101 protein-coding genes, 4 tRNA genes, 1 other RNA gene and 3 pseudogenes (1 of these 109 only partly in view) are annotated in these 111,606 nt (G+C 65.5%); 53 read left to right on the top strand and 56 right to left on the bottom strand.

All coding sequences use genetic code 11. The features are described 5' to 3' along the window. Positions 1–360, bottom strand: the 5' portion of a protein-coding gene (locus L0C21_RS12480) for a J domain-containing protein (protein ID WP_259278664.1). 153 nt of this gene lie to the left of the window's left edge; only the first 360 of its 513 coding nucleotides appear in the window; its start codon is at positions 358–360; its stop codon lies beyond the left edge, outside the window. Positions 361–472: 112 nt separating this feature from the next. Continuing rightward, positions 473–943 carry a hypothetical protein gene (locus tag L0C21_RS12475; protein WP_259278663.1) on the bottom strand — a complete coding sequence of 157 codons (471 nt, stop codon included), beginning with the start codon at positions 941–943 and terminating at the stop codon, positions 473–475. A gap of 107 nt (positions 944–1,050) precedes the next feature. Between L0C21_RS12475 and L0C21_RS12470 the strand changes: the two genes are divergently transcribed. Further along, positions 1,051–1,827 (top strand): hypothetical protein, encoded by a 777-nt coding sequence (locus tag L0C21_RS12470; RefSeq protein WP_259278662.1) that lies wholly within the window; start codon positions 1,051–1,053, stop codon positions 1,825–1,827. 92 nt (positions 1,828–1,919) lie between these two features. Here L0C21_RS12470 and L0C21_RS12465 read toward each other — a convergent pair whose 3' ends face one another. The 6 genes from L0C21_RS12465 to L0C21_RS12440 form a co-directional block, all read right to left on the bottom strand. Beyond that, on the bottom strand, positions 1,920–3,521 hold the full coding sequence (locus tag L0C21_RS12465) for a phosphoenolpyruvate carboxykinase (RefSeq protein WP_259278661.1): 1,602 nt from the start codon (positions 3,519–3,521) through the stop codon (positions 1,920–1,922). A 335-nt stretch (positions 3,522–3,856) separates the two neighbouring features. Then, complete coding sequence (locus tag L0C21_RS12460) at positions 3,857–4,414, bottom strand: DUF2267 domain-containing protein (RefSeq protein ID WP_259278660.1); 558 nt, start codon at positions 4,412–4,414, stop codon at positions 3,857–3,859. 69 nt (positions 4,415–4,483) lie between these two features. After that, entirely contained in the window at positions 4,484–5,644 is a 1,161-nt protein-coding gene (locus L0C21_RS12455) for a CBS domain-containing protein (protein WP_259278659.1), read from the bottom strand. Between the two features lie 14 nt (positions 5,645–5,658). Continuing rightward, the gene (locus L0C21_RS12450) at positions 5,659–6,993 is read right to left on the bottom strand and encodes an erythromycin esterase family protein (protein ID WP_259278658.1); all 1,335 of its coding nucleotides are present in this window, start codon (positions 6,991–6,993) and stop codon (positions 5,659–5,661) included. A gap of 319 nt (positions 6,994–7,312) precedes the next feature. Continuing rightward, positions 7,313–7,609: a hypothetical protein gene (locus tag L0C21_RS12445; protein ID WP_259278657.1), complete on the bottom strand. Its 297-nt coding sequence runs from the start codon at positions 7,607–7,609 to the stop codon at positions 7,313–7,315. After that, entirely contained in the window at positions 7,527–8,612 is a 1,086-nt protein-coding gene (locus L0C21_RS12440) for an NAD(P)/FAD-dependent oxidoreductase (RefSeq protein WP_259278656.1), read from the bottom strand. The genes L0C21_RS12445 and L0C21_RS12440 overlap by 83 nt, the downstream gene beginning before the upstream one ends. A 208-nt stretch (positions 8,613–8,820) precedes the next feature. On the opposite strand from L0C21_RS12440, the gene L0C21_RS12435 reads away from it, so the two are divergent. Beyond that, positions 8,821–9,078, top strand: a complete 258-nt coding sequence (locus L0C21_RS12435; protein ID WP_259278655.1) for a hypothetical protein — start codon at positions 8,821–8,823, stop codon at positions 9,076–9,078. Positions 9,079–9,277: 199 nt separating this feature from the next. Beyond that, the gene (locus tag L0C21_RS12430) at positions 9,278–9,673 is read left to right on the top strand and encodes a hypothetical protein (RefSeq protein WP_259278654.1); all 396 of its coding nucleotides are present in this window, start codon (positions 9,278–9,280) and stop codon (positions 9,671–9,673) included. 24 nt (positions 9,674–9,697) lie between these two features. Here L0C21_RS12430 and hutI read toward each other — a convergent pair whose 3' ends face one another. Continuing rightward, the gene (hutI, locus tag L0C21_RS12425; RefSeq protein ID WP_259278653.1) at positions 9,698–10,969 is read right to left on the bottom strand and encodes an imidazolonepropionase; all 1,272 of its coding nucleotides are present in this window, start codon (positions 10,967–10,969) and stop codon (positions 9,698–9,700) included. A gap of 83 nt (positions 10,970–11,052) precedes the next feature. Here hutI and L0C21_RS12420 point away from each other — a divergent pair, with 83 nt between their 5' ends. The 8 genes from L0C21_RS12420 (at position 11,053) to yfiB (ending at position 20,071) form a co-directional block, all read left to right on the top strand. After that, a complete protein-coding gene (locus tag L0C21_RS12420; protein WP_259278652.1) occupies positions 11,053–12,429 on the top strand; it encodes a formimidoylglutamate deiminase in 1,377 nt (458 codons plus the stop codon). A gap of 46 nt (positions 12,430–12,475) precedes the next feature. Next, positions 12,476–13,174: a histidine utilization transcriptional repressor HutC gene (hutC, locus tag L0C21_RS12415; protein ID WP_259278651.1), complete on the top strand. Its 699-nt coding sequence runs from the start codon at positions 12,476–12,478 to the stop codon at positions 13,172–13,174. Positions 13,175–13,444: 270 nt separating this feature from the next. Beyond that, positions 13,445–15,118, top strand: a complete 1,674-nt coding sequence (gene hutU, locus L0C21_RS12410) for a urocanate hydratase (RefSeq protein ID WP_259278650.1) — start codon at positions 13,445–13,447, stop codon at positions 15,116–15,118. Positions 15,119–15,124: 6 nt separating this feature from the next. After that, positions 15,125–16,669: a histidine ammonia-lyase gene (gene hutH / locus L0C21_RS12405; RefSeq protein ID WP_259278649.1), complete on the top strand. Its 1,545-nt coding sequence runs from the start codon at positions 15,125–15,127 to the stop codon at positions 16,667–16,669. 10 nt (positions 16,670–16,679) lie between these two features. After that, positions 16,680–17,483, top strand: coding sequence for an N-formylglutamate deformylase (gene hutG, locus L0C21_RS12400; RefSeq protein ID WP_259278648.1), 804 nt, complete (start codon positions 16,680–16,682; stop codon positions 17,481–17,483). Positions 17,484–17,697: 214 nt separating this feature from the next. After that, positions 17,698–18,300, top strand: a complete 603-nt coding sequence (gene yfiR, locus L0C21_RS12395) for a regulatory sequestration protein YfiR (protein WP_310593377.1) — start codon at positions 17,698–17,700, stop codon at positions 18,298–18,300. Further along, positions 18,297–19,559: a diguanylate cyclase DgcN/YfiN gene (gene dgcN, locus L0C21_RS12390; RefSeq protein ID WP_259278647.1), complete on the top strand. Its 1,263-nt coding sequence runs from the start codon at positions 18,297–18,299 to the stop codon at positions 19,557–19,559. The genes yfiR and dgcN overlap by 4 nt, the downstream gene beginning before the upstream one ends. Positions 19,560–19,582: 23 nt before the next feature. Next, positions 19,583–20,071, top strand: coding sequence for an outer membrane lipoprotein YfiB (gene yfiB / locus L0C21_RS12385; RefSeq protein ID WP_259278646.1), 489 nt, complete (start codon positions 19,583–19,585; stop codon positions 20,069–20,071). Positions 20,072–20,161: 90 nt separating this feature from the next. Here yfiB and L0C21_RS12380 read toward each other — a convergent pair whose 3' ends face one another. The 5 genes from L0C21_RS12380 to L0C21_RS12360 all read right to left on the bottom strand — a co-directional run bounded on the left by L0C21_RS12380 (position 20,162) and on the right by L0C21_RS12360 (position 24,905). After that, on the bottom strand, positions 20,162–20,866 hold the full coding sequence (locus tag L0C21_RS12380; protein ID WP_259278645.1) for a glutathione S-transferase family protein: 705 nt from the start codon (positions 20,864–20,866) through the stop codon (positions 20,162–20,164). A gap of 158 nt (positions 20,867–21,024) precedes the next feature. Continuing rightward, positions 21,025–21,100, bottom strand: a tRNA-Glu gene (locus L0C21_RS12375). Between the two features lie 103 nt (positions 21,101–21,203). Next, positions 21,204–22,406, bottom strand: coding sequence for a dipeptidase (locus tag L0C21_RS12370; RefSeq protein WP_374940236.1), 1,203 nt, complete (start codon positions 22,404–22,406; stop codon positions 21,204–21,206). Positions 22,407–22,677: 271 nt separating this feature from the next. Then, on the bottom strand, positions 22,678–24,048 hold the full coding sequence (locus L0C21_RS12365; RefSeq protein WP_259278643.1) for a glutamate--cysteine ligase: 1,371 nt from the start codon (positions 24,046–24,048) through the stop codon (positions 22,678–22,680). Positions 24,049–24,173: 125 nt separating this feature from the next. After that, positions 24,174–24,905, bottom strand: coding sequence for a 16S rRNA (uracil(1498)-N(3))-methyltransferase (locus tag L0C21_RS12360; RefSeq protein ID WP_259278642.1), 732 nt, complete (start codon positions 24,903–24,905; stop codon positions 24,174–24,176). Between the two features lie 85 nt (positions 24,906–24,990). Between L0C21_RS12360 and ubiA the strand changes: the two are divergent. The 3 genes and pseudogenes from ubiA (at position 24,991) to L0C21_RS12340 (ending at position 28,254) form a co-directional block, all read left to right on the top strand. Continuing rightward, a pseudogene (gene ubiA / locus L0C21_RS16920) lies at positions 24,991–25,928 on the top strand (4-hydroxybenzoate octaprenyltransferase). A 104-nt stretch (positions 25,929–26,032) separates the two neighbouring features. Further along, entirely contained in the window at positions 26,033–27,379 is a 1,347-nt protein-coding gene (locus tag L0C21_RS12345) for a TldD/PmbA family protein (protein WP_259278639.1), read from the top strand. Between the two features lie 23 nt (positions 27,380–27,402). Further along, positions 27,403–28,254: a 3'(2'),5'-bisphosphate nucleotidase CysQ gene (locus L0C21_RS12340; protein ID WP_259278638.1), complete on the top strand. Its 852-nt coding sequence runs from the start codon at positions 27,403–27,405 to the stop codon at positions 28,252–28,254. 511 nt (positions 28,255–28,765) lie between these two features. On the opposite strand, the gene L0C21_RS12335 is transcribed toward L0C21_RS12340, so the two are convergent. Both L0C21_RS12335 and rlmB read right to left on the bottom strand, forming a co-directional pair. Next, the gene (locus L0C21_RS12335; RefSeq protein ID WP_259278637.1) at positions 28,766–29,116 is read right to left on the bottom strand and encodes a putative quinol monooxygenase; all 351 of its coding nucleotides are present in this window, start codon (positions 29,114–29,116) and stop codon (positions 28,766–28,768) included. 171 nt (positions 29,117–29,287) lie between these two features. Then, positions 29,288–30,082 (bottom strand): 23S rRNA (guanosine(2251)-2'-O)-methyltransferase RlmB, encoded by a 795-nt coding sequence (gene rlmB, locus L0C21_RS12330; protein ID WP_259278636.1) that lies wholly within the window; start codon positions 30,080–30,082, stop codon positions 29,288–29,290. A gap of 91 nt (positions 30,083–30,173) precedes the next feature. Here rlmB and L0C21_RS12325 point away from each other — a divergent pair. The 4 genes from L0C21_RS12325 (at position 30,174) to L0C21_RS12310 (ending at position 32,751) form a co-directional block, all read left to right on the top strand. Then, positions 30,174–30,259: transfer RNA gene (locus L0C21_RS12325), tRNA-Tyr, on the top strand. A gap of 244 nt (positions 30,260–30,503) precedes the next feature. Then, complete coding sequence (locus L0C21_RS12320; protein WP_259278635.1) at positions 30,504–31,019, top strand: hypothetical protein; 516 nt, start codon at positions 30,504–30,506, stop codon at positions 31,017–31,019. Between the two features lie 235 nt (positions 31,020–31,254). Further along, a complete protein-coding gene (locus L0C21_RS12315; protein WP_259278634.1) occupies positions 31,255–31,689 on the top strand; it encodes a hypothetical protein in 435 nt (144 codons plus the stop codon). A 198-nt stretch (positions 31,690–31,887) separates the two neighbouring features. Beyond that, positions 31,888–32,751, top strand: a complete 864-nt coding sequence (locus L0C21_RS12310; RefSeq protein ID WP_259278633.1) for a THxN family PEP-CTERM protein — start codon at positions 31,888–31,890, stop codon at positions 32,749–32,751. A gap of 470 nt (positions 32,752–33,221) precedes the next feature. Here the strand turns inward: L0C21_RS12310 and L0C21_RS12305 are convergent. The 3 genes from L0C21_RS12305 to L0C21_RS12295 form a co-directional block, all read right to left on the bottom strand. Next, positions 33,222–33,295: transfer RNA gene (locus tag L0C21_RS12305), tRNA-Gly, on the bottom strand. 197 nt (positions 33,296–33,492) lie between these two features. After that, entirely contained in the window at positions 33,493–36,615 is a 3,123-nt protein-coding gene (locus tag L0C21_RS12300; RefSeq protein ID WP_259278632.1) for an efflux RND transporter permease subunit, read from the bottom strand. A 90-nt stretch (positions 36,616–36,705) separates the two neighbouring features. Next, positions 36,706–37,893, bottom strand: a complete 1,188-nt coding sequence (locus L0C21_RS12295) for an efflux RND transporter periplasmic adaptor subunit (protein ID WP_259278631.1) — start codon at positions 37,891–37,893, stop codon at positions 36,706–36,708. Positions 37,894–38,148: 255 nt separating this feature from the next. Between L0C21_RS12295 and L0C21_RS12290 the strand changes: the two genes are divergently transcribed. The 10 genes from L0C21_RS12290 (at position 38,149) to L0C21_RS12245 (ending at position 51,472) form a co-directional block, all read left to right on the top strand. Next, a tRNA-Trp gene (locus tag L0C21_RS12290) sits at positions 38,149–38,224 on the top strand. Positions 38,225–38,383: 159 nt separating this feature from the next. Beyond that, positions 38,384–38,581 carry a preprotein translocase subunit SecE gene (gene secE, locus L0C21_RS12285; RefSeq protein ID WP_259278630.1) on the top strand — a complete coding sequence of 66 codons (198 nt, stop codon included), beginning with the start codon at positions 38,384–38,386 and terminating at the stop codon, positions 38,579–38,581. A gap of 51 nt (positions 38,582–38,632) precedes the next feature. Beyond that, positions 38,633–39,169, top strand: coding sequence for a transcription termination/antitermination protein NusG (gene nusG / locus L0C21_RS12280; protein ID WP_259278629.1), 537 nt, complete (start codon positions 38,633–38,635; stop codon positions 39,167–39,169). A 205-nt stretch (positions 39,170–39,374) separates the two neighbouring features. After that, on the top strand, positions 39,375–39,806 hold the full coding sequence (rplK, locus tag L0C21_RS12275; protein WP_259278628.1) for a 50S ribosomal protein L11: 432 nt from the start codon (positions 39,375–39,377) through the stop codon (positions 39,804–39,806). Between the two features lie 3 nt (positions 39,807–39,809). After that, positions 39,810–40,511: a 50S ribosomal protein L1 gene (gene rplA / locus L0C21_RS12270; protein ID WP_259278627.1), complete on the top strand. Its 702-nt coding sequence runs from the start codon at positions 39,810–39,812 to the stop codon at positions 40,509–40,511. A gap of 333 nt (positions 40,512–40,844) precedes the next feature. Further along, a complete protein-coding gene (rplJ, locus tag L0C21_RS12265; RefSeq protein ID WP_259278626.1) occupies positions 40,845–41,360 on the top strand; it encodes a 50S ribosomal protein L10 in 516 nt (171 codons plus the stop codon). A 51-nt stretch (positions 41,361–41,411) separates the two neighbouring features. After that, positions 41,412–41,789, top strand: coding sequence for a 50S ribosomal protein L7/L12 (gene rplL / locus L0C21_RS12260; RefSeq protein WP_259278625.1), 378 nt, complete (start codon positions 41,412–41,414; stop codon positions 41,787–41,789). A 167-nt stretch (positions 41,790–41,956) separates the two neighbouring features. Next, positions 41,957–46,051 (top strand): DNA-directed RNA polymerase subunit beta, encoded by a 4,095-nt coding sequence (gene rpoB, locus L0C21_RS12255; RefSeq protein ID WP_259278624.1) that lies wholly within the window; start codon positions 41,957–41,959, stop codon positions 46,049–46,051. A gap of 120 nt (positions 46,052–46,171) precedes the next feature. Continuing rightward, positions 46,172–50,329: a DNA-directed RNA polymerase subunit beta' gene (rpoC, locus tag L0C21_RS12250; RefSeq protein WP_259278623.1), complete on the top strand. Its 4,158-nt coding sequence runs from the start codon at positions 46,172–46,174 to the stop codon at positions 50,327–50,329. 303 nt (positions 50,330–50,632) lie between these two features. Next, positions 50,633–51,472: a DcsG N-terminal domain-containing protein gene (locus tag L0C21_RS12245; RefSeq protein WP_259278622.1), complete on the top strand. Its 840-nt coding sequence runs from the start codon at positions 50,633–50,635 to the stop codon at positions 51,470–51,472. An 86-nt stretch (positions 51,473–51,558) separates the two neighbouring features. On the opposite strand, the gene L0C21_RS12240 is transcribed toward L0C21_RS12245, so the two are convergent. Next, positions 51,559–52,029 (bottom strand): Lrp/AsnC family transcriptional regulator, encoded by a 471-nt coding sequence (locus tag L0C21_RS12240; protein ID WP_259278621.1) that lies wholly within the window; start codon positions 52,027–52,029, stop codon positions 51,559–51,561. Positions 52,030–52,191: 162 nt separating this feature from the next. Between L0C21_RS12240 and L0C21_RS12235 the strand changes: the two genes are divergently transcribed. From L0C21_RS12235 to fumC, 4 genes are all read left to right on the top strand, one after another. Beyond that, positions 52,192–52,506, top strand: coding sequence for an ACT-like domain-containing protein (locus tag L0C21_RS12235; protein ID WP_259278620.1), 315 nt, complete (start codon positions 52,192–52,194; stop codon positions 52,504–52,506). A gap of 152 nt (positions 52,507–52,658) precedes the next feature. Continuing rightward, positions 52,659–53,011, top strand: a transfer-messenger RNA (tmRNA) gene (gene ssrA / locus L0C21_RS12230). Positions 53,012–53,116: 105 nt separating this feature from the next. Beyond that, positions 53,117–53,629 carry an SspB family protein gene (locus tag L0C21_RS12225; protein ID WP_259278619.1) on the top strand — a complete coding sequence of 171 codons (513 nt, stop codon included), beginning with the start codon at positions 53,117–53,119 and terminating at the stop codon, positions 53,627–53,629. Positions 53,630–53,763: 134 nt separating this feature from the next. Next, positions 53,764–55,167, top strand: a complete 1,404-nt coding sequence (gene fumC, locus L0C21_RS12220; protein WP_259278618.1) for a class II fumarate hydratase — start codon at positions 53,764–53,766, stop codon at positions 55,165–55,167. Positions 55,168–55,174: 7 nt separating this feature from the next. On the opposite strand, the gene L0C21_RS12215 is transcribed toward fumC, so the two are convergent. Further along, a complete protein-coding gene (locus L0C21_RS12215) occupies positions 55,175–56,023 on the bottom strand; it encodes a glycerophosphoryl diester phosphodiesterase membrane domain-containing protein (protein WP_259278617.1) in 849 nt (282 codons plus the stop codon). 132 nt (positions 56,024–56,155) lie between these two features. On the opposite strand from L0C21_RS12215, the gene L0C21_RS12210 reads away from it, so the two are divergent. From L0C21_RS12210 to L0C21_RS12200, 3 genes are read left to right on the top strand one after another with little or no spacing between them, the layout of a single operon-like run. Then, positions 56,156–57,049 carry a YicC/YloC family endoribonuclease gene (locus L0C21_RS12210; RefSeq protein WP_259278616.1) on the top strand — a complete coding sequence of 298 codons (894 nt, stop codon included), beginning with the start codon at positions 56,156–56,158 and terminating at the stop codon, positions 57,047–57,049. Between the two features lie 20 nt (positions 57,050–57,069). After that, positions 57,070–57,714, top strand: coding sequence for a guanylate kinase (gmk, locus tag L0C21_RS12205; RefSeq protein WP_259278615.1), 645 nt, complete (start codon positions 57,070–57,072; stop codon positions 57,712–57,714). Positions 57,715–57,746: 32 nt separating this feature from the next. Next, complete coding sequence (locus L0C21_RS12200) at positions 57,747–59,225, top strand: Do family serine endopeptidase (protein ID WP_259278614.1); 1,479 nt, start codon at positions 57,747–57,749, stop codon at positions 59,223–59,225. 209 nt (positions 59,226–59,434) lie between these two features. Here L0C21_RS12200 and L0C21_RS12195 read toward each other — a convergent pair whose 3' ends face one another. After that, a complete protein-coding gene (locus L0C21_RS12195) occupies positions 59,435–59,740 on the bottom strand; it encodes an acylphosphatase (protein ID WP_259278613.1) in 306 nt (101 codons plus the stop codon). 169 nt (positions 59,741–59,909) lie between these two features. Further along, positions 59,910–60,287: a hypothetical protein gene (locus L0C21_RS12190; protein WP_259278612.1), complete on the bottom strand. Its 378-nt coding sequence runs from the start codon at positions 60,285–60,287 to the stop codon at positions 59,910–59,912. Between the two features lie 118 nt (positions 60,288–60,405). Here L0C21_RS12190 and L0C21_RS12185 point away from each other — a divergent pair, with 118 nt between their 5' ends. Continuing rightward, entirely contained in the window at positions 60,406–60,999 is a 594-nt protein-coding gene (locus L0C21_RS12185) for a hypothetical protein (protein WP_259278611.1), read from the top strand. Positions 61,000–61,074: 75 nt separating this feature from the next. On the opposite strand, the gene L0C21_RS12180 is transcribed toward L0C21_RS12185, so the two are convergent. The 8 genes and pseudogenes from L0C21_RS12180 to L0C21_RS12145 form a co-directional block, all read right to left on the bottom strand. Continuing rightward, complete coding sequence (locus tag L0C21_RS12180; RefSeq protein ID WP_259278610.1) at positions 61,075–61,773, bottom strand: ATP12 family chaperone protein; 699 nt, start codon at positions 61,771–61,773, stop codon at positions 61,075–61,077. Then, positions 61,770–62,000: a hypothetical protein gene (locus tag L0C21_RS12175; RefSeq protein WP_259278609.1), complete on the bottom strand. Its 231-nt coding sequence runs from the start codon at positions 61,998–62,000 to the stop codon at positions 61,770–61,772. Before L0C21_RS12175 ends, L0C21_RS12180 begins: the two co-directional genes overlap by 4 nt. Continuing rightward, the gene (locus L0C21_RS12170) at positions 61,997–62,668 is read right to left on the bottom strand and encodes an HAD-IA family hydrolase (RefSeq protein ID WP_259278608.1); all 672 of its coding nucleotides are present in this window, start codon (positions 62,666–62,668) and stop codon (positions 61,997–61,999) included. The genes L0C21_RS12175 and L0C21_RS12170 overlap by 4 nt, the downstream gene beginning before the upstream one ends. 28 nt (positions 62,669–62,696) lie before the next feature. After that, a pseudogene (locus L0C21_RS16740) lies at positions 62,697–63,874 on the bottom strand (RluA family pseudouridine synthase). After that, positions 63,871–64,266: a fluoride efflux transporter CrcB gene (crcB, locus tag L0C21_RS12160; RefSeq protein WP_259278607.1), complete on the bottom strand. Its 396-nt coding sequence runs from the start codon at positions 64,264–64,266 to the stop codon at positions 63,871–63,873. The pseudogene L0C21_RS16740 and the gene crcB overlap by 4 nt, the downstream one beginning before the upstream one ends. Positions 64,267–64,281: 15 nt before the next feature. Next, positions 64,282–65,139 carry a hypothetical protein gene (locus L0C21_RS12155; protein ID WP_259278606.1) on the bottom strand — a complete coding sequence of 286 codons (858 nt, stop codon included), beginning with the start codon at positions 65,137–65,139 and terminating at the stop codon, positions 64,282–64,284. Next, positions 65,136–66,467 carry a replication-associated recombination protein A gene (locus tag L0C21_RS12150; protein WP_259278605.1) on the bottom strand — a complete coding sequence of 444 codons (1,332 nt, stop codon included), beginning with the start codon at positions 66,465–66,467 and terminating at the stop codon, positions 65,136–65,138. The genes L0C21_RS12155 and L0C21_RS12150 overlap by 4 nt, the downstream gene beginning before the upstream one ends. A 285-nt stretch (positions 66,468–66,752) precedes the next feature. Further along, positions 66,753–69,209: a patatin-like protein gene (locus tag L0C21_RS12145; protein ID WP_259278604.1), complete on the bottom strand. Its 2,457-nt coding sequence runs from the start codon at positions 69,207–69,209 to the stop codon at positions 66,753–66,755. A 119-nt stretch (positions 69,210–69,328) separates the two neighbouring features. Between L0C21_RS12145 and L0C21_RS12140 the strand changes: the two genes are divergently transcribed. Then, a complete protein-coding gene (locus L0C21_RS12140) occupies positions 69,329–69,979 on the top strand; it encodes a hypothetical protein (RefSeq protein WP_259278603.1) in 651 nt (216 codons plus the stop codon). Between the two features lie 48 nt (positions 69,980–70,027). Here L0C21_RS12140 and L0C21_RS12135 read toward each other — a convergent pair whose 3' ends face one another. Both L0C21_RS12135 and L0C21_RS12130 read right to left on the bottom strand, forming a co-directional pair. Beyond that, a complete protein-coding gene (locus L0C21_RS12135) occupies positions 70,028–70,342 on the bottom strand; it encodes a hypothetical protein (protein ID WP_259278602.1) in 315 nt (104 codons plus the stop codon). Positions 70,343–70,549: 207 nt separating this feature from the next. Continuing rightward, positions 70,550–70,714, bottom strand: a complete 165-nt coding sequence (locus tag L0C21_RS12130; protein ID WP_259278601.1) for a hypothetical protein — start codon at positions 70,712–70,714, stop codon at positions 70,550–70,552. 236 nt (positions 70,715–70,950) lie between these two features. Here L0C21_RS12130 and wrbA point away from each other — a divergent pair, with 236 nt between their 5' ends. Both wrbA and L0C21_RS12120 read left to right on the top strand, forming a co-directional pair. Continuing rightward, entirely contained in the window at positions 70,951–71,553 is a 603-nt protein-coding gene (gene wrbA, locus L0C21_RS12125; protein WP_259278600.1) for an NAD(P)H:quinone oxidoreductase, read from the top strand. A 13-nt stretch (positions 71,554–71,566) separates the two neighbouring features. Continuing rightward, positions 71,567–72,340 (top strand): alpha/beta hydrolase family protein, encoded by a 774-nt coding sequence (locus L0C21_RS12120; RefSeq protein ID WP_259278599.1) that lies wholly within the window; start codon positions 71,567–71,569, stop codon positions 72,338–72,340. 90 nt (positions 72,341–72,430) lie between these two features. Here the strand turns inward: L0C21_RS12120 and L0C21_RS12115 are convergent, their stop codons facing one another. The 3 genes from L0C21_RS12115 to L0C21_RS12105 form a co-directional block, all read right to left on the bottom strand. Next, entirely contained in the window at positions 72,431–72,664 is a 234-nt protein-coding gene (locus tag L0C21_RS12115; protein WP_259278598.1) for a hypothetical protein, read from the bottom strand. A gap of 114 nt (positions 72,665–72,778) precedes the next feature. Then, a complete protein-coding gene (locus L0C21_RS12110) occupies positions 72,779–74,629 on the bottom strand; it encodes an ABCB family ABC transporter ATP-binding protein/permease (protein ID WP_259278597.1) in 1,851 nt (616 codons plus the stop codon). A gap of 109 nt (positions 74,630–74,738) precedes the next feature. Continuing rightward, positions 74,739–75,674, bottom strand: a complete 936-nt coding sequence (locus tag L0C21_RS12105; RefSeq protein ID WP_310593374.1) for a hydroxymethylglutaryl-CoA lyase — start codon at positions 75,672–75,674, stop codon at positions 74,739–74,741. 158 nt (positions 75,675–75,832) lie between these two features. Between L0C21_RS12105 and L0C21_RS12100 the strand changes: the two genes are divergently transcribed. Next, entirely contained in the window at positions 75,833–76,306 is a 474-nt protein-coding gene (locus L0C21_RS12100; RefSeq protein WP_259278596.1) for a MerR family transcriptional regulator, read from the top strand. Here the strand turns inward: L0C21_RS12100 and L0C21_RS12095 are convergent, their stop codons facing one another. Further along, positions 76,307–77,071, bottom strand: coding sequence for an IS5 family transposase (locus tag L0C21_RS12095; protein WP_259278879.1), 765 nt, complete (start codon positions 77,069–77,071; stop codon positions 76,307–76,309). A gap of 70 nt (positions 77,072–77,141) precedes the next feature. Between L0C21_RS12095 and L0C21_RS12090 the strand changes: the two genes are divergently transcribed. Beyond that, positions 77,142–77,438, top strand: coding sequence for a TipAS antibiotic-recognition domain-containing protein (locus tag L0C21_RS12090; protein ID WP_310593387.1), 297 nt, complete (start codon positions 77,142–77,144; stop codon positions 77,436–77,438). On the opposite strand, the gene gcvA is transcribed toward L0C21_RS12090, so the two are convergent. After that, positions 77,435–78,337: a transcriptional regulator GcvA gene (gcvA, locus tag L0C21_RS12085; protein WP_259278595.1), complete on the bottom strand. Its 903-nt coding sequence runs from the start codon at positions 78,335–78,337 to the stop codon at positions 77,435–77,437. The two genes, L0C21_RS12090 and gcvA, sit on opposite strands and share 4 nt — an antisense overlap. Before the next feature lie 157 nt (positions 78,338–78,494). Here gcvA and L0C21_RS12080 point away from each other — a divergent pair, with 157 nt between their 5' ends. Continuing rightward, positions 78,495–79,442: a DMT family transporter gene (locus tag L0C21_RS12080; RefSeq protein WP_259278594.1), complete on the top strand. Its 948-nt coding sequence runs from the start codon at positions 78,495–78,497 to the stop codon at positions 79,440–79,442. A gap of 86 nt (positions 79,443–79,528) precedes the next feature. Here L0C21_RS12080 and L0C21_RS12075 read toward each other — a convergent pair whose 3' ends face one another. Beyond that, positions 79,529–80,464 (bottom strand): ribose-phosphate pyrophosphokinase, encoded by a 936-nt coding sequence (locus L0C21_RS12075; RefSeq protein ID WP_259278593.1) that lies wholly within the window; start codon positions 80,462–80,464, stop codon positions 79,529–79,531. A 379-nt stretch (positions 80,465–80,843) separates the two neighbouring features. Between L0C21_RS12075 and L0C21_RS12070 the strand changes: the two genes are divergently transcribed. The 3 genes from L0C21_RS12070 to L0C21_RS12060 are packed head-to-tail and all read left to right on the top strand — an operon-like array spanning position 80,844 to position 83,463. Continuing rightward, positions 80,844–81,602, top strand: coding sequence for a hypothetical protein (locus L0C21_RS12070; RefSeq protein ID WP_259278592.1), 759 nt, complete (start codon positions 80,844–80,846; stop codon positions 81,600–81,602). 10 nt (positions 81,603–81,612) lie between these two features. Beyond that, on the top strand, positions 81,613–82,854 hold the full coding sequence (locus L0C21_RS12065) for a M48 family metallopeptidase (protein WP_259278591.1): 1,242 nt from the start codon (positions 81,613–81,615) through the stop codon (positions 82,852–82,854). Positions 82,855–82,872: 18 nt separating this feature from the next. Next, complete coding sequence (locus L0C21_RS12060; RefSeq protein ID WP_259278590.1) at positions 82,873–83,463, top strand: hypothetical protein; 591 nt, start codon at positions 82,873–82,875, stop codon at positions 83,461–83,463. Positions 83,464–83,692: 229 nt separating this feature from the next. Here L0C21_RS12060 and pgeF read toward each other — a convergent pair whose 3' ends face one another. Genes pgeF through lgt form a run of 4 tightly spaced genes read right to left on the bottom strand, consistent with a single transcriptional unit; the run spans position 83,693 to position 86,902 of the window. After that, complete coding sequence (gene pgeF / locus L0C21_RS12055; protein WP_259278589.1) at positions 83,693–84,466, bottom strand: peptidoglycan editing factor PgeF; 774 nt, start codon at positions 84,464–84,466, stop codon at positions 83,693–83,695. Then, a complete protein-coding gene (locus L0C21_RS12050) occupies positions 84,463–85,047 on the bottom strand; it encodes a GNAT family N-acetyltransferase (RefSeq protein ID WP_259278588.1) in 585 nt (194 codons plus the stop codon). Before L0C21_RS12050 ends, pgeF begins: the two co-directional genes overlap by 4 nt. Continuing rightward, positions 85,044–86,111: a class I SAM-dependent methyltransferase gene (locus L0C21_RS12045; RefSeq protein WP_259278587.1), complete on the bottom strand. Its 1,068-nt coding sequence runs from the start codon at positions 86,109–86,111 to the stop codon at positions 85,044–85,046. Before L0C21_RS12045 ends, L0C21_RS12050 begins: the two co-directional genes overlap by 4 nt. Further along, positions 86,108–86,902, bottom strand: coding sequence for a prolipoprotein diacylglyceryl transferase (gene lgt / locus L0C21_RS12040; RefSeq protein WP_259278586.1), 795 nt, complete (start codon positions 86,900–86,902; stop codon positions 86,108–86,110). Before lgt ends, L0C21_RS12045 begins: the two co-directional genes overlap by 4 nt. Positions 86,903–87,101: 199 nt before the next feature. Here lgt and L0C21_RS12035 point away from each other — a divergent pair, with 199 nt between their 5' ends. From L0C21_RS12035 to hemH, 3 genes are all read left to right on the top strand, one after another. After that, a complete protein-coding gene (locus tag L0C21_RS12035) occupies positions 87,102–88,844 on the top strand; it encodes a class I adenylate-forming enzyme family protein (RefSeq protein WP_259278585.1) in 1,743 nt (580 codons plus the stop codon). Between the two features lie 403 nt (positions 88,845–89,247). Then, positions 89,248–91,662: a xanthine dehydrogenase family protein molybdopterin-binding subunit gene (locus L0C21_RS12030; protein WP_259278584.1), complete on the top strand. Its 2,415-nt coding sequence runs from the start codon at positions 89,248–89,250 to the stop codon at positions 91,660–91,662. A gap of 52 nt (positions 91,663–91,714) precedes the next feature. Continuing rightward, positions 91,715–92,746: a ferrochelatase gene (gene hemH / locus L0C21_RS12025; RefSeq protein ID WP_259278583.1), complete on the top strand. Its 1,032-nt coding sequence runs from the start codon at positions 91,715–91,717 to the stop codon at positions 92,744–92,746. Positions 92,747–93,238: 492 nt separating this feature from the next. Here the strand turns inward: hemH and L0C21_RS12020 are convergent, their stop codons facing one another. The 3 genes from L0C21_RS12020 to purF are packed head-to-tail and all read right to left on the bottom strand — an operon-like array spanning position 93,239 to position 96,403. Further along, positions 93,239–94,210: a TraB/GumN family protein gene (locus tag L0C21_RS12020; RefSeq protein WP_259278582.1), complete on the bottom strand. Its 972-nt coding sequence runs from the start codon at positions 94,208–94,210 to the stop codon at positions 93,239–93,241. Positions 94,211–94,214: 4 nt separating this feature from the next. Next, the gene (locus L0C21_RS12015; protein WP_259278581.1) at positions 94,215–94,931 is read right to left on the bottom strand and encodes an SDR family NAD(P)-dependent oxidoreductase; all 717 of its coding nucleotides are present in this window, start codon (positions 94,929–94,931) and stop codon (positions 94,215–94,217) included. After that, on the bottom strand, positions 94,928–96,403 hold the full coding sequence (purF, locus tag L0C21_RS12010) for an amidophosphoribosyltransferase (RefSeq protein ID WP_259278580.1): 1,476 nt from the start codon (positions 96,401–96,403) through the stop codon (positions 94,928–94,930). The genes L0C21_RS12015 and purF overlap by 4 nt, the downstream gene beginning before the upstream one ends. A gap of 445 nt (positions 96,404–96,848) precedes the next feature. Here purF and folE point away from each other — a divergent pair, with 445 nt between their 5' ends. After that, the gene (folE, locus tag L0C21_RS12005) at positions 96,849–97,478 is read left to right on the top strand and encodes a GTP cyclohydrolase I FolE (protein WP_259278579.1); all 630 of its coding nucleotides are present in this window, start codon (positions 96,849–96,851) and stop codon (positions 97,476–97,478) included. A 105-nt stretch (positions 97,479–97,583) separates the two neighbouring features. On the opposite strand, the gene L0C21_RS12000 is transcribed toward folE, so the two are convergent. Continuing rightward, the gene (locus L0C21_RS12000; RefSeq protein WP_259278578.1) at positions 97,584–98,159 is read right to left on the bottom strand and encodes an NADPH-dependent FMN reductase; all 576 of its coding nucleotides are present in this window, start codon (positions 98,157–98,159) and stop codon (positions 97,584–97,586) included. 182 nt (positions 98,160–98,341) lie between these two features. Between L0C21_RS12000 and L0C21_RS11995 the strand changes: the two genes are divergently transcribed. Next, complete coding sequence (locus L0C21_RS11995; RefSeq protein ID WP_259278577.1) at positions 98,342–99,268, top strand: LysR substrate-binding domain-containing protein; 927 nt, start codon at positions 98,342–98,344, stop codon at positions 99,266–99,268. An 89-nt stretch (positions 99,269–99,357) separates the two neighbouring features. Next, complete coding sequence (hisI, locus tag L0C21_RS11990; protein ID WP_259278576.1) at positions 99,358–99,804, top strand: phosphoribosyl-AMP cyclohydrolase; 447 nt, start codon at positions 99,358–99,360, stop codon at positions 99,802–99,804. A gap of 28 nt (positions 99,805–99,832) precedes the next feature. On the opposite strand, the gene L0C21_RS11985 is transcribed toward hisI, so the two are convergent. The 9 genes and pseudogenes from L0C21_RS11985 to L0C21_RS11945 all read right to left on the bottom strand — a co-directional run bounded on the left by L0C21_RS11985 (position 99,833) and on the right by L0C21_RS11945 (position 109,313). Continuing rightward, a complete protein-coding gene (locus L0C21_RS11985; protein WP_259278575.1) occupies positions 99,833–100,177 on the bottom strand; it encodes a hypothetical protein in 345 nt (114 codons plus the stop codon). Between the two features lie 11 nt (positions 100,178–100,188). Beyond that, positions 100,189–100,353, bottom strand: coding sequence for a hypothetical protein (locus L0C21_RS11980; protein ID WP_259278574.1), 165 nt, complete (start codon positions 100,351–100,353; stop codon positions 100,189–100,191). A gap of 238 nt (positions 100,354–100,591) precedes the next feature. Beyond that, positions 100,592–101,869 (bottom strand): chloride channel protein, encoded by a 1,278-nt coding sequence (locus tag L0C21_RS11975; RefSeq protein ID WP_259278573.1) that lies wholly within the window; start codon positions 101,867–101,869, stop codon positions 100,592–100,594. A gap of 224 nt (positions 101,870–102,093) precedes the next feature. Further along, positions 102,094–104,433, bottom strand: coding sequence for an ATP-dependent Clp protease ATP-binding subunit ClpA (clpA, locus tag L0C21_RS11970; protein ID WP_259278572.1), 2,340 nt, complete (start codon positions 104,431–104,433; stop codon positions 102,094–102,096). Between the two features lie 348 nt (positions 104,434–104,781). Beyond that, entirely contained in the window at positions 104,782–105,156 is a 375-nt protein-coding gene (gene clpS / locus L0C21_RS11965) for an ATP-dependent Clp protease adapter ClpS (protein WP_259278571.1), read from the bottom strand. 510 nt (positions 105,157–105,666) lie between these two features. After that, entirely contained in the window at positions 105,667–106,119 is a 453-nt protein-coding gene (locus L0C21_RS11960) for a phasin family protein (protein ID WP_259278570.1), read from the bottom strand. Between the two features lie 389 nt (positions 106,120–106,508). Next, positions 106,509–107,889 (bottom strand): annotated as a pseudogene (pgmG, locus tag L0C21_RS11955) (phosphoglucomutase/phosphomannomutase PgmG). A 34-nt stretch (positions 107,890–107,923) separates the two neighbouring features. Next, positions 107,924–108,412, bottom strand: coding sequence for a DnaJ domain-containing protein (locus L0C21_RS11950; RefSeq protein WP_259278569.1), 489 nt, complete (start codon positions 108,410–108,412; stop codon positions 107,924–107,926). Positions 108,413–108,422: 10 nt separating this feature from the next. Beyond that, positions 108,423–109,313: a division plane positioning ATPase MipZ gene (locus tag L0C21_RS11945; RefSeq protein WP_259278568.1), complete on the bottom strand. Its 891-nt coding sequence runs from the start codon at positions 109,311–109,313 to the stop codon at positions 108,423–108,425. Between the two features lie 103 nt (positions 109,314–109,416). Here L0C21_RS11945 and panC point away from each other — a divergent pair, with 103 nt between their 5' ends. Together panC and L0C21_RS11935 are read left to right on the top strand one after the other, a co-directional pair. Beyond that, positions 109,417–110,262 (top strand): pantoate--beta-alanine ligase, encoded by an 846-nt coding sequence (panC, locus tag L0C21_RS11940; RefSeq protein ID WP_374940263.1) that lies wholly within the window; start codon positions 109,417–109,419, stop codon positions 110,260–110,262. A gap of 202 nt (positions 110,263–110,464) precedes the next feature. Further along, positions 110,465–111,433, top strand: a complete 969-nt coding sequence (locus tag L0C21_RS11935) for a sensor histidine kinase (protein ID WP_259278566.1) — start codon at positions 110,465–110,467, stop codon at positions 111,431–111,433. The last annotated feature ends 173 nt before the right edge of the window (positions 111,434–111,606 follow it).

Raw genomic sequence — 111,606 nt, 5'->3', positions numbered from 1 at the left:
CGTCGCGCCCGCCTCCAAGCCGAGCGTTGCCAGCGCCTCGCGTTCCGGCGACAGGCTGGTGGAGGAGAAGGGGCTGGCCTGGCGAAAGCCCCGGTTGACGCGCTCTTCCTCGGCAGCGCGGGCGGCGGCTTCCTCCGCGCTCATGCCCGCGAAGTAGTTCCAGTTCCGGTTATACTCGGCGGCGTGTTCCTGGCAGAACCACCACTTCTCATTGCTGTGGGGCGACTTGGGCGCGGGGCACTCGCCCGGCTGGCCGCAGCCTTCCCGGTCGCACGGGCGCACGGTCTGGGCCTCGCGTTCCTGGCCATAGGCACGCCAGCGCGGAAAGCCCCAGTCCATGTTGCGCCGCGCGCGCGCCATCCCATGCTCCTGTCGAGTTGCGTGATGGAAGAGTGCTTCACATACGTTCGCCCATGGGGGCAAATCAAGACATGCGGGCGTGACATTTTGAATGTTGCGGTGAAGCTGCTCTCTAGAACGGCAGTCGTGCGAGGTCCGGCTCCACCCAGTCGTGGCGGGCGGGAATGGAAAACAGCGCCTCGCGGCTCCAGAAGCGCAAGGGGTAGGCGCGCTCGCCCATCTCGCTGGCGAGTAGGCGGTTGCAGAGGGGAAGCATGTCGGCTTCCGATGCGGCCTGCTCGGTGGCGGCGAAGGCGCGAATGGCCCGAATGTAAAATTGGGTGATGGTTTCGTGGTAGCCGCTGGTGTCGGTGTTTTCGGTGCCTACCGAGACATTGTAGCGGCGGATGATGCCGGGCAGCTCTGCCTCCAGAGCGATCTCAGGGCGGCGCAGCATGAGATAGAGGCAAGCGGCAAGGTGCGCCTCGTGCGTCCAGCGGGGCCTCGGCAGGGTGCAGGCCAGCAGCCCTTCGCCGACTTCGATAATTTCTGCCTCATGCGTGAAGAGGCGTGGAGGAATGCAGATGTCGTCTCGGCCGGTCATGGGCGGATGTTGCCAGTGAAATTCAACTGATGGAAGCGGCTGGCTGACACGTCGGGCGGTGGTTAGCCTGCCGTAACGGGGTTTGGGGCAGGGGAGAGACCATCTCAATGAGAGCCGTGCTTTGGGGTGTGCTGACATTTGTTGCTTTTGTCGCCGCTTGTTTCAGCGCAACTGCCCTGCCAGCCTTGAGCTGGACCGCCCTGGCGGTCTTTGGCTACGTGCGTATGGTGCTGGCGTCCAAGTGGCTGTCGGCGAAATATAACCTGACGGGCGATGAGGCAGCCGCGCCATTATCTTTGGGGAGAACGCTACTTATACATTTTGGGCTTGCATGTTTTGTCCTGTTCTTTCCCGTGTTGGTTTGGTGGGGATGGCTCCAAAGTCATTATGGACCAGACTGGAAGCCGGTCGAACGCGAGGAGCTTCATGCTGTTACGGGCGAATTGCAGGTCCGGTACGGCAAATACGTCCTTATGACTCCGGCAAGGCCCGTATATCTCCACTGTGTGCGTTTCGTGAGGGGGCCAATCCCGGACCAAACTTGCTTGCCAAAGCACATCAAGGATTACGCAGGGCGGCAGGTAAAAGTTCTTTTCGGAGAGCCGCTTGGCGACAAGTATCAAGCAACCTTTTTCGAAATAGTGTCAGGAGACGATGTCCTGTTCAGTTACGATCGTGTTCTTGAGCGTCAGGCTGGAAGAATAAGTCAGGCCAGGAATGAGGGGGCATTCTATCCTGCGTTCGTTACGCTGGTTTCTGTGCCATATCTCGTTGTCTTCTGGATTAATCATCTTCGAGCCCCCAAGAAGCGCGTCGTTGCCTTTCCTCCCAACCTTGCTCCAGAAGTCACTGCCCCGAATAACGAAAGGGAGCGCGAGGGGTGAACCCCTCGCAAAAAACTCCCTTGAAGAGCACATAAAAAAACGGGCCGGGGGTGAACCCGGCCCGTTTTTCATTCTCAGGCGAGAGCTGAGGCTCAGGCGGCTTTCGGGGCGGCCTGGAGGACGCTTTCATCGACGTGGGCCTCGAACTGGGCGAAGTTCTCGATGAACTGCTTCACCAGCTTCTGGGCGGTGGCGTCGAAGGCGTCCTTGTCGGCCCAGGTGCCGCGCGGATCGAGGAGCGCGCTGTCAACGCCCGGCACGGACACCGGCACTTCGAAGCCGAAGTTCGGATCGATGCGGAACTCGACGTTGTTCAGCGAGCCATCGAGCGCTGCGTTGAGGAGCGCGCGGGTGGCCTTGATCGGCATGCGGTTGCCGACGCCGTACGGGCCGCCGGTCCAGCCGGTGTTGACCAGCCAGCAGGTGACGCCGCCCTTGTTGATGCGCTCCTTCAGGAGGTTGCCGTAGACGCTCGGGTGGCGCGGCATGAACGGTGCGCCGAAGCAGGTGGAGAAGGTGGCCTGCGGCTCCTTCACGCCGATTTCGGTGCCGGCGACGCGGGCAGTGTAGCCCGACAGGAAGTGGTACATCGCCTGTTCCGGCGTCAGGCGCGCGATCGGCGGCAGCACGCCGTAGGCGTCCGCCGTCAGCATGATGATGTTCTTCGGAACCGGACCCAGGTTCTTCTCGCTGGAGTTCGGAATGAAGTCGATCGGGTAGGCGCCGCGGGTGTTCTCGGCCTTGGTGGCGTCGTCCAGGTCCAGCTCGCGGGTGGCGGGGTCGATCACCACGTTCTCCAGCACCGTGCCGAAACGCTTGGTGGTGGCGAAGATCTCCGGCTCGGCCTCGGCCGACAGGCGGATCATCTTGGCGTAGCAGCCGCCCTCGAAGTTGAACACGGCGGTGTCGGACCAGCCGTGCTCGTCGTCACCGATGAGGGTGCGCGAGGCGTCGGCCGAAAGGGTGGTCTTGCCGGTGCCGGACAGGCCGAAGAACACGGCGGTGTCGCCCTTGGGGCCGATGTTGGCCGAGCAGTGCATCGGCATCACGCCCTGTTCCGGCAGGCGGTAGTTGAGGATGGAGAAGACCGACTTCTTCATCTCGCCCGCGTAGCGGGTGCCGCCGATGAGGATGATCTTCTTGGTGAAGTTGACCGCGATCACCGTTTCCGAGCGGGTGCCGTGACGGGCGGGGTCGGCCTGAAAGGTCGGCAGGTCGATGATGGTGAACTCAGGCAGAAAGCCCGGCAGCTCGGAGGCCGAGGGACGCACCAGCATGGTGCGGATGAACAGGGAGTGCCACGCCAGCTCGTTGATGACGCGCACGTTGATGCGGTATTCCGGCTGCGAGCCGCCGTAGAGATCCTGAACGAACAGTTCCTTGCCCTTCAGGTGGGCGAGGAAGTCCTGGTGCAGCACGTCGAACTGTTCCGGCGTCATCGGCTGGTTGGTCTTGCCCCACCAGATGGTGTTCTCGGTCAGCGCGTCCTTCACCGTGAACTTGTCGTTGGCCGAACGGCCGGTGTGCTTGCCGGTTTCCACCACCAGCGGGCCGTCCTTGGCCAGGAGCCCTTCGCCGCGGCGCACCGCTTCCTCGACCAGCTGGGGCGTGCCGAGGTTCCAATACTCCGCCGGAGCATCCGCGATACCAAGTTTATCCAGACCAAAAGACGAGGTGGTGCCGTAGCGAGTCACAGGATCCTCCGTAGCTCGAGGGGTAACGATTGACGGCCTTGTGACGAGCACAGGACCGCAAATCAAGGATTTTGAGTGGCCTGCGGCCAAGTTTTACAGGCCTTGCCTCAGAAATATCTGAGAAAATCTGAAAATCTACCGCCTTGGCTGAAATTGCGACACTGTGGTCTGGCAAAATTTGAAAAGATAGCGCTAACAATCACGAGTTGAGTAATCTTGGTTTTATACAAGGCTCGGCTGTTATAATTGCGCCAATGTCCAGCGCTGTCATGCCTGCACGCCGTTTTAGCTTCGGGGCCATGACAGGATGAGAGATTTCATTACAAAAACTATTTTTATGTATTGCGGTCGGTAGAGCCGCCTGGCGTAGCGCCGCGCCCGGCTCCGGTCCAATCCTGGGGCCTGCGTTCGCCGGCGGCGCTGCGGCTGGCGGCGGTGTCCTGGTGAGCGCCGGGGCCGGTGTCGGGCTCGACGTCGAACAGCACGCGGATTTCCTGCGGCAGCGAACCCTTGACCTTCTCGATCATCGGCTGGGGCAGGTGGCGCTGGAGCGTCTTGAACACGGCAATGCTCGAGGTGCGGGGGCTGACCGGCCCGATATTGCCGAAGCGCTGGGCAACGACGCTGACAAATTCATCTTGCGAGCGGATGGCCGATGGCGCGTCGGACGGGCGGTAGCCGTCGTAGAAAACGCCGCGCACCAGAATGGGCAGCTCGGCGGCCAGGTGGGCCGATTGGTCAACGGTCAGCCGGTCGCGCAGGGTGGTGAGAACGGCGCGCAGGGCATGGTAGCAGCGCTGCTTGTCTGGCCCAACGATTTCGCCGATATCGTTCAGCCAGATGTGGGTGGTTTGCAGGGTCTTGTCGAATACGTCCAGTCCGGTAGTGCTCATGGATGCCTCCATTCGGCACGGACGGTTATCGTCGGGGAGGGGCGCCCCGTCTCCGGGGCGCCGGCAGGATCATCGATCAGGCTCGGACGGCTCGGAAATGCCCTCGAGCGCTTCTTCGGCAACTTCGTCGCTCTTGGTGGCGATGTCGCCGAGCGAGACGATGCCGACGAGATTATGGTCGCGGTCCACCACGGGCACGCGGCGGATCTGGGTGTCGCCCATCTTCTCGATGACGGACTCCACATCCTCGTCCTCGAAACACCAGCGCACGTTGGAGGACATGGCCTCTTCCACCCGGCAGCTCTCCGGGTTCTTGCCGAGCGCGGTGACGCGAACGGTCAGATCGCGGTCGGTGACCATGCCGACGATGCGCCGGCCGTCGCAGACGGGCAGCACGCCGACATTCAGCTCGTCCATGATCTGCGCGGCCCGGCGGGCGCTGTCATTGGGAGAAACGACAGTGACGTCCCGCGTCATGATATCGGCAACCTTCATGGGAAACCTCCTTGTGGATGAGTGTGGTGAGTAATCAACGGCTGGCGGCCGCACGGTTCCGCCAAGAATGGTAGGCGGCGCAGCGTTGGCCAGCGCCTCGATGACCTCGGCGTCGCTGGTCTGATCGAAATGGGCGTAGGCGAGCCCCACGGCATGGAACGGCTCGGGCGTGGCAAGGCACACGGTGTCGTCCGCCTCCAGCTCCAGGCTTTCGAGCGTCTCGCGCGGGGCAACGGGCACCGCCAGCACCACCTTGCGCGCGCCGGCCTGGCGCAGCGAGCGCAGCACCACGCGCGTGGTCGCGCCGGTGGCGATGCCGTCGTCCACCAGAATGATGGTGCGGTCCCGCACCCTGAGGGGCGGCCGGCCCTCGCGGTAGAGGGCGCGCCGCCGCTCGATCTCCATGATCTCTTCCCGCGTTCGCGCCTCGATATATTCCGGCGACGGCTTGAGCAGCTGGACCACATCTTCGTTGAGCAGGGTTTGGGGCGGATTCCCGTCCACCACGGCACCGAGCGCCAGCTCGGGCGCGCCGGGCGCGCCGATCTTGCGGACCAGCGCCACATCCAGCTCCGCGCCCAGAATGTTTGCCACTTCCAGTCCCACCGGCACGCCGCCGCGCGGCAGGGCCAGAACGAGCGGATTTTCGTGGCGGTATTGCAGCAGGGCATAGCCCAGGCGATGACCGGCATCCTTCCGGTCGGTGAACAGCGGGGTACGGGTAAACAGGGCCATGGTGTCTCCCTCGATTAGACGCCGAAGGGGTAGGTATCGGGCATGCCGTGCGGGCGGCCCGTCGGCAGCGGCGTGACGGCGCGGGTTTCCTCGAACCAGACGAAGGCATCGAACTGGTCGGCCATCACCGCGTCGTAGTAGTGGCTGGCCAGCTCTGTCTCCGGCCGGTAGATGACGCCGATGGCGCGGCCCAGCCGCTCCTGCGAGAGCACGTCGCGCAGCGCGCGGTTGCCGGAGAGGCCCCAGTCGGTCAGCGACACCGGAATGCGCGCCTCGCGGAAGGCGGCCTCGTAGCTGTCCGGCCGGGCCGGGCGCACGTTCTTGATCCGCATGGGCTCGCCCCAGTCATCCGCCGCTGCCACCGTGCCCCGGTCGGTGCCGAAGCCCACCAGCGCGCAGGCGTTGCCGAAGGCGGTGCGGCACAGCTCGCCAATATTGAATTCGCCCCGCCAGCCCATGGAGGTGGCGGAGGCGTTGCCGATGTGGCTGTTGTGTGCCCAGACGATCGCCCTGGCATCCGGTCCCCGCGCTTCGAGGAGACGCTGGAGCGTATCGAACATGTGCCGGTCGCGCAGATTCCAGCTCTCGGCCGAGCCCAGGTACATGATGCGGTAATACTGCTCCGCCGCGCGGACGATGCGGGCATTTTGCGCCGCATCGAAAAAGGCCTCGCCGTCCTGCCGCAGATTGTCAAGCCGCGCCTCCAGCAGGGCCTGAAGCTGCTCCACCACCGCCTCCTCGCAGGAGGATTTGCGGCCTACCATGACGGCGTGGCCATAGCGTTCCGGCTCCTCCTGCCAGGGGTTGAGGCAGCCGTAGCGGCGGCGGGCTTCCCGCGCGCCTTCGGCATCGTTGGCTTCCAGATATTCCAGCACCGCCTCGATGGAGGCGGAGAGGCTGTAGACATCGAGCCCGCGAAATTCGACGCGCTCCTGCTCCGGCAGGCCCGCGTTGTGGCAGTGCAGCCAGCGGATGAAATCATCCACTTCCGCGTTGCGCCACATCCAGGTGGGGAAACGGGTGAAGGCATGGCGCAATGTCGGCGCGCGGGCGCAGTGGCGCACGAAATCATCGATGCGCGCGGCATCGGGCCAGTCCGCCTCGACGGCGACAATGTTGAAGCCGTGGTTCTCGATCAGGTGCCGGGTGATGGCGGCGCGGGCGCGATAAAATTCCGATGTGCCATGCGTCGCCTCGCCCAGCGCCACGACGCGCTTGCCTCCAAGCCGGGAGAACAGCGCGCCGAAGGCGGGGTCGGCCAGATCCGGCAGCGCCTCTCCGGCGTGCGACAGGGCCTCGGCCAGTTCGGCGAGCCGCTCCTGTACCTGCTTGTCGGCAACCAAGACCATGGTCTGATCTTCCCCTTCCTACATCCTGAAAAATGGCGGGCGCAAAACATGGCTGGCCGACGCGAGGGTATTCACCGCGCCCGAGGCGTTGAAACCGGGCGAGGGCTTCCATCCAGCACCGGTTTGCGGTCATCTCCTAGAACGTGAGCGTGCGCGGGCGTGTTCCTGCAAAAAACAATGGCGCAGCCCTGGGGGGAGGGGCTGCGCCAAGCAGGAACAAGGATGTCATCTGGGTGTGATGCTTCTGGAACGGCCAACCCCTGGTGCGGTTCCTGAGATTTTCTCCAAAACGGTTCCTGGCGGGCAGACAGCCGCTGGATCATTCCTCACGCAACGGGGCGCGGCATTCGGGCACGACGGCGACTTCCGGCTGCGATAGGCTGACCAGCCGCGCGCCCCTCCTGCGGGTGGCATAGGCCCACAGCCAGCGGAAGGTGACGATCATGCGATTGTCGAAACCGTTGAGCAGGTAGACGTGGACAATGCCCCACACCAGCCAGGCGATAAATCCACGGAGGGTGAAGCGCCTGAAGTCAGCAACGGCGGCGTTGCGCCCGATGGTGGCGAGGTTGCCCTTGTCGCGATAGTGGAAGGGGGGCGGACGGCGGCTCGCCATTGATGCGGCGGGCGAGCGCCCGGCCCAGCCATTCGCCTTCCTGATCGGCCACCTGGGCAAGGCCGGGCAGAACCGTGCCGTCCGGCAGGGTGGCCAGGGCAGCGTCTCCGAGCACGTAAACCCCGTCGAGACTGGGGACGGAAAAATCCCGGTCGACGGTCACGCGGCCGAGCCGATCGGTCTCCACACCCAGCCATTGTCCGACCGGCGTGGCCATGACGCCCGCACCCCAGATCACCGTGGCTGCGGGCAGAAGCGCGCCGTCCAGCATCACGCCTTCGGAATTGATGTTGGTTACGCGCGTGCGGGTGAGCACATGCACGCCAAGGCGCGCTAGGGCCTGTTCCGCATAGGCGGTAAGAGCATGGGGGAACTGGGCGAGGATGCGCTCGCCCGCCTCCACCAGAACAATTTTCGCCATGGCCGGGTTGATGATGCGGAATTCCTCCCGCAGCGTGTGCCGGGCCAGTTCAGCCAGCGCGCCGGCAATCTCGACACCGGTCGGCCCGCCGCCGATCACCACGAAGCGCAGCAGCCGCGTGCGCTCCGCGGTGTCGTGGCAGAACTCCGCCTGCTCGAATGCGGCCAGCACCCGCGCGCGGATACGGCGAGCATCGTCAATGGTCTTGAGGCCAGGGGCAAAACGCGCCCACGCATCGTTGCCGAAATAGCTGTGGCGGGAGCCGGTGGCGATAATCAGGTAATCATAATGGAGGAAGCTTTCGCCCATCCACACGCGGTGCGTTTGCGGGTCAATGCCGGTTGCCTCGCCCAGCAGCACCCGGACATTGCGATGGCGGCGCAGGATGTGGCGGATTGGCTGGGCAATGTCACCCGGCGCCAGCTCGGCGGTCGCCACCTGATACAGCAGCGGCTGAAACAGATGATGGTTGGTGCGGTCGATAATGGTCACATCCGCCCTGGCTTTCCCGAGTCCCCGCGCAGCGGCGAGCCCGGCAAAACCGGACCCGATGATGACAACCTGGGGGCGGGTGGAGGTCATGACGTGGCCCTTCTGACTCCGGAAAGATGATGCGCTCTAATCCACGGAAGAGGCAGAATTTTTCTAACGACGCAGGGGCTGGCGGTTTCCGCGCGAAGGCCCGGAAAAAAGAAATTCCTCGCGGCCTCTCCTCTGCTTGCACGGCCTAAAAAGAGGGTGTCTTATGTTAAAACCTGGGGGAAGCGAGAATGGGGGGAAGGAGGGAGCAATGTCTCCGAAAGTGTCCAATTCGCCCAAGCTCAACGACCGAACGACGGATGCACCGCGCCGGCCCGATGATGCCTGGTGGAGCAAGGTTCCGGACGATCAGAACGGCGATTCCCTGTACGTCTCGCCGGAGGAAAAGCTGGAAGAGGAAGAAAACAACCCCTGGCATAACCGTGAGAACGACCAGAGCAAATGGCTCGGCCTGCTGCTGGCGGCAGTCGGTCTGGGCGCGATCGGTTATCTCATATCGGGCGTGTAGGCGCTGCATGCCTGCCTGGCGCGTGGTTGAAGCGGCCGCGGCAGCAACCTTCGCAGCGGCAACTCGTTCCCTTGGGTGAGCGGCTGTTGCCAGTAAGGCATGAGGCCGCCTCCACGGGCCGCCGCCCTCATAGGGCGCGCAAGGGCCCCCGTCGTGGCCAGGCAACGGCCGGAGCGGCGGAGAGAACGGAGTTTTCGGTATGAATCCCAAATCGCGTGGCACCGGGCAGATGGGCCAATTTCAGGGGCGGCCGGATGAGGCTCCCCCGGCAACCAGGCGGGGCAGCACCGCGGCGCAGCTGAAGCACGATATCGACAGCGGCCGCACAGGCGACAAGGTGAATTTTCCCGATCCTGCGGCCGCGCCGCTTGGCACGGATGACGAGGCGGGCGGCGTCTCCCACTCTCCCGAGCAGATTCACGAGATGCGCCTGGCTGAAAGCAGCCGGCCGCTCGATGCGCCGGGCGCCGATAGCCGCGGCAATCCGGGCGGGGCGGAAACGCGAGACGCCACTGGCCACACCGCCCGCTGGCTGACCTACCTGGTGGTGGCCATCGCCATTGGCGTGATTATTTATCTGTTCACGAACGTATAGCGCTCCCCGGCGCAAGGCGGGCGATCAGCCGCGCACGCGGTTGCCGGCCCGCACCACGGCCGCGCAGGGGTTGAGCCCGGCGCGGTAGCTCAGTTCGGCAGGGCTGCCGATATCCCAAAGCACGAAGTCGGCCTGGTAGCCGGGGGCGAGAATGCCATGGGTGGCCTCCAGCCCCAGCGCCTTGGCCGCATGGCGGGTGGCGCCGAGCAGCGCCTCCTCGGGCGTGAGGCGGAACAGCACGCACGCCATGTTCATGGCGAGCAAAAGCGAGGTGAGGGGCGAGGTGCCGGGATTGCTGTCGGTCGCGATGGCGATGGGAACGCCCGCCTCCCGCAGCGCGGCGACGGGCGGCAGTTTTTCCTCGCGCAGAAAATAAAAGGCGCCCGGCAGCAGCACGGCAACCGTGCCGCTTTTCGCCATGGCTGAGATGCCCTCGGGCGATACATGCTCCAGGTGGTCGGCCGAAAGTGCGCCGAATTCCGCCGCCAAGGCGGCCCCGCTCATGTCGCTGATCTGCTCGGCATGCAGCTTGACCGGCAGGCCCAGCTTCTTTGCCGCCTCGAAGACCGCGCGGGTTTCCTCAGCGGTGAAGGCGATGCGCTCGCAAAAGGCATCAACTGCATCCACCAGCCCCTCGCTCGCCAATGCGGGCAGCATCTCCTCGCACACAAGGCGAACGTAACCGGCGCGATTGTCCCTGAACTCTGGCGGCAGGGCGTGCGCGCCGAGGAAAGTGGTTTTCACCGTCACCGGCAGTTGCTCGCCGATCATCCGCGCTGCGCGCAGCATGGCGCGCTCGCTCTCCATGTCGAGCCCATAGCCGGATTTGATTTCAAGGGTGGTGACGCCCTCGGCCAGGAGCGCCTCAATACGTGGCAGGCTCTGCGCCACCAGGTCCTCGACGCTGGCGGCGCGGGTGGCGTTGACGGTCGACAGAATGCCGCCGCCCTGCCTGGCGATGACCTCATAAGAGACGCCTTGCAGCCGCTGCTCGAACTCGCCTGCCCGGTTGCCGCCGTGAACGATATGGGTGTGGCAATCGATAAGGCCCGGCGTGACCCAGCGGCCACCGCCGTTTATCACCTGCGCGGCGAGCCAGTCGTCCCGGTGCGCTTCCAGCGCGGCCATGGGGCCGAGCCAGGCGATGCGCTCCCCGCTCACCGCCAGCGCGGCGTTCTCAACAGCGCCGTAGGGCGCGCCGGTTTCTGCCAGGGTGGCGAGGTGTACGTTGGTTAAAAGCCGGTCCCAACGGGTGCCAGGGGGCGGCGGGCTGCCGTAAAATACTGTGTCGCTCATGCCGTGCCGTGTTGTTCGTGCCTTGCCTGCCCTGTACCAAGCGGCTACCTCTGGTATAGACAAGTATAGGCTTTGGGGAAGCCATGGCAACCTTTCGTCTGGAGCGGGCGCTGACGCCCGAGGGCTGGCGCGACGACGTGGCCCTGAGCGTGAATGACGCCGGCATCATCACCGCCGTGGAGCCGGGGCATGTGGTCGCGGCCAGCGCGGAACTGGTGCGCGGCGCGGTGATCCCGGCGCTGTGCAATGCCCACAGCCACGCCTTCCAGCGGGCCATGGCCGGGCAGGCCGAGTGGCGCGGCCCGACGGAAGACAGCTTCTGGACCTGGCGCGAGCGCATGTATGACCTGGCGCTGCGGATCAGCCCTGAGGATCTGCAAATCATCGCCGCCCAGCTTTACGTGGAAATGCTGAAGGCAGGCTACACCCAGGTGTGCGAGTTCCACTACGTACACCATGATGAAACTGGCGCGCCCTACGCTTCGCCCACGGCCCTCTCCGAGGCGATTTTCGCGGCGGCGCGAGAGGCAGGCATCGGCCTGACGCATCTGCCGACGCTCTACCAGACGGCGGATTTCAAGAGCCTCAACGGCACGTTGCGGCAACGGCGGTTTCTCAATGGCGCCGATGCGTTTCTGGAGCTGGTGGGGCGGCTCGACACGCTGGCGGAAAAGCAGAACACCGCCCGGATGGGCGTTGCCTTCCATAGCCTGCGGGCGGTGCCGCCGGAGGCCATGCGCGAGGTGCTGGCGGCGCTTGGCGAGAAGCCGGGGCGGCCCATTCACATTCATATCGCCGAACAGCAGCGCGAGGTGGACGCATGTCTTGCCGCTACGGGGCAGCGGCCGGTGGAGTGGCTGCTCGACAACGCGCCGGTAGGCGAAGGCTGGAGCCTTGTTCACGCAACGCACATGACCGAAAGCGAAACGACGGCGCTTGCGAAGAGCGGTGCGGTTGCCGTGCTGTGCCCCACCACCGAGGCCAACCTGGGCGATGGCCTGTTCCCGCTGCCGCAGTATCTGGCAGCGAGCGGGCGCATCGCCATCGGCAGCGACAGCCATGTTTCGATTTCCGCGACAGAGGAGTTGCGCTGGCTGGAATATGGCCAGCGCCTCAGGCTGGAGAGGCGCAACATTGCCGCCTCCGCCGACGAGCCGCACACCGGCGCGCGGTTGTGGCGGCTTGCGGCAGAAGGCGGCGCGCAGTCAGCGGGCTTGGCCATGGGCGAGATTGCCGTTGGCCACCGCGCCGATCTGCTGGTGATCGATGGAGATGCCCCGGCGCTCGCGGGTCTTGCGGGCGAGATGCTGATGGATGCTTTCATTTTCGCCGGGCAGCCGAACGCCATTCGCCACGTGATGGTGGCGGGCCGCTGGCGCGTGCGGAACGGCTGGCACGAGGGCGAGGAGACTTGCGCCGTTCGCTATCGCCAGGTCATGCGGCGCCTGCTATCGAAATGACGCGCTAAACCCTGCGTTGCGTAACGGAAGCCAGGATACCTGCCCCATGATGCCGCGATACCAGAAGGTGAAAGACCATATCCTCGGCCATATTGGCTCGGGCGCTTGGGGCTCTGGCCATCGCGTGCCATCGGAAAACGAGCTGGTGAAGCTGCTCTGCGTTTCGCGCATGACCGTCAACCGCGCCATGCGCGAACTGGCGGACGAAGGCCTGCTGGTGCGCGTGGCGGGCGTCGGCACCTTCGTTGCGGACCGCACGGCTCACGCTCATCCGCTCGAAGTTCACAACATCGCCAACGAAATCCGCAGCCGCGGCCACGAGCATTCCGTGCAAGTGCTGAAGCTGGAAGCCGTGGAGGCCAGGGGCGACGTGGCGGAGAGCTTCCAGGCAAAGCCCGGCACGCAGGTCTTCCACTCCCTCATGCTCCACTGCGAAAACGGCCTGCCCGTGCAGCTGGAAGACCGCTACGTGAACCCGGCCGTCGCGCCGGATTATCTCAACGTCGATTTCACCGAAACGACAGCGCACCAATACCTCATCGAGGTCGCGCCGTTGCAGGAGGTCGAACACATCCTGCGCGCCGTCATGCCCAAGGCGCAGGTTCGCAAACTCCTCAAGATGCCGGAAGACGAGCCCTGCCTGCTGCTCCAGCGCCGTACATGGTCCGGCGGCGTCGTCGCCACCACCTCGCGCTTCTATTATCCCGGCTCGCGCTACGAGTTCTCCGGCCGCTTCAAGCCGTGAGGAAGATCTGCGGAGGGCTCTCTAACCCTCGCGCGCCCATTCGTTTTTTTGCAAGCGCGTTTCCTGCGACCGCCCGGAATACGTCCGTCTAAGTTGATTTTATGGAGCCGCGACTTGCATCGCGCGTGCGGCCCGAAAAACGATCGGGGCGCAGGGGCCTGAGACCCTCGCAAAGAAAATAACCAAAATCTCAAACTTCGCGCCGCTTGCCAGCGCAGGCGCGGCGATGTAGCTTTCAGGCAAGCTGTCTATACAAGTATGGAGCAGGCAATGCACAACCGGCTCACGCCCAATGCCCGTCCCGTGCGCGCCCCGCGCGGCACGGAGATCTCCGCCAAGTCGTGGCTGACGGAAGCCCCGCTGCGGATGCTGATGAACAACCTTGATCCGGAGGTGGCGGAGAACCCGGACGAGCTGGTGGTTTACGGTGGCATCGGCCGGGCGGCGCGGAACTGGGAGTGTTTCGACCGCATCGTCGAGGCGCTGCGCGGGCTGGAGAGCGACGAGACGCTGCTGGTGCAGTCCGGCAAGCCGGTGGGCGTGTTTCGCACCCACGCGGATGCGCCGCGCGTGCTGATCGCCAACTCCAACCTGGTGCCGCACTGGGCGACGTGGGAGCATTTCCACGAACTCGATCGGAAGGGCCTGATGATGTACGGCCAGATGACGGCGGGCTCGTGGATCTACATCGGCAGCCAGGGCATCGTGCAGGGCACGTATGAGACGTTCGTGGAGATGGGTCGCCAGCATTTCGACGGCGATCTTTCAGGCAAGTGGATTTTAACGGCGGGCCTGGGCGGCATGGGCGGCGCGCAGCCGCTGGCGGCCACCATGGCTGGGGCCAGCATGATCGCGGTCGAGTGCCAGTGGAGCCGTATTGAGAAGCGGCTACAAACCCGCTATCTCGACGTTGCCGCGCGCTCGCTGGATGAGGCGCTGGATATTCTGGAAAAGGCGCGAGGAGAGGGCCGGGCCATTTCGATCGGCCTCCTCGGCAACGCGGCGGAAATTCTGCCTGAGATGGTGCGCCGGGGCATCCGCCCGGATGCGGTGACGGACCAGACCTCGGCGCACGATCCGGTCAACGGCTATCTGCCTGCGGGCTGGACGGTCGAGAAATGGCTAGAGGCGCGCGAGCGCGCGCCGGAGACCGTGCGGGCCGAGGCCATTCAATCCATTGGCGTCCATGTGGAGGCGATGCTGGCCTTCCAGAAGATGGGCGTGCCGGTGTTCGATTATGGCAACAACATCCGCCAGATGGCTTTGGAAGCGGGCGTTAAAAACGCCTTCGATTTTCCGGGCTTTGTGCCTGCTTATATCCGCCCGCTGTTCTGCCGAGGCGTGGGGCCGTTCCGCTGGGCGGCGCTTTCGGGCGACCCGGAGGATATCGCCAAAACCGATGCCAAGGTGAAAGAGCTGATCTCCGATGATCCGCACCTGCACCGCTGGCTGGACATGGCGGGCAAACGCATTGCCTATCAGGGCCTGCCGGCGCGCATTTGCTGGGTGGGGCTGGGCCAGCGGCACCGGCTGGGCCTTGCCTTTAACGAAATGGTGGCAAAGGGCGAGTTGAAGGCGCCCATCGTTATCGGGCGGGATCACCTCGACTCCGGCTCCGTTGCCAGCCCCAACCGGGAAACGGAGGCGATGAAGGACGGCTCGGACGCCGTATCCGACTGGCCGCTGTTGAACGCGCTGCTGAACACCGCGAGCGGGGCCACGTGGGTTTCCCTGCACCACGGCGGCGGCGTTGGCATGGGCTTCTCCCAGCACGCGGGCATGGTGATCGTGTGCGATGGTACGGACAGCGCGGCCAAGCGCTTGGAGCGGGTGCTGTGGAATGATCCGGCCTCCGGCGTGATGCGCCATGCGGATGCGGGCTATCCACAAGCGATCGACTGCGCCCGCGAACACGGCCTCAACCTCCCTATGCTGAAAGACTGATGCGCCATGAGTGACGACATGCTGTTTATCGAGCCGGGTGCGGTTGATCTCGCCACGCTGCGGCGGATCTACGAAGGCCCGGTCAAGATCGCGCTGCACCCGGAAACGCGGGAGCGGCTAGCGGCCAGCTGCCAGGCGATCGGCGATATTCTCGCCAAAGGCCAACCGGTTTACGGCATCAACACCGGCTTTGGCCTGCTGGCGCAAACGCGCATTGCGGACGATGAACTGGAAGCCCTGCAGCGCAACCTGATTTTCTCCCACTGCACAGGCGTTGGCGCGGCGCTGCCGGAGGCGGTGGTGCGGCTGCTGCTGGTCTTGAAGATCATCGGTCTGGCGCGGGGCCATTCGGGCGTGCGGCCGGAGACGGTGGACGCGCTCATCGCGCTGGTGAATGCGGAGGTTTATCCGGTCATCCCGTCCAAGGGTTCGGTTGGCGCCTCGGGTGATCTTGCCCCGCTTGCCCACATGGCTTCCGTGCTGCTGGGCGAGGGCGAGCTAACGCATCGGGGCGAAGTTTTCTCTGCCCGTAAGGGGCTGGCGCTGGCGGGTTTGTCGCCCATGACGCTCGGCCCCAAGGAAGGGCTGGCGCTCATCAACGGCACGCAGGCGTCAACGGCGCTGGGGCTCGCCGGGCTGTTCCTGGCGGAGAACGTGTTCGCCAGCGCCGTGGTGGCAGGCGCGCTCAGCGTCGATGCGCTGAAGGGCAGCGACGTGCCGTTTGACGCGCGTATCCATCAACTGCGCGGCCAGCCGGGGCAGCGGGATGTGGCGGCGGCTTATCGCGCCCTGCTGGCGGGCAGCGAGATCCGCGCTTCCCACCGCAATTGCGAACGGGTGCAGGACCCCTATTCGCTGCGCTGCCAGCCGCAGGTGATGGGCGCGGTGCTGGATACGCTGCGCCACACCGCCGCCGTGCTGGAGCGGGAGGCCAATGCGGTCACCGACAACCCGCTGATTTTCGCTGAAGATCTTGAGGCGCTCTCGGGCGGCAATTTCCACGCCGAGCCGGTGGCGTTCGCTGCGGATTTTCTGGCGATTGCTCTTGCGGAAATCGCCAACCTTTCCGAGCGCCGCCTCGCCATTCTGGTGGACCCGAAGATGAGCGGCCTGCCCGCTTTTCTGGTGGAGCACAGCGGCGTCAATTCCGGCTTCATGATCGCGCAGGTAACGGCGGCGGCGCTGGCTTCGGAGAATAAAACCCTCGCTCACCCGGCGAGCGTTGATACCATTCCCACCTCCGCCAACCAGGAGGATCATGTGAGCATGGCAACCTTCGCGGCACGGCGCCTCGGGGATATGGCGGAGAACAGCGCGACCGTCATCGGCATTGAGTTGATCGCGGCGGTGCAGGGCATCGACTTTCATCGACCCATGACCTCCTCCGCGACGCTCGAAGACGTGGTCAGCCTGGTGCGCGGGCAGGTCAGCCACTATGATGCGGACCGCTACTTCAAGCCGGACATCGATGTGGCGCGGCAATGGGTGCTGACTGGCGCGCTCAACCGTTGGGTTGCCGATCTGCTGCCGTCACAAGGGCCAAGACCATAGGGGGCAGCGTATGACGCCGGTTTTCGACTTCGCGCAAGGCACGCTGCCGCTGCTCATCAGTATCCCGCATGCGGGCACGGAATTGCCTGACGCGCTTCGGCAGCGGCTGAGCCCGCCCGCCCGCGCCGTGCCGGATACGGACTGGCATGTGGAGAAGCTCTACGCCTTTGCCGCCGCCATGGGCGCGAGCGTGCTGAAGGCCAACTACTCGCGTTATGTGGTCGATCTCAACCGGCCGACGGATGGCGCGCTGCTCTACCCCGGCCAGCGGGAGACGGGGCTGTGCCCGCTTATCACCTTCAACGACGAGCCGCTCTATGCGCCGGGCGATGAGCCGGGTGCGGAGGAAGTCGCCGAGCGGGTGACGGCCTACTGGAAGCCCTATCACGACCGGCTGGCGGCGACGCTGGAAGCCATAAAGGCCCGCCACGGCTTTGCCGTGCTGTGGGATGCCCATTCCATCCGCTCACGCGTGCCGGTGCTGTTCGAAGGCCGCCTGCCGGACTTCAACCTCGGCACAGGGGCCGGAACGGCCTGCCCGGCGGAAGTGGCGGAGGATCTGCTGGCGGTGGCGCGCAGCGCCGATGGGTTTTCCGCCGTGCTCAACGGCCGCTTCAAGGGCGGCTACATCACCCGTCATTACGGCCGCCCGGAAGACAATATCATCGCCGTGCAGCTGGAACTTGCCCAGTCCGCCTACATGGATGAAGGCCAGCCGCTGCTGTGGGACGCAAGCCGGGCCGAGGCGGCGCAGCAGGTGATCGAACGGCTGCTGCGCGCTCTGGTGGAGCGCGCGCGCCGCTGGGTTGGTTGAGGGGGTTTATTTAGTTCCGCCCCCTGATCCAGGCGTGCCGGTCGCCCGCCATATTGTTTCTTGCAAAAAAGGTGCTCGTAACAACGGTTGCTCGCTAGGGCGACCTTGGTTTATGGCGCAGTAATGACCAAACATTCATTCTAGATTCTCTGTCATCGGAGACAAATTAACCACATCTTGACAGCCCTGTGGCAAAGCTTGTCCGGTACGCCGGATGTTCGGCGATTATCAGGGTTGGATTTTTCGAGGAAGATGGGGCTTGAGGGTCGGCGCCACACTGTTGGTCAGCATGGGATTACTGGCGCCTGGCCCTGAGGCGGGACCAGCCCTGGCTCAGACATCTCCTCAAGATTCAGGTACGCACGAGATCCTCGCGGCGGACAGCGCGAGGCTTGCTCGGGTCGTATGGGGAATCATTAGCTATACGAGGTGGCCGGAAGAGCCCGATGTTCTGGAACTGTGCCTTGTTGGGTCCATGCGTTACGGACAAGGTCTCATGACTGCTCTTCCACAGATGGCGGGGCGGCCCTTGCGTTTGCATACGCTTGCCAAGGTCGACGCCGCGTCGATGCGGAGCTGCCACGCGGCCTACATCGGGGAGATCAGCGCGGCGGAACTGGAACAGCTCCGGACCGTGAAGCAGCCGTTGCTGACCATTCGGGAGCAGGACCCGCTTTGCCGGAGCGGCAGCATGTTCTGTCTGAAGGTAGGGGCGACACGGGTTTCCTTTGATCTCAACCTCGATGCCGTTGCCCGCAGCGGGCTTCGCGTCGATCCGAAGGTCCTGTTGCTGGGACACAGGGCGGACCGGCCATGACGAACCGTAAGCCCTCAACCCCGTCCGCCTTGCGGGCACAGGAGCAGCCCCGGCTGCGCGATGTCCTGCGCCGCGTGCACCTGCGCGTGACGCTGGTGTCCGCGGCTCTGGCGGGCCTTGCCGTGCTGCTGGCCGGTTTTGTCGTCATTCGCGCCTATGCGCTCGACAACCTTGCGCTGATCGGCCAGGCCGCCAGCTATACGGCCGAGGCCGCCACGGTGTTCAACGACGAAATCGCCGTGGCCGAGGCCCTTGCGCCCACCATCAAGCATGAAGAGATCACCGAAATTTCCATCATCCTCAGCGATGGGCGCACGCTGTGGAGCTGGCGGCGCGCATATGTGGGCACGGGCCATCGGCTGCGTTACTGGGTCAATGAACTGATCTTCCCCGATCCGGTGGTGGTGCCGATCACCCACCAGGGCCGGGAAGTCGCAGTGGTGCACCTGAGCGGCGATGCGGGCGGCCTTCTACGCTATGTCGCGGTGGCGCTTGCCGGTGCGCTGGCCTGTCTCGTCTTCAGCGCCATCACGGCCATGAGCTTCTCGCGCCGGCTTCAGCAAACGATCGTGGAGCCGCTCCAGCGGCTCACGGCTGTTGCACACTCGGTGCGGGTCAACCGCACGTTCGACCGGCGCGTGCCGTCCTCGTCCATCGCCGAGATCACGGCACTGGCCGATGACTTCAACGCCCTTCTGACGGAGCTTGAGGCCTGGGGCGACAAGCTGCGCCGGGAAAACGAATCCCTTGCCCATCTGGCCCTGCACGACAGCCTGACCGGGCTGCCCAACCGTGCCCGGTTCGAGGTTGGCCTGCGCCAGGCGGTTGGCCATGCGCGGGAAACGGGCGGCCAGGTGGCGCTGCTGTTCATGGACTGCAACGATTTCAAGGAAATCAACGACCAGCTTGGTCATGCCTGCGGCGATGCGGTCCTGGCTGAGATCGGCGCGCGGATCTCGAAACTGCTTGGCGATGCCCACTTGGCGGCGCGCCTGGGCGGAGACGAGTTCGCCATCCTGCTGGCGCCGCTGGCATCCCCTGCGGATGCCCAGGCGCTGGCAGACCAGCTTCTGCTACGGATGGCCGATCCCATTCGTCTGCCGGACGGCACCGGCATCAAGGCCTCGGTCAGCATCGGCATGGCCTTCTTCCCCGACCCCTGTGGCGACGAGGAGGCCCTGCTGGAGGTGGCCGATAAGGCAATGTATGAAGCGAAACGATCTCGGCGGCGCATGCCGCCGGATCGGGTGCAGGCATGACCCCTGCTTAACGGAGATTGAATGTGTTGTACCTGTTCAAGCGGCTGACCGGTTTTGCCCTGTGCTGTTTTCTGCTCGCGGCCTGCCAGACCACCCCTGCAAAACACGGCCTGACCCCGCAGCAAATTGCAACGCTGAAGTCCGAAGGCTTTGTCGAGACCGACGCCGGGTGGGCATTCAGCATGAACGACAAGCTGCTGTTCGATTTGAATGACAGCCGCCTCAAGGAGGGGCAGCGCGAGTCGATCCACCGGCTTGCCCGCGTGTTGCTTGGCGTGCAGATCAACGCCGCCCGTGTCGAGGGCCATACGGACACCACGGGCACGAAGGCGTTCAATGACATGCTTTCCCAGAAGCGCGCGGAGTCTGTCGCCGAGGCGATGATCGAGGCGGGAATGCCACGCCAGAACCTGCGGATTGAGGGGCTGGGCTCGCGCTATCCAATCCTGCCCAACACCACCGAGGAAAACCGGCGGGAAAACCGGCGCGTCGTCATCATCATCAGCAACTGAGGCCGGCGGGTTCGCGCCGATGCCGGGCCGGTGAGGCCGCGCTGCCCGCGCAGCCTCCCCCGCGCAGCCTCTGTGGCCCGGCCTTGCGTTTCAGGAACGCGGGGGAATGTCGAGGCCGCGCTGCACGGCGGGGCGGGCGAGCCCGCGCTCCAGCCATGCGCCCACGTTGGTGAAGGTGGAGAAGTTCACCAGATCGCCCGCCTCATAAAAGCCGATGAGATTCCGCACCCAGCCGAGCATGGAAATATCGGCGATTGAATAGTCGTCGCCCATGATCCATGGGCGGCCCTTCAGCTGGCTCTCCAGCACGCCGAGCAGGCGTTTTGATTCGGCCACATAACGCTCCAGCGGTCGCTTGTCCTCGATGTTGCGGCCATCGAACTTGTTGAAATAGCCCACCTGCCCGAACATGGGGCCGATGGCCGCCATCTGGAAGAACACCCACTGGATGGTCTCCCAGCGCCGGGTCGGGTCGGCGGGGAGCAGCTGGCCGGTCTTCTCGGCGAGATACATCAGGATCGCGCCGGATTCGAACAGGCCGAGCGGCTTGCCGTCGGGGCCGTTGGGGTCGAGGATCGCCGGGATCTTCCCATTGGGGTTGAGGGAGAGGAACTCGGGCAGCTTGCTTTCATTTGCCGTGATATCCACCCGGTGGACTTCATAGGGCAGGCCGATCTCCTCCAGCATGATGGAGACCTTCACGCCGTTGGGCGTGGGCAGGGAGTAAAGCTGAAGCCGGTCCGGGTGCTGCGCCGGCCACCGCCGGGTGATGGGGAAGGCGGAAAGGTCGGTCATCGCTCGTGCTCCCTGCGACAAAATTGTAGCCGCAGCGTACGAACTTGTTGCCCACCGATCAACCGGCAGAAGGGTCAACCAGGAGGGCGAAACGGTAGGGGGTGAGGCGTCTTGGATCAGTGCGCTTGTGGAAGCCGTCTGCCGCGCGAGCGGGAGAATGGCGCCCCGTAGGGGAATCGAACCCCTGTTTCAGCCGTGAGAGGGCCGCGTCCTAGGCCGCTAGACGAACGGGGCGCACCAAGACGAGGCGCGTCATGTACGGTCGTCGCGGCCTGCTGTCAAGCGCCTCAGCCGCACAAATTTGCAGTGAAGCAAATTTATCGATGGATGGAGCCTGTCAGCCTTGGGGCAGCGTCGCTCGCAGCACGCGGATGGCGTTGCCGCCCATGATCTTGGCGATATCCTCCTCGCTCAGCCCGGCGTTCAGCAGGGCGGCGGTCAACGCCGAGACGCCGCTCGAGTCGAATACGGTGGTAACGGCGCCGTCCCAGTCCGATCCCAGCGCCACGTGGTCGATACCCGTCAGATCCCGCACGTAGAGGATGGCGCTGACGATGCCCTCAACGGATGCGTCGCAAACGGCCGCCTCCCAGTAACCGATGGAGATGACCCCGCCAGTCGCTGCGATGCCGCGAATTTCCTCGTCCGTCAGGTTGCGGTTGGTGCTGCAGGTGCCCTTCACCCCACCGTGGGAGAAGACGACCGGCTTCGTTGCCATCGCCAGCACATCGGCCACGGTCTGATGGCTGGCGTGGGCAACGTCAACCACCATTCCCAGCCGCTCCATCTCGTGAATGACCCGGCGGCCGAGTGGCGTCAGCCCGCCTTTCTCGATGCCATGCACCGAGCCCGCCACCTCGTTGTCGAAGAAGTGGGTGGGGCTGGCCATGCGGTAACCGGCGTCATACAGCTTCTGGAGATTTTCGAATCGCCCTTCCAGATCGTGCAGCCCTTCGATGGAGAGCAGCCCCCCGCTCACTGGCTGGCCCTTCGCCCGCGCGGTCAGCAGCTCGTCGAGGTCCGCGCGGGTGCGGATGATCCGCAGGCGGCCGTCGGACCTGGCGGCGAAGCGGTCCAGCTTCTCAGCATGGTAAAGCGAACGCTCCAGCAGCGAGCCCCAGGTGCGAATGGGCTGTAATTGGGCGATGGCAAGCAGGGTGATGTTGTCGCTGTCGCCGCTGTTGCGCTTGTAGTTGAGGCCGCGCGGCGACTTGGTGACGGAGGAGAAGACCTGAAGCGCCATATTCCCGTCTTCCATCCGCTGCAGGTCCACGTGGCCGTGGGCCTCCCGCTTCAGCAGGTTGCGGTTCCACAGCAGGGAGTCTGCGTGCAGATCAACGATGGCGAGGCGTTTATGAAGCGCGGCGGCCGGGCCGCTGGCCGGCGACGGCGGGTTGTCGATGAGCTGGTTGACGTGCCGGTCGTACCAGCCGGGAAGAATGGCAAAGAAGACGAACAGCCCCAGCGCCACCACGACGCCCAAGGCAATGAGCGCGACCTTCCACCCCTTCTTCACACGCTCCTCCCCTCTCCGGCGCATGAACCCGTGGGCCTGAGCCTATCGGGGCCGATGCGCTGTGCCAAGTCATAGCCCGTCTGGATGGGTAGGGGCTTCCCAGCTTGGATTGGAAAGAAGATTTTGCAGGGCCCTGTGCGCGGAGGCGGACAAAGCCAACAGAGGTCCCTTGCGCCCCGGCGTTTTCAAGGCCACGCGCGCCATCAGAGGTACGGCCCGAGAGACGAAAGGGAGGTGCAGGAGGGGGTTTGTGCGCCTCCGCGCACGGGGGCCCCTCCCTGCCAAAACAAAATCCCTAAAAGCTCTCTTCCGCGAACAGGCGGGTCACGTCGCCGTGCCAGGGACCGTGGTAGGCGGTCAGCAGGCGCTCGGCCGGGGTGATGCCGCTCTCGGCGATTTCGTGGAGCGCGGCAAGGTGGATGGCTTCGCTCTCACCGTTTGCGGTCAGCCGGGCGCGAGCGTTGAGGCCTGCTTCGGCAATGGCGACGGTGCGGCGGGCGATGTCGGCGAGCGTGCCGCCGCGGAAGGGCGTCTTGAGGCCAAGGCGCGGCACGTCGCGGCGCAGCTGTTCGTGCTCCTCGTTCGTCCAGTCCTTCACCAGGTCCCAGGCGGCATCGAGCGCGGAGCGATCGTAGAGCAAACCGGCCCACAGGGCGGGCAGGGCGACGATGCGATCGGCCGGGCCGCTGTCTGCCCCGCGCATTTCGAGGAAGGTCTTGAGCCGCACTTCGGGGAAGGCGGTGGAGAGGTGGTCTTTCCAGTCGGCCAGCGTCGGGCGTTCGCCCGGCAGGGCGGCGAGGCGGCCGTCCATGAAGTCGCGGAAGGACTGGCCCGCCACGTCGATGTATTTGCCGTCGCGGAACACGAAGTACATGGGCACGTCGAGCATGTAGTCGGCGTAGCGCTCGAAGCCGAAGCCGTCCTCGAACACGAAGGGCAGCATGCCGGTGCGGTCGGGGTCCGTATCCGTCCAGATATGGCTGCGGAAGGAGAGGAAGCCGTTGGGCTTGCCTTCCGTGAACGGCGAGTTGGCGAAGAGGGCCGTCGCCACCGGCTGGAGGGCAAGGCCGACGCGGAACTTCCGCGCCATGTCGGCTTCCGAGCCGAAATCCAGGTTCACCTGCACGGTCGAGGTGCGGAACATCATGTCCAGGCCGAGCGAGCCGACCTTGGGCATGTAGTTCATCATGATCTTGTACCGGCCCTTGGGCATCACCGGCATTTCATCGCGGCGGCGGTTGGGGATGAAGCCATGGCCAAGGAAGCCCACGCCGGCTGTCTGGCCGACCTGAAGGCACTCTCTCAGGTGGCTTTGCAGTTCGGCGAAGGTGTCGTGTACTGTTTCCACCGGGGCACCGGAAAGCTCCAGCTGCCCGCCCGGCTCCAGGCTGACGGATGCGCTGCCCTGCTTGAGGGCGATGACGTTGCCGCCTTCCTCGATCGGTTCCCAGCCAAGCCGGGCGAGGCCCGAGAGAATGTCGCGGATGCCGCCCGGCTCGTCATAGCGCGGCGGGCGCAGATCCGCGGTTTTGTAGACGAACTTCTCGTGCTCCGTGCCGAGACGCCAATCGCCTTCCGGCTTGGATCCCGACGCCAGATACTCGACCAAGGTTGCCTTGGACTCGAGGGTCTGCTCGTCGTCGCTGCTGGTTACCCGTGTGCTCATGGCGGAGCCCTACTCAACTTCCTTTGCGTTCACAAGACATGGAAAGCGCTGCTTTGTCCATGACTTGAGAACGCTGTGTCGTGGCTGCCGGCCCATGGCTCCGGCTTTCGCGGAAAGGCGGGCGCTCAGGCCCAGTCCCCCTGCGCTGCCTGCCACAGGCTGATGGCTGCGACCGCCGCCGTATCCGCCCGCAGGATGCGCGGCCCCAGAGATAGGGGAACGGCCGAGGGGAGGGCGCGGATCATCTGCCGTTCGGCATCCGTGAATCCGCCTTCGGGGCCGATGAGAATGGCGGCGGGGGTGCCGCGCGGCCGGTCCTTCAATGCCTCCAGCATGGGCTGGCCGCCGGTTTCGTCGCAGAACAGAAGCGCGCGGCCCTCCGGCCAGTCCGCCAGCAGCTTCTCCAGCTGAACCGGTTCGGCAAGCGTCGGCAGGGCCGTACGCCCGCACTGCTCGGCGGCTTCCACCATGTTGGCGTGCAGGCGGTCGAGCGGCACCCGGTCGACGATGGTGCGCTGGGTGATGACCGGCTGCGCGCGGGCGACGCCCAGCTCGCACGCCTTCTCCACGATGAAGTCGATGCGGCCGCGCTTGATGGGGGCGAACAGCAGCCACAGGTCCGGCACCGTCTCGAGGACGCGCAGCTGGCGACGGATGGAAAGCCTGGCCTGCTTGCGGTGAGGCTCGTCGATGACGGCCTCCCACTCCCCGGTCTCGCCATCGAACAGCGCCACGGTGTCGCCCGCCTGCATCCGCATCACCTCGATGAGATAATGGCTCGCCTCCCGCGACAGGGCGACGCTGGCGCCGTCGCCGAGGTGTTGGGAGACGTAAAGGCGAACAAGGGGTTTGGACATGATTGGATGTAACCGGGCCGACTTGCTTGACACGAATGGGTGGGCGCTTGATGGAAGGGTCATCCGTTAGCACGAGGGTTATGTCATGCGCCAGCCGTCCGGTTCCGTCTCCCCCGAACAGCCGCCGGTAACGCCTGATGCGGTGCGCGGCAGCTGGGTCGAGAAAATGCCCCTTGGCTGGCAACCCTATCTGCGCCTCTCCCGGCTGGACCGGCCCATCGGCACCTGGCTCCTGCTGCTGCCGTGCTGGTGGTCCGCCTCGCTTGCCTCCGCCGCCAGTGGCCAGGGCTTCCCTGATATCACGCTGCTGCTTCTCTTCGGCCTTGGCGCGATCGCCATGCGCGGGGCGGGCTGCACCTACAACGACATCGTGGACCGGAACATCGATGCAAAAGTCTCCCGCACCCGCAGCCGCCCGCTGCCGAGCGGGCAGGTGAGCCTCAAACAGGCGTGGGCATGGCTGTTCATCCAGTGCTTTGTCGGGCTGGCGGTGCTGCTGACGCTGAACCCTGCAGCGCAGATCGTCGCGCTGGGCTCGCTGGTTCTGGTGGCGGGCTATCCGTTCATGAAGCGAATCACCTGGTGGCCGCAGGCGTGGCTGGGCCTTACCTTCAACTGGGGGCGCTCGTCGGCTGGTCGGCGGTGACGGGGGATTGGCCGACGGTGCCCGCCCTGCTGATGTACGCCGCCGGCCTGTTCTGGACGCTGGGCTACGACACCATCTACGCCTTTCAGGACATGGAGGACGACGCGCTCGTTGGCGTGCGCTCCTCGGCCCGGCGGCTGGGCAGCCGCGGGCGGCTGGGCGTCGCCGTGTTCTATGTGCTCACCTCCGTGCTGCTGCTGGCCTGCCTTTACACCGCAGGCTCGCAGAAGACCTGGCTGCTGCTGCCGGCGCTCCTCCACATGGTCTGGCAGGTGCGGACGCTGCGGCCGGAAAACGCGCCGCTGTGCCTCCGCCTGTTCCGCTCCAACCGGGATTGCGGTCTGCTCATCTGGGGTGCCTGTCTCTTTGCCCTCTAGGAGTTAGCCCGATCGGCGCCGACATGCGTTGAGGGAAGAATGGGTTCGATATTCGACCTAATTTGTTATGGCCTCGTTCACGATCATTCACTAATCGGACTGCCATGCTGACGATTGATGCCGCGCTAGAGCGCCTGACCACTCTCATCGACCGTGCCCGCAAGGCGGGGGCGACCGCCGCCGATGCCATTTACGTGGAGGACGCCTCGGTTCATGCCCAGGTGCGCCTGGGCGAGCTGGAGGACGTCTCCCGCTCCGAAGGGGCGGAGATCGGCCTGCGCGTCTTCTCCGGCACTCAGGTGGCGAGCGTCTCTACCTCCGACTTCTCAAGCCAAGGCTTTGACGCGCTAGTGGAGCGCGCAGTGGCCATGGCCAAGACCGCGCCGCCCGACCCCTACGCGGGTCTCGCGCCCGAGGAGATGCTGCTGAAGGGTCCGCTGCCTGACCTTGACCTTTACGACGCTACTACGGTGGACGCGGATCTCCTGAAGATGGATGCGCTGGCTGCCGAAGAGGCAGGCCGCGCCGTGCCGGGCGTCACCAACAGCGAGGGCGCGTCCGCCAGCGCAGGTGAGGTGGTCATCGCCATCGCCACGTCCCACGGCGTTGCCCACGGCTACCGCACCACGTCCCACAGCGTCTCGGCCACCATGGTGGCGGCGGGCGAGAGCGGCATGGAGCGGGATTACGATTACGCCTCGGCCCGCCACCGCTCGGATCTGGAATCGGCGGAGGTCATCGGCCGCCGCGCCGGTGAGCGCACGGTCCAGCGCATCAACCCGATCAAGCTGGCGTCCGAGACCATGCCGGTGGTCTATGACCCGCGCCTCGCCTCCGGGCTGGTGGGCCATCTCATCGGCGCGATCACCGGCTCGTCCATCGCCCGCAAGTCCAGCTTCCTGCTGGATGCCCGCGGCAAGCCCGTGTTCGCGCCAGGCATCACCATCCGCGAGGAGCCGCGGCGCCAGCGCGGCCTACGCTCCCGCCCCATGGATGGAGAAGGACTGCCTACACAGGCGCTCGATATCGTCTCGGACGGCGTGCTCACCACCTGGCTGATGGAATCGGCCTCGGCCCGCCAGCTCGGCGAGCGGCCGACGGGTCATGCCTCGCGCGGCACCTCCGGCCCGCCGGGCACCAGCGTCGGCAACCTCATGCTGATGCCGGGGACTAGCTCCCGCTCTGATATGCTGAGGGACATCAAACGTGGCTTCTATGTGGTCGAGCTGATCGGCATGGGCGTCAACGGCATCACCGGCGATTACAGCCGGGGCGCCGCGGGCTTTCTCATCGAGAATGGTGAGCTGACCCGGCCGGTGGCGGAAGTCACCATCGCCAGCAACCTCAAGGACATGTTCGCCACGCTGGTGCCGGCCGATGATCTGGAGCTGCGCTACGGCATCGATGCGCCAACCGTGCTCATCCCGCGCATGACGGTGGCCGGCAACTGAGCCCCAACACGAAAGACGATCCCATGGAAGCCCTCTCTCCGTTGCAGTGCGATGCCGACCTGGTTCAGGATTTCCAGCTGATCCGGACGGTGGCGCGGGAGGCGGGCGAACTGGCGCGGCGTTACTTCCGCGAACCCTGCGAGGCGTGGGAGAAGTCCCCCGGCAACCCGGTGAGCGAGGCGGATCTGGCGGTCGATGCGCTCATCAAGGAACGGCTGCGCTCCGTACGCCCGCAGTATGGCTGGCTGTCGGAAGAGACCATGGATGCGCCCGCCCGGCTTGATTGCCGCCGGGTGTGGGTGGTGGACCCCATCGACGGTACCAAGGCATTCCTCGCCGGGGCGGATGGCTTTGCCGTCTCCATCGCATTGGTGGAGGACGGGCGGCCGATCCTCGCCTGCCTCTATGCGCCCCTGCGGAACCTGTTCTTCAGCGCCGCCAAGGGGGAGGGCGCGACGCTCAACGGCATGGCCATCCACGTCGCCCGGTCCGACCGGCTGGAGGGCTGCCGAATGCTGGCGGACAGAGAACTGTTCGCCTCGGATTTCTGGCCCAACCCCTGGCCGCTGATGAAGCTGGACAAGCCGAACTCCATCGCCCTGCGCCTCGGCTTGGTGGCGGCGGGCATGGCCGATGCCGCCGTGGCGCTGCGGCCCAAGTCAGAGTGGGATCTGGCCGCCGCCCTCCTCGTGCTGCAGGAGGCGGGCGGCGTCTGCACCGATCACCTCGGCGAGCATCCGCGCTTCAACCGCCCCACCCCGGTCTACCCCACCGTCATTGCCGCCAGCGCCGAGCTTTACCCGCAGGTGCTGGCCCGCGTCGCAGCCGGCGTCGCCTGCTGGCAAACCCGTACGGGACAGAAGACGATCCCTTGAAGGGGGGCTTCTCGCGCGGGAAGCTGGTGCATTAATTCATTGAAATTACAGTCTTTTTGTTGAGTTCCGCTTCGCTCTGGCGGCAAAATAAAATCGCCGGAGCGGACGGACCACTCCGGCGATTGGCGGGATTGCTCCCGTTGCTTCCAGAAGGAGAGGCAGGATATGGACATCCTCTTCCTTCTGGCCCTGATGGTACGCCGGATCGTGATCTCCATCAAGATCCGGCTGACCTTCTAAGACCATAGGCAACACCTATGGTCTAGGGCTGGGCCCGGAGAGTTCAAAGCTCTCCGGGCATGGCCCGTCAGGGAAAACCGGAGGTCGCAGGCGAAGCGGGGAGGACAGGCCGTAAGGCATCCTGCCCCGCTCGGGCGGAACGCAAGAACCGTCCGGCCCGTCTGGCGGCGTCCACAAGGCTCTAAGAATGGGGATGTCCAAAAAGAGGGCGGGGCGGTCCATCGGGGCGGCTCCGCCCTCCGCGCCTGATGGCTGCGGCTCTAGCGCAGAATTACATGGCCGCCAGGCCGTGGCCGCCCACCGGCTCGGTGGCGGCAACCATTTCCATGCCTGCGATGAGCGGGCGGCCCTTGGCGATGGCCTGCTGCACCGAAGGCAGGGAAAGGGAGGCGCGGTGGCTGTCCGCGTTGTCCCACACCTCCGTGATCCACAGCAGGTCGGGATCGACGGGATCGCGGGCAATCACGTAACTAAGGCAACCGGGCATGGTGCCCTTGGTCGCCAGCAGAATGTCGATGAGCGCATCGCGCTGGCCGGGCTGGGCCGTCATCTTGCCGATCAATCCGTACATGGGCGTCTTTTCCTCGCTGGCAGCAAATGCAGGCGGGCCCAAGGTCGCCATGGCCATGGCTCCTGCAACAACTGTGCGCCGTTTCAATCTCATGCGGCGAGACTAGACGGGACGGCGGAATGTGCAAGCAGGGTCATGCCCCGCCCTGAAGGGCCGGGAGGGCAGAGGGGCGCCCCCCCTCTGCAAAGAATATACCCGCCACGAAAACAGGGCCAGCCGGCCTCATCCCCGCGCGGCGGCGGCGTAGAGGGCGATGGCGGCGGCGTTGGAGACGTTGAGGCTTTCCACCCGGCCGCTGATGGGGAGCTTGGCCAGCTCGTCGCAGTGCTCGACCACGTTCGGACGCATTCCCTCGCCCTCGGCCCCCAGCACCAGGCAGGGGCGGCTGGTGCCCAGCACTTGGCTCAGGGATCGTTCGGCCCGGCCGTCCATGCCGATGCGCCAGAAACCGGCCTCCGCGATGTCATCGAGCGCGCGGGCAAGGTTCACCACCCGCACCCATGGCACCAGTTCCAGGCAGCCGGAGGCGGACTTGGCTAGCGCGCCGGTCTCGGGCGGAGCATGGCGGTCCTGTGTTACCACCGCCCGGGCATCGAACGCGGCGGCAGAGCGGAGAATCGCGCCGATGTTGTGGGGATCGGTCACCTGATCGAGCACCAGAATCGGGCGGCGATCCTCCGCTGGGATGTTCTGGAGAACATCGAACAGCGCCGGGCCGTCCAGAGGGTGGGTCTCCAGCACCAGGCCTTGCGTCGGCGCGCCCTCGGGCACGAGTCGCTTCAGCTCCTGCGAGTCCATCAACCGCACATCGAGCTTGGGCGGGGTTTCAACCTCGGCCAGCGCCTCGCGGGTGGCATAGAGGCGAACGAGCCGCCTCTCGGGGTTGGCGAGCGCCGCCGTCACCGGATGGCGGCCGTAAAGCCGCACCAGATTTGGCCGGTTCGTGCTGCGTCCGGCAGGGGAGGGGCGGCCGTTTTGACCGCTCCGATCGGGGGAATGTCTTTTTTGTTGTCGCATAGCGCATTATTTGGCGTCTCAGCCGTTGACATGAAAGCCTAAATCGCGCATCACGCGCCCCACGCTTCACCGCGGCACCGATCGTTGAGTTGGAGGGGTGGCCGAGCGGTCAATGGCAGCAGACTGTAAATCTGCCGACTTCACGTCTACGTTGGTTCGAATCCAACCCCTCCACCACCGCCGCCCTTCGGGGTTCACCCTGGAAGCGGACTTCTCCTCAAGACCCCGATATTCTGAAACGCCGTTGATTTTAACGGCCTTGGCCGGCTGTGCGCTGTGGCGCGCAGGGCTGTAACGCCTCAGGAACGTAAAGGGAACGGTGGACACCGAGGCGCGTTTGCTCCCCAGATCGCCCGAACCTGCCCTCAACATCGCCAAGGCAAGCAGGCCGGGTTTCCCCCTTGTGGATGGGAGAGACAACATGGTGTTCAAGCATTACGGCATGACCGCCCTCGCCGCAGTATTGGTGGCAGGCATGGCTGGCGGCGCATTGGCGCAAGACACCACCGTGCCTCCGGCGACAGGTACAGGTGCGACCGACCAAACCACGACGACCCCCAGCGGAACCATGGGCACGGGCGCTGCGGACACCACGGGCACGACCGGCACCGGAACCATGGGCGCGACCGGTACTACGCCTGCTGATACCGAGCCGGCCGCAGGCAGCACCTATCCAGGGTCGACCGGAACCACGACCACCGGGACGACCACGACCGGCACGACGAGCGCTGGCACAACGGGCACCGGCACGACCACATCCAACAGCGCGATCGATACCCCGCCGGAAACGGCGACGCCAACCGCCGTGCCGGAAGATGACGGCGGCATGGACCTGGGCTGGCTGGGGTTGATCGGCCTTGCCGGTCTGCTTGGTCTGCGTGGCCGGCATGATGAACATATCCGCAGCGATATGGGCCGCCCGACCGCGACCCGCTGATGGCAGACGTGTAAGCCGGGCCGGCGAGCGGGAAAGACGCCCGCTTGCCGGCCTGCCTCTATTGGGTGGTGCGCGCGTTTTCCTTCTGGCGAGGGGCGGTCTTCTGCGCGGGGCAGGGGCGCCGGCGCGCCTTCTCCTGCGGTCCCGGCTCATTCTGTTGGCAATGGTGTTGGCGGGAGCGGGGCCGGATGCCCGCGCTTTGACCCCCACAGGGCTGGGGCCGGTGCGAATGGGCATGACCGTTGATGAGGCGGCGGTGGCGCTGGGCGCGCCCTTGCGGCCACGCGCCGCTGACGAGCCGCCCGGCTGCTGGATCACCCGACGGGCGGACGGCCGCGATCCCGGCATTGCCTACATGGTGGTGGAGGGCCGCATCCGCCGTATCGATGTTCAGTCCCGAGACAGGCAACCGGCGGCCGGAGGGCGCCCAGACATCATCACGCCCGAGGGCATCGGTATCGGCATGCCCGAGGCAGTGGCGCTGCGGGTTTATGGCACGCGCGTGCACGTTGTTGCCCATCCATACACCGGCCGGGATGGCGGCCATTACCTGATTGTGGATGCGCCGAGGGGCCAAGGCGGGCTGATCTTCGAGACCTACAACAAGCGCATCACGGGTCTGCGCGCCGGATGGCAACCCGAAATCGGCTATGTGGAAGGCTGCTCCTGAGCCCCAGATGGAACGGTTAAAATATAATTCAGGTGTCGGAAAATTATACAAATTCAAAATCAGGCGCTTGTGGCCAATTTGATAAGCCTCTGAAACAAATAGCGAAACGATGCTTGGCATACATTCTGCATAACTTCTGCCGAACAACGAATTCGAGCTAAGGCTGTGAAGGCCGGCCGACACGGCAGGAGACTAAAGATGCAGAATGTTGCTTTGAAGCGGGTAGCGTTGGGTGCAGTGGCGGCTCTGGGCCTGACGGCAACCGCAACCGCGAACGCGGCAGTGATCGACGCCTGGCAGTTCACGGTGGGCAGCGACTGGAGCAACACCAGCTGGGCCTCGACGGGCCCGCAGTCCTATGACCCGAAGAATCCGAACATCGTGAGCGGTGCCCTGCCGAGCGGTGACGACCTGAACGGCGCGGGCAACTACGACATTCTGCGTTGGGGCACGCCGGCGACCTCCAAGGGCCAGAGCTTCCTTGGGGTGGATGATTCGATTACGAACATTGCCTACACCAACGATCTGGCCGGCGCGGCTGGCGCGAACGTGTTCCACGGCAATTTCGCCCAGAAGTCGTCGCAGGTCTATGCCTACGAGAAGATGCTGGACAAGACGACGCTGACCGCCAGCATCACCATCACGCCGGCCAGCATTCCGGGCGCGCCGGAGTTCGGGCCCTTCACCCGCGATTTCCAAATCGAGTTCCTGGAAACCAAGAACGAGCTGCCGGTTGGCGAGTGCGCTGGCGGTTTCGAGGACCCGGTTACGCCCTGCCCGGACTGGTTCAACATCTCGCTGGCCAACGCCTCCTTCGAGACCGGCGTGATCGACTTCACCATCTACACCTTCTCGCTGGTGTTCGACACGGAGAACTCCTCGTTCCTGCGGGCGGATTATGATGGCACCAACGCCACCATCTGGACCGCCGAGGACATGCTGACCCGGTTGGCGACCCGCGTGATCGTGACCGCCCGCGTGCCGGAGCCGGGTGCGATCGGCCTGCTCGGCACCGGCCTCCTTGGCCTGGGCCTGGCGGCTCGCCGCCGTCGCCGTGGCTGACACGGGTTTTCAGGATTGATCTTCTAAGGGGGGCAAGCGCCCCCCTCTTTTTGCCCGGCGCATATTTTCAGGCGCCGGATGCGCGTGCCGAATCGCAAGCTCGAGCGTTTGCTTCGGCATGAACAGGATCGAGACTGAACAGCAGCCGGGAACGCCTGCCGCCGAAACGGACGGCCAGTCGGCGCTTCCTTCCAACGCCTCGCTTTCCAGCCCTCAGGATACGGCAGCGACCGGCCTGGGGGCCGAGGCCCCGCCCGCGAGTTCATTGGAGGCGCCGGAAGGCCCGCCAGCGCCGACGCTGAGACCGCCGTTCCGCCCATGGCCGCGCCGCAGCGACCGGATCTATGGCTATGGAGGCCGAGGGCGCGGGGCGTGGTGAGGCGCGCCTGGCGCAGCCCTCCGGGCCCGTGAGGGCCGCAGGACTGCCGGCAGCCTGCCTGCTGCCTGCCTTAAAGACCTGGTGGGAAGAGTGGAGCGGGCGACGGGAATCGAACCCGCACAACCAGCTTGGAAGGCTGGGGCTCTACCATTGAGCTACGCCCGCAAAATTCCTAGGGGGAATGCTTAGGTTCTGAGGGGTTTCCCGGTCAAGGGGAAAACGACAATTCCCACCGTATTCAGCAGGTCCGCGCCCGGTGGCGATGGCGACGCGCGGGGCGGGCTTTCCTTCGGATGCGAAAACGCCCCCGGCATAGGGCCGGAGGGCGTGATCGGGAGCCATCAGTAAATGCGCCGGATGCCTTATTCGGCGGCCGGCACCTCCGCCGGATGGACCTGATGGGCCGGGTGGCCTGCCGGCGCGCCCACCCCGCGCTTGGGCCGGTGGTCGCCCGCAAGCAGGCTGTAGACCACGGGCACGATGAACAGGGTGAACAGGGTGCCGATGGTCATGCCGCTGGCGATGACGAGGCCAAGCGAGAAGCGGCTGACCGCGCCCGCGCCGGTGGCGATGAGCAGCGGGAACACGCCCGCCACCATGGCCGCCGTCGTCATCAGGATCGGCCGCAGGCGGATGGTCGCCGCCTTGATGACCGCCTCCGCCTTGCTCAGGTTCTCCTTCGCCTGAAGCTCGTTGGCGAACGACACCATGAGAATGCCGTGCTTGGAGATGAGCCCTGCGAGGGTTAAGAGGCCGATCTGGGTGTAGATGTTGATGGTGAAGCCGGGCGGCTGGGTGGGCCAGATGCTGCCCACGTTGAACACGAACAGCGCGCCGCACAGCGACATCGGCACCGACACCAGAATGATGAGCGGATCGCGGAAGCTCTCGTACTGCGCCGCCAGCACCAGGAAGATGATGATGAGAGCAAAGACGAAGGTCTGTGCCAGCGTCGAGCCCTCCTGCTTCAGCTGGCGGCTCTGGCCCTTGTAGTCGTAGGTGAAGCCCGCTGGCAGGATGCGGTCGGCGGTCTGCTCCAGGAACGCCAGCGCCTCGCCGGTGGTGCGGCCGGGGAAGGGCACGCCAGAGAGCGTGGCGCTGTTCTGTTGCTGGAAGGCGGTGAGCGAGTTGGGCTGCACCGAGTAGGTGACCGACACGAAGGTGGACAGCGGCACCAGATCGCCGCTTGCCGAGCGCACGTAGTAGCTGCCCAGCAGTTCGTCGTTCAGGCGGTAGCTGCGCGGCACCTGCGGAATGACGCGGTAGCTGCGCCCTTCCAGGTCGAACAGGTTGACATAGTTGCCGCCCAGCAGCGTGGCGAGGGTCGAGCCGATGTCGGCCATGCTCACGCCCATCTGTGTGGCCTTCTGCCGGTCGATCTTCACGTCGGCCTGCGGCTTGTCGAACGACAGCGACACGTCGGTGAAGATGAACATGCCGCTCTTGTCCGCTTCCTCCTTCAGCTGGGCCATGACCGGCGCGAGCGTCTTATGGTCGCCCAGTGTCTGGATGACGAACTCCACCGGCATGCCGCCGCCCGGCGTCGGCAGGGCAGGGACGTTGAACACCGAGGCCTGCAGGCCCGCATACTGGCTGAGCTTGCCCTGAAGCTGGGGCTGGATCTCGCGGGGGCCGCTCTCCCGCTGATCCCACGGCTTCATCAGGAAGCCGCCCATGCCCTGCGCGCCGCCAACGCCGTTGATGAGGAACGACGTCTGGTATTCGGGGAACGTCTTGAACATGGAGTGGAAGGTGTCGACGTAGGTATCCATGTAGTCGAGCGTCGCCGATTCCGGCGCGCGCCACTGCATGAACAGGAAGCCCTGGTCCTCCTCCGGCGCCAGCTCCTTGCGGGTGGCGTCGTAGAACATCACGCAGCCGGCGAGCACCAGCGCGCCTAGCGTCAGCATGGTCTTGCGGGCGGCGACCGCCTTGCCCAGCCGCGCCGCGTACCAGTGGTCCAGCGCCACGAAGTGCCGGTCCAGCCACTGGGCGAAGCGGTTCTGCTCATGGGGCTTGAGGATGCGCGAGGCCATCATCGGGGAGAGCGTCAGCGCGATGATGCCGGAAATGATGACCGCCGCCGCCAGGGTGAAGGCGAACTCACGGAACAGGATGCCGGTCAGGCCTGAGACGAAGCCGATGGGCGCATAGACCGCCGCCAGCGTGATGGTCATGCCGATGACGGGCAGTGCGATCTCGCGGGCGCCGATGAGGGCGGCATCGAGCGGTTTCTTGCCTTCCTCGATGTGACGGGTGACGTTCTCAACGACGACGATGGCATCGTCGACCACCAGGCCGATGGCCAGCACGAGCGCCAGCAGCGTCAAGAGGTTGATGGAGTAGCCCAGCACCTGCAGCAGGAACAAAACGCCGATCAGCGACAGCGGAATGGTGATGACCGGGATGAGGGTGGAGCGCACGTTGCCGAGGAACAGGAACACCACCAGCACCACGATAAGCGAGGCTTCCGCCACGGTCTTGACCACCTCGTGGATCGAGGCCGCGATGTACTCGGTGGCGTCATAGTCGACGGAGACGGTGAGGCCCGCCGGCAGGTCGGTCTTCAGGGCGTCCAGCTTCTCGCGCACCATGGGGATGACGGTGAGCACGTTGGCTGACGGCGCGGTGGAAACGCCGATGTAGACCGCCCGCTTGCCGGCCGCATAGGAGGTGGAGTCGTAAGACTCCGGCCCAAGCTCCAGGTCGGCGACGTCCGCCAGGCGCACCAGCGTGCCGCCGCGGCTGGCGACGGTCAGGTTGTTGAACTCCTCGACGCTGGAGAGGTCGGTCTTGGCATCGACCGTCGCCTTCACATAGAGGCCCTTCAGCTCGCCCGGTGCGGCGGTGAAGTTGTTGTTCCGCAGCGCCGTGCTCACGTCCGTCGCAGTGACGCCAAGGGCCGCCATGCGGTCCGGCTTCAGCCATACGCGCATGGCGAAGGTTTGCGCGCCCAGAATCTCGGCGGTGGATACGCCATCGACGGTCTGCAGCGCCGGCTGCACCACGCGCACCAGATAGTCCGTCACCTGCGACGAGGTGAGCACGTCGCTGGAGAAGGAGACGTACATCGAGGCGTTGCCCTCGCTGTTCTCGCGGGTGACGACGGGGTCGAACGCCTCGCGCGGCAGCTCGGAGCGGATCTTGTTCACCTTGGAGATGGCGTCCGCCACGGCACGGTCGGAGTCCGCATCCAGATGGAGCTGGAGCAGCACCTCGCTAAAGCCCTGGCCGCTGGTGGACGAGATGGTGTCAACGCCCTCCGTGCCCGAGACCGCTTGCTGGATCTTGGTGGTGATGAAGCTGCGGACCACCTCCGGGCTCGCGCCTGGGTAGGTGGTGCGAATGGTGATCTGCGAGTTCTCGAGGAACGGGAACTGGCGCACGGTAAGGTTGGCCAGCGCCTGCGCGCCGAGCAGCAGGATCAGGAGGCTGACGACCATCGACAGGACGGGTCGCCGGATGAAAATGTCGGTGAACTTCACACCAACCTCCAATTACGCGAGCGCCGGGGGAGCGCTCGTCATCTGTTGCAATTGCGCCGCGTGACGGCGGCGCGCCGTTCAGGCTCCGGCTCAGTTCCGCGGCAGCGGGCTGGCGGGGTCGAGGGCGATGGCATTGTTGATCAGCGCCTTGGCTCCGTCGTGCAGCTTCAGCTGGCCGGCGGTCACCACCGTCTCGCCCGGCTTCACGCCGCTGAGAATGGCCGCGTGGCCCTTGATGGTCTCGCCAGTCTTCACCGCGCGCCGTTCCGCCACGTAAACGGTCTGGTCGCCGGCGGCCTGGCCGCCCGCCGCCGGGGCGGGGGCCGCCTGGGCGCTGCCCGAGGACGCCTTGGTCGCGGGAGCCGGCTTCAGCACGTAGACGGAATCGCCGTAGAGCGAGTAGGCGACGGCCGTTGCCGGCACGGTCACCACATCCTCCTGTCGGCTGCCCTGCACGGTAATGTTGGCGAAGGCCCCAGGGGTCAGCAGCCCGTCCGGGTTGGGCAGGGTCGCCTGCACGGTGACGTTGCGGGTGCTTTCGTCCACCTTGGCGTCGATCGAGGTTATCTTGCCCTCAAAGCGCGTGCCGGGAGCGGCATCCACCTGAATGAAGACGGGCTGACCCAGCTGGATGCGGGCGATGTTCTGCTCGGGCACCGGGAAGGTGGCGTAGATGGGGTCGACCGCCTGCAGGGTGACGACCGGCGTGCCCCGGCTCAGGAACTGGCCGAGGTTGACCTGCCGGATGCCGATGCGGCCTGAAAAGGGCGCGCGGATCACCTTCTTGTCCAGGCTCGCCCGGGCGCGGGCCAGCTGGGCCTTGGCCTCGTCATGCGCCGCGACGGCGCGATCGAGGGCGGCGCGGGAGGCGGTCTGCGTCTCCACCAGCTTCTGGGTGCGCTCCAGGTCCTTGCGGGCGTTGGCGAGCGTTGCCTCATAAAGGGCGACGTCCGCCGCTTCCGTCTCGGTGTCCATGCGGACCAGCACCTGGCCCTTCTTCACCATCTGGCCGGACGTGAAGAGAATCTCCCGCACCACGCCATCCATCTCGGCGGCGATGTCGACGCCGTTGATGGCCTGGATGGAGCCGACGGCCCGGACGGAGTCCGTGCGCTGTTCCAGCCGCGCTTGCTCGGCGGCCACCACCACTGGCGGCGGCTCCGCGCCCAGAATGAACTTCTTCAGCAGCATGGGCTGGATGACATAGTTGTACAGCCCCAAGAGGCCGAAGACGATGGCAAGGGCGACGAGCCCGAAGGTCGATTTGCGGAGGCGCATAGAGTTAACCGGTTACGAGGACAGGGGAAGCGATGCCTGTTGCATCGCAGCGCGTGGCCCTCATAATGAAAACTGTCTAGCCTTTCAACGCTAAGCAACCCAAACGGGTAGGACCGGCGAAAATAGGGCCATTGACGCCTGCGGCATGATCGGCGTGCATCAGGGCGGATCGCGAGAGATTTCGCTTGCCCTCGCCTCGCAGCGATTCTATAGCACCGCACTCTGATGCGCCGTAGGCATAGAGCCTGTGGGGATAGGAGTGTAGCTCAGTTGGTAGAGCATCGGTCTCCAAAACCGAGGGCCGGGGGTTCGAGTCCCTCCACTCCTGCCACCGCTTCGGTGGTTCCTGCCCAGGCTTAGGCGGGCGCATTGGTGAGGTGGAAGCTGGGAACGGTCTGACCGCCACCGGGAATGGTGTGCTGTTGGACTGTTTTGTTTTGTCCGGATACGCTGCAGGCGATTCGGACTCGAGCGAACGGAGAGAAGAACGATGGCGAAGACCAGCCCAGGCGAGTTCGTCCGGCAGGTTCGCCAGGAGACGCGCAAGGTCACGTGGCCGACGCGACGGGAGACGATGATCACCACGGTCATGGTCTTCGTTTTGACGGGTATTCTTTCCGTCTTCTTCCTGGGCGTCGACTGGGTTCTTGGCTCCATCGTGCAACTTCTGCTGAACCTTGGCCAGTAAGGCCGGGTCGGGTTGGGAACGACGTCAGGACAACGCAGACCAAGGGCCGAAATGACAGCGCGCTGGTACATCATTCACGCCTACTCGGGCTTCGAGAACAAGGTTCGCGATCAGATCAAGGCGGAGGCCGAGCGCCTTGGCCTGGCTGATTTCATTCCCCAGGTCGAAGTGCCGACCGAGAAGGTGACCGAGGTTCGCCGCAACAAGAAGGTCGTTGTCGAGCGCACCTCCTTCCCCGGCTACGTGCTCGCCAAGATGCACATGAACGACGAGGTCTATCACCTGGTGCGGAACACGCCGAAGGTGACCGGTTTTCTCGGCGCGCAGGGTAAGCCGCAGCCCATCACCGAGGCTGAGGCCGGCCGCATCCTGAACATGCAGGGCGAGGCGGCGGCTCCCAAGGCCAAGGCCCGCGCCGAGTTCGAGATCGGCGATTCGGTGCGCGTGCTGGACGGCCCGTTCGCGTCGTTCAACGGCCTCGTCGAGGAGATCGACTACGACCGCGCCCGCGTGAAGGTGTCGGTATCCATCTTCGGCCGCGCAACGCCGGTCGAGCTGGACTTCGAGCAGGTCGAGCGCGTCAAGTAAGGCGCAACGGTTTCGCCGGACCCAGCCTGTCCTGGGGTCCGGTTCATCGCATTCGGCTCGTGCCGCAGGCGACTTTAGGGGCAGGGCCAGCTTCGGGCGCGGTTGACCGGGGCGGGCAGCGTGGGAGGCAGTGCCATCTGCCGGTCACCACGGCAACCGCAGCCACCGGCGGGGTATCCGCCGGATGCAAAAGAAGGTTGGAGCAATGGCCAAGAAAATTACCGGCTATATCAAGCTGCAAGTGCCGGCTGGTTCCGCCAACCCGAGCCCGCCGATTGGTCCGGCTCTGGGTCAGCGCGGCGTGAACATCATGGAATTCTGCAAGGCGTTCAACGCCAAGACGCAGGAAATGGAAAAGGGCATGCCGATTCCGGTGATTATCACCGTGTACGGCGACCGCTCGTTCACGTTCGTGATGAAGACGCCGCCGGCGACCTACCTGCTCGCCAAGGCCGCGAAGATCCAGAAGGGCGCCGCGACCACGGGCAAGGGCTACGTGGGCAAGGTGACCCGCGAGGACATCCGCAAGATCGCTGAGACCAAGATGCCGGATCTGAACACGACCGACATCGAAGCCGCGATGCGTTCCGTTGAAGGTTCGGCCCGTTCCATGGGCCTTCAGGTCGTGGAGGCCTAAGCCATGGCAAAGCTGAGCAAGCGCATGCAGAAGATCGCCCCGACGGTCGATCGTCAGAAGTTCTACGCTGTCGACGAGGCGATCGCCCTCGTGAAGCAGAACGCCGTTTCGAAGTTCGACGAGACCATCGAAATCGCGATCAACCTGAACGTCGATCCGCGTCACGCCGACCAGATGGTTCGCGGCGTCACCACCCTGCCGAAGGGCACGGGCAAGACCGTCCGCGTCGCCGTGTTCGCCAAGGAAGGCAAGGCTGAGGAAGCCAAGGCCGCCGGCGCGGACATCGTGGGCGCCGAGGACCTGATCGATGCCGTCTCCAAGGGCGAGATCAACTTCGACCGCTGCATCGCCACCCCGGACATGATGGGCCTCATCGGCCGCGTCGCCAAGATCCTGGGTCCGAAGGGCATGATGCCGAACCCGAAGCTGGGCACCGTGACCCCGAACGTGGCCGACGCCGTGAAGGCCGCCAAGGGTGGTCAGGTGGAGTTCCGCGTCGAGAAGGCCGGTATCATCCACGCCCGCCTCGGCAAGGCCTCGTTCGCGGCTGAGGATCTGCGCGCCAACTTCGACGCCTTCGTCGACGCCATCATCAAGGCGAAGCCGTCGGGCGCCAAGGGTAAGTACCTCACCAAGATCGCCCTCAGCTCCACCATGGGCCCGGGCGTGAAGGTGGATGTTGCCAACGTCAACGGCGCGATCTAACGCCAGACGTTGAATGGAATTCCCTGCCTGGCCATAAACCGGGCAGGGATTTGGCCGATGGCCTCCGGGCCATCTGCCAGCCGTCCGAGACTGCAGGCGCTTCCCCTCGGGAAGCTTAAACGCCAAGCCTGCACAGACGGGGAAACGAGACTTTATGGTGCTCGCGGTGCGATCGCGGGGCCAACCGCAAGGGAAAGCCATCAGGCTGAATGCCTCTGGGCTGACTGGCGCGGGTGTCGGGATGACCCCACGGACGGGCTATGAGGTCCGGTTTGCCGGACCTCGGCTCAACGGCCGGAAGGCGCAAGCCGACCGGCTAACAAGGAGAAGAGCATGGACAGAGTCCAGAAAAAGGAGATGGTCTCCTCGCTCAATGCTACCTTCTCTGAGACGTCAGTGGTCGTGGTCACCCGGAATCTGGGTCTGACCGTCGCCCAGGTGAACGATCTCCGGAGAAAGATGCAGGCAGCGGGTGCCACCTTCAAAGTGGCGAAGAACCGGCTCGCTCGCATTGCCGCCGAAGGCACGCCGTACACGTCGATCAGCCCGCTGCTGACCGGCCCGACGGCGCTGTCCACTTCCAAGGATCCCGTGGCTGCGGCCAAGGTGATCGTGGACTTCGCGAAGACCACCGACAAGATCGAGATCCTCGGTGGCGCGATGGGGACGACCGCCCTCGACGTCAATGGCGTGAAGGCGCTGGCTGAACTGCCGTCGCTCGACGAACTGCGCGCAACGCTCGTGGGCCTCATCAATGCCCCGGCGACCAAGATCGCGCGCGTCGTTGGCGCTCCGGCGACCAAGGTGGCTCGCGTCGTCTCGGCTTATGCCGAGAAAGAAGCCGCTTAACCCTAAGACAATTGATTTGGGCGCCTGAATGCGCCCTATTGGAGACTTAAAATGGCTGACCTTGCGAAACTGGTTGATGATCTGTCTGCCCTGACCGTCCTGGAAGCTGCTGAGCTGGCCAAGATGCTGGAAGAGAAGTGGGGCGTGTCGGCTGCTGCTGCCGTCGCCGTTGCTGCTCCGGCTGCTGGCGGCGCTGCTGCTCCGGCTGCTGAAGAGAAGACCGAGTTCGACGTCGTTCTCGTGTCGGACAACGGCAAGAAGATCAACGTGATTAAGGAAGTCCGCGCCATCACCGGCCTGGGCCTGACCGAGGCGAAGGCTCTCGTCGAGGGCGCCCCGAAGGCCGTGAAGGAAGGCGTCGCGAAGGACGAAGCCGAGAAGATCAAGAAGCAGCTTGAGGAAGCCGGCGCGACCGTCGAACTCAAGTAAGCCTTTTCGGCTTATGCGTCTAAGGGGTGCGCCGCTCCAGGGCCGGAGCGACGCACCCCGACGGCGTTTTCGGAAGTTGTATGCGTAAAGGGGCCCCAGCCGGTGCAACGCCGGCGCTATCGCCGCAAGCCGGCAATTGATCTGAACGAACGAGGACGAACACACCCATGGCCACCCAGGCGACGTCGTTCACGGGACGCAAGCGCATTCGCAAGACCTTCGGTCGTATCCGCGAGGTCGTGGAAATGCCGAACCTTATCGAAGTGCAGCGCGAAAGCTACGAGCAGTTCCTTCGCTCGCAGCCTGGCTACGTGTCCGGTCTGGAGAAAACGCTGCGGTCGGTCTTTCCGATCCGCGATTTCGCCGGCACCGCCGAGCTGGATTTCGTGCGTTACGAGCTTGAGGATCCCAAGTACGACGTGGACGAGTGCCGCCAGCGGGGCATGACCTTTGCCGCCCCGATGCGCGTGACCCTGCGTCTGATCGTTTTCGAAGTGGATCAGGACACCGGCGCCCGCTCCGTGCTCGATATCAAGGAGCAGGACGTGTACATGGGCGACATGCCGCTCATGACCGAGAACGGCACGTTCATCATCAACGGCACCGAGCGCGTCATCGTCTCCCAGATGCACCGTTCGCCGGGCGTGTTCTTCGACCACGACAAGGGCAAGACCCACTCGTCGGGCAAGTACCTGTTCGCCGCGCGCGTCATTCCGTACCGCGGCTCGTGGCTGGACTTCGAGTTCGACGCCAAGGACATCGTCAACGTCCGTATCGATCGCAAGCGCAAGCTGCCGGTGACGACGCTGCTCTATGCGCTGGGCCTGAACTCGGAAGAGATCCTGAACCAGTTCTACGGCCGGGTGACCTGGCTGCGTGCGTCCGATGGCTGGAAGGTGCCGTTCGTGCCCGAACAGTGGCGCGGCCAGAAGCCGATGTACGACGTCATCGACGCCTCCACCGGCGAAGTGGTGTTCCCGGCCAACCAGAAGATCACGCCGCGCGCCGCCCGCAAGGCCGCCAACGACGGCCTGACCGAGCTGCTGATCCCGTCGGAGGAGATCTTCGGCCGTTACGCCGCCTACGACATGATCAACGAGAAGACCGGCGAGATCTACATCGAGGCCGGCGACGAGGTGAACAAGGACAACCTTGCCAAGCTCGACGCTGCCGGGTTCGATCGCCTCGACGTGCTCGACATCGACCATGTGAACGTGGGCCCGTGGCTGCGGAACACGCTGATGGCGGACAAGGTCGAGGAGCGCGACCACGCGCTGTCCGAGATCTACCGCGTCATGCGCCCTGGCGAGCCGCCGACCCGCGAGACCGCCGAAGGCCTGTTCCACGGCCTGTTCTTCGATCCGGAGCGCTACGACCTCTCGGCCGTCGGCCGCGTGAAGATGAACATGCGTCTGGAGTTGGAGTGCCCGGACGATGTGACGGTGCTCCGCAAGGATGACATCCTGGCCGTTATCAAGACCCTGATCGACCTGAAGGACGGCCGGGGCGAGATCGACGACATCGACAATCTGGGCAACCGCCGCGTCCGCTCGGTGGGCGAGCTGCTGGAAAACCAGTACCGCGTCGGCCTGCTCCGCATGGAGCGCGCGGTGAAGGAGCGCATGTCCTCGGTCGATATCGACACGGTCATGCCGAACGACCTCATCAACGCCAAGCCCGCCGTGGCCGCGGTGCGCGAGTTCTTCGGTTCGTCGCAGCTGTCGCAGTTCATGGACCAGACCAACCCGCTGTCCGAAGTGACGCACAAGCGCCGCGTGTCGGCCCTTGGTCCGGGCGGTCTGACCCGCGAGCGCGCCGGCTTCGAGGTGCGCGACGTTCACCCGACCCACTATGGCCGTATCTGTCCGATTGAGACGCCGGAAGGCCCGAACATCGGTCTCATCAACTCGCTGGCCACCTACAGCCGCGTCAATAAGTACGGCTTCATCGAGACGCCGTACCGCCGCGTCGTCGATGGCAAGGTGACCGATGAGGTGGTGTACCTCTCGGCCATGGAAGAGCAGCGCCACACCATCGCGCAGGCCAACTCGGAAACCGACGCGAATGGCATGCTGGTGGAAGAGCTGGTCTCGGCCCGCGAAGCAGGCGAGTTCCTCGTCGCGCCGCGCGAGCAGATCACGCTGATGGACGTGTCGCCGAAGCAGCTGGTGTCGGTCGCCGCGTCGCTCATTCCGTTCCTGGAAAACGACGACGCGAACCGCGCGCTCATGGGCTCGAACATGCAGCGTCAGGCCGTGCCGCTGGTGCGCGCCGAGGCGCCGTTCGTCGGCACCGGCATGGAAGCCACGGTTGCCCGTGACTCCGGCGCTGCCATTGCGGCCCGCCGCGGCGGCATCATCGACCAGGTGGACGCCACCCGCATCGTGATCCGCGCCACGGAAGACGTGGAGCCGGGCAAGTCGGCGGTGGACATCTACACCCTGCTGAAGTTCCAGCGCTCCAACCAGAACACCTGCATCAACCAGCGCCCGCTGGTGAAGGTGGGTGACGTGGTGGCCAAGGGCGATATCATCGCCGACGGTCCGTCCACCGAACTGGGCGAGCTGGCGCTCGGCCGGAACGTGCTGGTCGCGTTCATGCCGTGGAACGGCTACAACTACGAGGACTCCATCCTCATCTCCGAGCGGATCGTGAAGGAAGACGTCTTCACCTCGATCCACATCGAGGAGTTTGAGGTCATGGCCCGCGATACGAAGCTGGGCCCGGAGGACATCACCCGCGACATCCCGAACGTCGGTGAAGAAGCGCTGCGGAACCTCGACGAGGCCGGCATCGTCTACATCGGCGCCGAGGTGCACCCGGGCGACATCCTCGTCGGCAAGATCACGCCGAAGGGCGAAAGCCCGATGACGCCGGAGGAAAAGCTTCTGCGCGCCATCTTCGGCGAGAAGGCCTCTGATGTCCGCGACACGTCGCTGCGTCTGCCGCCGGGCGTTGCCGGCACGGTGGTCGAGGTTCGCGTGTTCAACCGTCATGGCGTCGAGAAGGACGAGCGCGCCATGGCCATCGAGCGCGAGGAAATCGAGCGCCTGACCAAGGACCGCGAGGACGAGCGCGCCATTCTGGACCGCTCGACCTACGTCCGCCTGAAGGACATCCTGATCGGTCAGACGGCGACCTCCGGTCCGAAGGGCTTCAAGAAGGGCTCTGAGATCACCGAAGAGGCGCTGGCCGAGACGCCGCGTCACGAATGGTGGAAGTTCGCCATTGCAGATGACGAGCGCCAGACCCATATCGAGGCTCTCAAGGACCAGTGGGAACAGGCCCGCAAGAGCCTGGAGAAGCGGTTCGAGGAGAAGGTCGAGAAGCTGCAGCGCGGCGACGAGCTGCCGCCGGGCGTTCTCAAGATGGTCAAGGTCTTCGTTGCGGTGAAGCGTAAGCTGCAGCCGGGCGACAAGATGGCCGGCCGTCACGGGAACAAGGGTGTGATCTCGCGCATTCTGCCGATCGAGGACATGCCGTTCCTTGAGGACGGTACGCACGTCGACATCGTGCTGAACCCGCTGGGCGTGCCCAGCCGCATGAACGTCGGTCAGATCTTCGAGACGCACCTGGGCTGGGCCGCGCGCGGCCTCGGCGTCCAGATCAAGGCGATGCTGGATGGCTTCTACCAGGGTGGCCGTCAGGACACCGCGGCACTGCGCGAGCGTCTGAAGGCGATCTACGACTGGCAGTACGACACCGTTGCCGACATGGCGGACGAAGAGGTGGTGGAGCTGGCCTCCAACCTCACCTCGGGCGTGCCGATGGCAACGCCGGTGTTCGACGGCGCCCGCGAGCGGGACGTCGCCCGGATGCTGGAGATGGCGGGGCTGGATCCGTCGGGTCAGGTCGATCTCTACGACGGCCGTACCGGCGAGCGCTTCGACCGCAAGGTGACCGTGGGCTACATCTACATGCTGAAGCTCCACCACCTGGTCGATGACAAGATCCACGCCCGCTCGATCGGCCCGTACAGCCTGGTCACCCAGCAGCCGCTGGGCGGTAAGGCGCAGTTCGGTGGTCAGCGCTTCGGCGAAATGGAGGTCTGGGCCCTGCAGGCATACGGCGCGGCCTATACCCTCCAGGAAATGCTGACGGTGAAGTCGGACGACGTGGTTGGCCGTACCAAGGTGTACGAGGCGATCGTGAAGGGCGACGACACGTTCGAGGCCGGTATCCCCGAGTCCTTCAACGTGCTGGTCAAGGAAATGCGTTCGCTTGGCCTCAACGTCGAACTGCAGTCGGCCGACGAGGAATAGGAGACGGCGAAGCCGCCTGTCGCGCCCCGAAACGGGTTGCGCGGCGGGCGGCCGTCCGTGGTGTCGCGGCTCTTGCCACGGACGGCTTAGCATCGAGCCTTCGGTTCAGAGGATAAACGCATGAACCAGGAACTGGTGAATTTCTTCAATCCGGCCCAGAAGCCGGAGACCTTCGACAGGATCAAGATCTCGATCGCCTCGCCGGAGCGGATCAAGAGCTGGTCTTTCGGCGAGATCAAGAAGCCGGAGACCATCAACTACCGCACCTTCAAGCCGGAGCGCGATGGTCTGTTCTGCGCCCGCATCTTCGGCCCGATCAAGGACTACGAGTGCTTGTGCGGCAAGTACAAGCGCATGAAGTACAAGGGCATCACCTGCGAGAAGTGTGGCGTTGAAGTCACCGTCTCCAAGGTGCGCCGTGAGCGCATGGGCCATATCGAGCTGGCCGCGCCGGTCGCCCACATCTGGTTCCTGAAGTCGCTGCCGAGCCGCATCGGCCTGCTGCTCGACATGCCGCTGAAGGATCTGGAGCGGGTTCTCTACTTCGAGAACTTCGTGGTGATCGAGCCGGGCCTGACCCCGCTCAAGAAGTACCAGCTGCTCACCGAAGACCAGGTCTTCGAGGCGCAGGAAGAATATGGCGAGGACGCCTTCACCGCCGGCATCGGCGCCGAGGCGATCCGTGAGCTGCTCATCAGCCTCGACCTCGAGGCCGAGCGCGTGCGCCTGCGCGAGGAGCTGGAGCAGACCAAGTCCGAGCTCAAGCCGAAGAAGATCATCAAGCGGCTGAACGTCATCGACAGCTTCATCGATTCCGGCAACCGCCCGGAATGGATGATCCTGACCGTCGTGCCGGTGATCCCGCCCGAGCTGCGCCCGCTGGTGCCGCTGGATGGTGGCCGCTTCGCGACGTCGGACCTCAACGACCTGTACCGCCGCGTCATCAACCGTAACAACCGTCTGAAGCGTCTCATCGAGCTGCGTGCGCCGGACATCATCGTCCGCAACGAAAAGCGTATGCTTCAGGAAGCTGTGGACGCGCTGTTCGATAACGGCCGCCGCGGCCGCACCATCACTGGCGCGAACAAGCGTCCGCTGAAGTCCCTCAGCGACATGCTGAAGGGCAAGCAGGGCCGCTTCCGTCAGAACCTGCTCGGCAAGCGCGTCGACTACTCGGGCCGTTCGGTCATCGTGACCGGTCCGGAGCTGAAGCTGCACCAGTGCGGCCTGCCGAAGAAGATGGCGCTCGAGCTGTTCAAGCCGTTCATCTACTCGCGTCTCGACGCCAAGGGTCTCAGCATGACCCTGAAGCAGGCGAAGAAGTGGGTGGAAAAAGAGCGCAAGGAGGTGTGGGACATCCTCGATGAGGTGATCCGCGAGCACCCCGTCATGCTCAACCGCGCGCCGACGCTGCACCGCCTCGGCATCCAGGCGTTCGAGCCGGTGCTGATCGAGGGCAAGGCGATCCAGCTGCACCCGCTGGTCTGCGCCGCGTTCAACGCGGACTTCGACGGCGACCAGATGGCCGTGCACGTTCCGCTGAGCCTCGAGGCCCAGCTGGAAGCGCGCGTGCTGATGATGTCGACCAACAACATCCTGTCGCCCGCCAACGGCAAGCCGATCATCGTGCCGTCGCAGGACATGGTGCTGGGCATCTATTACCTCTCCATGGAACGCAAGGGCGAGCCGGGCGAGGGCATGTTGCTGGCCGACATGCAGGAAGTGCACCAGGCGCTCAACGCCAAGGCGGTGACGCTGCACTCCAAGGTCATCACCCGCATTCCGCAGACGGACGAGCAGGGCAACACCTACCTGAAGCGCGTGGAGACCACGCCGGGCCGCATGCTCATCGGCGAGACCCTGCCGAAGTCGCACAAGGTGCCGTTCGAGATCATCAACCGCCTCCTCACCAAGAAGGAAGTGGGCGATGTCATCGATACGGTCTACCGCCACTGCGGCCAGAAGGAGACGGTGCTGTTCGCCGATGCGATCATGGCGCTGGGCTTCCGTCATGCGTGCATGGCCGGCATTTCCTTCGGCATGGATGACATGGTCATCCCTGACGAGAAGGAACGGCTGGTCAACGAGACCAAGGCGCTCGTGAAGGAATACGAGCAGCAGTACCAGGATGGTCTCATCACCCAGGGCGAGAAGTACAACAAGGTCGTCGACGCCTGGGCGCAGTGCGGTGACAAGGTTGCCGACGCCATGATGAAGCGCATCTCCTCGACCCCGGTTGATCCGGAGTCGGGCCGGGAGCTGCCGATCAACTCGGTCTACATGATGGCTCACTCGGGCGCCCGTGGTTCGCAGGCCCAGATGAAGCAGCTTGCCGGTATGCGCGGCCTTATGGCCAAGCCGTCGGGCGAGATCATCGAAACGCCGATCATCTCGAACTTCAAGGAAGGCCTGACCGTGCTGGAGTACTTCAACTCCACCCACGGCGCCCGTAAGGGTCTGGCCGATACGGCGCTGAAGACGGCGAACTCGGGTTACCTGACCCGCCGTCTGGTGGACGTCTCTCAGGATTGCGTCATCGTCGAGGAGGATTGCGGCACCGAACGCGGCCTCGAAATGGCGGCTATCGTCGAGGGCGGCCAGGTGATCGTGTCGCTCGGCGAGCGTATCCTCGGCCGTACCGCGGCGCTGGACGTGCTCGATCCGAAGACTGGCGAGGTCATCGTCGAGGCCGGCACCCTGCTCAACGAGCCGGAGGTCGACCGCATCACCAAGGCGGGCGTGCAGTCGATGAAGATCCGCTCGGTGCTCACCTGCGACACCGAACTGGGCGTCTGCGGCAAGTGCTACGGCCGCGACCTCGCGCGCGGTACGCCGGTCAACATCGGTGAGGCTGTCGGCGTCATCGCCGCCCAGTCGATCGGTGAGCCGGGCACGCAGCTGACCATGCGGACGTTCCACATCGGTGGCGCGGCGCAGGTGTCGGAGCAGTCCTCGATCGAGGCATCGATCGATGGCCGTGTCGAGCTGCGGAACGCCCACACCGTCGAGGACAGCCGTGGCCGTCTCATCGCCATGAGCCGGAACATGGAACTGGTGCTCATCGATGCCGAGGGCCGCGAGCGCGCCTCGCACCGCATCGCCTACGGCGCCCGCCTCCTGAAGAAGGAAGGCGAGCAGGCCACCAAGGGCGAGCGTCTGGTGGAGTGGGACCCCTATACCCGTCCGATCATCACGGAAAAGGCGGGTGTGGTGAAGTATCAGGATCTCATCGAGGGCGTGTCCCTCGCCGAGAACACCGACGAAGCCACCGGCATCACCAGCAAGGTGGTCGTGGACTGGAAGGCGCAGCCGAAGAGCGGCGACCTGCGTCCGCGCATCACCCTGCTCGATGAGTCCGACGGCGCCGCCGAGGCTGCCCGCTACTTCCTGGCGGTGGACGCCATTCTCTCCGTCAACGACGGCGACAAGGTCCACGCGGGTGACGTGATCGCCCGTATTCCGCTGGAAGCCGCCAAGACCCGCGACATCACCGGCGGTCTGCCGCGCGTTGCCGAACTGTTCGAGGCCCGCAAGCCGAAGGACCACGGCATCATCGCCCAGGCCACCGGCCGCGTCGAATTCGGCAAGGACTACAAGACCAAGCGCCGCATCATCATCCGTCCGGAAGATGGCGCGGACCCGGTCGAGTATCTCATCCCGAAGGGCAAGCACATCTCGGTGCAGGAAGGCGACTTCATCCACAAGGGTGAGTACCTGCTGGACGGCAACCCGGATCCGCACGACATCCTGGACGTGCTCGGCGTCGAGGCGCTGGCCAACTACCTGGTCAACGAAATCCAGGAAGTCTACCGCTTGCAGGGCGTGAAGATTAACGACAAGCACATCGAGGTGATCGTTCGCCAGATGCTGCAGAAGGTGGAAATCACCAAGTCGGGCGACTCCACGCTGCTGCCGGGCGAGCAGATCGACCGCGAGGAAATGGACGAGATCAACGCCAAGCTGGTGGCGGAAGGTCGCGAGCCCGCCGAGGGCAAGCCGATCCTTCTCGGCATCACCAAGGCCTCGCTCCAGACCCGCTCGTTCATCTCGGCGGCGTCGTTCCAGGAAACCACCCGCGTCCTCACCGAAGCCTCGGTGCAGGGCAAGGTGGACCGCCTGAACGGCCTCAAGGAGAACGTCATCGTCGGCCGCCTCATCCCGGCGGGCACCGGCGCAGGCGTCAACCGCATCCGCGTGGCCGCCAATGCGCGCGACGCGGCGCTGCGGGCCGCCCAGGCTGCCAAGGGCCTGCCGGCTCCGGAAGAAGCCGCGTCGTAAGACCGGCTCTTTTGAGAACGCCAAAACGGACAAGGGCCGTCGGGGGAAACCCCGGCGGCCTTTTCCTTTGCTCTGGCTCCGTTTTTGGGCTTCGCCTTTGGTGAAAGGGGGTCTCGGACCCCCTTTCGATCCCCCATTCGTATTGCGGGACCCACCCGGTCGATCGGCTCTGCGCTCTGGAGTGGGGCAGGGGCGCGGCCCGAAAAACGAACAGGGGGTCGCAGGGGGAACGAGTTCCCCCTGCAAAACCGGGTAAAACCAGCTAAACGGACACGTCCCGATTCTTCACGCAAAGGTGCGCCTGTGTCCGTTCGTCCCGTTGTTGCCGTGCTTGTGTCCCGTGACATGCTGCCGTGGGCGGAAAACCGCCGTGTCGACGCCCACGAGGGCGACGCGCAGGTGGCGCTTATGCGTCAGGCATTCGCGCGCATCGGGCGGGACATGGAAATCGTGCAGTGGGACGGGGAGGGGATCGACTGGTCGCGCTTTGAGGCGGCGATCACCTCCATCACGTGGGACTATGCGGAGCGGCCCGAGGCGTTTCTGGCGCGCCTTGGCGAAATCGCGGGGCGGACGCGGCTTATCAACAGCTTGGAGGTGATCCGCTGGAACATGCGGAAGACCTACCTCAAGGATCTGGCCGAGCGCGGCGCGCAGCTGGTGCCGACGCACTGGGTGGAGCGGGCGACGCCGGAGGCTGCCGAGGCGGCGTTTGCGGCGTTCGGGGTGGACCGGATCGTCATCAAGCCGGTGGTGGGCGCGGGGGCGTGGCGGCAGGTGCTGCTGCGCCGGGGCGAGGCGTGGCCCGATGCCGAGGCGCTGCCGCCGCATGAGGCCATGATCCAGCCGTTCCTGCCCGCCATTCAGGACGAGGGCGAATACAGCTTCCTGTTCTTCAACGGCCAGTTCAGCCATGCGGTGGTGAAGACGCCGAAACAGGGGGGACTACCGTATCCAGATGAGCTTTGGCGGCTCGGCCGAGCCCTATCTGCCCTCGGCGGACGATCTGTCGGACGCCCGCGCCGTGCTCGATTCCGTGCCGGAGGAGCTGTTCCATGCCCGTGTCGACATGGTGCGCGCGGAGGACGGCTCCCTGCTGCTGATGGAGCTGGAGCTGATCGAGCCCTATTTGTTCATCGATGACGCGCCGGAGTTCGTCCACGCCTTCGCGGAAGGCTATGCGGCGCTGTTCGAGATGGCGTGAGGTTCGGGGGGGCTCCGCTGAACGCCTACACCCCCACCGGTAGGGCCGTGGTGTTCTTGATCTCGCTCAGCGCGATGGTGGATTTGATTTCCTGCACGCCGGGGAGCTTGGAGAGGGTTTCAAAGAAGAAACGCTCGTAGGCTTCGATGTCGGCGGCGACGATACGAAGGTTAAAGTCCGTCTCGCCCATCATGACGTAGCATTCCAGCACCTCGGGGATCTGGCGGATGGCGGCCGTGAACTCATCCAGGTGCTGCCGCCCGTGGGCGGAGAGTTTTACCTGCGCGAAAATCTGAGTGTTGAGGCCGAGCTTCTTGCGGTCAAGCAGGGCGACCTGCGCGCGGATGTAGCCTTCTTCCTTGAGGCGCTGGATGCGCCGCCAGCAGGGGGACTGGGAGAGGCCCACCTGCTCGGCGATCTCCGCCGCTGACAGGCTTGAGTCCTGCTGGAGCAGGGCGAGGATCTTGCGGTCCGTCCGGTCGAGAGGTGATTGCATGAATATGCCCCAATTTGATTCATTTATGCATTGGTAATGCTGGATTTTAGCTTTGCCGTGCGAGAAAGAAAAGAAAAACCGCAGGGGCTGCGCTATAACTCTCTCATCAAGGGCAGAAATTGCCTCAGGCCAGAATGCCGTTTTGGGAGATAAGGTGCGGTCATGGTGATGCCGAGCAATCAGGGTTATGCCTATCAGGTGGTAACCGAGCAGGATCCGGGTGCGCTGTCGCGCGTGCTGGAGTTCTTCGCCATGAACAACCATGTCCCTGAGAGCCTTGCCGCCCACCGCCTCGATGAGGAAGCCATGCAGGTGGACGTGACGGTGCCGGATCTGGACTACGCCTCTGCCCGCGTGATCGCTGCCAAGATGAAGCAGATGGTGGTGGTGCGGAACGTCCGGCTGTTTCAGGCCATGCGGAAGGCCCGCGCCAACGCGGCGGGTGGCGTGATGGAGTTTACCGAGGTGCTGATCTAGCCCTCGCAGCGAATAGCCCGGCGCGCCGGGCGACTGGTCTGCGGCCCGGATGTACGGCCGCGGAACCCCCGAGCACCGATCCGTCCGCCGGCGGGTCGGTGCTCTTTCGTTATGGTTTGGTCCGGATATTTCTGGGCTGGCAACTCAATCCAGGCCTTCAAATCCGGCGGGCTCTCCCCTATATTCGTTCTGCTGCCTCGCGCAGCTATGGCGATAAACGGTGTCGTGGAATAGACACAGCGGACCCGGGGGCGGTACCCGGCACCTCCACCAAAAGCCCCGTCGCGTATGCCACGGCGGAGTTTCTGATGGGGGTGAACTAGGATCGACGTGTGTTCAAAGACGACGACTTTCGCCCGGCCTGACTGAGCCGTTAAACTGGTCAAATCGACAAATGCCAACGATAACGAGGCATTCGCTCTGGCCGCGTAACCTAACCCGATAGGGTAAGGTTACTTCAACCAAAGCGCGGTCCGTGGTGCACCGGGCAACAGAAGCACTAACGCGGCACGGAGGGCGCCGGGCAACAGAAGTCCCTCCATTTTTTATCTATTTTTGGCTGTGGCCGCTTCGGCTGCTTGACGCCAACGGGACTGTGCCGCACGGTGACATGGTGACGACAGAATCGCTCATCCCTTACGAGGACTATGTCCAGGCTGCGCTTCGCAGCGTGGTGGCGCGGGTGCTCAAGTCGGTGGAGGCCGGTGGCCTGCCGGGCCAGCATCACTTCTACATTGCCTTTAAGACCCGGTATCCGGGCGTGATTCTGCCCAAGGCCCTGCTCGAGAAGTATCCGGACGAAATCACCATCGTGCTGCAGAACCGCTACTGGGACCTGCACGTGCATGAGGACCGGTTCGAGGTGAGCCTGTCGTTCAACCAGGTGCCTTCCCACATCGTGGTGCCCTATGCGGCCCTGGTGGGCTTCGTGGACCCTGCCGTGAACTTCGGCCTGCAATTCCAGCCGCCCGAGGCGGAGGCCATGCCGCAGGCGGTGCCGGACGAGGTTTCGCCCGTCGAGGTGGAAGCTCCCGCCGAGGCCGCGCCGCAGCCTGCCAGCGAGGCGCCGGGCGAGGGCGGCAGCAATGTCATCACGCTCGACCGGTTCCGCAAGAAATCCTGACGCTTCGCCTCCGGCCGCCAGATGCGGCCGGGCCGGAACCCCATCCCTCTCTTGATCCTTTTGTGATCGCGGTTAACCTTCGCGGGGAATAGTGCCTGCAGGTTAGGCGCAGTAAACGGTCAAGCAGGGAGCGGATGATGGCAGCGCGCACGGAAACCGATAGCTTTGGTCCCATCGGCGTTCCCGCCGATCACTATTGGGGCGCGCAGACTCAGCGATCCATCCTGAACTTTCCCATTGGCGGCGAGCACATGCCTCCGCCGCTCATCCACGCGCTGGGCTACATCAAGTGGGCGGCCGCGCGGGTGAATGCCCGTTTCGGCGACCTGGAAACCCGGCTGGCGCAGGCCATCGAAACGGCGGCGCGGGAAGTGGCGGAAGGCCGCTTTGATGCGGAGTTTCCGCTGGTCATCTGGCAGACCGGCTCCGGCACCCAGACCAACATGAACGCTAACGAGGTGATCGCGGGCCGCGCCAACGAGATCCTCACCGGCACGCGCGGCGGCAAGAGCCCGGTTCACCCCAACGACCATGTGAACAAGGCGCAGTCCTCCAACGATACATTCCCCACCGCCATGCATGTGGCCAGCGCCCGCGAGGTGGTGGAGCGCTTGATTCCGTCCCTCATGCACCTGCAGGAAGCGCTGGAGGCCAAGGCGGAAGCGTGGGGCGACATCATCAAGATCGGCCGCACCCACCTTCAGGACGCAACGCCCGTCACGCTGGGGCAGGAGTTCTCCGGCTATGCTCACATGGTGGCGATGGGCATCGAGCGGCTGAAGGCGGCGTTGCCGCGCGTCTACGAGCTGGCGCAGGGCGGCACCGCCGTCGGCACCGGGCTCAACACCCGGGCGGGCTGGGCGGAGGGCATCGCGCTGGAGCTGCGGGAGCTGACCGGCCTGCCGTTCGTCACCGCCCCCAACAAGTTCGAGGCGCTGGCCACTCACGACACGATGGTGGAGCTTTCCGGCGCGCTTAACACCATCGCCGTCAGCCTCAACAAGATCGCCAACGACATCCGCCTGCTCGGCAGCGGGCCGCGCTGCGGCCTTGGCGAGCTGATGCTGCCCGAGAACGAGCCGGGCTCGTCCATCATGCCGGGCAAGGTGAACCCGACGCAGGCCGAGAGCCTCACCATGGTGGCGGCGCAGGTGATGGGCAACCACACCACGGTCACGGTGGCAGGCGCGCAAGGCCACTTCGAACTCAACGTGTTCAAGCCGGTGATCGCCTACAACGTGCTGCAATCCATCCGCCTGCTGGCGGATGGCGCGCGCTCCTTCACCGACCGCTGCGTTGTCGGCATCGAGCCGAACGTGGGGCGGCTCAATGCCATCATCAACGAAAGCCTGATGCTGGTAACGGCGCTTGCGCCCGAGATCGGCTACGATAACGCCGCCAAGATCGCCAAGCACGCCCACCACAACGGCACCACGCTGTTGCAGGCGGGGCTGGAGCTGGGCCTCATCACCGAGGAACGTTTCCGCGAGGTGGTGCGGCCGGAGAAGATGCTGGGCCCCTCCGGCGGCACCGAATAACGCTGGGTCAGGCCCGCTCCGTCCCATTCAGCTCTGCCCATGCCTGCTCGTTCCGCCGCAGGATGCGGTAGATGGCCGGGGAGAGGAGGTAGGATGGCGTCGCGGTGATCCACAGGAGGCCAAACGCGAGCAGGAACTTGATGCCGCCCGCAAGGCTGTTGGCCGGTGTTGCGTCTGTGGACAGGCCGCCGAACGGGAGGCTGATCAGCAGAATAACCAGTATCCAGACAAGAGCGGCAACGAGCGCCATCATCGTCATGGCAATTGCCGTTGCGAAGATGCGCCCGGCCTGGCCCTTGCTCATCTGCCAGGAGCGCTTGATCGCCGCAATGAAGCCAATTTCCTCAAATGCGATCACGGGCACGACGCAGGTCAACCGCAGGCTGATATAGATAAGCGGCCCGGCAAAGATCAGCGTGGCGGCAAGCATCGCAAAGGTCGTGCCGGGCATCGGGCCGTGCGCTGACCATAGAACATTGATGGCCAGGAGTATAATCAGCGCTCCCACCAGGCCACAGAGCAGGAAGATCCCGACGAGCGGCAGCAGCAAGCGGCGCAGGAAACCGCTTACGATGAAGGCGCGCGTGGGCTCTTCATTGCGATCATACGCGGCGATCAGCCGGTTGAGGCCATAGGTAAGGAGCAAGCCAATGAAGGGGATCAGGATGTGGCCGATGCTTCCGGCCACGGACGGCGCTGCGCCTGCTTCGGAAGTCTGCGTGCCATAGATGACCTCGATCGCGGCATAGGCGGCGCAATAGATCGCAATCGCCGTCAGCATCTGTTTCCAGATCGGCGTTGGCAAAGCACGCAGATTCGCCCATGCGCTGCTTGGCGAGAGTATCGTGTATTCCATGTATTGGTCCCCCGGATTCCCCCAATTGGCCTGGCAGGATAGTCGATCTTTATTACATGCAAAGAACGAAATTCTTGGCAGCGGCCGGCGCGGGCGTTGCGTCCTGCGCTGCAGGCTGGCACACACGGAGGCATGGAAATTTCATTGCACAGCATGACGGGCTTTGCCCGGACAAACGGCGAGGCCGAGGGGTGGTCCTGGGTCTGGGAGCTGAAATCTGTCAATGGCCGCAGCCTTGAGTTGCGTCTGCGCCTGCCCAACGGGTTCGAGGCGCTGGAGCCGCTGGCGCGCGGGGCGTTGCAGGCGCGGCTGGCGCGCGGGTCGGTGAATGTCGCGCTGACGGTGACGCCTGCTGCGGGCGCGAACGGGGGGCTAGCGCTCAACCGGGCGCTGCTGGACAGTTATGCCGCCGCGGCGCTGGAGCTGGCGGAGCGCTATGGCCTGCCCAAGCCGGGCCCGGCCGAACTCCTTGGCCTCAAGGGTGTGGTCGAGGGCGAGCCGCCGCTGAGCGAGGAGGCGCGGGACGCGCTGCACGCCGCGATTCTTGCCGATCTGGAGCGGGCGGTGGCCCAGCTGGCGGCCCACCGGGCACTGGAGGGCGACAAGATTGCCGAACTGCTCGCCGGCCTCTTGGATCGGGTGGCGCTGCTGCACGGCGCGGCGGAAAGCGCGGCGCGGGAGCAGCCCGCCATGATCCGCCAGCGGCTGGAGGCGCAGATCGAGAGCCTGCTGGCGGGCGACAGGCGGGTGGACCCGGATCGGGTGGCGCAGGAAGTGGCGCTGATCGCCGTCAAAGCCGATGTGCGGGAGGAGCTGGACCGGCTCAAGGCTCACGTGGAGCAGGCGCAGGCGCTGCTGCGGGCAGGCGGGCCGGTGGGCCGCAAGTTCGATTTCCTGGCGCAGGAGCTGAACCGGGAGGCGACGACCCTGTGCAACAAGTCCGCGACCGTGGAGCTGAACCGGGTCGGCCTTGACCTCAAGGCGACGATCGATCAACTCCGCGAGCAGGTTCAGAATATCGAATAGTTTTGGAAGGCTTGAGTTTTATGCCCTCGGTGGTTTCCTCCGGCGTGCGCCGTGGTTTGATGTTCGTGCTGTCGTCTCCCTCGGGGGCGGGCAAGTCCACGCTGTCGCGGTTGCTGCTGCAGGACGACAGCAACATCGTCATGTCCGTTTCGGCCACCACCCGCCCGCCGCGCCCCGGCGAGGTGGACGGCAAGGACTATTACTTCGTCGACCAGCCCCGGTTCGAGGAAATGGTGCGGGAAGAGGCCTTTCTCGAGTGGGCGCACGTGTTCTCCAACCGCTACGGCACGCCGCGTGGCCCGGTGGAGGCGGCGCTGGCGCTCGGCCGGGATGTGCTGTTCGATATCGACTGGCAGGGCACCCAGCAGATTGCCCAGAAGGCGCAGGGCGATCTGGTGCGGGTGTTCATCCTGCCGCCCTCCATGCAGGCGCTGGAGCACCGGCTGCGGAGCCGGGCGCAGGACTCGGACGAGGTCATTCAGGGGCGCATGGCTCGCGCGGCGGATGAGATCAGCCATTGGGCTGAATATGATTACGTGCTGGTAAACGATGACCTGGAACGCTGCTTGTCGCAGGTTAAAACCATTCTGGCCGCCGAACGCCTGAAACGGGCTCGACAAATTGGCTTGGCGGAGTTTGTGAAAGAACTGCTCATTCCTAAATAGGCAGAGATGTCATAACCATAAGGGGCAGCTAGATGCGATCACTGATGTGGCTAAGCACTGGGCTGGTCGCGGGCCTTGGGCTCGCGTGGGGTGTAACCACCGGCCCGAACGGAACCAGCAACGGGTCAACGGCAGAGGCACAGACGACCCCGTCCGCCCAGACCGAGACCCGGCGCGTAACCCCCACATCAACAGCGCAGGTGCAGCTCTCCTACGCGCCCGTAGTGCAGCGCGTCTCCCCCAGCGTCGTCAACATCTACACGCAGACGGTCATCCAGCGGCAGCCGATGATGGAAGACCCCTTCTTCCGCTTCTTCTTCGGCGGACGGGCCGAGCCGCGGGTGCAGAACTCGCTCGGCAGCGGCGTCATCGTGCGCTCGGATGGTCTCATCGTCACCAACCGCCACGTGGTGGGTGATGCGGATGAGATCCGGGTGGTGCTGGCGGATCGGCGCGAGTTCGAGGGCAAGGTGCTTCTGCAGGACGAGCGCTCCGATCTGGCACTGGTGAAGGTCGACACCAAGGGCAAGGACCTGCCCGTGATGAAGCTGGGCGACAGCGACAAGCTTCAAGTGGGCGATATCACGCTGGCCATCGGCAACCCGTTCGGCGTGGGCCAAACCGTAACGCAAGGCATCGTCTCGGCGGTGCGCTCGGGCGGCGGCCCGACCGGCTACCAGTATTATATCCAGACGGACGCGGCCATTAACCCCGGCAACTCGGGCGGTGCGCTCGTCAACCTGGCGGGTGAGCTGATCGGCCTCAACACCTTCATCGCCTCGCCCACGGGCGGTTCGGTGGGCGTGGGCTTTGCCGTGCCGGTCAACATGATCAAGTCGATCATCGGCGCGGCCGGCACCGGCAAGATCATCCGCCCGTGGGTCGGCATCGAAGGCCAGGCGGTCGACTCGGACATCGCCTCAGGCCTCGGCCTTGAGCGGCCGCGCGGCGTGCTCATCAACCGGCTTTCCTCCAAATCCCCGGCCGCAAGTGCAGGGCTGAAGGTTGGCGACATCATCACCGCCATCGACGGCAAGGAGGTGTCGGACATCAATGAGCTGCAGTTCCGCGTGGCGACCAGGAACATCGGCTCCACCGCCATCTTCACCGTGCTGCGGAATGGCAAGGCGCAGAATATCAAGGTCAAGCTGTCCGCTCCGCCGGAAATCCCGCCGCGCGACCTGACCGTGCTGCGGGGCAACAGCCTGTTCGCGGGCGTGAAGGTGGGCAACCTGTCGCCTGCCCTCTCCATGGAATTGGGTGGCGGCCTGCCGGATCATGGCGTGGTCATCATGGAGATGGCTGCCAATTCCCCGGCGGCGCGGCTGGGCGTCCTCCAGCCCGGAGACATCATCGAGGCGATCAACGGCAAGGCCGTCTCTACCGTCGATCAGCTGGAAGCCCAGCTGGCCAGAAGCGGCTCGGGCGCCGTGTCCTTCCGCTTCTCGCGCGGCGGTCAGCAGGGTGAATGCTCGGTACGTCCGCCCGCCTATATCAGCTGCCGCCAGTAGGGGCGGGCTGCGGTCGCTTTCGACAGGCTCTAAGGGGTCTCGGGCCCCCTTAAGATCCCCCTTTCGTTTATCGGGCCGTGCTCGGGATGGCGGGCGCGGCCCTTTCATTGTGACCACGTGCTTCCAGACGGCGCGGAAACACGGCCGGTCAAACGAAGGGGAGTGCAGAGGGACTGAGTCCCTCTGCAAAAATAAACACAGCCGGGAAATCAAACCGTTGGTTTCTGCACGAAGCCCTTGGGCGTGATGCCGGGGGTGGGCTCGGTCGTCACGCTGGTCACTTCGGCGTGTTCCGGCCCCTGCCAGCAGCGGCGGATCATTTCATCCACTTGTGTCGCGGGGCCGACGAACAGGGCCTCGACCGTGCCGTCCTCCCGGTTGCGGACCCAGCCGTCCAGCTCCAGTTCGGTGGCGTTCTGGCTGGTCCATTTGCGATACCACACGCCCTGCACCCGGCCCGAGATGCGGGCGCGGACGGCCTTATGGCCTGCGGGAAGGGGAGTGTCCTCGGTCATGACGCGTCCTGTCAGCCTTCGTGTCTGCCAAGCCCTATGCCGGGTTGCGTCCCGGCCCGATGTATAGGGCGGCAACAGGAGTCAGGCTGCCGCGAGCCGGGACGCTAGGGGATTTCTCATGCAGGTCAGTAGCGCATGGGCGGCCGAGAAGTCACCCGTTTTTATGCGCCTATTTGGCCGCACCCGCGGTTGCCGGCGGCGGGGCGAGCGCAGCGGCGATCTCCTGCCGAACGTCGCAGGACTTAGCCGTGGCAAGCTCCAGAAGGCGCTGGTTGCGTGCCGCGATCGCCTCTGCTTCCTTCCGCTCGGACTGGCTGAGGTCGAGGAACAGCGGCGAGAACAGGAGGAGGCCCACGTTATCGCGATTTCGCTCAGACCGCTCGCCCGCCAACTCGGCAACGCGCTTCTGATTGTTCCCAAACTCGGCGGCAATGTGCGCGCAGGTCAGCAGCGGATCGACAGACTGGGTCGTTGCTACGGGGTGCGCTTCTCGTCCGCCGCAACCGGCCAAAACCAGTGCGCCCAATGCCCAAAGTTTCAATCTCACGATCCTTGCCCCAGAAGCCATGATTTCTTGCTGGTAACATTAGAACGGCATAGTAATAATTTAAAAGGACTAATCTGCCTGGCGCGCTTTGGGCCGGGCTTTTTCGTGAGGGGGGCAAATGCAGAAGATCTTGATGCTCATGCTGGCGGGATTGGCGCTGGCGGGGTGCGCTTCCGGCGCAAAACCGGGGGCAATGGTGGTGCCGGTGAACGAGGCGCGGCTGGTGACCGAGCAATCGCCGCTGTTTCAGTCCATGCAGGTGCAGGAGGTGTCGGGCGGGCAGAAGACCAACCCGATGTGGACATCGGAAGTTTCCAACGAGGCCTTTGCCGAGGCGCTGCGGCAGACCCTTTCCGCCCACGCCCTTCTGGCGGCGGAAGACGGCAAGTATGTGCTGAAGGCCCAGCTCGTGGAGCTGAAGCAGCCCGTTTTTGGCTTCACCTTCACGGTGAAGGCGCGGGTGCGCTACACGCTGGCCAAGGCGGATGGCAGCGAGACGCTGCTGGACGAGGAAGTGGCCTCGGAATTCTCCGCCACGACGGGGGATGCTTTCCTTGGTGTGGAGCGGCTGCGCCTGGCGAACGAGGGGGCGATCCGCACCAGCATCGAGAACTTTCTGAACCTGCTGCTGGAGCGCGCGAAGACGGACCCGCGTTTCCAGCCAGTGGCGCAGTCGATTGCCATGCAGATCCGGGAGCAGCTGTTGGGATGAGCCATCAGCGCGCCTGAACGCAAAAGCCCGGCGGCAATGCCGGGCTTTCTTTTTAGGGGAAGCTTCCCGCGCAGCTCAGCCGGCGCGGAGCAACTCGAGAAAGCGGGCGGCGGAGAGGAGGTCGACGCGGCGGGCCTCGTGGGCCTTCACCGCTAATTCATCCTCGCCCCATTTTTCGGCCTGGAACAGCTCGTCCAGCTGCCCGGCTTCCCACGCCTGCTCAGGCGATACCTCGCCTTCGAGCAGCGCCAGCCCGATCACCAGCGAGCCGGTGATGGTGGTGAGGGTATGCAGGGGGGCAAGCTGCCAGTCGGACAGGCTTTCAACCGAGCGGGTGAGGCGCTCAAGGGTTTCATCCCCCTGCGGCTGGTGCATGATGCCGCTGACGGTCGTGAGGCTGACGTCGTAGCGGCGGCGCGCCCAGTCCACCAGCGGGTCCCAGGTGCGGCACTGGCGTTCCGCAAGCTCGGTGGGCCATTCGGCGCGGTAGCAGATGAGGTCGGTCTCGCCGTAGCGGGCGATTTCTTCCACCACCGCGTCGCGGTGCAGCGCCACCCGGTCCAGCACCGTGTTGGCGTGGCGGGTGAGCGGCATGGCGGCGGGCTCGATGGTTTCCACCTGCGCGTCCCACTCCTGCGCCACGGCTTCGGCCAGCGCCTTGCCCGGCACCACCAGCACCGCCTTCGATGGGGTGCGGACCGGCCGCCCGTCGAGGTGGATCTGGTAGCCGCCCTCCGTGGGGGCGATGGAGACCTGCTTGTAGAAGCGTTTCATTGCGTCATCGAGTCCTTCAGCATGAGCCGCAAGCCCCACAGGCTGAGGGCAAACATGAGCGCCACGGAGGCGAGCAGCATCTTGATCCCCAGGCGCTTCGTCTCGGGCGCGCCATAGCCGATGAGCGCGCCCAGCTCCAGCTTGGCCAGCACCACGATGCTGAGCGCCAGGAACAGAACGCAGGCGATGCCGCCGAGGGTGAGGAGGATCTTGTGCGCGCGGGTCATAGATTCCGCTCCAGCACGTCGTGCAGGTCTTCGTACCGCTCAAGGACGGCAACGGCCCCGGCGGCGCGCAGTTCATCGGGCTCGTGGTAGCCCCAGGCGACGCCGATGGGCAGCACGCCTGCGGCGCGGGCCATGTGAATGTCGTACACCGTGTCGCCCACCATGGCGGTGCGTTCGGGCGCGCTGGCGGTTTCCGCCATCGCCGCGTGCAGCATGGAGGGGTGGGGCTTGGAGGGGTGCCGGTCCGCCGTTTGCAGCGTCACGAAATGGTGGGCGAGGTTGTGGTGCTCAAGGCACAAGGCCAAGCCGCGATCCGATTTGCCGGTGGCGACGCCGAGCATGGAGCCGCGCGCCTCCAGCGCTTCCAGCACCTCGCGGGTGCCGTCGAACAGGGGCTCGTGCGCCAGCGTGCCGGCGGCGCGCAGCTTCTGGAAGGCGCGCTTGTAGTCCTGCGCCAGCGCGACGTGCAGGTCCGGCTCCGCCTCCGGCAGCATGGCCTGCATGGCCTCCACCAGCGACAGGCCGACGATGCGCCGGGCGGCCTGCGCGCACGGCGCGTCCAGCCCGTGCTTGTCGAAGCACAGGCCGAGCGCCTGGATGATGTTGGCCTGACTGTCGACCAGCGTGCCGTCGCAATCGAAAACGACGAGGAGGGGATCGCGGCTCATACGGGGCTACTGCTTTACTCGTCCGGCCTTATGCGGGCCGCCCTCTGGGCTTCTTCACGCGGCGCGCGCCCCGGCGGCTGTTGCGTCGGGCGAAGCTGCGGGCCTTCACATAGTCCTCCCCGGTGCGCTCCTGCTTGGGGCCGCGCGGGCCGCCCCGGCGCTTGCCCTTGCCGACGGAGGGCGCGCCGCCTTCCGCCGCCCAGGTGGCCGCCAGCGGATCGAACAGTTCGTCTTCCTCGCGCGCCGGGGCGTCGTCGGCGAAGCCGAACATGTCCCAGCTGTCCCGCATGTGCTGGGCCATGGGGGCGGTGATGGAGAGCGTCTTGCCCGACGGATGCTCGATGGTGAGGGAGCGGGCGTGCAGGTGCAGCTTGCGGCTGACGCCGCCGGTGAGGAACGCATCCGCCCCGCCGTACTTGGCGTCGCCCACGATCGGGCAGCCCAGCGCCTCGGCGGCGTGCACGCGGATCTGGTGGGTGCGGCCCGTCAGCGGCTCGAACTCCACCCACGCGGCGCGGGTGCCCGCGCGCTCGATGACGCGGTAGCGCGTCTTGGCGGGCAGGCCGTCCTTCTCGTCGATGGTCATTTTCTCGCCGCCCGTGCCCGGCATCTTGGCGAGCGGGGCGACGATCATGCCGGAGTCCGGCTGCGGGTCGCCCACCACCAGCGCCCAGTAGATCTTGTGCGCGGTCCGGCCGGAGAAGGCCTTGGAGAAGAACCCGGCCGCATTGGCGGTGCGGGCGAGCAGCAGTACGCCGGAGGTGTCCTTGTCCAGCCGGTGGACGAGGCGCGGCCGGTCCGGGCGACCGAACTTGAGGGCATCCAGCAGCCGGTCGACGTGGGTTTTCGTCTTGGTGCCGCCCTGCGTTGCCAGCCCCGGCGGCTTGTTGATGACGATGGCGTAGTCGTCCCGGTGGATGACGAGGCTTTGCGCGTACTCCACCTCTTCCGGCGTCAGCTCCACCGGCGTGCGTGTCCAGACGGCGGGGCGCTCCTCCACCTCCTCGACGGGGGAATGCGGAGCACCTGGCCCGCCGCCAGCCGGTCGCCTGGGGAGACCTTCTGACCATCCACCCGCAGCGCGCCGGTGCGCGCCCAGCGGGCCACCAGCGTGAAGGAGACATCGGGGCGGTTCCGCTTGAACCAGCGGTCCACGCGGATGCCGTCGTCGTCGTCCGAAACGACCGCCTCGGTTACGTTACTCATGCCAAAACCGTCCTCATCAGCCACAGCCCACAGAAGAGCGCCAAAACGGAGGCAAGCACCGAGCCTGCCGCGTAAAGCGCCGCTGTGGAAAGTTGGCCCTTTTCCAACATCAGAACGACCTCAAGGCTGTAGCTTGAAAAGGTCGTAAATCCGCCGAGCACGCCCACGGCCAGAAACAACCGCAGGGCTTCGCTGCCGCCCCGCAGGGCCAGCACCTCGGTCAGGATGCCCATGAGCAGCCCTCCTAGCACATTTGCAGCGAGCGTGCCCCATGGAAAAGCGCCGCCGACGAGCGCAAACGCCGCCTTGCCGAGCAGATAGCGGCCGGTTGCGCCGATGCTGCCGCCCAGGGCGACGAGGGCAATGGCCTGAGGGGGAGAAACCAGTGTCATGTCCTGCCTTTAGCCTCAAGCCACGCCAAACGTCCACCCTTCGGTAAGGGCCAGCTCCGGCGTGAGGAAGGACGGCTGCCAGACGTGCGGGCTCGCCGCAATATGCCGCAGCCCGGCGCTGCTGACCAGCACGTCGGTCAGGTGATCCGGCAGCGGGCCGGTAAGCCCGGCGGGGCGGGAGCCAAGAGAGGCGAGGGCAGCATCGAGGCTCGGCCCGTCCCGCAGCTTGAGGCCACGCCCACCTGCCAGGCGGAGGAACGCGCGACAGTAGATTTCAACCACCACCGGGCCGGCGGCGGGCAGGGGATCGAACGGCCAGATGGCAACGCCCTGCTCGCGCAGGTGGTGGAGCAGGCGCATGCCCGCAAAGCTGGCCTTGGCCACCTGCGCGGCCCCGACGCAATCGAAAATGGAAGACGGCTTGCCGCCGCCCTGAGCATTGAACGCGGCCTCGCAGGCGCGCAGGCGCAGGAACCGGGCCTTGGGGCCGCAATTGCTGCCGAAATAGAAATGCGGGCGCAGCAAGCCCTCGATGAGACTGGCCGCGCCAAGGTCTTCATCGTGCGAATTTTCCTCGACGAAAGCCCAGAAATCCGGCCCGGTTGCGGGTGCGGAAAAACCGGGCAGGTAGCAGCCCGCATCCGCAAACGGCGGGGCGAAGGAAAAATCAAAGCCGATGAGGGCGCGGGACTTCTCGCGCGCCAGATCTTGCACGAACGCCAGCACGGCCTGGCGAGACCAGTATTTGCCGGGCGGGGGCACGCGCACCGGGGCGGCATCGCCGGGGGCGCAGTCCGCGACTTCGATGGCCTTGTGGCGGCTGCCCTTCGCCCCGGTCCAGTCGATGGTGATGAAGCGCTCGAACGACCTCAATCCCCGCCGCCCTGTCGCTTCTTCCGCAAGGCGTCCCAGTAGTCGAGGCGCTTGCGGATGTCCCGCTCGAAGCCGCGCTCGTTGGGCTGGTAGAAATCGGGGCGGTTGGGGCCGGCCAGCGGCTCGGGGAAGAATTCCTGCCCCGAGAAGGCGTCCGGGTAGTCGTGATCGTACTTGTAGCCCTCGTGGTAGCCCAGATCCTTCATCAGCTTCGTGGGCGCGTTCAGGATATGCTTGGGCGGGGCGAGCGAGCCGGTCTGCTTCGCCAGCGCCAAGGCCTCGTTGAATGCGCTGTAGGCGGCGTTGGACTTGGGCGCGGTCGCCACGTAGGCGATGGCTTGGGCGAGGAACAGCCGCCCCTCCGGCCAGCCCACGCGCTCGAACGCCTGCCACGCGGTGATGACCTGCACCATCGCCTGCGGGTCGGCCATGCCCACGTCTTCGGACGCCGCACAGGCGAGGCGGCGGAAAATCGTCGTCGGCTCCTCGCCGCCCGCAATCATCCGCGCCGCCCAATACATGGCCGCGTTCACATCGCTGCCGCGCAAGCTTTTGTGGAAGCAGCTGAGCAGGTTGTAATGCCCCTCCCGGTCCTTGTCGTAGACCGGCAGGCGGCGGGCCAGCACTTCGGAGAGGGCCGCCGTATCCATCGGCCCATCGACCGGCAGGCCGAGCAGCATTTCAGCGCTGTTGAGGAGGAAGCGGCCGTCCCCGTCCGCCATGCCGACGAGCGCGGCGCGGGCCTCTTCCGTCAGCGGCAGGGTCTTGCCCGTCACCGCCTCCGCGCGGGTGAGCAGCGCGCCCAGCGCCGCCTCGTCCAGCCGGTTCAGCACCAGCACCTGCGTGCGCGACAGCAGCGCCGCGTTCAGCTCGAACGAGGGGTTCTCGGTGGTCGCGCCCACGAGCGTGACGGTGCCATCCTCCACATAGGGCAGAAACCCGTCCTGCTGGCTGCGGTTGAAACGGTGAATCTCATCGACGAACAGCAGCGTGCCCTCGCCCATGCGCGCGCGCATGCGGGCCTGCTCGAACGCCTTCTTCAGGTCGGCAACGCCCGAGAACACGGCGGAGATCTGCACGAAATGCAAATTCACCCGGTCCGCCAGCAGGCGGGCGATGGTGGTCTTGCCGGTGCCGGGCGGGCCCCACAGAATGAGGCTGGGCAGCTTGCCGCCCGCCAGCATGCGGGTGAGCGCGCCGTTAGGGCCGGTCAGATGCTCCTGCCCCACCACATCCTCCAGCGCACGCGGGCGCAACCGCTCAGGCAACGGCTGACGCTCGGCCTTCACGGCGGGCTCGGGGGCGGTGCTTCCAAACAGGTCGGACATGTCCCTGTTCTATCGCGCCCTGCGTTGGGGCGTCAAAAGTAAAGAAATGAAAGGGGGTCTCGGACCCCCTTTCGATCCCCCATTTATTTAAAGGGGCCGAGTTTCCGGCTCCCTCTGGAAACATGGCCCAATCACTGGGCTGCACCCGTTGTCACACGCACGTCCCTTTTGATCGGATGGGAGGTTGCCAAGAGGGGATTGATAGTTTGTGCGCCTCCGCGCACAGGAATTAATAGTTTGTGCGCCTCCGCGCACAGGGACCTCCTGCGTAAAAAAATCAAACCCTCAGGACGCCGTGGGTGCGGGTGCGGGCGTGTCCGCCGGCAGGGTGGAGGGCGGTTCCTCGCCAGCGTCCGCGTCCTCCGGGTGCTGGGCGTAAATCTCGGCCAACAGCTGGTCGATGAGCCCGGTGACGCGGCGCAGGCGCGGGCGCTCGGCCTGGAGGATTTCAAGGAACGCCTGACGCTTGTAGCGGGCGACCTCCAGCGCGGGGAGATGAACGGCGGGCGCGGCGCTGGAGAGCAGAATGTCGATCATCCGCTCTGCCGCATGCAGGCGGCCCCAGAGGTAATCATTTTCCCGGTAGGCGCGGGAGAGGAACGCGCCGAAGGTGGCGAACTGGATGCCCTTCAGCGTGGTTTCGGCCCCGCCGTCTCGCAATGAGGTGGCATCGAGCGGCGACAGGCGATCGACCTTGATGCCCTCCAGCTCCTCGGTGCCGTGCTCGAGCATGGGGAGGGTGACGAGATCGAAAAACGGAAAGCCGAGGAAGGCGAGCAGCACCTGCCGGCCCACTTCCGCATCCGGCATGGCGGCAACGCATTCTGACATGCGGCGGTCCACCTCCTCGTCCAGTTCCACCAGCTTGAGGGCATCGCCGAGCGCCGTAATGGCGCCTGAGGGATCAAGATGCAGGCGGGCAAGGCCGGGCAGGTCCTTAAGTTCGGCGGCAGTGCCGGTTTGCCGCTGGAGCATGGGCGCAAGGGCGGCGTAGAGGTGGCTTTTGGCCACGTCCAGCGCTTCGTGGCTGGTCACGCCGAGAGTGCCGTAGAGGTCGTTGACGCGGCGAATGACGAAGCGCAGGCGCCGAATGCGGAAGCCCAGGTCGAACCGGCGCAGGAATTGCAGCCAGGGCAGGTGCTCGCCCAGATGCTCGCTGAAATGCTGGGCGCTGCCGAATGCGCCGAGCGGGAGGATTTTCGCCTCCTCCGCCCAGTGGCGAACCAGCTGGAGCATGTCATGGTGGGCGGTGCTGCTGTGGCGGCGGCTGAGGATGCAGAACAGGCTGGCCATTTCCTCCAGCACCCGTGCCGTCTTCAGCTCGGCATAGCCCTTGTAGGTAAAGCCGGAGCGATCGGCCAGCCGCTGCTGGGCAAGAATGCGCCACTGGGCGATGGCCTGCGGCGTGGCGCGGTTGACGTGCAGCCGCTCGCCAAAGGCATCCTCAATGGCCGTCTCGATATCGGGCGTCAGGCTGTCGATAATGCTGCGGATGCTGCCCAGCTTCGCGGTGAGGTTCTGCAACCGCTCCAGATCGTCGCGGATCGGCTGCTGGCGCGGAATGGTGGAGAGCGCGCCCACAATGGCCCCGAAGAAGCTGGCGTCGTCGCGGCGGGTTTCCAGATCCTTCGGGTAGGGCTCGATGTAGACGACGCGCCGGTCCACCTCGCGGTGGGCGGGCCGGTCCCGCAGCGCGCGGATGGCGGCATCGAACGGCTTGTTGTTGAGCACGCTGCCGTCCATCAGCGGAATGTTTGCGGGGTCGCGGCCATCGAGCGTCCAGGTGGGAAACAGCTGCTCGATGAAGGCGGAGCGTTCGCGCCATACCTGCCCGCGCTCGGCGAGAAGCTTGTCGACCTCGGAAATCGAGGCGGGCGGAAATGCGCCGGGGAACGAGGCGGTGGCGCGGGCGGCAAAGGCCAGGCTCGCATTCTCCCCCAGCTTGCGCCGGCCCTGCGGGTGGGTGCCGGGATCATGGAACGAGATGATGAGCCGGTGCTCGCGCTCGTTGATACGCGGCGGGGAATTCAGCCGCAGCGTCTGGTTGTGGCCGTGGTAATCGGTGACGGTGACGACCAGATCGAGCGGGTGGCCGACCGGCAACAGCGAGCCGGCGCGCACACCCGTGCGCTGCATGGCCTCCAATCCTTCATAGAGCAGCCGTGCAAAACCTTCGCCGGAGAAGGGCGGCTCGAACCAGCGGGAGCGCACGAGGGCCGAGAATTTGGCGCGCACCTCGTCGCTGGCCTCCTCGCCAAGAACGTCTTCCTCGTCCACGCGGCGGGCGCGCCAGCGCTGGTACAGCCAGAGGAGCGGGCGCATGTAGGCCTTGCTCCAGGGCGTGGCCGCCTGCCGGGGGTCGAGCAGCTTCTCCACGTCCGCGTTTCGCATCCACAGGTCGGTCAGCGGCTCCAGCGACAGGTCCTCGGCAATGGCCTTGGCGAGAAACACGCCATTGATGCCGCCAGCCGATGCGCCGGCAATCACGTCCACCAGCACGCGCAGATCCACCGTCTCGGCAAGACGGGCGAGCAGGTCGAAATAAACCTTCTCGGTATCGAGGGAATGGCCGGTCCGGCGAAGCGCCGCTTCGCGCTCGTCCTCGGGCAACTCCTTGATGTCGCGCCAGGTTTTGGAAGCGCGCTGCAGCTTCCAGATTTCCTTGGTGATGCCGTGCATGTAAACGGCGAGCGACACGCCGCCGTAGCAAACCAGCGCCAGCCGGAGTTCCTTTTCCTTCATGCCCTTGCCCTGCCCTTGGGTTGGCAGCCTACCCAAGGTGCGGGGCTTGCGCCAAGCGCGAAAGCGGAAAAGGTTCATATTTCTCCGTTCAGTGCGGAAAATATCCGCGGTTTGTCCTCATGCGGTTGGGGGCTGAATGGAAAAATCCCTGCCCTCCGGCGAGGAACCGGAAGGCAGGGCTTTATCCGGGCGCGTTGCTCTCACAGCGGATGCTGCGAGAAAAACGCGTCGGGAGGCAGGGTTATGAATTAGCGGTTCTCGTCGCGGAACTTGCTGCTCTGGCCCGACTGACCGGATTGACCCGACTGGCCGGACTGGCCGGATTGACCAGATTGGCTCGACTGGCCGGTGCGGCCCGACTGACCGCCGACGCCGCCCTGACCGGACTGGCCGCTCTGGCCGCCCTGCTGGCCGAACTGGCCGCCTTGCTGACCGAAGCCGGACTGCCCGCCGTAACCGCCCTGACTGCCCTGGCCGGATTGGCTGGACTGGCCGGATTGGCTGAACTGACGGGACTGGCCCTGCTGACCGAACTGACCCTGCTGGCCCTGCTGCTGGCTGCGCTGGTTCTGCTGGCCCTGCTGCTGGCCGCGTTGGCTTTGCTGGCCCTGCTGCTGGCCGCGCTGGCTTTGTTGGCCTTGCTGGCGTTGATTTTGGTCCTTGCGATCCTGAGTCATCGTCATCTCCCCATTGGGCATGGTGGGCATTGCGAAACGGCGGTTTTCCGCCGTGTTCAAGCCAACGGATGGGGAAAGGGGCGGTTCCTGTGAACGGGGTCAGCCCGTGCTGTCGCTCGATAGTCCGAGATCGATGCCGGGCTAGGGCTGTCGCTTGGTGGAAGACTGGCTCTTGGCGCGCGCCTGCTGGCCTTGATGGCCCTTTCCCTGAGCGGTGCCCTGGCCCATCTGGCCGGGCTGGTTCTTCTCGAACATCTGCTGCCCGTGCTGGGTCGCGCGTGGCGTGCCCCGGCCAAGGTCTGGCTCGCCCTTGGCGCCGCCTCTTGCGTCCGAGGATTTCATGCTCGTCCCGAAATCCTGCAGCGCCGGGTTGTCGCTGGCTCCGCGCGGGCCCGTTTGGGCGGGCTGCTGGCATTCCTGGGCGGTGGGCTCGTCGGATTGCCGCTGTTGGCCCATTTGCGAGGCCGGCCCGCCTCGTTGACCCAGGGGCGCTGACCCGGCCCGCGCGATGATTGGCCGGTTGGGTTTTTACGCTGCGCCATAAACGCCTCCTTCGGGAGATAAGGAAAAGCCTCTTCTGCAGGCCAACGGGCAGCGGCACCCACGGTTCCGCGAACGGCCGAACCGTCAGGAAAGAGCCAAGGCAAAATGGAGGCGAAGGGCCTACTGCCGCGCCTTCTTGCCGCCAGCGGAGCGGGACGTGCCCGCGTTCGGCCGTTGCGGGCTGCCCTGCTCCGGGCTCTGGCTCTGCTGCGCGCCGCCCTTGCCGAGCTGCTTCTTGCTGGAGGACTGACCCTGCTTGTTCTTGGACTTGTTGGCTTTGGACATGGGGGCATCTCCCGTGAGGAACCGGTCTCCTCCCGCAACGGGGGATCGATGGCGCGGTTCCGGCGCCTGGGAAAAATCGAAAAAGCCGAAGCCGCGCGGACCGTAAAAATGGACCGTACCCGAACGAAGCGCCATCTCGGGTGTTGTAATTCGATGCGGGAGGCTGCGCGCATTCGCGCGGCGCATTTTTTCGGGTTTTCTTACCTGGTGATTTTACGCGCGGGAAGGATGCGAGCATGGCAAGGATTCTGGTGCTTTATTACAGCGGCTACGGGCACATCGAAAAAATGGCCCATGCAGTGGCCGAGGGCGCGCGGGAAGCGGGCGCGGAGGTAACGGTCAAGCGCGTGCCGGAGCTGGTGCCGGAGGAGATAGCGCGCAAGTCCGGCATGAAGTTGGAACAGGATGCGCCCATTGCCGAGCCGAAAGAGCTGGAAAATTACGATGCCATCATTCTTGGCGCGCCCACCCGCTATGGCGTGGCCGCAAGTCAGATGCGGAATTTCATCGACCAGACCGGCGGCCTGTGGGCGCGCGGCGCGCTGAACGGCAAGGTGGGCAGCGTTTTCACCTCCACCAACACCCAGCACGGCGGGCAGGAAAGCACCATTCTTTCCATGCATACGACGCTATTGCATCTGGGCATGGTGATCGTCGGTCTGCCCTATTCCTTCGAGGGGCAGAGCCGCATGGACGAGATCACCGGCTGCTCGCCCTATGGGGCCTCGACCCTTGCAGGAAGCGACGGCAAGCGCCAGCCGAGCGAGAACGAACTGGCCGGCGCGCGCTTCCAGGGAAGGCATGTGGCGGATATTGCCGCGCGTCTGTTCCCAGGCTGAGGGTTGCCGCCTGATGCCAGTTGAGAAGCTGAGCTTTTCCGGCTCGCGCGGGTTTCGTCTTGCTGCCCGGCTGGAACGCCCGGAAGGGGAGGTTCGCGCTTTTGCGCTCTTTGCCCACTGCTTTGCCTGCACCAAGAACAGCCTGGCGGCGGTGCGGATATCGCGGGGGCTGGCGGCGCGGGGCATTGCGACGCTGCGCTTTGATTTTACCGGCCTTGGCGAGAGCGAAGGCGCGTTTGGACAGCACCCCTTCAGCGCGGATGTCGCGGATCTGACAGCGGCGGCGGCGTTCATGGCGGGGGAGGGCATGGCGCCCCAGCTGCTCATCGGTCACAGCCTGGGCGGAACGGCGGCGCTGGCGGCAGCGGCGCAGATGCCGGAGATGCGGGCAGTGGCGGTAATCGGCTCCCCGTTCGAGGCCTCGCATGTTACGCACCTGTTCGCCGCGGAACTGGAGGAAATTCTGAAGCAGGGCGAAGCGCCGGTAACGCTTGGCCAGCGGCAGTTCCTGCTGAGCCGGGGGTTCGTGGAGGATCTGGTACGCCAGTCGCCCGTGGCGCGCATTCGGGATCTGGGCCGGGCGCTGCTGGTGTTGCACTCGCCGGTGGATCAGGTGGTTGGCATCGAGAACGCCGCCGCCATTTTCGAGGCGGCGCTGCATCCCAAAAGCTTCGTCTCGTTGGGTACGGCGGATCACATGCTGGAGGAGGCGGGGGACGCGGATTATACCGCCGGGGTCATTGCCGCCTGGGCGTCGCGATATCTGGACCGCGACGCCTCAGGGTAGGCTTTTCGAGTGGTGGCTTAGTTTTGCGAAGTTCAAAGGCGAGGGTTGGGGAGGCCTGAACATTCGCTCAGGGGGAAAAGCGCCATGGCGTCATGCTCGCTGGCGTCGGCGTTGCGGCCGGGATGTCTGCTGTCGTCCCCCTTCTTCTTCCGGCGCGGTTTCTTCCTGCCCCATCTGGAGGAGGGGCTCTTCGAGCGGCAGGTTTTCCATATCGGCAAGCTCATCGATATTCACCCCGGAGGGCTGCACGACGCTTGGGATCTGGCGCGAGCCAATGGCGCCAAGCGCGCGCTTGCGCCCCTTGCCGCGAGCATTCTCGCTCATGTCACATTCTCCCGTTTTCAGCTTGAGCATACTATGACGGAGCGCAAATAAACGGCGCTCTCTCAAGTCCAACGGGAAATGCAGAGGTGGGTTCCCTGCCCCTCCGCCCACCGGTTATTGGGCGGGTTGGGGCGTGGCGAGGCTGTCCGTTACAGGGCCGTCAGTCGTGTTGGAAGCCGCCGCTTCCAGCACCTCCTGCTGCTGCGCGGCCCACATGGCGGCATAGCGCCCGTTCATCGCCAGCAGCTCGGTGTGGGTGCCGCGCTCAACGATGCGGCCCTGCTCCAGAACGATGATCTGGTCCGCCTTCACCACGGTCGAGAGGCGGTGGGCGATGATGAGCGTGGTGCGGTTGGCCGCCGCCGCGTCCAGCGCGGCCTGGATGTCCCGCTCGGTGCGGGTGTCGAGCGCGGAGGTGGCTTCGTCCAGAATGAGAATGGGCGGGTTTTTCAAAAGCGTGCGGGCGATGGCCACGCGCTGCTTCTCCCCGCCCGAAAGCTTGAGGCCGCGCTCGCCGACGATCGTGTCGTAGCCGTCCGGCAGGCTCAGGATGAAATCGTGGATCTGCGCGCGGCGGGCAGCATCCTCCACTTCTTCGGCGGTCGCGCCGGGGCGGCCATAGGCGATGTTGTAGCGGATGGTGTCGTTGAACAGCACCGTATCCTGCGGCACGATGCCGATGGCCCGGCGCAGGCTGGTTTGCGTCACGTCGCGAATGTCCTGCCCGTCCACCGTCACGCTGCCGGAGGCGATGTCATAGAAGCGGAACAGGATGCGCGAGATGGTGGACTTGCCCGCGCCCGAGGGGCCGACGATGGCGAGCGTGTGCCCGGCCGGCACCTCGAACGAGATGCCGTGCAAAATGGTGCGGCGCGCCTCGTAGGCGAAGATCACATTGTCGAAACGGATGCGCGCGCCGCTGATCCTGATGTCGGGCGCGCCAGGCTTATCGAGAACTTCTTGCGGCTGGTCGAGCAGGCCGAACATGAATTCCATGTCGACGAGGCCCTGTTTGATCTCGCGGTAGATCCAGCCCAGGATGTCGAGCGGGCGGAATACCTGCAGTAGCATGGTGTTGACCAGCACCACGTCGCCGATGGTCGCCGTGCCGTTGCCCAGCCGCGCCGCCACCAGCGCCATGCAGCCGAACAGGCACAGGCTCGTGAGGAAGCCCTGACCGATGTTGAGGAAGGCAAGCGAGGAATCCGACTTGGTGGCGGCGTCCTCATAGCGGCGCAGCGCCCCGTCGTACTGGCGGAACTCGTGCTCCTCGTTGTTGAAGTATTTCACCGTCTCGAAGTTCAGGAGGCTGTCGATGGCCCGCGCGTTGGCCTTGGTGTCCCGGTCCACCATTTCGCGGCGCAGCTTTGCCCGCCATTCGGTGACGACCGCCGTGAACACGATGTACGAGCCGATGGAGCCGGCGGTGATGGCCACCACCTCCCAGCCGAAATTGACGCCGAAAATCACGCAGACGGCGATGAGTTCGATGATCGTCGGGCCGATGTTGAAGACGAGGAAATAAAGCATCTCGTCAATGCTCTTGGTGCCCCGCTCGATGGCCTTGGAGAGGCCGCCGGTGCGCCGCTCCAGATGGAAGCGAAGCGAGAGCGCGTGCAGATGCCGGAAAACATCGAGCGCCAGGCCGCGAATGGCGCGCTGGCCAACGCGCACATAAACCGCATCGCGGCTGAACTGGAACACACTGGAGGCAAAGCGCACGCCCGCGTAGCCGCCAATGAGGCCAACGGCCAGTGAAATGGCCGGGCCGCCGGTGCCGGTGAGGGCATCCGTCGCCCACTTGAAGAAGAACGGCACCACCAGCACCGTCGCCTTGGCCAATACCATGAGGATGGCCGCGATGATGATGCGGATTTTCAGCGCCCGGTCATGCTTCGGCCACAGGTAGGGGGCGAACCGGCGAATGGTGGACCAGGCGCTTTTGGCGGGCGGCGTGCCGGTCATGGGGCGATATCCTTAACGTAACAGCATTAAAAGTCCGGCAGGCCGGCGTTATAACGCCTTCCAGATAGGCACTTGCCGGCGCTTGCGCCAGAGGCGTGAGCCGGAAGGATCAGCCACGCGCCGGAAACGGCCCCGCCTTGGCGAGCATGGAGGCGGAGGGCTTGCCGCGTACGCCTTCGAACCACTGGGCGGTAGCGATGGTATCCTCCAGGCTGAGGCCGGTCGATACGTCCGAGCGCTCCAGCAGGTAGAGCAGGTCTTCCGTGGCGATGTTGCCGGTGGCGCGCGGCGCGAACGGGCAGCCGCCCAAGCCGCCGACGCTGCTGTCCAGCACCTCAGCCCCCGCCTGATACGCCGCCCAGGCGTTGGCGATGCCGGTGTTGCGGGTGTTGTGGAAGTGAGCGCGCAAACGGATGCCTTCGGGCAGCTTCTCGCGCGCGGGGCCGAACAGGTCGCTCACCTGTTGGGGCACGGCCGCGCCGATGGTATCGGCCAGCGCGATCTCCGCCGGTTCGTTTTCGGCCAGGCGCTGGATGATCTCGAGCACGCGCGCCTGCGGCACCTCCCCCTCGAACGGGCAGCCGAAGGCGACCGACACCGTCACTTGCGGCACCAACCCCTCGGCCTTGGCGAGACGGAGCATCTCGGAGGTCTCGCGAATGCTGTCCTCGATGCTCTGGCCCTGGTTGCGCTGGCCGAAGCTGTCGGTGGCAACGGCGACGCACCCGGCCTCATCGACGCCGCGCCTGTCGCCCTCGCGGGTGGCGAGCGCGCGCAACAGTCCCCGCTTGTTGAGCACGAGGCCGATGTAGCTCACGTCCTTGCGGTCGGGCAGGCTTGCCACCACGGCTTCGGCATCGGCCATCTGGGGCACCAGCTTGGGGTGGACGAAACTGGCGACTTCCAGACGGCGCGCGCCCGCATCCATCATGCGGGTGAGCAGCTCCACCTTGGTTTCGGTGGAGAACACCTCCGGCTCGTTCTGGAGGCCGTCGCGCGCGCCAACCTCAACGATGGATACGGTGCCGTTGTTCATCTCGCTCATGATCCGTGCCGTCAGATGTTCCGTGAATGCTTGGGTTCTCTATAGCGGTTTTGAGGCCGCAGGCCCAAAAAATCCCTTGACCCTTACGCAGCGTGAGGCCCGATGAAGCGTCTCCGTGAGACGGAAAGGGCAATGCCGTGCGGCGAACGGTCAAGCAAGTGGCAAGGGCATCGGGCGTCAGCGTGCGCGCGTTGCACTACTACGATGAGATCGGCCTCTTAAAGCCGGCCGAGGTAGGCGCCAACGGTTACCGCTACTACGGCCGCGCGGAAATGCTGCGGTTGCAGCAGATCCTGTTCTACCGCGAGCTGGGCCTGCCGCTGGAAGAAATACGGCGCACGCTGGACGACCCGCGCTTCGACCGGAAGGCGGCGCTGCTCCAGCACCGGGCAAGGCTGGAAGCGGAAGGCCAGCGCCTGAGCCGTCTCATCCAAACCATCGACCAGACGGTCGAAACACTGGAACAAGGGATGGAGGCTGCAATGCAGGACAAGGAACTGTTCGCCGGCTTCTCGGCGGAAAAACAGGCGCAGTGGGAGCAGGAGATCGAAACCCGCTACGGCGACTGCGCCAGGGATGCAATGGCGGACTCAAAGGCGCGCATGGCGGCCATGGCTGTGGTGACATTTTAATTATTTGAGCCAGAGCATGATGCTGACAAGCTTTACGAATCCGAGGAAGGTGGCGGCGAGCTTGTCGTAGCGGGTGGCGATGCGCCGCCATTGCTTGAGCTTGGCGAAGAAGCCCTCGATGCCCCATCGCTGTTTGTAGGCAAAGCGGTCATAGCCATGCTGGCATCTGCGGTGCCGGCGCGGCGGGATGACCGGACTGCCGCCCTGTTCGCGGACGAGGTCATAGACGCAGTCGGCATCATAGGCGCGGTCGCCCAGAACCAGCAGCGCGTGCAGGCCGTACAGCAGCTCGCAGGCCGGGGTCATGTCGCTCTGCTGACCCGGACCAAGGGCGAAGCGGACCGGCAGGCCCAGCGCGTCAACTACGGCATGGATCTTGGTCCCGAAACCGCTACAGGAGCGGCCAAGAGCCTGGGCTTGCGGTCCCCCCCTTTTTTGGCGCCCGCCCGCCGCCTGAGCTTGAGCGCGGACCACCGTGGCGTCGATCGCCAGCCACTCCATGTCCGGGTCCGAGGCCACCGCCTCGAAGATGCGATCAAATACGCCCTGCTCGATCCAGCGGTAATAGCGCCTCTTGACCGTCTGGTAGGGGCCAAAACGATCCTCCGGCAGATCGCGCCAGCGTGCCCCCGAGCGCGCCAGCCACAGCAGCGCATCGAAGAACCGCCGCCCGTCGCTGCGCGGACCGCGTTTGCCCTTGCGGCCGCCGGGCGCAAACGCGCGCAGCCGCTCCCACTGATCGTCCCGAAGAACCTCGCCTTCCACACCAGCCTCCATCAGCCAGCCGTGAACCACGCCTCCCGAAACGCATCACCTCCTAAAATGTCACCGCAGCCTGACCCCGGCGGATCAGGCGGACTTCCTGGCGGAGATAAACCGGCTGCACGCGGCCTTCGCCGAGAAGTTGGCGAACGGCCAGGCGGCGGATTCGGCGGAAACCCAGGCGCTGGCGGCCCGGCATTATGCGTGGGTCTGCCGCTCCTGGACGCCGGATGCCACCGCCTATGCGGGCCTCGGCCGCCTTTATGTCGAGCATGAGGATTTTCACGCCATGTACGACAACATCAGGCCCGGCCTTGCCGCCTACTTGGCCGAGGCCATGGCGGTTTATGCGGCGCGGGCGCTGGCTTAGGCCGGTTGCGAACGGGCGGTGAGGCATTCCGCCTCGGCCAGCAGCCACGTGCGGAAGGATGCAACGTGCGGCCGGTCGAGCGCGCCGGCCGGATAAACCAGATAATAGGCGAGGTCGCTGGTAATCCGTTGCGGGAAGGGGGCGATCAGGCTCCCTTCGGCCAGTTCCCGCTCAACGAACGACAGCCTTGCCAAAGCCACGCCGTGCCCGGCCTTGGCGGCCTCGATCGCGCCATTGCTGTCCACAAAAACGGGACCGCGCGAGCCATCAACACAGGCGGCCCCGGCGGCTTTCAGCCAGAGTTGCCAGTCGCGCCGGCTGGCATCGTGCAGAAGGGCCGTGCGCGCCAGGTCATCAGGCGATGCCAGATCGCCGATCCGCCCCAGCAGTGCCGGGCTGCACACGGGAGTGAGATCATCATTCAGCAACCGCTCGCTGGCGAGGCCGTCGTACTGGCCGAAGCCATGGCGAACGGCAATATCGATCCCATCACGGCTGAAATCGGCGATCCGGTTGGTCGCGCTGATTCGAACGTCAACCTCCGGCGCCTGCGTTTCGAACCGGGCAAGCCGGGGCATGAGCCACTGGGCGGCGAAGGTGGGCGTGCACCCTACCGTGAGGACGGGCGCGCGGGCGCTGGCGATGATCTCCGCCGTGGACTCACGGATCAACCGGAAGGCGGGGCGAAGGGCCGTGAAATATGTCGAGCCCTGCGGCGTCAGCGCAAGGCTGCGCGTGCGCCGGATGAAGAGCGGCACGCCGAGCGTTGCTTCCAGTTCCTTGATCTGGAGGCTGACGGCTCCCGGCGTGACGCGCAGCTCCTCCGCCGCCTGCTTCATGCTGAGGTGGCGTGCGGCGGCTTCAAAGGCCCGCAAGGCTCCAAGGGGCGGCAGGTTCATGGTTTAGTGAAACTCAATTATAGGCCTGAAAACTAATCGTTTGTCAGGGCATCTTCCCGCACGCAATTTTAGCAGAACTATAGCGTCCAGCTACAAGGAAAAAATTGGACGCTGCCGCAAGCAGCCCGGAACGGGCGCAGAGGAAAAGGAAGGCTGAATGGCAAGTCAGAAGGTGATGGGTCCGGCGGACTGGGGCAGGCTGGTCGTGCTGTCGATCCTGTGGGGCGGGTCGTTTCTGTTCAACGGCATCGCCGTGAAGGAGCTGCCGCCCTTTACAATCGTGGCGCTGCGTGTCGGGCTCGCTGCCCTGGTCCTGCTCACTCTCGTGCGCCTCATGGGTCAGGCCATGCCGAAGGACCGGCGCGTCTGGGCCGCCTTTTTCGGCATGGGGCTGCTCAACAACCTCATCCCCTTCAGCCTGATCGTGTGGGGGCAAACGCAGATCGCCAGTGGCCTTGCGTCCATTCTCAATGCAACGACGCCGTTGTGGGCGGTTATCGTCGCCCATGTTTTGACGGCGGATGAAAAACTCACCGGCAACAGGCTGATCGGCGTGATCGCCGGTTTCCTTGGCGTTGTGGTCATGATCGGCCCGGAGGCGCTCTCCGGCTTCGGCACGGGCACCTGGGCGCAGCTGGCCGTGCTTGCGGCGGCGCTCTCCTATTCCTTTGCGGGTATTTTCGGGCGCCGCTTCAAGGCCATGGGCGTCTCGCCGCTGGCGACGGCTGCGGGGCAGGTCACTGCTTCGGCCATCATGCTGGCCCCGGTTACGCTCGTCATCGACCAGCCGTGGACGCTGCCTGCCCCCAGCCCGGCGACCTGGGCCGCCATTGCCGGTATCGCGCTTCTGTCCACCGCCCTGGCCTATGTGTTGTTTTTCCGCATTCTCTCGACCGCCGGGGCCACCAATCTGATGCTGGTGACCTTCCTCATTCCGGTCAGCGCCATTGTGCTGGGCTCGCTGGTGCTTGGCGAGCGGTTGGAGGCCAAGCACCTGTTCGGGATGGCGATGATCGCGGCGGGCCTGGCGGCGATCGATGGGCGGCTGTTCGCCCTGTTGAGGCCAAAGGCGGAAGGCAAAAGGGTTCAGAGGCGGCAAGCCTAGACCTGCGCTGGGCCCAGGCAAAAAGAAACGGCACCCGCGCCGCCTGGCACGGGTGCCGTTTTTCGGTCAGCGCTTGCGCGCGAGCCTTAGTCGAACAGGCTCGACACCGAGGTCTCCTCGGCGATGCGGTGCACGGCCTCGGCGATCAGCGGGGCGATGGTGAGGCGGCGGATGCGCTGGGAAACGCGCACGGCCTCGGTCGCCATGATGCTGTCGGTGATGACCAGCTCGGCCAGCTGCGAGGAGCCGACGCGAGCCACAGCGCCGCCCGAGAGCACGCCGTGGCTCACATAGGCCACCACTTCCTTCGCACCCTTGGCCTTCAGCGCGGCGGCGGCGTTGCAGAGCGTGCCGGCGGAATCGACGATATCATCGACGAGGATGCAGAAGCGGTCCGTCACGTCGCCGATAATGTTCATCACCTCGGACTCGCCGGGGCGCTCGCGGCGCTTGTCGACGATGGCGAGCGGGGCGTTGTTGAGGCGCTTGGCCAGCGCACGGGCGCGAACGACGCCGCCCACGTCCGGCGAGACCACCATCAGGTTTTCCTTGCCGAAGCGCTGGGTGATGTCGGCGCTCATCACCGGCGCGCCGAACAGGTTGTCGGTCGGGATATCGAAGAAGCCCTGAATCTGGCCGGCGTGCAGGTCGATGGTCAGCACGCGGTGGGCGCCGGCGGTGGTGATGAGGTTGGCCACCAGCTTGGCGGAAATCGGCGTGCGCGGGCCGGGCTTGCGGTCCTGGCGGGCGTAGCCGAAGTAGGGGATCACGGCGGTGATGCGGCGGGCAGAGGCGCGGCGCAGCGCATCAATGGTAATCAGCAGCTCCATGAGGTTGTCGTTGGCCGGAGCCGAGGTGGACTGGATGACGAACACGTCCTCGCCGCGCACATTCTCGTGAATCTCAACGAACACTTCCTCGTCGGAGAAGCGGCGGATGCTCGCTTTGGTGAGCGGCATGTTGAGATAGGCCGCCACGGCCTCGGCCAGGGGTGGGTTGGAATTACCTGCAACAAGCTTCATGGGAGCCCTCTGGAAGGGAATATATGGGAATCGGCACGCTCTTAACGCCGGGGGGCGCGCTGGCAATGCACGGCTCAGCTGTTGGGTGCTGTTTGTAAGCCTCAACAGGGGCGTAAGCGGCGGTATATCAGGCAAACATGCGGCAATTGCCCAATTGTTCCCGCTGCCCGTTCGAATGGGCCGAACAGGCGGGCCGCAGCCTGCGTTCTGCCCGAATCACCTGCTCCGCAGCGTTCCGCCACCCCCTGATCTGGGGATGGGACAAGGCCCGGCATACGACCCCGACCCTGTTGATCTGACGTCAACTCGCCCGAACAATGTTCCTCATAAGCAACGACCCGGCTTGAAGGTCGATTGAAAAAGATCATGAGGGCTGCCGATGAAATCCGCGAAGCTGGCGCTGGTTCTAACCGGCGCGCTTGTTCTGCCCGCCTGCACATCCACAAAGCAAATGGCCGATGTGGGCTTCACGCCGCCCGAGGGAAATTACAGGTTGCTGGTCATGCGGCCCGACGTTTCCGTTGGCCTGCTGACGGCGGGCGGCTCGGTTGAGCCGCGCGAGGACTGGACGGACCAGGCCCGCGCAAACATCATCACGGCCCTGCGGAAACAGCAGGCGGGCCGGGGCGGGGCGGTCAAGGTTGCCTCAGCCCGTGAGGAGGTCGGCGGCGATCCGGCGATGGTCGCCGACCTTGAGCGCCTGCACAAGGCCGTCGGCGCATCGATCGCCCGGCACAAATATCTGGGCCAGAAGCTGCCGACGAAGAAGGACCGGTTCGACTGGACGCTGGGCAGGCAAGCCGTTGCCTTTGGCGCGGCCAGCGGCTTCGATTACGCCCTGTTTCTTCACGCGGAGGACAGCTTTTCCAGTACCGGCCGGGTGGCCTTGCAGGCGGTCAGTTTCCTCGGCTGCATGGTTGGTGTCTGTATCATGCCCAAGGGCGGTCAACGCTCGGCCTATGCCTCGCTGGTGGATTTGAAGACCGGGCAGGTGGTGTGGTTCAACACCCTCAGCTCCACCGCTGGCGACATTCGCACGCCCGAGGGCGCCGAGGATCTCGTCGATGATCTTCTCGGCAGGATGGAGCCGGGCGCGATGGCAAAGAGCGCCGAGACCTCCACGCAGAAAAAGGCGTGAGGGGGCGGCGATGGAGATATCGCGTCGCCGTTTCATCGCGGCGGGCCTGTGCGGCTGTGCGCTCTGCGGGAGCGGACGGGCGCTCGCCCGCATCGCCCCGAACACGCTTCAGCCGCTTGTGGAGCCTGGCTACCAGCCGCTCGATGCGGACGAGAAGGGGCTGTGGCAGCTGTGCGAGCGGCTTGAGGAGGAGATATCCACCTCCAATCTCTTGATGAAAACGCCGGACCTGCGCCACTACGCCCTTGGCGTGCTGGAGCGGCTGATGGGCGAGCAGGCGCGGGATGTACGCGTCTACCTGGTGCATGACGCCAGCTTCAACGCTTCCATGGCGCCCAATGGCATGATGCTGGTGCACAGCGGGTTTCTGGCGCGGGTTCGCAATGAGGCCCAGTTTGCCGCCGTGCTCGGCCACGAAGGCGGGCACTATGCGCGCAAGCACTCCGTCGAGGGATGGCGGGACCAAAGAACCAAGACCGGGTTCATGGCGTTCGTTTCAGCCGGAACGGCCGTAGCGGTGGGTGCGACCGCTTCCGCGGGCGGCACTTCCGACAGCTGGGTCGATCTGGCCCGGTCCCTCAACACGGCGCTGTTCCTCTCCATCTTCTCCTTCAGCCGAAGGCAGGAGAGCGAGGCGGACCTGTATGGCCTCAAGCTGCTCGAGACTGCCGGATACGCGCCGGAAGCTGCCTCTCAAGTGTGGCGGCAGCTGATCGAGGAGCGCAAGGCTTCCGCTCGTCAGCGCGGGAAGCGCTACCGGGATGACGCCCGCTCGGCCTTTTCCACCCACCCGCCGTCCGGCGAACGTATGGGCGCCCTGCGCGCGGCGGCGGGCGATATCCGGCAGGCATCGGCGGGCCGCCAGTTCGATGACGGGCGGGAGGCGTGGGCAAAGGCCATCGCGCCGCACCGGGCCATGCTGCTGGCGGAGCAGGTGAAGCTGAACGACCCCGGCGCCAGCCTCTACCTGCTCAATTCGCTGGGTGAGGACGGGTGGACCGGCACGCTGCGGTATTACGAAGGTGAGGTCTACCGCCTGCGGGACGAAGCCGGGGACGCGGAGCGGGCAGCAAACGCCTATGCCGCCGCCGTTCAGCATGGCGATGCGCCCGCCGAGGCGTGGCGCGCCCACGGCTATGCCTTGCTGAAGGCTGGTCGCGGCGAGGAAGGCCGCGCCGCCCTTGTCCGCTATCTGGGCCTCGCGCCGGACGCCAGGGATGCGGCCATGGTCCGCTTTTCCATCGCACAGTAGAACCGGGGGACAATTTTCGTGAAAACGCTTCCTATTCTGGCAATCGCCGTGGGGCTGGGCCTCGCCGCCTGCGCCCCAACCTACACGCTGGTCTCGCCCGCGCCGACGCTTGCTGCCAAAGGCGCCATCAAGGTCAGCCCCTCGCTGGCCTGGAACCGGGTGCCCAAGGGGGCTTCCAATACCAAGTGGGAGGAGAACTGGACCCGGAACGGCCCGGTCCTCGACACCCTCAGCTTCATCGGCGGCCTGCCGGATGGCGAGGCCATTACCCGGCAGCGCAGGAAGGACGACCAGAAGGTTCCGGTCTTTCGCGCCACCATGTCGCCGCCGGACCTGGTCTCGATGATCGAGAGCTTCTACCGCATCAGGGCCGGAGCCTCGATTTTCGAAACCACGGTGGTGGAGCCCGCCACGTTCCTCGGCAAGTCGGGGCTGCGCTTCGATTTTTCTTACGTTGGCGGCGATGAGGTGAAGCGCAAGGGGAGCTGCCTCATGGCCATTATCGATGGCAAGCTCTACCTCATGGCGCTCGACGGCACGGCCCTCCATTATTTCGGTGCCGCGCTGCCGGAGTTCGAAGCCATGGCGGCCACCGCCACGCTGGGGTGAGGGGGATTTTCAGGGAGAGTTTTTTTTAGAAGGGATTTTTTGCAGAGGGTCTCGGACCCTCTGCACTCCCGTTCCTTTATCGGACTCGCCCTTCATTAAGCGCGCGTCCCGATGAAAAAATCAGAAAAGGGCCGCGCTCGCTATCCACGCGCACGGCCTGAAAAACGAGTGGGAGGTGCAGGAGGGGCAAGCCCCTCCTGCAAAATAATTCCCAAATCTCGCAGTCCCCTCAGCCCGGCAGGGCGATGAGGGAGATCTGGCGTCCGTAGTCGGGTTCGTCTGCGTGGGTGGTGCGGCGGTAGCTGAAGAAGCGGTCGGACTGGCTGTAGGTATCGATGCCCAGCGCCTCGATATCGCGCACGCCCGACTGGGAGAGGCGCAGGGCGATGAAGCCTTCCAGATCGAACTGGTAATGGCCGTCGCGCTGGCCGCTGGAGAAGAAGTGCTCGGCCTCCTCGCTGCTTTCCGCGAAGCGGCGCAGGAAGGCTTCGTCCACCTCGTAGGAACGGCGGCCGATGCAAGGGCCGATGGCGGCGCTGATGCGCTCCCGCTGCGCGCCGAGGGATTCCATGGCCGCGATGGCGGCTTCCAGCACGCCGGTGAGCGCGCCTTTCCAGCCCGCGTGGGCCGCGCCGATGACGCCGGCTTGCCCATCCGCCAGCAGCACGGGGCCGCAATCGGCGGTGAGGATGCCCAGCAGCAGCCCCGGCCGGTTGGTGACGAGGGCGTCGGCCTCCGGGCGGGCATCATCCGCCCATGCGTCGGCGACGACGGCGCGGTTGCTGTGGACTTGGTGCAGGGTGACGAGTTGCGCGCCCGGCGCGACTGCCTCCACCGCGCGGCGGCGGTTCTCGCACACGGCCTGTTTGTCGTCCGATGAGCCGAGGCCCACGTTGAGGCTGGCAAACATGCCGGTGGAGACGCCGCCCGTGCGCCCCAGGAAGCCGTGGGGCAGGCCGTCCAGCGCGCGGGAGGTGAGGCGGAGGATGGGAGCGTCGGTCATGCCGGGTCCTTGTGGGTGGCGGTGGTATCGGCGGCATCGCCAAGGGTGTGGTGGATCATCAGGTGCATGATGAGCTCATCATCCGCTTGGCTGCCCACCATGAACTTGTATTCGCCGATCACCTTGAAGCCGTGGCGCTGATAGAATTTCTGGGCGCGGAAATTCTCGGCATAGACGCTAAGGTAGATATTCTCGCAATTGCGGGCGTGCGCGCGGTCGAGCGCCCAGGCCATCAGCGTGGCGGCAACGCCGCTGCCGTGAAAATCGTGGTCCACGTAGATCTGGCGCAGCTCCATCGATTTCGGCGGGATCTTGCCGATGGGCACCGTCACCGCGCCGATCTTGCAGAAGCCGATGATCCGGCCGCCGTGCTCCGCGATGCGGAATTCGGTGCCGGGGGTCGCCATGTCTGCCAGCATGGCGGCGGGAGTGTAGACGCGGTTGAGATAGGTGCTCAGGTCTTCCGGCTTGTAGAGATGGGCGAAGGTGGCGCAGAAGGTCTGCCGCCCGAAGTGGGACAGGTTCGCCGCATCGCCGCGCTCGGGCGCACGGTAGGTGATCTGGTTCATGGGCAACGTCATGTGTCGAATCCTGCAGGAGCCGGCCAATCAGGGTTGCTGAGCGACAGCGCCTTGAACAAGGTGCCCATCTGGTCGGCGTCGGCAAGCCGGCGCGAGGCAGAGACGAGATGTTCCGCACGCGGCGGATTGGCCTTGGCCAGCATGGCGGTGCGAATATCGAGCCCCAGCGCGCGCAGGAACCGCCCCTGGCCGACGGGCCCGAGCACGCGTAAGGCCTCGCCCGCGCGGGCCGTAACTTGTGCGAAGTCCACGTGCACGGTCAGGTCCGCATCGCCCGGCGTCTCGAACGGGTCGGCATATTCATGCGCGTGCATGGCCTGAAGCGTATCGCCAAGGCCGTGGCGATCGTGGCCGTAATCGATGATGAGCGCCGCGCCGCCATCGGCACGCAAGCGACGGTTGATGAGCGTGGCTTCCTCCGCTCCGCCGAGAATTTCAAAAATGCTGCCTTGCGGGGCCCCGCGCAGTTCCGCGGGCACCAGCATGTCGAGGCGCGGCGCATCCTCGGGCACCATGGGCACGAAGCGATCGCCCTGCCAGTCCACGTGCCGCTCCTGCCAGCCATGCGCGGTCTTCACCAGCTGCCGGGCGGGCAGGGCATCGAAAAATTCGTTGGCGACGAGGAGGAGGGGCGCGCCTTCCGGCACGTCCGCCAGCCGGTCCGCCCATGCGGCATTGGGCACGCGGGATTTCTGCTCGGCGCGGAGCACCGGGCTCATCTCGACGAACGTGATGTGAAGCGCGTCGTGAAAGCCGGGCACGCGGGCGGTGGCGCGCAGCAAATCGGCCATCAGCGTGCCGCGCCCCGGCCCCAGCTCCACCAGTTGCACGACAGCAGGGCTGCCGGCGCGCATCCACAGCTCGGCGAGGTGCAGGCCGATCAGCTCCCCGAACACCTGGGAGATTTCGGGCGCGGTGGTGAAATCTCCCTCGCGGCCGAAGGGCACCTTCTTCATGTAATAGCCGTGTTCCGGGTGGCCGAGGCACAGCCCCATGAAATCGGCCACCGGCATCGGCCCGTTCGCGCGGATCTGCGCGGCTAGAATGTCCTTAAGGCCGCTCATGCCGTCTGCCGCTTTGGCGCGCTGAAGAACAGGTAGAGGCCGCCGAGGATCATCGGCACGCACAGCCATTGGCCCATGTGCAGGCCGGTCATGGCGGTGAACTCCGCCAGCTGGCTGTCCGGCTCGCGCACGAATTCAACGGCAAAGCGGAAAATGCCGTAGAACAGCAGGAATGCGCCGGAGAGACGGCCCGGCATCAGGCGGGCGTTCGTGCGGTAGAACAGCACCAGCAGAATGGCAAGCAGCACCAGCCCTTCGAGGAAGGCTTCGTAAAGCTGGCTCGGGTGACGGGGCAGCGGGCCGCCGGTGTGGAAAATGATGCCGACGGGCGAGGTGGTAACGCGGCCCCACAGCTCGCCGTTGATGAAGTTGGCGATGCGACCGAGCCCGAGCCCGATGGGGACGACGCAGGCCACATAATCCGCCACGCGCAGCCAGTTCAGCTTGTATTTTTTGCAGAACCAGAGAATGGCGACGCCGACGCCGATGACCCCGCCGTGGAAGGACATGCCGCCATCCCACAGACGGATGATGGCGCCCGGATTTTCGATATAGTAGGGCAGGTTGTAGAAGATCACGTAGGCGAGCCGCCCGCCGATGATAATGCCGAGCGTCACCCAGGTGATGAAATCGTCGATGTGGCGGCGGGTCCAGGGCGAGCCCGGCTTGTCCGCCATGCGGGTGGCGAGCCACCAGCCGCCGAGGATTCCGGCGATGTAGGCCAGGGCATACCAGCGCACCACCAGAGGTCCGATCTCAAACGCGACGGGATCGATGTTGCCGAGTTCCATGAGCCTGCTACCCCCCAAAATAGATCGGACGCCCTCCCGGCGGTGCCGTTGCCGGGCCTTCCCCCTTGCCGCATATTATTTCTTAAAACAACGCATAATGAGCCGCGCTGGCAGCGAGCCGGGGCCGGTGGAGGCGGTGGCCGGGCGATGCGCCATCCTGCCGGGGCAGTAGAGCCAGAATGCAAAGGGGAAAGACCGGATGCTGACGGACTCGGACAAGCTCTATGACCAGATCTGCGCCGCGCTTACGGCCCCTGGCGGCCGGCTGGAAGTCGTGCAGGAGAGCATCCGGGGACAGATGTTGCCCGTCTTCAAGGTCGCCCCGCCCAGCCTGCGGGATTATTTCTTCCTGCTTGGCGCAGGGCACGGCGACCTGCCGTTCATCGTCTATGGCGAGGAGCGGCTGAGCTTCAACGAGGCGCTTGTGCTGGCCCGCCGTTACGGCGCGGCGTTTCAGGCCCGCTATCGCATCGCCAAGGGCGACCGGGTGGCGCTGGCCATGCGGAACTACCCCGAATGGTGCCTCGCCTTCATGGGGCTTGTGACCATCGGCGCGATCGTGGTGCCACTCAATGCATGGTGGACCGGCGAGGAGCTGGCCTTCGCCATTCAAGACAGCGGCGCGCGGCTGGTGGTGGCCGATGGCCCGCGCGCGGAGCGCGTGGCCGGGGCCATGGGCGCTGCCGTGCCGGTGGTTGTTGCCCGCAGCCGCGACGCTGTCGCCGATCATCAGCTGGCGACGCACGGCTGGGACCGGCTGGAGGACGTGCTGGACGCCGCCCCTGCCGAGCCCTTCACCCTGCCGCCGCTCTATCCGGAGGACGACGCCACCATCCTTTACACCTCCGGCTCCACCGGCAACCCGAAGGGGGTGGTCTCCACCCATCGCGCGGTGATTGCGGCGCTGTTCGGCCTTGCCCTTTATGGCCTTGCCATGAACCTGATGGACGAGAGGGAAGGGCGGCCCTACGGCCACCAGTCGGCCACGTTGCTGGCAGTGCCGCTGTTCCACACCACCGGCTGCTTTGCCGTGTGGATGACCTGCTTCATCGTCGGCCGCAAGCTGGTGATGATGCACAAGTGGGATGCGGGCGCGGCGCTGCGGCTGATCGAGGCGGAGAAGGTGACGCACCTTGTTGGCGTGCCCACCATGACCCTGGAAGTGATGGAGCACCCGGACCGGGACAAGTACGATATCAGCAGCTTGCGCGACATGGGCGCGGGCGGCGCGGCCCGCCCGACCGAGCACGTGCGGCGGCTGAAGGAGACCTTCCCTCAAAAGCGCCCCACCATCGGCTATGGCCTCACCGAGACCAACGCCTTCAGCACCGTCGGCAACCGGGAGGGGTATGTTGCCAAGCCCGCCTCGGCGGGGCGGCCCATTCCCTTCGTCACCCAGATGAAGATTGCCGTTGACGATAGCGGCGCAGAGGCCGCCTGCGGCGAGGTGGGGGAAATCTGGTGGCGCACGGCGGCTCTGGCGCGCGGTTACTGGATGAACCCGGAGGCGACCAATGCCGCCTTCACGCCGGATGGCTGGTTCAAGTCCGGCGACCTCGGCTATTTTGACGAGGACGGCTACCTGTTCATCGTTGATCGCAAGAAGGACATCATCATCCGCGGCGGCGAGAACGTCTCGTGCCTGGAGGTGGAGGCGGCGCTGCACGGTTGCCCGGACGTGCTGGACGCCTGCGTTTTCGGCCTGCCGGATAAGCGGCTGGGCGAGATCGTGGGGGCGGTGGTCTATGCCCGCCCGGAGGCGGGCTTGACGGCGGAGAAACTGCTGGAGCATGCGGCCAAGTCATTGGCGGCGTTCAAGGTCCCGGCTTACCTGTGGCTTATCGGCAACCCTCTGCCACGTTTGGGTTCGGGCAAGATCGACAAAGCCAAATTGCGTCGTTATTATCTCGAACTGTTCAAGGCGGAACACGCCGCGGCATAAGACCGCAACCGTCTTGAGGGCCCACACCGGGTCTTGGGGAGAATCGCCGGTCGCTTTTGTGGAGGCTCCGCCTTGGCAGAACGCTGGCACTGCGGCCGGGGGAGACGCGCGATGATGCGAAGAGCCCGGCCGCTGCGGCCCAAATCCCCGTCGTTTCACGCTCCGCCTTCCCAGCCCCCGCCTTTCCGCCAGGAAGACCATCCGTTCCCGCTGCGACTCGGCTGAAATCCTTGTCATTCGGTGCGGATTTGCGTCGCGGGCAGGGAAAAACCCCTTTTCCTCCCCCGGCAGGGCCATTAACGTTCTGCACAACCAAACGGCGGAGCGTCGGCATCCGCGCCGCATCTTGTAAAGTGCCCGCGTCGCGGCTCAGGGACGGGCCGGACCAACAGGTAAGTTCTGCATGGCTGACGGAAACCCGGATCTCACCACCACTCACAACATTCCGCTTCCGCAGCCGAAAACCACGCGCCGGCGTTTCCTTATCGGCGGTGCGGCGGGCGTGGGGCTGCTCATCGGCTATCTGGCCCTGCCGCGCACGCCGCAGCTAGTAATGATGACCCAGAAGGACGAGACGGTCATCAACGCCTGGCTGAAGGTGGGAGCGGACGGGCGCGTCGTCGTTCTCGTGCCGCAGGCGGAAATGGGCCAGGGCGTCTACACCGCCCTGCCGCAGATCCTTGCCGAGGAACTGGGCGCGGCGTGGGAGTCCATCTCGGTCGAGCCGGCCCCGGTGCACCCCATCTATGCCAACACGCTGGTGATGCAGGAAGGCACGGAAGTGCTGCCGGGCTTCGCACAAGGCATCGCCCGCTGGGCCATGGCGGAACTGGCCGAGCGGCTGGCGCTCCAGATCACGGGGGGCAGCACGTCGGTGCGGGCCTTTTATGATACGCTGCGGCTGGCGGGCGCGACCGCGCGCACCATGCTGTGCATGGCGGCGGGCCGCCGCTGGGGCGTGGACTGGACCGAATGCGTTGCCCAGAACAGCATGGTCGTCAGCGGCAACCGCCGGGCCAGCTTCGCCGAACTGGCGGCGGATGCGGCGAAGGAACAGGCGCCGGATACCCCGCAGCTGCACAAGGCCCAGGAGTTCAAGCTGATCGGCCATTCGGTGCCGCGCATCGATATTCCCTCCAAGGTGGATGGCACGGCCCGCTTCGGCGCGGACGTGCGCTTGGCGGGCATGGCCTATGCCGCCGTGATGGCCGGGCCGCAGGGCACCGCGCCGCTCATTGAACTGAGCGAGGAGCCGCTCGCCGACGCCAAGGGCTTCATCAAGCTGGTGCGGCAGGAAACCTGGGTGGCGGTGGTGGCCGACAGCTGGTGGCGCGCCAACACGCTGCTCGCCAGCCTTGAGCCGCAGTTCGACGTATCGGACGCCGGCGGCGTGGCAACCGTGGACATCGACGCGGCGATCGAGACCGCGCTCAAGCAGGGCGATGCCCACGTCTATGCCGAAAGCGGCGATGTGGAGGATGCGCTGTCGGATGGCGGCGTGGTGGAGCGCAGCTACAGCGTGCCCTATCTCGCCCACGCCTGCATGGAGCCGATGACGGCGACCGCCCGCGTGAGCGAGGACCGGGTCGAGGTGTGGGCGCCCACCCAATCGGTCACCTGGACCATGATGGCGGTGGCGAAGGCGCTGGGCGTCTCCCGCGAGTCCGTCACTGTCTACCCGACGCTGCTTGGCGGCGGCTTCGGCCGCAAGATCGAGGCGGATGCCGCCGTGCAGGCGGCCATCATCGCGCGGGAGGCCGGGCGGCCGGTCCAGCTGGTGTGGAGCCGCGAGGAAGATATCCGGCAGGACAAGTATCGCCCGGCGGCCAAGGCCACCTTGCGCGGCCGGGTGGAGAAGGGCGGCCGCATTGCGGCCTGGTACTTCCGGTCAAGCAGCCAGTCGGTGCAGGGCAGCGTCATGGGGCGCATCATGCCGCTGGCGGCGCGGTCGGAGCCGGATTTCTCCTCCATCCAGGGCGCGATCGATCTGCCCTACAAGCTGGGGGACACCCGCATCGAGCATGTGGCGGTGGAAGCGCCGGTGCCGGTCGGCTACTGGCGCTCGGTCGGCCACAGCATCAACGCGTTCTTCGTCGAGAGCTTCATCGACGAGCTGGCCGAGGCGGCCGGCATGGACCCGCTCGCCTTCCGCCTCAAGGCACTGGAGGACAGCCCCCGCCATGCGGCGGTGCTGAAGCGGGTCGCCGCCATGGCGGATTTCGGGACGAAGCTGCCGCAGGGGCAGGGGCGGGGCATCGCCCTGCATGAGAGCTTCGGCTCCATCGTCGCGCAGGTCGCCCACGTGGCGGTGGAGCCGGACGACACGGTGCGGGTGCTGAAGGTTTTCTGCGTCATCGACTGCGGGCGGGTCATCAATCCGGACGTGGTGCGGGCGCAGATGGAGAGCGGCATCCTCTTCGGCCTGACGGCGACGCTGTTCGGCGAGGTGACCTTTGCCGACGGCCTGACGGAGCAGACCAATTTCGACGGCTACCCGCTGCTCACCCTCGCGGATGCCCCGGAAATCGAGGTGGACATCCTCAACCCCAACGCCAAGGAGCCCGGCGGCGTCGGCGAGCCGGGCGTGCCGCCCATCGCCCCGGCGGTGGTCAATGCCATTGCAAGGGCAACCGGCACGCGGGTTCGCAACCTGCCCGTCGGCGCCCAGCAGCTCTGGCCGCCCGAGGTGGCCGAGAAGCTGCGCGCGCAAGCCGAGGCGCGGGAAAAGGCGCAGGCCGAGCAGGAGAAGGCCGCGCGCGAGGCGGAGCAGAAGAAGGCAGCCGAGAAGAAGGCGACAGGGCCGAAGAAGCGGCGTTAACCTCCCAAGGCCGACATTGTACCCCCGTTGCGGATAGAAGAAGAGACACGCCATGGCCCAGCCCGCTCCTGCCCGGTTTCCTGCAGGCCACTCTCCGGTGGCGCATGGCCGCATCGGCGTGCTGCTGGTGAACCTGGGCACGCCCGACGGCACCGATTACGGATCGATCCGCCGCTATCTCTCCGAGTTCCTGTCGGACCCGCGGGTGGTCGAGATCCCGCAGATCCTCTGGCAGCCGATCCTGCAAGGCATCATTCTCACCCTTCGCCCCTCCAAGACGGGCGAAGCCTACAGGCGCATTTGGGACAGGAAGCGCAACCAGTCCCCCCTGCGGGTGATTACGGAAGCGCAGGCGGCGGGCCTCCAGCGTTCCTTCGGCGATCAGGTGATGGTCCGCTGGGCCATGCGCTACGGCACGCCGAGCATTGGCGATGAACTCAACCGTTTGAAGGCGGAAGGGTGCGACCGGGTGCTGGTTGCCCCGCTCTACCCGCAATATTCGGCGGCGACGACGGCAACGGCGGTCGACAAGGCCAATGACGCCCTGCGGGGAATGCGCTGGCAGCCGACGGTGCGCTACCTCCCGCCCTATCATGACGACCCGGCGTACATTCAGGCGCTGGCCCAGTCGGTGCGCGAGCACCTGGACGGGCTTGGCTATATGCCGGAGCGGCTGGTGGCCTCCTTCCACGGTATGCCCCGCCGCACGCTCGATCTGGGCGACCCCTACCACTGCCATTGCCAGAAGACCGCCCGCCTGCTGCGGGAAGCCCTTGGCTGGCCGGAGGAGCAGTTCCTCATCACCTTCCAGTCCCGCTTCGGCAGGGCGGAATGGCTGAAGCCCTATACGGCCGAGGTGATGGCGGCCCTGCCGTCTCGGGGCGTGAAGAGCGTGGCGGTGATCGCGCCCGCCTTCTCGGCCGACTGCATCGAGACGCTGGACGAGCTGGCCAACGAGAATCGGGAGCTGTTCCTGGAAGCGGGCGGGGAGGCGTTCAGCTACATCCCCTGCCTCAACGACAGCCCGGCGGGGCTGGCGCTTCTCTCCCGCCTCGTCGAGCGGGAACTGGCGGGCTGGCTGTAGCGCCAATCATCCGGACAAAAGGCCATATGCCCCTAGATCGGCTTTAAACGCTCGTACAGAGGTTTTTGCCTATTATGGCTAGGGTGGTAGCGGGCAGGCCTGGAATCGCGCTGTAAAGTGCCTCTACGGGCCTTCACGGGGTATTCCCAAGGTGGGTTTCGCCTTCTTTGCCGGCCTGGCGGAAAAGGGCGTGCGGATGGCCGCGCACAAGATGAGTAATTAACCTGTATTAAAAACAAGCTGATCTGCTGGAAAAAAGGCTGCGGCGTCTGAAAACAGAATCGCCGCAGCCCAGTCTTGCACCAGGTTCCATGGGGAGGAGATGCCGGTGCGAAAGAAACCGCTGGCTCATCTGCCATCAAGGGCAGGCGCGCAAGCGCGCCGCCTCACTTGGGCGGATGAGGATGTCCCGTCCTTCTGCCAGCTTTTCCGGGCGATGCAACCCTAAAAACGCAGAATCGTATAATTTATCTGATTTAAAGGCTGCCGTGGTTAAGGGCGGGCGCCGGCCGGGGCGCTTGCCTCCATCGCCACCCGCTCCACCTTCAGGCCCTTGCGCTCCAGCAGGCGGATGAGCCCGTCGCGGCCCGCCAGATGCCCCGCGCCGACGGCCAGGAACACGCGGCCGGGCTCGTCCATGCGCTGGTCAATCCATGCGGCCCAGCGCTGGTTCCGCTCGGTCAGGAGTATCTTGGCAAGATGCGGCGACTCCTTGAGGGATTCGTTCATCAGCTTGCCCACGGTCTCGATGTCGCCGCGCATCCAGCTGGTCATCAGGGTGGAGGCTTCGGTCCGCAGCGTCTCCAGGTCCTCGATGGAGGACCTGAGCAGCGCCAGCTGATCCTCTTCCGGCAGGGAGGCGAGGAAGCCGAACTGCTGTTCGGCGGTCTCCAGTCCCGTAATCCGCTTGCCGCTCGACCGGGCGTAGCTGGTCAGCACGTGCTCGACGCCGTGGCTCGGGTCCAGCCCCAATCCCTGAAGCCCCGCAACCGCGATGGTGGTGGCGGCAAGCCACGGCCTCATCGGCTCCAGCGCGGCGGCGGGCAGGCCCACCTGCGTGGCGGCCTGCGTGATCTGGGCGCGCAGCTTCTCCGGCAACTGGCTGGAGAGGGTGGTGCCCTGCGGGTTGAGGCCAAGGCGCATAATCAAGGGGCGCAGCACCGCCGGGTTTTCCGGCTGCACCATTTCGAGCACCAGCGTATCCGCCTGCGCGAACGCTTGCCGCACCGGGCCGCGCAGCCACTCAACGCCTTGTGGCAGCATGTGGGAGGTGCCGAAGATGTAAAGGGTGGTGTCTTCGTCGCGCACCACCCACAGAGCGGGGGTGGCGATGCCGGAGGCCGGGACGCTGGCAGAGGCCGCCCCTGCGCCTGCCGGCCTCTGCCCCGCATCCGCATGGGCAACGGTAGGTGCCTGGAAGCAGAGGAGGGCAGCGGTCAGCAGGAAGCGTAAGCGGCGAATCAAGGCATCAAACCTTCTTGGGCAGGCTGAGACGGCGTTTGGTCTCGAAGTCTTCCACCAAAAGGTTAAGCAGGGCTTGCGCCACCACGTCCGGGCCCTTGAGGCTTTCCGGGTCTTCGCTGGGGAAGGCGCTCTTCCGCATGGCGGTGCGGGTGCCGCCCGGATTGACCACGGCGACGCGCACGTTGGTGATGTTGGCCACTTCCTCGGCGTAGGAATCGAGCAGCGCCTCCAGCCCCGCCTTGGAGGCGGCGTAGGGCCCCCAGTAGGCGCGCGGATCGGTGGCGGCGCCCGAGGAAATGCCGATCACCCGGCCCTTGTCGCTCTGGCGCAGCAAGGCATCGAAGCCGCGGATCAGGCGGTAGGGCGCGGTGAGGTTGACCCCGATCACCTTCTCCCAGTCCTTCGGCGGGATGTGGGAGAGGGGCGAGAGCGGCCCCAGCTGGCCCGCGTTCAGCACCAGGATATCGAGCTTGCCCCAGCGGTTGGCGATGTGCTGGGCCAGCTGGTCGATGTGCTCGCCGTTCATCAGGTCGAGCGGCGCGATGGTCGCGGTGCCGCCTGCCTGATGGATTTTCTCCTCAACCTCGGAGAGGCCACCTTCGGTGCGGGCGGTGAGGATGACGTGCGCGCCGGCCCCGGCCAGGGCCAGGGCCGTGTGCGCGCCGATGCCGCGGCTGGCGCCGGTGACTAGCGCCAGCCTGTTTTCCAGAGGCTTCGTCAAATCACGCGCTCCGCCAGAAGGGCCAGCTGATCCGGGCGCTCAACCTCCTCGCGGTCGACGAGGCGGGTCGGGTAGTCGCCGGTGAAGCAGGCGTCGCAGTACTGCGGCGCGTCGTCCACCCGCATGTCCTCGCCCACCGCCTTGTAGAGGCCGTCGATGGAAAGGAACGCGAGGCTGTCCACCTTGATGTACTGGGCCATGCGCTCCACGTCCATTTGGGCGGCGAGCAGCTTGGAGCGCTCCGGCGTGTCGACGCCGTAGAAGCAGCTGTGGCGGGTCGGCGGGCTGGCGATCCGCATGTGCACCTCGGCGGCGCCCGCTTCCTTCAGCATCTGCACGATCTTGACCGATGTGGTGCCGCGCACGATCGAGTCGTCGATGAGCACGATGCGCTTGCCCTGGATCTGGGCACGGTTGGCGTTGTGCTTCAGCTTCACGCCCAGGTGGCGGATGTGGTCGCCCGGCTGGATGAAGGTGCGGCCGATGTAGTGGCTGCGGATGATGCCGAGCTCGAACGGCAGGCCTGATTCCTGCGAGTAGCCGATGGCGGCCGGGGTGCCGCTGTCGGGCACCGGCACCACGATGTCGGCATCGACCGCGCTTTCGATGGCCAGCTGCGCGCCGATGCGCTTGCGGATTTCATAGACGCTGCGGCCGTCGGTGATGGAGTCGGGCCGGGCGAAGTAGACATGCTCGAAGATGCACGGGCGCGGCCGGGTGGCGTTGAACGGCTTGTGGGTCTGGAGGCCGCGCTCCGAGATCACCACCAGCTCGCCCGGCTCCAGCGAGCGCAGGAAGGTGGCGCCGACGATATCGAGCGCGCAGGTCTCGCTGGCGACGATGTAGCTGTCGTTGAGGCGGCCCAGCACCAGGGGCCGGATGCCCAGCGGATCGCGCACCGCGATCATGCCCTCGGAGGTGAGGCAGACCAGGCTGTAGGCGCCCTGGATCTTGCGGAGCGCATCGATGAAGCGGTCGAGCAGGGTGCGGTAGCTGGAGGTGGCGACCAGGTGGATGATGACTTCCGTGTCGGAGGTGGACTGGAAGATCGAGCCCTGGCGGACCAGCTGGCGGCGCAGGGTTGCCGCGTTGGTGAGGTTGCCGTTGTGGGCGACGGCGAAGCCGCCGCTGGCCAGTTCGGCGAAGAGGGGCTGGACGTTGCGAAGCGACACCTCGCCGGTGGTGGAGTAGCGCACGTGGCCGATGGCGGTGTTGCCGGGCAGGCGCTCGATCACCTCTTGCCGGTCGAAGTTGCCGGCAACGTGGCCCATGGCGCGGTGGGTGTGGAACCCGTCGCCATCAAAGGACGTAATACCCGCGGCCTCCTGGCCGCGATGCTGGAGGGCATGAAGCCCCAGCGCGCAAATTGCTGCGGCGCCTTCCGCGCCGTAAACGCCACAAACGCCGCACTCCTCACGGAGTTTGTCGTCATCGAACGGATTCGTCGAATAATTGGCGAGAGACTGGCTCATCGCAGATCCCTTACAATTGGCCCGGAGGTTCGCTCAGGGCAACGCAGTGGGGCGGGGCGCATTCGCGCTCCGCAAGCTTTAGCGGGTCTATAGCGGCCTTGAGGCTCTTTGTCCTGTGTGAATTGCCGCCCAGCTGGGCTTGTAGCGCGCATAGCTGCCATACGGCGACACTCCCGATATAAGGGCGCACCCCCGCGTTACAACATCACAGGGGTGATAAAAGGGTTTGTTTTATCGCTGGAAACAGCGTTTCCGGCGTTTGGGGGTTGCCGCGGCGCAGCGATTCCTTATCTTCAAGGTATCCGCCCAAGCGGGGCGGAGCGCCGGTATCGGTTAAACTGAAGAGAGACTTCTGACATTTCGGGCGAACTTATGGGACGGGCTTGCGTAGCCGAACCCCATCCACCTGTGGTTAAGTCGGCCCGTGGCGAGAAAGGATTTGCAGATGGATGTGCGCCTTGAGAAAGCCGACCTGGAGCGGCTGTTTGAAGCAGGCGACAACATCAATCGCCGTCCCTCCCGCGAGGAGGCCGAGGCCGCGGTGCGGACCCTGCTGCTCTGGGCGGGGGACAATCCCGACCGCGAGGGCCTGGTCGATACGCCCAAGCGCGTGGTGAAGGCCTACGAGGAGTTCTTCTGCGGTTACGACGAAGACCCGATGGCCGTGCTGAACCGCACCTTCGAGGAGGTGGAGGGGTACGACGACATCGTCATGCTGCGCGACATCGCCCTCGAATCGCACTGCGAGCACCATATGGTGCCGATTCTGGGCAAGGCGCACATCGCCTACCTGCCGAACAAGCGGGTCGTCGGCATCTCCAAGATCGCCCGCGTGGTCGAGATCTTCGCCAAGCGCCTGCAGACGCAGGAGACCATGACCGCCCAGATCGCCAACGCGCTGGAAGAGGGGCTGCAGCCGCGCGGCGTTGCCGTGCTCATCGATGCCAAGCACCAGTGCATGACCACCCGCGGCGTTCACAAGCCGGACGTGGCGACCATCACCACCCGGTTCACCGGCGTGTTCAAGGAAGAGCGCTACGAGCGCCGCTTCATGGACCTGATCCGGGGCTACTAGGATTTTCGGGCGCATCTGCGCCTGACGGCATCAAGGCCCGCCTCCGGCGAACCGGGGGCGGGCCTTTTGCTTGGGCGGGGCTTGTTATCGAGGGCGGCGGGCCGGTTACGCGGCAAGCACGGCGGGGGCGGGGGCTTTCAGTTTCTCGGCGACCGTCAGGAAGGTGTCCATGTAGGCCTGGAGGAAATCGCGCGTGCTCTCGTTGGTGAAGTCGCCGTTCTCGTCGATGAGGTCGGGCTTGAACGAGATGTAGGCTTCGCCGCCCATCACCAGGCTGCCGAGGACGCCCAGGATCTGGCGCAGATGCTGCTGGGCAACCGCCGTGCCGATGGCGCCCGGCGACGTGCCGGTGATGGCGGCCACCTTGCCCCGCCAGACGCTCTGGGGCTTGGCGCGCGAACCCCAGTCGATGGCGTTCTTGAGGACGGCCGGGAGGGAGCGGTTGAACTCGGGCGTCACCACCAGAACGGCGTCGGCCCCGGCAATCTCCTGATCGAAACGGAGCACAGCTTCGGGGTGCTCCTGCTCTAGGTCGATGCTGTACATCGGCAGGTCGTCAATGCGGACGAACTGCGCCGAGACACGATCGCCGCCCAGGCGGACGAGCGCTTCAGCGAGCTTGCGGTTGATGGACTCGCGGCGGGTGCTGCCAACGACAACGGCGACCTTCAGCGTGCTCATGGCGGTTTTCCTTCCCTACATCATCGAAATCGTGGGTTGGGCTGCCCCCGCTGAGCCGGTTCCAGTGCTGCAACGGCCTGCTGCCCTTGTCTCGGAATTACAAATAGATCTGGGACAAATCCGCCGGAAGATGGCAAAACTAGGCTTGAGTGTTCTATCAATGGGACAATGAGGCGGGCCGGATGCAGGATCTGAACGATCTTTATTTCTTCGCGCAGGTTGTGGAGCACGAGGGCTTCGCTGCCGCGAGCCGCGCCACCGGCGTTCCGAAATCAAAGCTCAGCCGCCGCATTGCGCTGCTTGAGGAGCGGCTTGGCGTGCGGCTGTTGCATCGCTCCACCCGCCGGTTTTCGGTGACGGAGATCGGCCGGCTCTACTACCGCCACTGCCTGGCGATGGTGTCGGAGGCGCAGGCGGCGCAGGAGGCCGTTGACCGCGTCCAGACCGAACCGCGCGGGACGGTGCGGCTGAGCTGTCCGGTAATGCTGGCCAGGGGCGCGCTGGCAACCATGGTGTCGCGCTTCATGGCGGATCACCCGCGCGTGCGCGTCCATGTGGAGGTGACCAACCGGCGGGTCGATGTGATTGAGGAAGGGCTCGACCTGGCGATACGGGTGCGCCAGCCGCCGATCGAGGAAAGCGAGCTCATCATCAAGAAGCTGGCCCCGGCGAAATCGCTGCTGGTGGCCAGCCCCGCACTTCTCGACCGGCTGGGGCGGCCCGAGCGGCCGGAGGACCTGGCGCGATTCGACAGCCTGGACATGGTCCGCTCAACCGGGGAGCACGCCTGGCTCATGACCGGGCAAGACAGCCGGGTCTGCAAGACGCCGTTTCAGCCCCGGCTCGTCAGCGATGAAATGATGATGCTGCGTCAAGCGGCCCTGGATGGCCTCGGCGTCGTCCTGCTGCCGGACTGGATGATCGGCGACGATGTGGCCCGAGGGGACCTTGAGCCGATTCTGCCGGACTGGAAGCATCCGGAAGGGCTGGTTCATGCCGTCTTCCCCACCCGGCGCGGCCTTGTGCCGGCCGTGCGGCTGTTCCTGGATGCGCTGGGTACGGCCTTCGAGGCGCAGCACCTGGCGGAGATTGCGCCGCAGCAAGGCTAGCGCCCGCGGTGCCCGGCCCTGAATGCCCGCCTTTCACGGCGGGCGTTTTGCTGGTAGGGCGGGCGCACGCAACCGACGGAGGCCGCCCCATGTTCGCAACCAATCTGCCGACCCACGAGCAGGAGGAAGGCGCGACGCTCGCGCCGCGTTTCGATGAGAAGGGCCTGATTACCGCGGTTGCCACCGATGCCGGGACCGGCGAGGTGCTGATGGTTGCCCACATGAACGCCGAGGCGCTTCAGAAGACCATCGAGACCGGTCAGGCGCACTACTGGTCCCGCTCCCGCCAGTCGCTGTGGCTGAAGGGCGGCACTTCGGGCCATGTGCAGCATGTGGTCGAGCTGCGCGTCGACTGCGACCAGGACGCGGTGTGGATGAAGGTAGACGTTCACGGGCAGGGCCAGTGCCACGTGGGTTATCCCGGCTGCTTCTACCGCGCCGTGCCGGTGGGGACCGGGCCGCTCGGCGACGAGGCCCCCGCGTTGCAGGCCGTGGCCGAGAAGGCCTACGATCCCAAGGCGGTTTACGGGAAGTAAAGGCCCGGAAGCCGGGCTGGCCCGCGCCTTATCGCCGCCGGGCGCGCGTCTGCTGCGGCGGCAGGGCCAGAAGCAGGGCCATGGTGCTGGGAGTGAGCGGGTCGAGATCCAGCTCCGCCCCCAGGATGGCCAGCGATTTCTCGATTTTCTGGCGCAGCCCCGCGTCGTCCACAATGGCCTTGGTCGCGGCGGACTTCACCTGAATCCGCAGCCGGTCGCCCGAAATGGTCGCCTGCACGGTGAGCGGCTTTTCCGTTTTGAAATGCAACGCGGCGGTTCGCAGCACATGGGCCAGCGCCTGGCCGTCCACCGCCAGGATCAGCTCGGGCGGAAGACTGGGCTTCAACCCCTTGTGCCCGGTGTCGCCGGTCATCGCCTGCACGATCAGCTTGTACAGCGCGCGCGCGTTATACGGCTGTGGATCGGGGAAACCGCGCCCAGGTCCAGCCCGCGCTCGTAGATCAGCAAATCCATCAGCGCAGCCGCACGGCGGCTGCGTGGCGCGGCCACGGCCAGCAAGTTCTCTTCACTGGGATCGCTCTCTGCCATCACCGCCCTCAGGAAAAACGCCGGGGAAACACGCCTCCCGCGCTGCCTTCCGTCAATAGACCGAACCACCGTAAAGTGAAATGGCTTTTGTGGCCTTTCGCCGAAAGCAGAACGCCAAGATGAAACAGTGCAGCGTATTTAGTTGAGAAGTCTTAATGATCTTTGGTCAATTTGAGAAAATCGGCTGAGGTTAATCACGCATTAAGCATGAATTCCGTTCCTTGAGCGTAACACTTGGCTAGCCGCGCTCGTGCACCGGCTTTGCCAGTTGCAGGAAGGGCTGGGCCAGGCCGTGGTAGAGCCGGGTGGGGCAGATCATCGCGCTAACCCAATCCGCGATGAGGGCCGTTGCGAACAGGGGCAGGATCAGGCCGCGGGCGTTGGTGGCCTCCATGACGATGATGACGGCGGTCAGCGGCGCGCGCACGACGCCGGTGAAGTAGCCGATCATGCCGAGGAGCACGATGGCCCCGGCCGGCTGGCTGGGGAACAGGCCGGCCAGCATGTTGCCGACGCCCGCGCCCACCGACAGCGACGGCGCGAAGATGCCGCCTGGAATGCCGCTGATGGCGGTGGCGAAGGAGGCGATCCACTTGGCGATGGCGTACCAGAAGGGCGCGCCTTCCCCTTCCACCATGGTGCGGGCGGCTTCGTAGCCGGTGCCCCAAGTCATTCCGTTCGTTGCAAGGCCGGTCAGCGCCACGACGAGGCCGCACCCGGCGGCGAACAGCACCGGGCGCGACCGCAGCCGGGCGATCCATGCGCTCCGGGGCGCGGCCATGTACAGCATGGAGCGGGTGAACAGCCCGCCGATGATGCCGCCGGCGACGCCGGCCACCATCGCGCCATAGATGGCGGCGCTGAAGGTCAGCCGCTCGTGCATGGCGCCGAGGTAGATGTAGTCTCCCGCGATGCCGAGGCTGACGAGACCCGACACCATCACCGCGCCCATCACCAGCACGGCGAGGCGCTGCTCGTAGGCGGAGGCCAGCTCCTCGATGGCGAAGGCAACGCCGGCCAGGGGCGTGTTGAATGCGGCCGCCACGCCCGCCGCGCCGCCGGCGATCAGCACGCCCGGCGTTGCGGGCACGCGCAGCCACCGGTGGACCGTCATCATCAGCGCCGCGCCGACCTGCACGGTCGGTCCCTCGCGCCCGACCGACGCGCCGCCCAGCAGAGCCGCGACCGTCAGCCAGAATTTGGCGAACGCCGTCCGCAGGGAGACGAGCGCCTGCATCCGGCTGTTCTCCGGATGGCGGGCCACGGCAATGACCTGCGGGATGCCCGAGCCGCGCGCATCCGGCACCCAGCGCAGGGTGATCCAGGCGAGCAGGGCGAACAGGAGCGGGGAGATGAGGCCCGCGACAACGGGCATGTCATTCCAGAGGCCGCCGAATTTCTCCTGTGTGGCATCGGCGAGCCAGGCGAAGGCGAGGGCGACAAGTCCAACCAGAATGGCGCCGATGAGGGTGGCCGCGCGTCGTCTCCACCCGTCCACCTGGCCGGTCATGTCCATCTGCCGCTGCCCCTTTTTACAATGACGATCAGGAGATGCCCGCAGCCCGGGCGCGGATCGGTGCGATCCGGCACAGGCGGGACATAGCCCTTTCAGACATAGACTGAAACAGGGTTGTGGAAATTGCGAGGATTAACCAGGGAAACGTCCGGGCACGGCACGCAAAGAAAAGGCGCGGGAAGAAGATCTCCCCGCGCCGATGTGTTTCCTAATTTGGGTCTGGCCTATGCCTCGACCTTGGGCTTGCGCGCCTTGCCCTTGGCATTGCCGGAGGGCGGCGCGGCGGGCACGATCTCGAAGCCCAGCTTGCCGTCCTTCAGGCGCACGCGCACCTCGCCGCCCTTGGCCAGCTTGCCGAAGAGGAGTTCGTCGGCCAGCGGCTTCTTGATCTCCTCTTGGATGAGGCGCGACATGGGCCGCGCGCCATACAGCTTGTCGTAGCCGCGCGCCGTCAGCCAGGCCTTGGCCTCGTCGGTGAGCGAGATGTGGACGTTGCGCTCCGCCAGCTGCATTTCCAGCTGGAGAATGAACTTCTCGACCACGCGGGCGACCACTTCCGGCGGCAGGTAGTCGAACGGAATGATCGCATCCAGGCGGTTGCGGAACTCGGGCGCGAACAGCTTCTTGATTGCTTCCTCGTCCTCGCCCTCGCGGGTGCCGCGGCCGAAGCCGATCGATTCCTTGGCCATTTCCGACGCGCCCGCGTTGGTGGTCATGATGAGGACCACGTTGCGGAAATCGACGGTCTTGCCGTGGTGATCGGTCAGCTTGCCGTTGTCCATCACCTGCAGGAGGATGTTGAACAGGTCCGGGTGCGCCTTCTCGATCTCGTCGAGCAGCAGCACGCAGTGCGGATGCTGGTCGACGGCGTCGGTGAGCTGGCCGCCCTGGTCGAAGCCCACGTAGCCCGGAGGCGCGCCGATGAGGCGGCTGACCGAGTGGCGCTCCATGTACTCCGACATGTCGAACCGGATCAGCTCGATCCCCATGAGGTTGGCGAGCTGGCGGGCGACTTCCGTCTTGCCGACGCCGGTCGGGCCGGAGAACAGGTAGGAGCCGATCGGCTTGGTCGGCTCGCGCAGGCCTGCGCGGGCCAGCTTGATCGCCGTCGCCAGCGCCTCGATGGCCTTGTCCTGCCCGAAGACCACGCGCTTCAGGTCGCCCTGAAGGTTGGCGAGGGTCTTCTTGTCATCCGTCGAGACGGACTTGGGCGGGATGCGGGCGATCTTGGCGACCACCGCCTCGATCTCCTTGATGCCCACCACCTTCTTGCGCTTGGGCGCAGGCACCAGCATCTGCGAGGCGCCGGCCTCGTCGATCACGTCGATGGCCTTGTCCGGCAGCTTGCGGTCGGTGATGTAGCGGGCCGAGAGGTCCACCGCCGCCTTGATGGCCTCGGCGGTGTACTTCACCTTGTGGTGGCTCTCGAAGTAGGGCTTGAGGCCCGTCATGATCTTGACCGTATCTTCCAGCGACGGCTCGTTGACGTCGATCTTCTGGAAGCGGCGCAAGAGCGCCCGGTCCTTCTCGAAGTGGCTGCGGAACTCCTTGTAGGTGGTGGAGCCGATGCAGCGGATCGTGCCCGAGGACAGGGCGGGCTTCAGCAGGTTGGAGGCGTCCATCGCCCCGCCCGAGGTCGCGCCCGCGCCGATGACGGTGTGGATCTCATCGATGAACAGGATGGCGTGCGGCATGGCCTCCAGCTCGGCGACCACCGCCTTCAGCCGCTCCTCGAAGTCGCCGCGATAGCGGGTGCCGGCCAGCAGCGCGCCCATGTCGAGCGCGTAGATGATGGCGCCCTGCAGCACGTCGGGCACATCACCCTCGACAATCTTGCGGGCCAGCCCTTCGGCGATCGCGGTCTTGCCGACGCCGGGGTCGCCCACGTAGAGCGGGTTGTTCTTGGAGCGGCGGCAGAGAATCTGGATGGTACGCTCAACCTCGGCGGCGCGGCCGATGAGCGGGTCGATCTTGCCCGTGCGCGCCTTGTCGTTGAGGTTGACGCAGAACTGCTTCAGCGCGGAATCCGACGCCTTCTGCTGCTTCTGGCCCTTGGCGGCCTTCTGCTCTTCCGACTGGGGCTCCTCCTGCGCGCCGCGCACCCGGCGCGGCTCGGTCATGCCCTGCACCTTGGCAATGCCATGGGAGATGAAGGAGACGGCATCCAGCCGGGTCATGTCCTGCTGTTGGAGGAAGTAGACGGCATGGCTTTCCCGTTCCGAGAACAGGGCGACGAGCACGTTGGCGCCCGTGACCTCTTCCCGGCCGGAGGACTGCACATGCAAGATCGCCCGCTGCACCACCCGCTGGAAACCGGCGGTCGGCGTCGGGTCGAGCGCGTCCTCGGAGCGCAGCGAGTCCAGCTCGGTGTCGAGATAATGCGTCACCTGCTGGCTCAGGTCGTCGAGATCGACCCCGCAGGCGCGCATCACGGAGGCGGCATCGCGGTCATCGACCAGCGCCATGAGCAGGTGCTCGAGCGTCGCATATTCGTGACGGCGGCTGCCGGCTTCCGCCAGCGCCTTGTGCAGGGTCTGTTCAAGCTGTTTTGAGAACGACGGCATTCATTCACTCCCGCTGGATCACCGCGGGTAACGCGCCGATCCGCTTCTGTTCAAAAAGATCGGTCGAGATCGGCCTGCAATCAAGAGGTGCGATGTGCAACGGCCGGAAAACCGCGATGAAACCAGCCTGGACAGGGGATCAACCGAGCCCTGCTCGCGGCCCGGAATAGCAGGCTGGCCCGGCGGGCAGAAAGGATACCTCCTCTCTGCCGTCACCGTTTCGCGTCCGCCCGCCTGTACAGTGCAGGCGATTCGACGCATGGCGCGGGCCGCCGCCAAAGCCCCTCGGCGAGGCGCGGCAGTTTCCCGCAAAGGGAGAAAAGCGCCCGAGAAAAGTGCTCGGGCCGATCAGGCCTTCTCCAGCGTGCACTGGAGCGGATGCTGGTGCTTGCGGGCGAAATCCACCACCTGGTTCACCTTGGTTTCGGCAACCTCGTAGGTGAAGATGCCGCACACGCCGACGCCGCGCTGATGCACATGCATCATGATGCGGGTGGCATCCTCCGCAGACATGCGGAAGAACCGCTGCAGAACATGAACGACAAACTCCATCGGGGTGTAATCGTCGTTCAGCATCAAGACCTTGTACATCGACGGCTTACGGGTCCGCGTCTTCGTCTGCGCGATGACGCCGGTCCCGGCGTGGCCATCATCCTCGTGGTCCCGGTCGGAGTCAGGCCCCATGCGGATCAATCCGTCCCTGGTCCAGTCTGCTACCATCATGACTCCCACGTCGCGCATTCGCTTCCATCTGGGCGCTCTTGCCCTGGCGTCCGGTTGGCCTGAGGCCGAAAGTTCCGACGCCGTGTCTCTTCTTGTTCTTAAGATAATAAACCGAAGGCGGCATCGGAAGGGGGTCCCACCCGAACGCCCGCCCCCGGCGCGGCCAGCCCTAAAGTGCCGCCCTGGCGCGGCCAGCCCAAACGACGCCAGCAACGTCAGGCGCGCCGGTTCGGTTCCCTTGCCGCCCGAAGCGCGCCGGGCCGGAAAGGCAACGCGGACAGCGCGATGGCGACAGGAGGGCTGGGTTCCCGATCATTAAATGGCGATGGTCCGGCCGTGTTTCCAGAGCCAGGGGTCGAACGATCATCCCCTCACATTCACGGGGCGCATTCAGGGGCGCGAAGAACGCGGGGGAAGACGCGCATAAGCCGGGCGGCCTTGGATATCCGCCCGGCGCGGCAGCGCTGCGCCTTTAGGGGTGCCGGCCCTTCATTAAGGCCGGAGGGTTTGTCAGGCGGCGCGGCCGGTCTGCTGGAACATCACCGACCAGCGGTTGGCGAGCGGCTCGGAGACGTCGCTGGCGATCTTGAGGCCCAGTTCGGTCGCCTTGGAGGCCTCGGCCACCATCGTATCGAACTGCTCCTTGAACGCGGCCTGCTGGCGGATGGCGAAGGTTTGCGGGTCCTTGGCGTCTGCCAGGCGGCGGGCGGTCTCGGCGGTTTTGGTCACGGCGCGCTCGGAGGCGCTGGCCGCCGCCTTCGACAGGTCGCCAAAGCCGCGCGCCGCGGCGCGGGAGGAGGCGAGGAAGGCGTCCGCTGTTTCCTTCGACATCAGGGTCATGGCGGCGAACTGCTGGAAGGCGTCTTCCATGTGCGGCTGCCACTGTTCCGCCATTGCCTCGAAGCTCGATGCAAAGGCCTCGCCGAAACTGGGGCCGAAGGTGGGTTTCGTCGTCTCGCTCATGCTGCCTGCTCCTGAAGGGGCGGCCAGCCTCCGGAAGAGGCTGGCCATACGGGGGGTCAATTGGGCTTGTTCGGGAAACGCGACTACCGCAACGTGACGGGTTGTAAGATCATGCTGCACCGCAGCATCGAGGTGACAGATAAGCCAACAGGCAGCCTAAATCAAGAATATTGTGCGGTGCAGCAAAAGCGATGCCGGAGAGTGTGCAGGGGTTTGATCGCAGGGGGGCTCAGGCCCCTGCGTCCCTGAGTTTCAGCGGCCGTGTTTTCGTGCGCGCCCGCCCCGGCCAAAGGAAAGGGCCGCGCCCTTTGTACAGGACACGGCCCTTATCTAACGAATGGGAGGTGTAGGAGGGGCGAACCCCTCCCGCGAACTGCAACCAATCCGCCTCAGTGGTTGGCCTCGACCGGCTCGATGCCGCTGGCCGCCAGCTGGGCGTTGATGGTCTCCTTCAACCGCTCCAGCGCTTCCGGCGAATCCGCCTCGGCGCGGGCCACGAGCACGGCCTGCGTGTTGGAGGCGCGCAGCAGCCACCAGCCGTCCGGCGTCGTCACGCGCGCGCCGTCGGTCTCGTCCACGTTCGCCCCTTCGGCGCGCAGGCGGGCCAGCACTTCGGCGACGACGGCGAACTTGCGCTCCTCCGGGCAGCCGAAGCGCATCTCGGGGGTGTTGATCATCTCCGGCATGGCGCTCTTGAGCGCGGTCAGGCTGCCGCCCAGATGGTGCACCGCCTGGATGAGCCGGATGGCGGCGTAGAGGGCATCATCAAAGCCGTAGTAGTCGTGGGCGAAGAATACGTGGCCGCTCATCTCACCCGCGAGGGGGCTGCCCACTTCCTTCATCTTGGCCTTGATGAGCGAGTGGCCGGTCTTCCACATCAAGGGCTTGCCGCCGAGTTCCGCCACGCGGTCGAACAGCGCCTTGCTGGCCTTGACGTCGGCGATGATGGTGGCGCCGGGTTCGGCGCGCAGCAGGTCCTCCGCCAGCACGGCCAGCAGCTGGTCGCCCCAGACGATTCGCCCTTCGCCGTCGATCGCGCCGATGCGGTCGCCGTCGCCGTCGAAGGCGAGGCCGAAGTCCAGGCTCTCGGTGGCCACCGCCTCGCGCAGCTGGGCGAGGTTGGCCTCGACGGTGGGGTCAGGGTGGTGGGCCGGGAAGGTGCCGTCCACCTTGGTGTTGAGGAGTACGTGGCGGCCTGGCAGGCGCTGGGCCAGCTTCTCGACCACCGGGCCCGCCGCGCCGTTGCCGGGGTCCCAGGCGATGGCGTAGGGCCCGCCGGAGAAGTTCTTCAGCAGCCGGTCCACATACTCGTCCATGATCTCGACCTGCTCGGACGTGCCCGCGCCGGTCTCCCAGTCCTCGGCCTCGGCCATGCGGCCCAGGTCCTGGATGTCTGGCCCGAAGAAGGGCGCGTGGCCCAGCATCATCTTGAAGCCGTTGTAGTTGGGCGGGTTGTGCGAGCCGGTCACCTGAATGCCGCCGTCCGCCTTCAGCGCGTGGACGGCGTAGTAGAGCATGGGGGGTGGGGCCGAGGCCGATGCGGACCACCTTCACGCCCGCCGAGGTAAGGCCGCCCACCAGCGCCGCCTCCAGCACGGGGGAGGAGAGGCGGCCATCGTAGCCCACCGCCACGCAGCTGCCCCCCGCGCGGCGCACCCGCGTGCCGAAGCCCCGGCCGAGCGCGCGGGCGTCGTCTTCCGTCAGGGTTTCGCCGACGATGCCGCGCACATCGTATTCGCGCAGGGTGGTGGGGTGAAAGCGGTGAGCCATGAACCAGACCTCCGGGAAAAATCAGGAAAGCGAATTACGAATGGTCAGACTTGCGGAGCAGGATGTCCCGCGCCTGATTGATCTTGGCGGCCAGGTAATCGGTGCCGCCATGATCGGGATGGACTATTCGCATAAGCCGCCGGTGCGCCGCAAGGATGGCGTCCCGGCTCGCGCCCGGCTTAAGTCCAAGAATTGCATAGGCCTCCTCGTCCGTTGCCACCGTGGTCTGGCCGGTGGTTCTGCCTCGGGGAGGCTCGCCCGCCCGGCCGCCAGCCGCTGCGATCCGGTCGATTATTCCTTTGATCCAACGGTAGCGTCCATATAGGGCCAACGCGCCCGTTGCAAAGGCCGAAGCAAAGGCAAGCTGGCCCCGCGCGGCCATCCACAGCGCGGCGAGCAGGCAGACGAGGGCCAGCAGCCCCAGCCCGGTCCAGCGCAGGTTGCGCGGCGAGGTGTTCAGCCCCCAGCGGCCGACCGCCCAGAAAAAGGCGAGAACGAGAAGGCCCAGCAGCAGCCAGGGCATGGGCTGGCTCTCAGACCAGCGCGGGCGCAGGTTCGGCCGTGTCGGCCGTGCCGCCGGAAGCATTCCCGGCGGCGGGCGTTTCCGCCCTGGCGATGACCTTGCCGGCCTCGTCCAGCATGGGCAGCTTCAGCTCGACCAGCAGGTCGCGCACTTCCTGGCGGGCGGCGACCTGGCTCATGGTCATGCTGCCCTCGGTCTTGGCCACGTTGCGCAGGTCGAGCAGCGTCAGGCCCTTGGGGAACAGCTCGCGGAAGATCACGCGCTCGGACAGGCCCGGCACCACGCGGAAGCCGATGCGCTTGGCCAGTTCGGCCAGCGCGCTGGCGACGCGGCGCATGTTGCGCGCTTCCAGGTGCGACATACGGGTCCGCAGCACCACCCAGTCGATGGAGCCGCCGTCGCGCTTGGCGCGGGCCTTACGGGACTGCCACACCAGTTCGCTGTAGAAGCTGGGGCGGGTCACCTTGTGGGTGTCCGCGTCCACCTGGCCGAGCAGGTCGAAATCGATGAAGCTGTCGTTCATCGGGGTGATGAGCGTATCGGCGAACGAGTGGGCGTGGCGCGAGAGCACGCTGTCGCGGCCCGGACAGTCGATGACAATGACGTCCTTGGTCTCGGCCCACGCGGCCAGCTGGGCTTCGAGCTTGGCGCGGTCTTCCTCCTCCGTTCCGTCCTGCAGGGTGACGGTTTCCGGCTCCACCAGCTTGAGGCCGTGCTTCTTGTTGTAGTTGGCGCGGTTCTCGAGATAACGGGCAAAGCTGCGCTGCCGGCCGTCGAGATCGATGGCGCCGACGCTAAGACCGGCGTAAAGCAGGGCAACGGCAATGTGGACGCCGGTCGTGGACTTGCCCGACCCGCCCTTTTCATTGCCCAGTACGATGATGTGAGCGCGCGTTGCCATGAATTCCTGTCCTGATACGAACCTACTTGATTTGCCCGCTGTTAATGCCGACACAGCGGACGGTGTCAATGTGAGGCCGGGAGTAGAACCAGCCATGCAAGGGTTGACGATCGTCCGCACCGTGGCGGACCTGCGCGAGATGGTTGGCGCCTGGCGCAAGGCCGGGCTGCGTGTTGCGCTGGTGCCGACAATGGGAGCGCTTCATCAGGGTCATCTTTCTCTCATTGAGGCGGCCAAGGCCCATGCCGATCGCGTTGTAGCAAGTATTTTCGTCAATCCGAAGCAATTCGGGGTTAACGAAGACTTAAGCCGCTATCCGCGGCAGGAGGCGAGGGACGCCGAGCTGCTGAAAAGCGCGGGTTGCGACCTGCTTTTCGCGCCCACGGTCGAGGAAATGTATCCGGCCGGTTTTGCCACGTCCGTCAGCGTTGCGGGCGTGTCGGAGGGGCTGTGCGGTGCGGCGCGGCCCGGCCATTTCGACGGCGTGGCGCTCATCGTCACCAAGCTGCTGAACATGGTGCGGCCCGATGTCGCCATCTTCGGCGAGAAGGATTATCAGCAGTTGCAGGTGATCCGCCGGTTCGCCGAGGACCTGAACATCGGCGTTGAAATCCTGGGCGCGCCCATCGTGCGCGAGGCGGACGGCCTCGCCATGTCCTCCCGCAACGCCTACCTCAGCGCCGAGGAGCGCGGCATCGCCGGCGCCCTGCCACGGGTGCTGGGGCGGGTGGCGGAGCAGCTGGAAGGCGGGGCGGAGATGGCCGCCGCGCTCGCCCAGGGCACGCGCGATCTGCTGGCCGCCGGCTTCAAACAGGTGGACTATCTCGAGGTGCGCGACGCCCGCACGCTGGAGCCGCTGCAGGCGCTCGATCGGGAGGCGCGGCTGTTCGTCGCGGCGCGGGTGGGCACCACCCGTCTCATCGACAATCTGCCGGTGCGGCCGCGCTGAGGCGCTTCGTATTCATAAAATACGCGCATCTCTTACCCAAAATTAACCTGGCGCGGCGGACACTCCTGCCTTGAAGGCATAAGCCGCGCCTGCCCCCGTCGCGCGGCCCGAGGAAATGGCGGTGCCAGCCATGCGCGTAACGGTCAGACAGCTGATGGAACCCCTGGGTCCGGGCAAGCACAGGCTTCCCGAGGGGGAGGCCGTGGTTGATGCCGGCCTGGCGGTCGAGAGCCTGCTGGACGACCCGGCGCTCGAGGCGGCTTTGGCGCAGGGCCTGTGGGTGCGCGAGGGCGAGGCCATCGTCGGCCGGCTGAGCGCCGCCCATCTCGCGCGCGGCGCCGTTGCCCTTTCCGGCCGCCTGGCCGACGAGCGGGACCAGGCCCGCCGCGCGCTCTCCCAGGTGCAGTCCGAACGCTCGCTGCTCGTTGCCAACCTCGGCCATGAATTGCGGACGCCGCTCAACGCCATCGTCGGCTATTCGGAACTCATCCGCTCCAAGGCGCTGGGGTCGATCAACCCGCCGATCTATGGCGATTATATCGATGCCATCCACCTCTCCAGCCTGCATCTGGTCTCGCTGCTCGATGCGCTGCTCGATCTCATCAAGATCCAGGCGAGCGAGAAGCAGCTGAACGAAGACCCGGTGGATCTCAAGCAGGTGGTGACGTTCTCAATGCAGGTGCTGGCCTCGCTTGCCCGCCAGCGCGACGTCAGCCTGGACTGCCGCATCCGCGAGGGCCTGCCGCCGGTGCTGGGGGACGAGCGCATGCTGCGCCAGATCATCCTCAACCTGCTCTCCAACGCCATCAAGTTCACCAAGGCCGGCACCCGCGTCACCGTTTCGGTGTGGGTGACGCGCCGGGGCGAGATGCGCCTTGAGGTGCGGGACAACGGGCCCGGCATTCCTCCCGAGAAGCTGCACGTGGTGATGCAGCCGTTCAAGCAGATCGCCGAGACAACCGGGCAGGGCCCGCGCGGCACCGGCCTTGGCCTGCCAATGGTCAAGGCGCTGGCGGAGCTGCACGACGGCCAGTTCCGCCTGATCTCGCGGATGGAGGAAGGCACGCGCGCCATCGTCCTCCTGCCGGTCTCCCGCGTGCTCAAAACCCGGCCCGAAGGCAGCCAGGGCGAGTTCTGCTTCACCCGCTCCGCAGGCGAGCGGCTGGTGTAGCGCGGGGGTGTTTTTGTTAGCAGGAGGGTCGCGGACCCTCTTGGCAACCTCCCCTTCGATTTTTCGGGCCGCACCCGGCATCAACCGCAGCGTCCCTTTTGGGGCGCACGGTAAAATCACGGTCGCGTCCCATTAAAAACGAAAAGGGGATCGCCAAGGGGAATGCGTTTCCC

Source organism: Pedomonas mirosovicensis (assembly GCF_022569295.1).
GTDB classification, from domain to species: domain Bacteria; phylum Pseudomonadota; class Alphaproteobacteria; order Sphingomonadales; family Sphingomonadaceae; genus Pedomonas; species Pedomonas mirosovicensis.
The sequence above is the reverse complement of the archived record's forward strand: the minus strand, read 5'-3'. Positions and strand labels throughout refer to the sequence as shown.

Coding starts and splice junctions, on each gene's coding strand:
- L0C21_RS12225 (WP_259278619.1), top strand. CDS start 53,117: ATGGTGACGACAGAATCGCTCATCCCTTACGAGGACTATGTCCAGGCT.
- L0C21_RS12380 (WP_259278645.1), bottom strand. CDS start 20,866: ATGACCGACCTTTCCGCCTTCCCCATCACCCGGCGGTGGCCGGCGCAG.
- L0C21_RS12170 (WP_259278608.1), bottom strand. CDS start 62,668: ATGAGCCGCGATCCCCTCCTCGTCGTTTTCGATTGCGACGGCACGCTG.
- L0C21_RS12175 (WP_259278609.1), bottom strand. CDS start 62,000: ATGACCCGCGCGCACAAGATCCTCCTCACCCTCGGCGGCATCGCCTGC.
- hutH (WP_259278649.1), top strand. CDS start 15,125: ATGAGTGACGACATGCTGTTTATCGAGCCGGGTGCGGTTGATCTCGCC.
- L0C21_RS12045 (WP_259278587.1), bottom strand. CDS start 86,111: ATGAGCGGCCTTAAGGACATTCTAGCCGCGCAGATCCGCGCGAACGGG.
- L0C21_RS11980 (WP_259278574.1), bottom strand. CDS start 100,353: ATGGCAGAGAGCGATCCCAGTGAAGAGAACTTGCTGGCCGTGGCCGCG.
- L0C21_RS12440 (WP_259278656.1), bottom strand. CDS start 8,612: ATGACCTCCACCCGCCCCCAGGTTGTCATCATCGGGTCCGGTTTTGCC.
- L0C21_RS12200 (WP_259278614.1), top strand. CDS start 57,747: ATGCGATCACTGATGTGGCTAAGCACTGGGCTGGTCGCGGGCCTTGGG.
- hisI (WP_259278576.1), top strand. CDS start 99,358: ATGTTCGCAACCAATCTGCCGACCCACGAGCAGGAGGAAGGCGCGACG.
- wrbA (WP_259278600.1), top strand. CDS start 70,951: ATGGCAAGGATTCTGGTGCTTTATTACAGCGGCTACGGGCACATCGAA.
- L0C21_RS12130 (WP_259278601.1), bottom strand. CDS start 70,714: ATGTCCAAAGCCAACAAGTCCAAGAACAAGCAGGGTCAGTCCTCCAGC.
- L0C21_RS12145 (WP_259278604.1), bottom strand. CDS start 69,209: ATGAAGGAAAAGGAACTCCGGCTGGCGCTGGTTTGCTACGGCGGCGTG.
- rpoB (WP_259278624.1), top strand. CDS start 41,957: ATGGCCACCCAGGCGACGTCGTTCACGGGACGCAAGCGCATTCGCAAG.
- gmk (WP_259278615.1), top strand. CDS start 57,070: ATGCCCTCGGTGGTTTCCTCCGGCGTGCGCCGTGGTTTGATGTTCGTG.
- L0C21_RS12185 (WP_259278611.1), top strand. CDS start 60,406: ATGCAGAAGATCTTGATGCTCATGCTGGCGGGATTGGCGCTGGCGGGG.
- rplL (WP_259278625.1), top strand. CDS start 41,412: ATGGCTGACCTTGCGAAACTGGTTGATGATCTGTCTGCCCTGACCGTC.
- L0C21_RS11995 (WP_259278577.1), top strand. CDS start 98,342: ATGCAGGATCTGAACGATCTTTATTTCTTCGCGCAGGTTGTGGAGCAC.
- L0C21_RS12070 (WP_259278592.1), top strand. CDS start 80,844: ATGAAATCCGCGAAGCTGGCGCTGGTTCTAACCGGCGCGCTTGTTCTG.
- L0C21_RS12360 (WP_259278642.1), bottom strand. CDS start 24,905: ATGTCCAAACCCCTTGTTCGCCTTTACGTCTCCCAACACCTCGGCGAC.
- crcB (WP_259278607.1), bottom strand. CDS start 64,266: ATGACACTGGTTTCTCCCCCTCAGGCCATTGCCCTCGTCGCCCTGGGC.
- L0C21_RS11945 (WP_259278568.1), bottom strand. CDS start 109,313: ATGGCAACGCGCGCTCACATCATCGTACTGGGCAATGAAAAGGGCGGG.
- L0C21_RS12115 (WP_259278598.1), bottom strand. CDS start 72,664: ATGAGCGAGAATGCTCGCGGCAAGGGGCGCAAGCGCGCGCTTGGCGCC.
- secE (WP_259278630.1), top strand. CDS start 38,384: ATGGCGAAGACCAGCCCAGGCGAGTTCGTCCGGCAGGTTCGCCAGGAG.
- L0C21_RS12080 (WP_259278594.1), top strand. CDS start 78,495: ATGGCAAGTCAGAAGGTGATGGGTCCGGCGGACTGGGGCAGGCTGGTC.
- pgeF (WP_259278589.1), bottom strand. CDS start 84,466: ATGACCGACGCTCCCATCCTCCGCCTCACCTCCCGCGCGCTGGACGGC.
- hutG (WP_259278648.1), top strand. CDS start 16,680: ATGACGCCGGTTTTCGACTTCGCGCAAGGCACGCTGCCGCTGCTCATC.
- L0C21_RS12180 (WP_259278610.1), bottom strand. CDS start 61,773: ATGAAACGCTTCTACAAGCAGGTCTCCATCGCCCCCACGGAGGGCGGC.
- L0C21_RS12215 (WP_259278617.1), bottom strand. CDS start 56,023: ATGGAATACACGATACTCTCGCCAAGCAGCGCATGGGCGAATCTGCGT.
- L0C21_RS11950 (WP_259278569.1), bottom strand. CDS start 108,412: ATGCCCTGGCTGCTGCTGGGCCTTCTCGTTCTCGCCTTTTTCTGGGCG.
- L0C21_RS12460 (WP_259278660.1), bottom strand. CDS start 4,414: ATGAGCACTACCGGACTGGACGTATTCGACAAGACCCTGCAAACCACC.
- L0C21_RS12050 (WP_259278588.1), bottom strand. CDS start 85,047: ATGACGTTGCCCATGAACCAGATCACCTACCGTGCGCCCGAGCGCGGC.
- L0C21_RS12345 (WP_259278639.1), top strand. CDS start 26,033: ATGCTGACGATTGATGCCGCGCTAGAGCGCCTGACCACTCTCATCGAC.
- L0C21_RS12105 (WP_310593374.1), bottom strand. CDS start 75,674: ATGAGCGAGATGAACAACGGCACCGTATCCATCGTTGAGGTTGGCGCG.
- L0C21_RS12470 (WP_259278662.1), top strand. CDS start 1,051: ATGAGAGCCGTGCTTTGGGGTGTGCTGACATTTGTTGCTTTTGTCGCC.
- rplK (WP_259278628.1), top strand. CDS start 39,375: ATGGCCAAGAAAATTACCGGCTATATCAAGCTGCAAGTGCCGGCTGGT.
- L0C21_RS12000 (WP_259278578.1), bottom strand. CDS start 98,159: ATGAGCACGCTGAAGGTCGCCGTTGTCGTTGGCAGCACCCGCCGCGAG.
- gcvA (WP_259278595.1), bottom strand. CDS start 78,337: ATGAACCTGCCGCCCCTTGGAGCCTTGCGGGCCTTTGAAGCCGCCGCA.
- purF (WP_259278580.1), bottom strand. CDS start 96,403: ATGAGCCAGTCTCTCGCCAATTATTCGACGAATCCGTTCGATGACGAC.
- lgt (WP_259278586.1), bottom strand. CDS start 86,902: ATGGAACTCGGCAACATCGATCCCGTCGCGTTTGAGATCGGACCTCTG.
- rlmB (WP_259278636.1), bottom strand. CDS start 30,082: ATGCGACAACAAAAAAGACATTCCCCCGATCGGAGCGGTCAAAACGGC.
- hutI (WP_259278653.1), bottom strand. CDS start 10,969: ATGAGCGACACAGTATTTTACGGCAGCCCGCCGCCCCCTGGCACCCGT.
- L0C21_RS12370 (WP_374940236.1), bottom strand. CDS start 22,406: ATGCGCCGGAGAGGGGAGGAGCGTGTGAAGAAGGGGTGGAAGGTCGCG.
- L0C21_RS12110 (WP_259278597.1), bottom strand. CDS start 74,629: ATGACCGGCACGCCGCCCGCCAAAAGCGCCTGGTCCACCATTCGCCGG.
- L0C21_RS12140 (WP_259278603.1), top strand. CDS start 69,329: ATGCGGTTGGGGGCTGAATGGAAAAATCCCTGCCCTCCGGCGAGGAAC.
- dgcN (WP_259278647.1), top strand. CDS start 18,297: ATGACGAACCGTAAGCCCTCAACCCCGTCCGCCTTGCGGGCACAGGAG.
- L0C21_RS12430 (WP_259278654.1), top strand. CDS start 9,278: ATGAATCCCAAATCGCGTGGCACCGGGCAGATGGGCCAATTTCAGGGG.
- L0C21_RS12320 (WP_259278635.1), top strand. CDS start 30,504: ATGGTGTTCAAGCATTACGGCATGACCGCCCTCGCCGCAGTATTGGTG.
- L0C21_RS12150 (WP_259278605.1), bottom strand. CDS start 66,467: ATGTCCGACCTGTTTGGAAGCACCGCCCCCGAGCCCGCCGTGAAGGCC.
- clpA (WP_259278572.1), bottom strand. CDS start 104,433: ATGCCGTCGTTCTCAAAACAGCTTGAACAGACCCTGCACAAGGCGCTG.
- yfiR (WP_310593377.1), top strand. CDS start 17,698: ATGTTCGGCGATTATCAGGGTTGGATTTTTCGAGGAAGATGGGGCTTG.
- L0C21_RS12340 (WP_259278638.1), top strand. CDS start 27,403: ATGGAAGCCCTCTCTCCGTTGCAGTGCGATGCCGACCTGGTTCAGGAT.
- hutC (WP_259278651.1), top strand. CDS start 12,476: ATGATGCCGCGATACCAGAAGGTGAAAGACCATATCCTCGGCCATATT.
- rpoC (WP_259278623.1), top strand. CDS start 46,172: ATGAACCAGGAACTGGTGAATTTCTTCAATCCGGCCCAGAAGCCGGAG.
- hemH (WP_259278583.1), top strand. CDS start 91,715: ATGGCCCAGCCCGCTCCTGCCCGGTTTCCTGCAGGCCACTCTCCGGTG.
- L0C21_RS12135 (WP_259278602.1), bottom strand. CDS start 70,342: ATGGGCCAACAGCGGCAATCCGACGAGCCCACCGCCCAGGAATGCCAG.
- L0C21_RS12315 (WP_259278634.1), top strand. CDS start 31,255: ATGACCGTTGATGAGGCGGCGGTGGCGCTGGGCGCGCCCTTGCGGCCA.
- L0C21_RS12210 (WP_259278616.1), top strand. CDS start 56,156: ATGGAAATTTCATTGCACAGCATGACGGGCTTTGCCCGGACAAACGGC.
- nusG (WP_259278629.1), top strand. CDS start 38,633: ATGACAGCGCGCTGGTACATCATTCACGCCTACTCGGGCTTCGAGAAC.
- L0C21_RS11960 (WP_259278570.1), bottom strand. CDS start 106,119: ATGAGCGAGACGACGAAACCCACCTTCGGCCCCAGTTTCGGCGAGGCC.
- L0C21_RS12335 (WP_259278637.1), bottom strand. CDS start 29,116: ATGGCGACCTTGGGCCCGCCTGCATTTGCTGCCAGCGAGGAAAAGACG.
- L0C21_RS12235 (WP_259278620.1), top strand. CDS start 52,192: ATGGTGATGCCGAGCAATCAGGGTTATGCCTATCAGGTGGTAACCGAG.
- L0C21_RS12075 (WP_259278593.1), bottom strand. CDS start 80,464: ATGAAGCTTGTTGCAGGTAATTCCAACCCACCCCTGGCCGAGGCCGTG.
- L0C21_RS12455 (WP_259278659.1), bottom strand. CDS start 5,644: ATGGCCCTGTTTACCCGTACCCCGCTGTTCACCGACCGGAAGGATGCC.
- L0C21_RS12310 (WP_259278633.1), top strand. CDS start 31,888: ATGCAGAATGTTGCTTTGAAGCGGGTAGCGTTGGGTGCAGTGGCGGCT.
- fumC (WP_259278618.1), top strand. CDS start 53,764: ATGATGGCAGCGCGCACGGAAACCGATAGCTTTGGTCCCATCGGCGTT.
- rplA (WP_259278627.1), top strand. CDS start 39,810: ATGGCAAAGCTGAGCAAGCGCATGCAGAAGATCGCCCCGACGGTCGAT.
- L0C21_RS12295 (WP_259278631.1), bottom strand. CDS start 37,893: ATGCGCCTCCGCAAATCGACCTTCGGGCTCGTCGCCCTTGCCATCGTC.
- L0C21_RS12120 (WP_259278599.1), top strand. CDS start 71,567: ATGCCAGTTGAGAAGCTGAGCTTTTCCGGCTCGCGCGGGTTTCGTCTT.
- L0C21_RS11975 (WP_259278573.1), bottom strand. CDS start 101,869: ATGGACATGACCGGCCAGGTGGACGGGTGGAGACGACGCGCGGCCACC.
- L0C21_RS12475 (WP_259278663.1), bottom strand. CDS start 943: ATGACCGGCCGAGACGACATCTGCATTCCTCCACGCCTCTTCACGCAT.
- L0C21_RS12240 (WP_259278621.1), bottom strand. CDS start 52,029: ATGCAATCACCTCTCGACCGGACGGACCGCAAGATCCTCGCCCTGCTC.
- L0C21_RS12195 (WP_259278613.1), bottom strand. CDS start 59,740: ATGACCGAGGACACTCCCCTTCCCGCAGGCCATAAGGCCGTCCGCGCC.
- L0C21_RS12445 (WP_259278657.1), bottom strand. CDS start 7,609: ATGGCGAGCCGCCGTCCGCCCCCCTTCCACTATCGCGACAAGGGCAAC.
- L0C21_RS11985 (WP_259278575.1), bottom strand. CDS start 100,177: ATGACCGGCGACACCGGGCACAAGGGGTTGAAGCCCAGTCTTCCGCCC.
- L0C21_RS12030 (WP_259278584.1), top strand. CDS start 89,248: ATGGCTGACGGAAACCCGGATCTCACCACCACTCACAACATTCCGCTT.
- L0C21_RS12435 (WP_259278655.1), top strand. CDS start 8,821: ATGTCTCCGAAAGTGTCCAATTCGCCCAAGCTCAACGACCGAACGACG.
- hutU (WP_259278650.1), top strand. CDS start 13,445: ATGCACAACCGGCTCACGCCCAATGCCCGTCCCGTGCGCGCCCCGCGC.
- L0C21_RS12365 (WP_259278643.1), bottom strand. CDS start 24,048: ATGAGCACACGGGTAACCAGCAGCGACGACGAGCAGACCCTCGAGTCC.
- rplJ (WP_259278626.1), top strand. CDS start 40,845: ATGGACAGAGTCCAGAAAAAGGAGATGGTCTCCTCGCTCAATGCTACC.
- L0C21_RS12035 (WP_259278585.1), top strand. CDS start 87,102: ATGCTGACGGACTCGGACAAGCTCTATGACCAGATCTGCGCCGCGCTT.
- L0C21_RS12420 (WP_259278652.1), top strand. CDS start 11,053: ATGGCAACCTTTCGTCTGGAGCGGGCGCTGACGCCCGAGGGCTGGCGC.
- folE (WP_259278579.1), top strand. CDS start 96,849: ATGGATGTGCGCCTTGAGAAAGCCGACCTGGAGCGGCTGTTTGAAGCA.
- clpS (WP_259278571.1), bottom strand. CDS start 105,156: ATGATGGTAGCAGACTGGACCAGGGACGGATTGATCCGCATGGGGCCT.
- L0C21_RS12065 (WP_259278591.1), top strand. CDS start 81,613: ATGGAGATATCGCGTCGCCGTTTCATCGCGGCGGGCCTGTGCGGCTGT.
- L0C21_RS12450 (WP_259278658.1), bottom strand. CDS start 6,993: ATGGTCTTGGTTGCCGACAAGCAGGTACAGGAGCGGCTCGCCGAACTG.